The organism is Castellaniella sp. (assembly GCF_041675725.1).
In the GTDB taxonomy this organism is placed as follows: Bacteria; Pseudomonadota; Gammaproteobacteria; order Burkholderiales; family Burkholderiaceae_B; genus Castellaniella.
In genome coordinates this window covers 1-83,863 of sequence record NZ_JBAYTI010000003.1, presented here as the reverse complement: position 1 = coordinate 83,863, position 83,863 = coordinate 1, and the positions used below count along the sequence as shown (strand labels likewise).

Annotated in this window: 73 protein-coding genes and 1 tRNA gene; 39 read left to right on the top strand and 35 right to left on the bottom strand. The window is 62.3% G+C overall.

Features of this window, described 5'->3' with window-relative positions:
* Positions 1 to 417: 417 nt before the first annotated feature.
* From WCZ84_RS01305 to WCZ84_RS01295, 3 genes are read left to right on the top strand one after another with little or no spacing between them, the layout of a single operon-like run.
* Complete coding sequence (locus WCZ84_RS01305) at positions 418 to 696, top strand: type II toxin-antitoxin system RelB/DinJ family antitoxin (RefSeq protein WP_372684445.1); 279 nt, start codon at positions 418 to 420, stop codon at positions 694 to 696.
* On the top strand, positions 668 to 988 hold the full coding sequence (locus WCZ84_RS01300) for a type II toxin-antitoxin system YafQ family toxin (RefSeq protein ID WP_372684444.1): 321 nt from the start codon (positions 668 to 670) through the stop codon (positions 986 to 988). Before WCZ84_RS01305 ends, WCZ84_RS01300 begins: the two co-directional genes overlap by 29 nt.
* 3 nt (positions 989 to 991) lie before the next feature.
* Entirely contained in the window at positions 992 to 1,219 is a 228-nt protein-coding gene (locus WCZ84_RS01295) for a hypothetical protein (protein WP_372684443.1), read from the top strand.
* Here the strand turns inward: WCZ84_RS01295 and WCZ84_RS01290 are convergent.
* A complete protein-coding gene (locus WCZ84_RS01290) occupies positions 1,203 to 1,445 on the bottom strand; it encodes a hypothetical protein (protein WP_372684442.1) in 243 nt (80 codons plus the stop codon). The genes WCZ84_RS01295 and WCZ84_RS01290 overlap by 17 nt on opposite strands.
* A gap of 63 nt (positions 1,446 to 1,508) precedes the next feature.
* Positions 1,509 to 1,853, bottom strand: a complete 345-nt coding sequence (locus WCZ84_RS01285; protein ID WP_372684449.1) for a hypothetical protein — start codon at positions 1,851 to 1,853, stop codon at positions 1,509 to 1,511.
* Between WCZ84_RS01285 and WCZ84_RS01280 the strand changes: the two genes are divergently transcribed.
* The 6 genes from WCZ84_RS01280 (at position 1,756) to WCZ84_RS01255 (ending at position 9,956) form a co-directional block, all read left to right on the top strand.
* A complete protein-coding gene (locus WCZ84_RS01280) occupies positions 1,756 to 2,001 on the top strand; it encodes a Fic family protein (RefSeq protein ID WP_372684441.1) in 246 nt (81 codons plus the stop codon). The two genes, WCZ84_RS01285 and WCZ84_RS01280, sit on opposite strands and share 98 nt — an antisense overlap.
* 328 nt (positions 2,002 to 2,329) lie before the next feature.
* Complete coding sequence (locus WCZ84_RS01275) at positions 2,330 to 4,141, top strand: N-6 DNA methylase (protein ID WP_372684440.1); 1,812 nt, start codon at positions 2,330 to 2,332, stop codon at positions 4,139 to 4,141.
* A complete protein-coding gene (locus tag WCZ84_RS01270; RefSeq protein ID WP_372684448.1) occupies positions 4,141 to 5,466 on the top strand; it encodes a restriction endonuclease subunit S in 1,326 nt (441 codons plus the stop codon). The genes WCZ84_RS01275 and WCZ84_RS01270 overlap by 1 nt, the downstream gene beginning before the upstream one ends.
* Positions 5,463 to 5,948 carry a DUF1643 domain-containing protein gene (locus tag WCZ84_RS01265; RefSeq protein ID WP_372684439.1) on the top strand — a complete coding sequence of 162 codons (486 nt, stop codon included), beginning with the start codon at positions 5,463 to 5,465 and terminating at the stop codon, positions 5,946 to 5,948. The genes WCZ84_RS01270 and WCZ84_RS01265 overlap by 4 nt, the downstream gene beginning before the upstream one ends.
* Positions 5,949 to 5,966: 18 nt before the next feature.
* Positions 5,967 to 6,845 (top strand): GIY-YIG nuclease family protein, encoded by an 879-nt coding sequence (locus tag WCZ84_RS01260; protein ID WP_372684438.1) that lies wholly within the window; start codon positions 5,967 to 5,969, stop codon positions 6,843 to 6,845.
* Positions 6,846 to 6,857: 12 nt separating this feature from the next.
* Positions 6,858 to 9,956 carry a type I restriction endonuclease subunit R gene (locus WCZ84_RS01255; RefSeq protein WP_372684437.1) on the top strand — a complete coding sequence of 1,033 codons (3,099 nt, stop codon included), beginning with the start codon at positions 6,858 to 6,860 and terminating at the stop codon, positions 9,954 to 9,956.
* A gap of 169 nt (positions 9,957 to 10,125) precedes the next feature.
* Here the strand turns inward: WCZ84_RS01255 and WCZ84_RS01250 are convergent, their stop codons facing one another.
* Positions 10,126 to 11,250, bottom strand: coding sequence for a Fic family protein (locus WCZ84_RS01250; protein ID WP_372684436.1), 1,125 nt, complete (start codon positions 11,248 to 11,250; stop codon positions 10,126 to 10,128).
* A 350-nt stretch (positions 11,251 to 11,600) separates the two neighbouring features.
* Here WCZ84_RS01250 and WCZ84_RS01245 point away from each other — a divergent pair, with 350 nt between their 5' ends.
* Genes WCZ84_RS01245 through WCZ84_RS01235 form a run of 3 tightly spaced genes read left to right on the top strand, consistent with a single transcriptional unit; the run spans position 11,601 to position 14,667 of the window.
* On the top strand, positions 11,601 to 12,764 hold the full coding sequence (locus tag WCZ84_RS01245; protein WP_372684435.1) for an NEW3 domain-containing protein: 1,164 nt from the start codon (positions 11,601 to 11,603) through the stop codon (positions 12,762 to 12,764).
* A complete protein-coding gene (locus tag WCZ84_RS01240; protein ID WP_372684434.1) occupies positions 12,761 to 13,702 on the top strand; it encodes an ABC transporter ATP-binding protein in 942 nt (313 codons plus the stop codon). The genes WCZ84_RS01245 and WCZ84_RS01240 overlap by 4 nt, the downstream gene beginning before the upstream one ends.
* Positions 13,699 to 14,667 (top strand): ABC transporter permease, encoded by a 969-nt coding sequence (locus WCZ84_RS01235; protein ID WP_372684433.1) that lies wholly within the window; start codon positions 13,699 to 13,701, stop codon positions 14,665 to 14,667. Before WCZ84_RS01240 ends, WCZ84_RS01235 begins: the two co-directional genes overlap by 4 nt.
* Before the next feature lie 362 nt (positions 14,668 to 15,029).
* Here the strand turns inward: WCZ84_RS01235 and WCZ84_RS01230 are convergent, their stop codons facing one another.
* From WCZ84_RS01230 to glnA, 8 genes are all read right to left on the bottom strand, one after another.
* A complete protein-coding gene (locus WCZ84_RS01230) occupies positions 15,030 to 16,283 on the bottom strand; it encodes a diaminopimelate decarboxylase (RefSeq protein WP_372684432.1) in 1,254 nt (417 codons plus the stop codon).
* 27 nt (positions 16,284 to 16,310) lie between these two features.
* Entirely contained in the window at positions 16,311 to 17,534 is a 1,224-nt protein-coding gene (locus WCZ84_RS01225) for an LL-diaminopimelate aminotransferase (RefSeq protein ID WP_372684431.1), read from the bottom strand.
* A 13-nt stretch (positions 17,535 to 17,547) separates the two neighbouring features.
* Positions 17,548 to 19,014: a glutamate synthase subunit beta gene (locus WCZ84_RS01220; RefSeq protein WP_372684430.1), complete on the bottom strand. Its 1,467-nt coding sequence runs from the start codon at positions 19,012 to 19,014 to the stop codon at positions 17,548 to 17,550.
* 20 nt (positions 19,015 to 19,034) lie between these two features.
* On the bottom strand, positions 19,035 to 23,768 hold the full coding sequence (locus tag WCZ84_RS01215) for a glutamate synthase-related protein (protein ID WP_372684429.1): 4,734 nt from the start codon (positions 23,766 to 23,768) through the stop codon (positions 19,035 to 19,037).
* Positions 23,765 to 24,103: a P-II family nitrogen regulator gene (locus tag WCZ84_RS01210; protein ID WP_372684428.1), complete on the bottom strand. Its 339-nt coding sequence runs from the start codon at positions 24,101 to 24,103 to the stop codon at positions 23,765 to 23,767. The genes WCZ84_RS01215 and WCZ84_RS01210 overlap by 4 nt, the downstream gene beginning before the upstream one ends.
* Before the next feature lie 84 nt (positions 24,104 to 24,187).
* Entirely contained in the window at positions 24,188 to 25,642 is a 1,455-nt protein-coding gene (gene glnG / locus WCZ84_RS01205) for a nitrogen regulation protein NR(I) (protein ID WP_372684427.1), read from the bottom strand.
* Complete coding sequence (gene glnL / locus WCZ84_RS01200) at positions 25,629 to 26,789, bottom strand: nitrogen regulation protein NR(II) (protein WP_372684426.1); 1,161 nt, start codon at positions 26,787 to 26,789, stop codon at positions 25,629 to 25,631. The genes glnG and glnL overlap by 14 nt, the downstream gene beginning before the upstream one ends.
* Positions 26,790 to 26,811: 22 nt before the next feature.
* Positions 26,812 to 28,218 carry a type I glutamate--ammonia ligase gene (glnA, locus tag WCZ84_RS01195; RefSeq protein WP_372684425.1) on the bottom strand — a complete coding sequence of 469 codons (1,407 nt, stop codon included), beginning with the start codon at positions 28,216 to 28,218 and terminating at the stop codon, positions 26,812 to 26,814.
* A gap of 338 nt (positions 28,219 to 28,556) precedes the next feature.
* On the opposite strand from glnA, the gene WCZ84_RS01190 reads away from it, so the two are divergent.
* From WCZ84_RS01190 to WCZ84_RS01180, 3 genes are all read left to right on the top strand, one after another.
* The gene (locus WCZ84_RS01190) at positions 28,557 to 30,434 is read left to right on the top strand and encodes an LTA synthase family protein (protein WP_372684424.1); all 1,878 of its coding nucleotides are present in this window, start codon (positions 28,557 to 28,559) and stop codon (positions 30,432 to 30,434) included.
* Positions 30,435 to 30,541: 107 nt separating this feature from the next.
* On the top strand, positions 30,542 to 30,901 hold the full coding sequence (locus WCZ84_RS01185) for a hexameric tyrosine-coordinated heme protein (protein ID WP_372684423.1): 360 nt from the start codon (positions 30,542 to 30,544) through the stop codon (positions 30,899 to 30,901).
* Positions 30,902 to 31,108: 207 nt separating this feature from the next.
* Positions 31,109 to 31,921 carry a mechanosensitive ion channel family protein gene (locus WCZ84_RS01180; protein WP_372684422.1) on the top strand — a complete coding sequence of 271 codons (813 nt, stop codon included), beginning with the start codon at positions 31,109 to 31,111 and terminating at the stop codon, positions 31,919 to 31,921.
* 95 nt (positions 31,922 to 32,016) lie between these two features.
* On the opposite strand, the gene cysE is transcribed toward WCZ84_RS01180, so the two are convergent.
* Entirely contained in the window at positions 32,017 to 32,949 is a 933-nt protein-coding gene (gene cysE / locus WCZ84_RS01175) for a serine O-acetyltransferase (protein ID WP_372684421.1), read from the bottom strand.
* A 12-nt stretch (positions 32,950 to 32,961) separates the two neighbouring features.
* Positions 32,962 to 33,786, bottom strand: a complete 825-nt coding sequence (locus tag WCZ84_RS01170) for an RNA methyltransferase (protein ID WP_372684420.1) — start codon at positions 33,784 to 33,786, stop codon at positions 32,962 to 32,964.
* Positions 33,787 to 33,832: 46 nt separating this feature from the next.
* On the opposite strand from WCZ84_RS01170, the gene WCZ84_RS01165 reads away from it, so the two are divergent.
* Both WCZ84_RS01165 and WCZ84_RS01160 read left to right on the top strand, forming a co-directional pair.
* Positions 33,833 to 34,609 carry an inositol monophosphatase family protein gene (locus WCZ84_RS01165; RefSeq protein ID WP_372684419.1) on the top strand — a complete coding sequence of 259 codons (777 nt, stop codon included), beginning with the start codon at positions 33,833 to 33,835 and terminating at the stop codon, positions 34,607 to 34,609.
* A 9-nt stretch (positions 34,610 to 34,618) separates the two neighbouring features.
* A complete protein-coding gene (locus WCZ84_RS01160) occupies positions 34,619 to 36,160 on the top strand; it encodes a TerC family protein (RefSeq protein WP_372684418.1) in 1,542 nt (513 codons plus the stop codon).
* A 51-nt stretch (positions 36,161 to 36,211) separates the two neighbouring features.
* Here WCZ84_RS01160 and WCZ84_RS01155 read toward each other — a convergent pair whose 3' ends face one another.
* The 3 genes from WCZ84_RS01155 to WCZ84_RS01145 form a co-directional block, all read right to left on the bottom strand.
* Entirely contained in the window at positions 36,212 to 37,135 is a 924-nt protein-coding gene (locus tag WCZ84_RS01155; RefSeq protein WP_372684417.1) for a DUF4922 domain-containing protein, read from the bottom strand.
* 217 nt (positions 37,136 to 37,352) lie between these two features.
* Positions 37,353 to 37,652 (bottom strand): HigA family addiction module antitoxin, encoded by a 300-nt coding sequence (locus WCZ84_RS01150; protein ID WP_372684416.1) that lies wholly within the window; start codon positions 37,650 to 37,652, stop codon positions 37,353 to 37,355.
* Between the two features lie 9 nt (positions 37,653 to 37,661).
* Positions 37,662 to 37,940 (bottom strand): type II toxin-antitoxin system RelE/ParE family toxin, encoded by a 279-nt coding sequence (locus WCZ84_RS01145; RefSeq protein ID WP_372684415.1) that lies wholly within the window; start codon positions 37,938 to 37,940, stop codon positions 37,662 to 37,664.
* Positions 37,941 to 38,349: 409 nt separating this feature from the next.
* Between WCZ84_RS01145 and WCZ84_RS01140 the strand changes: the two genes are divergently transcribed.
* From WCZ84_RS01140 to WCZ84_RS01125, 4 genes are all read left to right on the top strand, one after another.
* On the top strand, positions 38,350 to 38,754 hold the full coding sequence (locus WCZ84_RS01140) for a hypothetical protein (RefSeq protein WP_372684414.1): 405 nt from the start codon (positions 38,350 to 38,352) through the stop codon (positions 38,752 to 38,754).
* Between the two features lie 810 nt (positions 38,755 to 39,564).
* Complete coding sequence (locus WCZ84_RS01135) at positions 39,565 to 40,854, top strand: aspartate aminotransferase family protein (RefSeq protein ID WP_372684413.1); 1,290 nt, start codon at positions 39,565 to 39,567, stop codon at positions 40,852 to 40,854.
* A gap of 63 nt (positions 40,855 to 40,917) precedes the next feature.
* Positions 40,918 to 41,619, top strand: a complete 702-nt coding sequence (locus WCZ84_RS01130) for a 3-oxoacid CoA-transferase subunit A (RefSeq protein ID WP_372684412.1) — start codon at positions 40,918 to 40,920, stop codon at positions 41,617 to 41,619.
* Positions 41,616 to 42,311: a 3-oxoacid CoA-transferase subunit B gene (locus tag WCZ84_RS01125; protein WP_372684411.1), complete on the top strand. Its 696-nt coding sequence runs from the start codon at positions 41,616 to 41,618 to the stop codon at positions 42,309 to 42,311. Before WCZ84_RS01130 ends, WCZ84_RS01125 begins: the two co-directional genes overlap by 4 nt.
* A gap of 13 nt (positions 42,312 to 42,324) precedes the next feature.
* On the opposite strand, the gene WCZ84_RS01120 is transcribed toward WCZ84_RS01125, so the two are convergent.
* From WCZ84_RS01120 to WCZ84_RS01090, 7 genes are read right to left on the bottom strand one after another with little or no spacing between them, the layout of a single operon-like run.
* Positions 42,325 to 43,731: an amidase gene (locus WCZ84_RS01120; RefSeq protein ID WP_372684410.1), complete on the bottom strand. Its 1,407-nt coding sequence runs from the start codon at positions 43,729 to 43,731 to the stop codon at positions 42,325 to 42,327.
* Positions 43,721 to 44,518: an ABC transporter ATP-binding protein gene (locus tag WCZ84_RS01115; RefSeq protein ID WP_372684409.1), complete on the bottom strand. Its 798-nt coding sequence runs from the start codon at positions 44,516 to 44,518 to the stop codon at positions 43,721 to 43,723. Before WCZ84_RS01115 ends, WCZ84_RS01120 begins: the two co-directional genes overlap by 11 nt.
* Positions 44,511 to 45,341, bottom strand: a complete 831-nt coding sequence (locus WCZ84_RS01110) for an ABC transporter ATP-binding protein (RefSeq protein ID WP_372684408.1) — start codon at positions 45,339 to 45,341, stop codon at positions 44,511 to 44,513. The genes WCZ84_RS01115 and WCZ84_RS01110 overlap by 8 nt, the downstream gene beginning before the upstream one ends.
* A complete protein-coding gene (locus WCZ84_RS01105) occupies positions 45,338 to 46,204 on the bottom strand; it encodes an ABC transporter permease (RefSeq protein WP_372684407.1) in 867 nt (288 codons plus the stop codon). The genes WCZ84_RS01110 and WCZ84_RS01105 overlap by 4 nt, the downstream gene beginning before the upstream one ends.
* Before the next feature lie 46 nt (positions 46,205 to 46,250).
* Entirely contained in the window at positions 46,251 to 47,285 is a 1,035-nt protein-coding gene (locus tag WCZ84_RS01100; RefSeq protein WP_372684406.1) for an ABC transporter permease, read from the bottom strand.
* Between the two features lie 6 nt (positions 47,286 to 47,291).
* Entirely contained in the window at positions 47,292 to 48,965 is a 1,674-nt protein-coding gene (locus tag WCZ84_RS01095; protein WP_372684405.1) for an ABC transporter substrate-binding protein, read from the bottom strand.
* Positions 48,966 to 48,984: 19 nt separating this feature from the next.
* Complete coding sequence (locus WCZ84_RS01090) at positions 48,985 to 49,872, bottom strand: MurR/RpiR family transcriptional regulator (RefSeq protein WP_372684404.1); 888 nt, start codon at positions 49,870 to 49,872, stop codon at positions 48,985 to 48,987.
* 216 nt (positions 49,873 to 50,088) lie between these two features.
* Here WCZ84_RS01090 and WCZ84_RS01085 point away from each other — a divergent pair, with 216 nt between their 5' ends.
* Positions 50,089 to 50,409, top strand: coding sequence for a transposase (locus WCZ84_RS01085; protein ID WP_372684447.1), 321 nt, complete (start codon positions 50,089 to 50,091; stop codon positions 50,407 to 50,409).
* Between the two features lie 86 nt (positions 50,410 to 50,495).
* On the opposite strand, the gene WCZ84_RS01080 is transcribed toward WCZ84_RS01085, so the two are convergent.
* From WCZ84_RS01080 to cysS, 6 genes are all read right to left on the bottom strand, one after another.
* Positions 50,496 to 50,588: transfer RNA gene (locus tag WCZ84_RS01080), tRNA-Ser, on the bottom strand.
* 45 nt (positions 50,589 to 50,633) lie between these two features.
* Positions 50,634 to 51,902 carry an aspartate kinase gene (locus tag WCZ84_RS01075; protein WP_372684403.1) on the bottom strand — a complete coding sequence of 423 codons (1,269 nt, stop codon included), beginning with the start codon at positions 51,900 to 51,902 and terminating at the stop codon, positions 50,634 to 50,636.
* A gap of 60 nt (positions 51,903 to 51,962) precedes the next feature.
* Positions 51,963 to 52,982, bottom strand: coding sequence for a tRNA lysidine(34) synthetase TilS (gene tilS / locus WCZ84_RS01070; protein ID WP_372684402.1), 1,020 nt, complete (start codon positions 52,980 to 52,982; stop codon positions 51,963 to 51,965).
* Complete coding sequence (locus tag WCZ84_RS01065) at positions 52,979 to 53,941, bottom strand: acetyl-CoA carboxylase carboxyltransferase subunit alpha (protein WP_372684401.1); 963 nt, start codon at positions 53,939 to 53,941, stop codon at positions 52,979 to 52,981. The genes tilS and WCZ84_RS01065 overlap by 4 nt, the downstream gene beginning before the upstream one ends.
* 41 nt (positions 53,942 to 53,982) lie before the next feature.
* Positions 53,983 to 54,630, bottom strand: coding sequence for a DNA-3-methyladenine glycosylase (locus tag WCZ84_RS01060; protein ID WP_372684400.1), 648 nt, complete (start codon positions 54,628 to 54,630; stop codon positions 53,983 to 53,985).
* Positions 54,630 to 56,069 (bottom strand): cysteine--tRNA ligase, encoded by a 1,440-nt coding sequence (gene cysS / locus WCZ84_RS01055; RefSeq protein ID WP_372684399.1) that lies wholly within the window; start codon positions 56,067 to 56,069, stop codon positions 54,630 to 54,632. Before cysS ends, WCZ84_RS01060 begins: the two co-directional genes overlap by 1 nt.
* Positions 56,070 to 56,187: 118 nt before the next feature.
* On the opposite strand from cysS, the gene WCZ84_RS01050 reads away from it, so the two are divergent.
* The 3 genes from WCZ84_RS01050 to WCZ84_RS01040 all read left to right on the top strand — a co-directional run bounded on the left by WCZ84_RS01050 (position 56,188) and on the right by WCZ84_RS01040 (position 58,317).
* Positions 56,188 to 56,853, top strand: coding sequence for a hypothetical protein (locus WCZ84_RS01050; RefSeq protein ID WP_372684398.1), 666 nt, complete (start codon positions 56,188 to 56,190; stop codon positions 56,851 to 56,853).
* Positions 56,854 to 57,027: 174 nt separating this feature from the next.
* Positions 57,028 to 57,534 (top strand): peptidylprolyl isomerase, encoded by a 507-nt coding sequence (locus WCZ84_RS01045; RefSeq protein WP_372684397.1) that lies wholly within the window; start codon positions 57,028 to 57,030, stop codon positions 57,532 to 57,534.
* On the top strand, positions 57,535 to 58,317 hold the full coding sequence (locus WCZ84_RS01040) for a UDP-2,3-diacylglucosamine diphosphatase (RefSeq protein WP_372684396.1): 783 nt from the start codon (positions 57,535 to 57,537) through the stop codon (positions 58,315 to 58,317). It abuts the gene before it with no gap.
* Positions 58,318 to 58,354: 37 nt separating this feature from the next.
* On the opposite strand, the gene WCZ84_RS01035 is transcribed toward WCZ84_RS01040, so the two are convergent.
* Together WCZ84_RS01035 and WCZ84_RS01030 are read right to left on the bottom strand one after the other, a co-directional pair.
* Positions 58,355 to 59,584 carry a nucleoside recognition domain-containing protein gene (locus tag WCZ84_RS01035; RefSeq protein WP_372684395.1) on the bottom strand — a complete coding sequence of 410 codons (1,230 nt, stop codon included), beginning with the start codon at positions 59,582 to 59,584 and terminating at the stop codon, positions 58,355 to 58,357.
* A gap of 9 nt (positions 59,585 to 59,593) precedes the next feature.
* The gene (locus tag WCZ84_RS01030) at positions 59,594 to 60,106 is read right to left on the bottom strand and encodes a hypothetical protein (protein ID WP_372684394.1); all 513 of its coding nucleotides are present in this window, start codon (positions 60,104 to 60,106) and stop codon (positions 59,594 to 59,596) included.
* A 109-nt stretch (positions 60,107 to 60,215) separates the two neighbouring features.
* On the opposite strand from WCZ84_RS01030, the gene WCZ84_RS01025 reads away from it, so the two are divergent.
* The 5 genes from WCZ84_RS01025 to WCZ84_RS01005 all read left to right on the top strand — a co-directional run bounded on the left by WCZ84_RS01025 (position 60,216) and on the right by WCZ84_RS01005 (position 65,275).
* Positions 60,216 to 60,956 carry a hypothetical protein gene (locus WCZ84_RS01025; protein WP_372684393.1) on the top strand — a complete coding sequence of 247 codons (741 nt, stop codon included), beginning with the start codon at positions 60,216 to 60,218 and terminating at the stop codon, positions 60,954 to 60,956.
* Positions 60,957 to 61,046: 90 nt separating this feature from the next.
* On the top strand, positions 61,047 to 62,273 hold the full coding sequence (locus WCZ84_RS01020; protein WP_372684392.1) for a substrate-binding domain-containing protein: 1,227 nt from the start codon (positions 61,047 to 61,049) through the stop codon (positions 62,271 to 62,273).
* Complete coding sequence (locus tag WCZ84_RS01015; protein WP_372684391.1) at positions 62,270 to 63,109, top strand: ABC transporter ATP-binding protein; 840 nt, start codon at positions 62,270 to 62,272, stop codon at positions 63,107 to 63,109. The genes WCZ84_RS01020 and WCZ84_RS01015 overlap by 4 nt, the downstream gene beginning before the upstream one ends.
* Positions 63,110 to 63,117: 8 nt before the next feature.
* Positions 63,118 to 64,113 carry a branched-chain amino acid ABC transporter permease gene (locus tag WCZ84_RS01010; RefSeq protein WP_372684390.1) on the top strand — a complete coding sequence of 332 codons (996 nt, stop codon included), beginning with the start codon at positions 63,118 to 63,120 and terminating at the stop codon, positions 64,111 to 64,113.
* A gap of 19 nt (positions 64,114 to 64,132) precedes the next feature.
* Positions 64,133 to 65,275, top strand: a complete 1,143-nt coding sequence (locus WCZ84_RS01005) for a branched-chain amino acid ABC transporter permease (protein ID WP_372684389.1) — start codon at positions 64,133 to 64,135, stop codon at positions 65,273 to 65,275.
* A gap of 28 nt (positions 65,276 to 65,303) precedes the next feature.
* Here the strand turns inward: WCZ84_RS01005 and WCZ84_RS01000 are convergent, their stop codons facing one another.
* The 3 genes from WCZ84_RS01000 to WCZ84_RS00990 are packed head-to-tail and all read right to left on the bottom strand — an operon-like array spanning position 65,304 to position 67,134.
* A complete protein-coding gene (locus WCZ84_RS01000; RefSeq protein WP_372684388.1) occupies positions 65,304 to 65,624 on the bottom strand; it encodes a branched-chain amino acid transporter permease in 321 nt (106 codons plus the stop codon).
* Entirely contained in the window at positions 65,621 to 66,397 is a 777-nt protein-coding gene (locus WCZ84_RS00995) for an AzlC family ABC transporter permease (RefSeq protein ID WP_372684387.1), read from the bottom strand. The genes WCZ84_RS01000 and WCZ84_RS00995 overlap by 4 nt, the downstream gene beginning before the upstream one ends.
* Positions 66,388 to 67,134, bottom strand: a complete 747-nt coding sequence (locus WCZ84_RS00990) for a uracil-DNA glycosylase (protein WP_372684446.1) — start codon at positions 67,132 to 67,134, stop codon at positions 66,388 to 66,390. Before WCZ84_RS00990 ends, WCZ84_RS00995 begins: the two co-directional genes overlap by 10 nt.
* A gap of 56 nt (positions 67,135 to 67,190) precedes the next feature.
* On the opposite strand from WCZ84_RS00990, the gene WCZ84_RS00985 reads away from it, so the two are divergent.
* The gene (locus WCZ84_RS00985) at positions 67,191 to 68,102 is read left to right on the top strand and encodes a DMT family transporter (RefSeq protein WP_372684386.1); all 912 of its coding nucleotides are present in this window, start codon (positions 67,191 to 67,193) and stop codon (positions 68,100 to 68,102) included.
* Positions 68,103 to 68,205: 103 nt separating this feature from the next.
* Positions 68,206 to 71,040 carry an EAL domain-containing protein gene (locus tag WCZ84_RS00980; protein WP_372684385.1) on the top strand — a complete coding sequence of 945 codons (2,835 nt, stop codon included), beginning with the start codon at positions 68,206 to 68,208 and terminating at the stop codon, positions 71,038 to 71,040.
* Between the two features lie 70 nt (positions 71,041 to 71,110).
* On the opposite strand, the gene ovoA is transcribed toward WCZ84_RS00980, so the two are convergent.
* A complete protein-coding gene (gene ovoA / locus WCZ84_RS00975; RefSeq protein WP_372684384.1) occupies positions 71,111 to 73,270 on the bottom strand; it encodes a 5-histidylcysteine sulfoxide synthase in 2,160 nt (719 codons plus the stop codon).
* A gap of 159 nt (positions 73,271 to 73,429) precedes the next feature.
* Between ovoA and serA the strand changes: the two genes are divergently transcribed.
* From serA to WCZ84_RS00940, 7 genes are all read left to right on the top strand, one after another.
* Positions 73,430 to 74,629, top strand: coding sequence for a phosphoglycerate dehydrogenase (gene serA / locus WCZ84_RS00970; RefSeq protein WP_372684383.1), 1,200 nt, complete (start codon positions 73,430 to 73,432; stop codon positions 74,627 to 74,629).
* A gap of 149 nt (positions 74,630 to 74,778) precedes the next feature.
* A complete protein-coding gene (locus WCZ84_RS00965) occupies positions 74,779 to 76,200 on the top strand; it encodes a NarK family nitrate/nitrite MFS transporter (RefSeq protein WP_372684382.1) in 1,422 nt (473 codons plus the stop codon).
* 51 nt (positions 76,201 to 76,251) lie between these two features.
* Positions 76,252 to 80,013 carry a nitrate reductase subunit alpha gene (locus WCZ84_RS00960; RefSeq protein ID WP_372684381.1) on the top strand — a complete coding sequence of 1,254 codons (3,762 nt, stop codon included), beginning with the start codon at positions 76,252 to 76,254 and terminating at the stop codon, positions 80,011 to 80,013.
* Between the two features lie 13 nt (positions 80,014 to 80,026).
* Positions 80,027 to 81,568: a nitrate reductase subunit beta gene (gene narH, locus WCZ84_RS00955; RefSeq protein ID WP_372684380.1), complete on the top strand. Its 1,542-nt coding sequence runs from the start codon at positions 80,027 to 80,029 to the stop codon at positions 81,566 to 81,568.
* Between the two features lie 10 nt (positions 81,569 to 81,578).
* Positions 81,579 to 82,292 (top strand): nitrate reductase molybdenum cofactor assembly chaperone, encoded by a 714-nt coding sequence (narJ, locus tag WCZ84_RS00950; protein ID WP_372684379.1) that lies wholly within the window; start codon positions 81,579 to 81,581, stop codon positions 82,290 to 82,292.
* 10 nt (positions 82,293 to 82,302) lie between these two features.
* Positions 82,303 to 82,992 carry a respiratory nitrate reductase subunit gamma gene (narI, locus tag WCZ84_RS00945; RefSeq protein ID WP_372684378.1) on the top strand — a complete coding sequence of 230 codons (690 nt, stop codon included), beginning with the start codon at positions 82,303 to 82,305 and terminating at the stop codon, positions 82,990 to 82,992.
* A 9-nt stretch (positions 82,993 to 83,001) separates the two neighbouring features.
* Positions 83,002 to 83,748, top strand: a complete 747-nt coding sequence (locus WCZ84_RS00940) for a peptidylprolyl isomerase (RefSeq protein WP_372684377.1) — start codon at positions 83,002 to 83,004, stop codon at positions 83,746 to 83,748.
* Positions 83,749 to 83,863: the final 115 nt, after the last annotated feature.

The window sequence follows — 83,863 nt, the reverse complement described above, 5'->3', positions numbered from 1 at the left end:
GCTCAGGCCGTCCATTCCTAGGATAGAATCGATTGGGGACATCGGCATTGACTCCATTAAACGTGTTCTTCGCAAAAACAAGTCTAATGAATGTCGCTGTCCCCCGTTCGTGATGGAGAGCCCTTTTTTCTTGCCCCAAATCTCCACGCCACGCGGGGTTCTGGCCATCTGTGCTGCGGGTACCCATCTGTCGAAACGCCCGATTTTTAGCGTTTTCAGCCTCAGAGCCGTCTCTTTTCTCTGTTCGGCCTGCGGGTAGGCGCAGATGGCGCTCTCGAAAAATCAACCACTTACGCGCACCGGTCCATCGTCAACCAAGGTCAGCGGTCAGGCATCGAACGCTTATAGAGCATCATCAGTAGCCGCTTGACCGTATCGCAATCGAGATACATAATAATAGAAACGGAGGATCTGACCATGGCCCGTTCCACGATGCTTCACGTCCGAGTGGACGACGAAATCAAGAAACAAGCCGGCGAGGCGCTCGCAGCCATGGGGCTATCCATGTCCGACGCTGTTCGCATCCTGCTCAAGCGCGTGGTCAACGACCAAGCATTTCCGCTGGAGTTGAAGGTGCCCAACGCCCAGACCCGCGCAGCGATGGAAGAAGCTCGCGCCATGGCCAAGGCGCGCAGCATCCGTTTTGAATCTGCCGACGCTCTGATCGATGCCCTCGAAAAAGCCCGCCAGCAGTAAGCGGGTAGCGCCGCCCAGGGTGTGCGATTACACCAAGGCCTTCCTCAAAGACTGGGAGCGCCTCTCGCGCTCAGGCCGATACGACCTGAAGCGTCTGAAGGAGGCGATGCTGCTGCTCATCGGCAACGATGCGCCGCTGGGCCCCGAATGGCTGGATCACCCACTCAAGGGCGATTGGGCCGATCACCGCGAATGTCATATCGGCGGCGACTTCCTGCTCATCTACCGTCCGGATGGAAACGCCATCATCTTTGTGCGGGCAGGCACGCACTCCGGATTGTTCGAGGAGTGATCCGTGGCGATTGAATCACTGCCCACTTTCACCAAGCCAGCCCGCCAGCGCTGGGAATCGATCCCTGCCGACATCCGCCAGCGCCTGCTGTCCAATGTCTGGTGCGGCCAGTGTCGCCACGAAACAACCATCACCAATTTCACCGGCGCCATCAACAGAGGTGATTTGCTGCTGGTGGGCAAGTGCGCCGAATGCCAAGGTGACGTGGCTCGGGTCATCGAGGGCTCGTAACCCGATTACGCATCAAACCCCGCCACCACCTCTCGCTGCCGCTGCTCACAACCCTATCATCGAGCAACTGCTGCCAGTAGAAGGCCCGCGAGAGCGCGACCAGCAAGGGTTGGTCGATCTGCGTGGCGATTTTCCCCGGCGCATCCAGTTGGCCGTCGGGACGAATCGCCACCTTGCTGCCGCCGCGTTTGCGGATCTTGAGCGGGATGAAGGTGGACAGCTTCACCTGTCTGCCTGCCATCCTGGCGCTCGCGGGCGACGGCTGCACCCAAGGTCTGCACTTTCGGCTTCATACCGTTTCCTCCTGCTGTTCCCATTCCTGCAATTCCGCGCCGATGGTGCCGGGTGCAAGCTCTGCGGCCAGATCCTGCCGGCCCTGATCGCGCCAGATGATTTCGAGCCCGCCGTTGGCAATCATCACGCGCTCGATCAGCAGTTGTGCCAGTCGGCACTGCTCGGCAGGGAACAAATCCCGCCACAGCCCTGCCAAATTGCGCATTGGCAGCACGACTTGCGGCTCGGTGAGATCAGGCCGGATGTGCTGCATCCGATCCCACGCGGCTTGCACCAGCTGCGGGGCCGACAGCGCCGCCACGATCTGCTGCGTGACCAGTTCTTCGATCAGTGCGTGCACCGCATCCCACTACCTGCTACCCGCCCTTCGATCAGGACTGGTGGAAATGACCCTGCCTGACACACCCCGCAGCAGCAAGCAACGCTACCGCCTGACTGCACTCGGGCCGCGTTGGCTGGAGACAAACCCCGGCACAGACGCGCGCTGAAACTGGCTCTGCCGCTTATACACCCGCCAGCCCGCAGCAACCAGCGCGAGTGCTATCTAATCCAGACCGCCGTTTTTTCAGGCGGCAACCGTCCGCCACCAGAACAGCTAAGCTAAAACCTTTCAAAGCTGTGTAAAAGGGGTGCTTCCCGAAAGAAGTACCCCTTTTTTTGCGTGTGCGTTGGTGCGGGCGGGCAATGGAGTCGGAGCGCCACATCCTGTCATCTGCGGTTACCATGTCCGTTAGGTATGGCGAGAGGGGGGGATGCCCAAGAGGCATAAAACCCGACTCTGCACCCCAGCAGGCAACAATCAGGCAATGACGCGGTATGGCACAAAATTTCTCAGAACTCGCAAACTTCATCTGGTCGGTCGCAGACCTCCTGCGCGGTGACTACAAGCAGGCCGACTACGGCAAGGTCATCCTTCCCTTCACGCTACTGCGGCGCCTGGATTGCGTCCTGGCTGATACCAAGAAGGACGTACTGGCCGAGTACGAGAAGAAGAAAAACTCGGGCATCAACCTGGACCTCATCCTGCCGCGCAAGAGCAAGCAGTCCTTCTACAACGTGAGCCCCTTCACGGTGCCTGGCCTGCTGGATGATCCCTCTAACATCCGCCACAACCTCATTGCTTACATCGGCGACTTCTCCGCTGACGCCCGGGATGTGTTCGAGCGTCTCAAGTTTACCGACCGCGTGACCGAGCTAGATGAAAACGACCTGCTGTACCTGGTCGCGCAGAAGTTCGCGGAAATCGACCTGCACCCCTCGGTTGTGCCCAATGAGACGATGGGCCTGGTCTTCGAGGAGCTGATTCGGAAGTTCTCGGAAGCGTCGAACGAAACCGCCGGGGAGCACTTCACGCCCCGCGAGGTCATCAAGCTCATCGTGCACTGCCTGTTTGCAGGCGACGATGAGGCGCTGTCCAAGCCCGGCATCATTCGGTCGCTCTACGACCCCACTGCCGGCACTGGTGGGATGCTGTCCGTCGCGGATAACGAAATTGCCGGCATCAATAGCTCAGCGAAGCTGGTGCTGTTCGGCCAAGAGTTGAATCCCGAGTCCTACGCCATCTGTAAGGCGGACATGCTCGTCAAGGGGCAAGACCCCAAGAATATTGTGATGGGCAACACGCTGTCGGCAGACGGGTTCATCGGCCAGAAGTTCGATTACATGCTCTCCAACCCGCCGTTCGGCGTGGACTGGAAGAAGGTGCAATCTGCCGTGAAGGCCGAGTCCGAAAAGGGCTTTGCCGGCAGGTTCGGCCCAGGCCTGCCCCGCATCTCTGACGGCTCCTTGCTGTTCCTGATGCACCTGGTGTCCAAGATGCGCCAGCCCTCTGAAGGCGGGAGCCGCGTTGGCATCGTCCTGAACGGCAGTCCCCTGTTTACTGGTGACGCAGGCTCTGGCGAATCCGAAATCCGGCGATACCTCCTGGAGAACGACCTCGTCGAGGCTATTATCGCGCTGCCGAACGACCTGTTTTACAACACGGGCATTGCCACCTACATCTGGCTGCTGGACAACACGAAGAAGCTTGAGCGCAAGGGGCGCGTGCAGCTCATTGATGCCACGCGTATGTACGAGAAGCGCCGCAAGAGCCTTGGCAGCAAACGGGTCGAGATTACGGACGAGCAGATTACGGAAATCGTGAAGGTCTATTCGGAGTTCAAGCCCGACGCCAGCTTCACGCTGGAATATCAGGAGCCAGTCAAAAACGGCGACGAGAAGACGGAGCAGGAGCCCCTGCGCTGCGTTTCGAAGGTGTTCGAGAACACCTTTTTTGGTTACCGCAAGGTGACAGTGGACCGCCCGCTGGCGCCCGGGAAGACCGCAAAGAAACTCAAGAAGGGCGAGAAGCCCTACGACCCTGAGCTTCGGGATACCGAGAATATCCCCTTGGGCGAGGACATCAAGGCCTATATGCAGCGCGAGGTCTTGCCCCATGTGGGGGATGCATGGGTGAATGAAACCATCCGGGACGAGAAAGATGGCTTGCCCGGTAAAGTCGGCTACGAAATCAACTTCAACCGCTATTTCTATGTCTATAAGCCGCCGCGAGCGCCTGAGGTCATTGCTGCTGAAATCAAGAAGATGGAGGAGCGGTTTATTGAACTCTTGAAGGGAGTGGTGGCGTGATGGGCGGATTTAGGACATCGGCTAGTCCGTATATCGGAAGAGTCCCATCGCATTGGAAGGATGTCCGTCTTAAGGATGTGCTTCGAGCGCCCATTACAGATGGTCCTCACGAAACTCCGATATTTGTGGATGAGGGGTATCCTTTCTTATCAGTGGATGCTATTCAAGACGGCAGACTAATACTTGAGGGCTGTCGATTTATCGATGAATCTGCGTTTAACGAATATCGACGAAAAGCCGCTCCTGAGCAAGGTGACATTCTCATGGGCAAAGCTGCGTCGACCGGTAAGATTGCACGGGTATCCAATAATGTCGAATTCGCAATTTGGTCGCCTCTTGCCCTAATTAGATTGGACCTGTTTAGGGCTGATAGTGGATTTGTAGAGTATGTTCTCAAAACGCCCGGACTTCAGCAGCAGATTGACGACCTTTGCAATTCAAATACGCAAAAAAATATAGGTATGGGAGATATTTCTCGACTTTCTTTTGCAATGCCCCCTTTAACTGAACAGCAGCACATTGCCAACTTCCTCGACGAGCAGACGGCGCGGATTGATGCTTTGATTGCAGGAAAAGAAAAATTGAGCGAACAACTCGAAGAGTTGCGCCTTGCCCGGATATATGCGGCTTTATCCCAAAGTTCTGTTGCTGGGAGTGCTCTTAAAAGTACGAGAGACGAGTGGTTTAGTAGTGTTCCCGCGCATTGGTCATTCTGTCCTCTAAATTATCGCTATGAGGTTCAGCTCGGAAAAATGCTAGATGAAAAGAGGATAAGTGGTGAGCATCTCTTGCCCTATCTTCGAAATACGGATGTTCAATGGGATAGAGTGAATATGGAAGGGCTCCCTATGATGGATTTTGCCCCATATGAACTAGAGCGTTACACCCTTCGCGTGGGAGACTTGCTGGTCTGTGAGGGCGGGGAGGTTGGGAGAGCGGCAATTTGGACATCACCCGCGGAAGTGATTGGGTATCAAAAGGCATTACACAGGGTGAGGCCGCGAGATGCTAGAACCGATGTGCCACGCTTCCTGTTCTATGCGCTGTATGACAGCGCGAAGCGTGGACGCTTCGATTCCAGAGAAAAGGCAACCATAGCTCACTTAACCGCAGAAGCATTCCGTCGTTACCGTTTTCCTTTCCCTCCATATGTGGAACAGGTGTCTATTGTTCGTCATCTAGACGAGGTGATGAGAAAAATCGATGCTCTCCAACAACACGCTGATGAGCATTGCTCTAAATTGAAGGAGTACCGCTCATCCCTAATTTCAGCCGCCGTGACTGGCCAGATTGATATCAATAGTTTTCGCCTGGAGGCAGCATGACTGACCAATCGTTGTCGAAGAAAACTGCGGTGCTTTCAGACTGCAGACGCTATCGCTACAGCCTTTCGCGCTGGTGGGGCGAGCCGGGTCTTGGTTATGCAATGTTTATCGGCCTGAATCCGAGTACGGCAGACGAGGTGGAAGACGACCCCACTATCCGCCGATGTGTGTCTTTTGCGCGGAGCTGGGGGTACGGCGGCTTGGTGATGGGCAATTTATTCGCGTATCGAGCGACGAATCCAGCAGAGATGATGGCGGCGAATGACCCGGTGGGAGCAGAGAACGATAAGCACCTACTGGCATTGGCTCGTGACGCTCGAATCATTGTGGCTGCCTGGGGCAATAAAGGTATCTATCAGGGCCGCGGTATGGCAGTTAGGGCGTTGATTCCCTCGCTGCATGCCTTGACTGTTACGAAAGCGGGCCAGCCTGGGCATCCGCTGTACCTACACAAAACGCTTGTCCCGGTTCCCTTGGGCTAGTAGAGGTCAAAAGTGCTGATGTCGCAAGCAAAGACCATCCAGATATTCCTCCCTGCAGGTGACCCGCAGGGAATCCGTGTGGCCGAAATCACCACGCGCATCGTCCAGGCTATCGAAGTCCCCAGAAAACTCCTTCCAGATTTCATCGCGATGCCGGAGAGCGGCCAGGTAGCGGTCTATTTCCTGTTCGGACAGGGTGAAGACGGAATCTCCCCAAAGCTCTATATCGGCCAGACCGGAGACTTGCGCAAGCGCTTGGCCCTGCACAACAAGGAAAAAGACTTCTGGCAGCGGGCTGTTGTCCTCATCTCCCGCACCAATAGCCTTACACAGACGCATGCACTTTTTCTGGAGTGGCTGTGTATCCAGCAGGCCAAGGCAATCGGCCGCTATCAGACAGAGAACGGCAATGATGGCAGCAAGCCTCACACGCCCGCGCCGCTGGAGGCGGATTGTCACGAAATCTTCGATACCGGTCGCACCCTCCTGGCAACACTGGGGTATCCGGTCTTTAAGTCATTGTCGTCCGGTGAGGGACGGTCAACCAAAGATACCGAGCTGTTCTACTGCAACCGCGCTGGTACCAAGGCCGTGGGTGAATACACAGAGGAAGGATTCGTTGTGCTCAAGGGCTCTGTCGGCAGAGGAACTGTGCGCAAAGCCTATCTCCATCAGGCCTACGCCAAGCATCGTGAAACCCTGATGCAAGAAGGCAAGGTCGCACTGGAAGACGGTGTGCTGGTTTTCAAAGAGGACGTTTTATTTGGAACGCCCAGTGGCGCCGCAGCCGCTATTGTCGGCGCCGCAGCCAATGGCTGGCGCGAGTGGAAAAATGACAAAGGCATAACCCTGGATGAGCTGAAGCGAGGCACGAACCTCGCCACCACTGACGGATAGGAGAGGTTGGGTATGGTCAAGCTATCAAACGTCCACACTGAACGCATCTTCGAAAATGAACTTTGCGACCACCTGGCCGCAAATGGCTGGACGGTTTTCACGCATCCGAAGGAGGCCGCATCCTATAGCCGCGAGCTTGCCCTGTTCCCAGACGACCTCCTGGCCTTTGTCCAGGAGACGCAGCCTGCGGAGTGGGCCAAGTTCAAGAAGTGGCACAATGGCCAGTCCGAAGCCATGTTGGTGAAGCGCGTGGCCGAGCAGCTCGATAAGCACGGCACGCTGCACCTGCTGCGCCACGGCTTCAAGGACCGGGATGCCAAGTTCTTCCTCTGCCAGTTCCGGCCTGCCAATAAGAAAAACCCGCAGCTGTGGGCTTGGTACGAAAAGAACCGTTTGACGATCATCCGCCAGTTGCACTACAGCCTGCACAATGAGAACAGCATCGACCTGGTGCTGTTCGTCAATGGCCTGCCTGTGTCCACTGCTGAGCTCAAGACCGACCTCACGCAGAACATCAAGGACGCCATCATCCAGTACAAGAAAGACCGCTTGCCCAAGGACGCCAAGTCCAAAGAGCGAGAGGCCCTCTTGCAGTTCAAGACCCGGGCGCTCGTCCACTTCGCGGTATCGACCGACGAAGTGTTCATGACGACAAAGCTGGACGGCGAGAAAACCTATTTTCTGCCGTTCAATCTGGGCCGACCCGACGGCATGGGCGGTGCTACTGTGGGCAACCCGCCGGCGCCCGAGGGGAAGGGCTATCCGACCTGGTACCTTTGGGAGCAGGTCTGGGACAAGGACGTCTGGCTCGATATCCTGGGCAACTTCCTGCACCTTGAGGTCAAGCAGGATGAGGACCCCAAAACCGGCAAGAAGCGGGTCAAGGAAACGCTTATCTTCCCCCGCTTTCATCAGCTCGATGTCGTCCGAAATCTCGTTGATACGGTGGCGCAGGAAGGCGCCGGCCAGGTCTATCTGGTTCAGCACTCTGCTGGCTCGGGGAAATCGAATTCGATTGCCTGGTCGGCACACCGTATGGCCAATCTGCATGGTGCTGACGACAATAAAATCTTCGACTCGGTCATCATCATCACCGACCGCCGCGTGCTGGATAAACAGCTGCAGGAAACTATCAGCCAGTTCGAACACAAGTCCGGCGTCGTCCAGAAAATCGACAAGAACAGCCAGCAGCTGGCAGAAGCCCTGATGAAGGGCACGCCCGTGGTGGTCACTACCATCCAGAAATTCCCGTTCATCCTGGACAAGGTGAAGGGGATGAAGGGCAAGCGCTTTGCCATCATCGTCGACGAGGCGCACTCGAGCCAGTCGGGTACGGCCGCTCGGAATATGAAAATCGCGCTGACCTCTGGCGAAAAGCCATTGTCAGCACCTGTGGTTCAGGTGGCGTTGGATGGCGAAACAGTCGAGGTGCCAGCGGATGTTGAAATCGACCCGGAAGACGTAACGTCCGAGGATGTCGTCAATGAGGTGATGTCCTCCCGGATGCGTCCGAAGAATGTGTCATATTTCGCCTTCACGGCGACCCCGAAGGGCAAGACGATGGAACTCTTCGGCCGGACCAATGCGGCGACAGGCTTGCCGGAACCTTTCCATGTGTATTCGATGCGCCAGGCCATCGAAGAGGGCTTCATCCTCGACGTGCTGAAGAATTACACGTCCTACAAGATGTTCTACAAGCTCGGCGCACTGTCAGACGAAAAGCTCGTTCCCCAGGGCAAAGCCAAGGCAGTGCTTGCTCGATACGCCATCTTGCATCCGTATAACATCGCCCAGAAGGTCGTCGTCATCGTCGAACACTTCCGTGAGCACGTGGCCTCAAAAATTGGTGGTCGAGCGAAAGCTATGGTGGTCACCGGCAGCCGCAAGGCCGCAGTGCGCTATAAGCTGGCCATAGACCGGTACATCAAAGAGCGTGGTTACCAGACGGAGCTGCGCACCCTTGTGGCGTTCTCGGGCAAGGTAGAGGACCCTGATTCCGGTCCGGATGATTTCACAGAAGCCAGCATGAATCCAGGGATTGGGGGTACCGAGCCATCTGAGGCCTTCAAGGGGGATGATTACCGCATTTTGCTGGTGGCCAACAAGTACCAGACCGGCTTTGACCAGCCCCTGCTGCACACCATGTATGTCGACAAACGCCTGTCCGGCGTGTTGGCTGTCCAGACGCTCTCTCGGTTGAACCGCATCCTGCCTGGCAAGGAGGACACGTTCGTCCTCGATTTCGTGAACAAGCCCGACGAAATCCTGGAGTCCTTCAAACCGTATTACCGTGCCGCTGAACTTGAGGACGTCACGGACCCCAACGTTGTCCATGAGCTTCAAATCAAGCTGGACCAGGCCGGCGTCTACTTCCCCGCAGAAGTGGATGGGTTCGCTCAGGTGTTCTTTGACCCCAAGCGCAAGCAGGCATCCCTGCACCAGTTTCTCAAGCCCGTCGCTGACCGCTTCCACTCGTTGGAGGAAGAGGCCGCAGAACAATTCCGCCGCGACCTGGGGACGTTCTTGCGGCTGTACGACTTCCTCTCCCAAATCGTCCCCTACAACGATTCGGACTTGGAGAAGCGCTACGCCTTTGGCAAGAACCTGATGCCCCGCATCGCGGAGCACTCGTCCGAAGGAGCGATAGACCTGGACTCGGATGTTCGCTTGACGCACTATCGTTTACAGGGGCTTGGACAAATGCGGCTGGATTTGTCCAGCGGAGAAATCGTGAAGTTGCAGCCGATTTCAGAAGCGGGTTCTGGGAAAGGTGCTGAGGACGAAAAAAAGCCCTTGGCTGAAGTCGTCGAGAAGATGAACGACCTGTTCTCCGGTGACCTGACCGAGGCCGACCTGGTCGGCTACGTCACCACGCTGCATGGCAAGTTGCTGGAAGACGAAACGCTGGCTGAACAGGCCGCGAACAATACGGAAGAGCAATTCCGGATGGGAGACTTCAAGGACCGGCTGACCGACATCATCTTGGACAGCCAGGATGCGCACAATTCGATTGCTGGCCAACTGCTGAAGGATGAACGGGTTTTTGCTGCCATGCAGGGAATGCTGGCAAAGATGGTGTATCGGGCGTTTTCTCAAAAGCGCCTCGAGTAATTGTTAATTACCGGCTGTCTGATGCTGTCGGAAATTAAGGAATTAAAAAAGGCCAGAAATTAATGGAGGAGGGGATGTGCTAGAAAAGATAATTCGTATCCGAATGAGTTGGCAGGAGTCCATGAAGGCGTTGTTCCGAAAGCAAGCCAAGGCAATTCCGTATTCGCAATCACTCAGGCAGATCGTTCAGCTCATAGCTGGTACTTCGCCCACCCGCATCCGATTTGCGTAGCACGCCCCGCGTCAGCAGATCGTTGATGTCGCGCAGCGCTGTGTCCGATGAACACTTGGCGATGGCCGCCCACTTGCTGCTGGTTAGCTTGCCTTCGAAGCCGTCGAGCAGCTTGTTCAGCAACTTCACCTGCCGCTCGTGTAGCGGTGTGGTCGCCCAGCGCTGCCAGAATCGCGCTTTGGTCAGCACTGCGTCGAGTGTGTACTGTGCCTGATCGACGGCGCGATGGAGAGTATCGAGGAACCAGGCGAGCCACTCGGTGACGTCCAGCGACCGTTTCTGGGTCCGCTCCAGGATGTCGTAATAGGCCTTGCGTTCGCGCTGGATCTGCGCCGACAAACTGTAGAACCGCTGTGGACTGCCTTCGGCGCGAGCTAGCAGCAAATCACCGATGGCGCGGGCGATACGACCGTTGCCGTCGTGGAACGGGTGCAACGTGACGAACCATAGCTGGCCGAGACCGGCCTTGAGCAGCGGGGGTTCGTTCGATGCCCCATTCAGCCAGTCGAGGAAGCGGCTGGTTTCGGCCTCGAGGCGATCGGCAGGCGGCGCTTCGAAATGCACCCGCTGGCGGCCGATGGGGCCGGACACCGCCTGCATCGGGCCGGTGGCATCGTCGCGCCAGTCGCCGACCTTGATCCTGGAAAGGCCGGAATAGCCGGTGGGAAACAGTGCGGCATGCCAACCGAACAGCCGCTCTCGCGTTACCGGTGCCTGGCAGTTGGCCGTGCCATCCAACACCATCTCGACCACGCCCTCAACGTGCCGATCGACTGGAGCGAGCGCGTCGATGTCGACGCCCAGCCTGCGCGCGATGGACGAGCGCACAGATTCGACGCTGAGTTGCACGCCCTCGATCTCACTGGTCTTGACCACGTCCTCGGTGAGCGCCGCTAGGCTCGCCTGGCCGCGTAACGCCAGACCGACATCGGCCAGACGCCCCATCAACAGACCTTGGGCACGACTAACCTCGGCCATGGCTCCAGCCAGTGCTGCCAGGTCGAAGCGCCAAGCCGGCCAGTCGCTGGCCTGCCAGATGTATTTATAATCGCCGCTATTCATGCGGAGATTATGGAGTACAATCTCCGCATGTGCAAGTCAACCCCCGCTTTTCGCACCAGTACGCAAGACTTCGCAACTAGCCGGAACGCCGGTAATCATTCCAAATTTCAAGAATGAATGAAACTCGACGTCGCAACCGAATCCTGCGTTCAGGCGAGCTTTGATATTTTGTTTCACTTTAGATTGAACCGTTTGACGCCTAATCCTGTCCCTCTACAAGGAGCCAGGGTGGAACCGTCGAACGCGATGGTAGCAGAAGTAGGGCTTGCATCCTGGCACGGTCGGTGCACCGCCAAGGTAGTTGCCGGGCACCATCCAACGATCGGCCAGACAGGAGAACCAGAAAGATCATGCGTAAAATCTTTGCCCTATGGGCCTGTACTCTCTGCACCCTCTGCCTACAGGCGACTGCGCTGGCGGCGAATTCGACTCCTCCCGGACTTTATTTGTCGACTGACTATCCGTCGCAGACGATCCAGGCAGGCCAAACGTCCAACATCCCCTTGAGCCTGCACAATCAGGATACCGCGCCCACGGCCCTGGCACTGTCGGTCGACGGTGTTCCCAAGGGCTGGACGGCAACCTTGATGGGCAACGGCCGACCGGTTGCCGCGGCCATGCCCGCCAGCAACAGCACGTTATCGCTGCAGTTACGCATCAACGTACCCAAGGACAGCGCGCGCGACCCTCGGACGTTGACGGTTCGCGCGGGCAATGACGCCTGGCACCTAAGCTTGCCACTGAATATCCGCCTGGCCGATCGTCTGCCAGCCCAATTGTCTGTCACACCCGATCTACCGCAATTGACTGGCTCGGCCCACACGGCGTTTGATTATCAGCTCACAATCAAGAACGAAAGCGGTGAGCAGGTCCTGGCTAGCCTGGCGGCCGTAGCGCCGAAATACTTCGACACCTCCTTTACTGAAGGCTACGGCAGCCAACAAATCAGTGCAGTGCCGATCAAGCCTGGTGAATCCAAGACCGTCAAATTGCACGTACGCCCGCCTGTGACCGTCAAGACCGGGGAGCACGAAATCCAAGTCAAAGTGGCGGGCGACGGGGTCCAGGCCACGACGGAACTCAAGCTAGACATTACCGGCCAGCCTACGCTCAATCTATCGGGCCGCGACGGCCTGATGAGTGCCACGGCGCAAATCGACACCCTGAGCACCGTGCCCCTGAAGCTACAAAATAGCGGTACGGCCACAGCCCAGAACATCGCGCTGTCGGGCACGACACCCACAGGCTGGAAGATTGATTTCAAGCCGGATCACATTGCGTCACTGGAACCCGGTAAGGCAATGGAGGTAGAAACGCATATCACGCCTTCGGCCCAATCGCTGGCGGGCGACTATATGGTCAAATTGCACGCCATCTCGGAAGGCCAGTCGGCGAACGGTGATCTGCGGGTCTCAGTCACAACCTCCAGCCTCTGGGGTATCAGCGGTGCCATCCTGATCGCCATCGCCTTGCTCATCCTGATCGGGGCCGTCGCACGTTACGGTCGTCGATGATGACAGACATCGCCATCCAAGCCCAGAATCTGGGCAAAGACTACGGACCACACCGCGTCGTCCATGGTCTGAACTTCGAGGTGCAGCGTGGTGAAGTCTTCGGGCTGTTGGGGCCCAATGGGGCCGGCAAGACGACCACTATCCTAATGCTGCTCGGGTTGACTGAGGCCACGCGCGGCCAGGTTCGGGTACTGGGAGAAGACCCGTGGCGTAACCCGCTGGCCGTCAAAAGCCATGTCGGCTACATGCCAGATTCGGTCGGCTTCTATGACCGCCTGAGTGCGCGTGACAATCTGCGCTACACCGCGCGATTGCTCGGTATCCTAGAGGCCGAGCGCGATACTCGGATCCAAGCAGCGCTGACCCGGGTCGCCCTCGACAAACAGATCGACCAACGCGTCGGGACGTACTCTCACGGTATGCGCCGTCGTCTGGGCTTGGCCGAAATCCTGCTGAAGCAGGCCGCCATCGCCATCCTGGACGAACCCACATCGGGCCTGGATCCGCAGTCCACGGAATCCTTCCTGCAGTTGATCGAATCGCTGCGCCACGATGGTGTGACGGTGCTGCTGTCCTCGCACTTGCTAGATCAGATGCAGCGCATCTGCGATCGCGTCGCCTTGTTCCGCGCCGGCCACATTGTATTGATGGGCAGCGTCTCGACGCTGGCACAGCAGGTGTTGGGTGACCACAGCCATTCCATCCAGATCGAAGCCCAGGGGCCGGACCTATGCGCTGCCCTGGCCCAAGTACCCGGCGTGGCCAGGGTCCACAAGCCAACCGATGGGCACTACATACTTACGGCGCAAACTGATGTCCGGGCCCAGGCCGCCCAGGCCGCCGTTCTGGCCGGCGCGCAGCTGCGCAGCTTGAAGGTGGATGAGCCCAGCCTGGAGCGCATCTACCGGCAGACGTTCACGGAGGATCAGACCCAATGAGTACGCGCCGCATCGGTTCTCCTTGGAGAGGGCTGGGAGCCGTCTTTACCAAAGAGCTGGCTGACCATATCAGCAGTGCACGTATGCGCCTGCTGGAATGGCTGATCGTCCTGACAGCGGCCGCTGCCCTGTACGGCGCCATCCAGGGGCTGCGTCAAACCACGGCGTCGGACCCTTTCGTATTTCTGCGCCTATTCACCGACGCGCAGGCGCCCCTGCCCTCTTTTGCTGCCCTACTGGGGTTCCTGATCCCGCTGGTCGCCATCGGGTTGGGGTTCGACACCATCAACGGCGAATACAACCGGCGCACCATGAGCCGGATTCTCTCACAACCTATTTATCGGGACGCCCTGCTGATGGGTAAGTTTCTGGCCGGCCTGGCGGCGCTGGCAGTCTGCCTGATCTGCCTATGGCTATTGGTCATGGGCGCCGGCCTGATCCTGCTGGGCGTCCCACCTAGCGGTGAAGAGATCCTACGCTCACTGGCTTTTCTGGTGTCCACCCTGGCCTACTCGGGTGTCTGGCTTGCCGTTGCGCTGCTGTGCTCGGTGATCTTCCGCTCCACCTCGACCGCGGCGCTGGTCGCGCTGGGTCTATGGCTGTTTTGCGCCATGCTCTGGCCCATGCTGGCGCCAGGCATCGCGCAACTGATCGCACCGCCGGACATGCTCGCTGTCCTGAGGGGCGGCATCGACACACACACCTTGGCTTGGCAACAGGGCCTGCTACACATATCGCCGTCGACCCTATTCAACGACACGGCCATCACGCTGCTCAGTCCAGCCACACGGAGTCTGGGTCCGGTCTTCCTGTCCCAGATTCAGGGTGCGCTGTTGGGCAGCCCGTTGCCGCTGTCTGAAAGTCTGGCGTTGGTCTGGCCTCAATTCACTGGCCTGATCGCCGCCGTGGTATTGCTTTTCACAGCGGGGTACGTCGTCTTCCAACGCCAGGAAGTCCGTACCTGATTCACCCCGACGCACCTTGCCAGGCCCTGTCAGCAGGCCCAGCCTGGCTCCCGAACAACTGAGGTCGCATAGCCCGACTAGGTACGCCCCAGCCGCCTTCGGGCGGGTTTTCCCTGCTCAAGCAGACACAGCCTGCGCTGGCTCGACCTGCACATCCCGCCCGGAATGCTCAGCCTGCCACAGCTCATAAGCCACTTGACCGCGCAGCCATGTCTCTGCGCTGGGGCCGCGCCCGTTAGGCTTGCGCAGCCATGCCTCCAGGCGCCTGGCCATGTCCACTGAAATCGCTGCTCGCCCATGCAGCACCCGCGATAGAGCCACACGGCTCACACCCACTGTTGGGTATCTACATATCCAGCCCGTCACCCTGCAGGCCGCGCCGGTTCCAGCGTTGCGAAGTAGTCATCCAGCGTTTCGGCGCGGCGGATGCGTTCGACCTGTCCGTCTGCGTGCAGCAGCAGCTCTTGTGGGCGCAGCTGGCCGTTGTAATTGAACCCCATGGCGTGGCCGTGGGCGCCGGTGTCCTGGATGACCAATAAATCACCCTCGTCAACGGGGGGCAGGCGGCGCTGGATGGCGAACTTGTCGTTGTTCTCGCATAGGGCGCCGACCACATCCACGGGTGGGTCGTCGGCGCGGCGTGGTTTGCCGGGCACTTCGATGTGGTGATATGCGCCGTACATGCCGGGGCGCATCAGCGCGGACATGCTGGCATCCACGCCGATGAAGCGGCGGTAACTGTGTTTGATGTTGATGACGCGCGTCACCAGCACACCGTGTGGCCCCGTGATGTAGCGGCCGCTTTCCATGTACAGGGCTGGCGCATGGCTGCGCGCCAGACGATGCGCCGTCAGCAGGTGCCGGGCGTGTTCGCCCAGCGCCTCGAGTTTGAAGGCGCGATCGCCGGGGTGGTAGGGGATGCCGATCCCGCCCCCCATGTTGATGAATTCGAAGCGTATCTGCAGCGCGTCTTCCAGGCGCTGTACGATGTCGAGCAGCATGGCGATGGTCTGCGCCATATAGCGATCATCCAGTTCGTTGGACACCAGCATGGTGTGCAGGCCGAAGCGGCAGGCGCCGCGCGCCATCGCCTGGCGAAAAGTGGATTCCAGTTGATGATGGGGCACGCCGAACTTGGCCTCTGCCGGAAGGCCGATGATGCTATTGCCCTGACGCGATGGACCGGGGTTGTAGCGAACGCACAGCAGCTCGGGCATGTGGGGCAGCTTGCCGATCGCGCCTATATCGTCCAGATTCAGGATGCAGCCGCCTTGCGCCAGCGCCGCTTCGAAATCGGTGCGCGAAGCGTTGTTGGAGGTGAACATCAGTGCGTCGCCGTGGGCCCCGATGCCGCGTGCCAGCATCAGCTCGGCCTGCGAGCTGCAATCGAACCCAAAACCCAGGTCGCGCAGGATCGCCAGGATGTGGGGATTGGGCAATGCCTTGATGGCGTAGTACTCGCGAAAGCCCGGAATGTCGGCAAAGGCGCGCAGCAGGCGTTTGCCCGTATGGCGAATGCCGGCTTCGTCATACAGATGGAAGGGGGTCCCGAACTGGGCGGCGATGGCGGGCAGAGCCGGATACAGGCGGTGTCGGAGGGCGGCGTGGATGGGCATGGGCGGGCAGCAGCGTAGGGGGATGGATCAGGCCAGGACCTGGGCAATGCGCTCCAGCGCTTCGGCGGTGTTCTCTGCGCTGTTGAAGGCGCTCAGACGGATGTGCCGTTGGCCGCAGCGGCCAAAGCCGCTGCCCGGTGTGCAGACGATGCCGGCCTGATCCAGCAGCAGGTCAAAGAACGCCCAGGCATCCTGCCCGGTGTCGATCCAGACATAGGGCGAGTGCTCGCCCCCGGTGCAGGGCAGGCCCAGTTGTTGGAAGCCGGTGCGCAAGGTTCGTGCATTGGCCAGGTATTGGTCGCACAAGGCGCGGGCCTGCCGTCGTCCTTCCGGGGTGTAGAGGGCCTGGGCGGCGCGCTGCGCGAAATACGACACCCCGTTGGAGCGGGTCTGGTGCCGGCGGCGCCACAGGGCGTGCGCAGACGCTGGTGTGCCATCCAGGTGCCGGACGATGCAGTCCTTGGGAACCACGGTGTAGGCACAGCGTACGCCCGTGAAACCCGCTGTTTTCGAGTAACTGCGAAATTCGATGGCCACTTCCCGGGCGCCGGGGATCTCGTAGATGGAATGGGGCAGGGAGCTGTCCCGGATGAAGGCCTCATAGGCGGCGTCGAAGAGAATCAGCGCCTGGTGCGCGCGGGCGTGGTCGACCCAGGCCTGGAGCTGCTCGCGGCGCAGGGCGACGCCCGTAGGATTGTTGGGGGAACACAGGTAGATCAGGTCGACCGGGGTGTCGGGGATTTCCGGCACGAAGCCGTTGGCGGCCGTACAGGGCAGATAGCTCAGGCCCGAGTAGCGGCCCCCGGTGGCCGGGCCAGTGCGGCCAGCCATGACATTCGTATCCACGTAGACTGGATACACCGGATCCGGGATGGCGACGCGTAGGTCTGTCGCAAAGAGCGCCTGGATGTTGCCTATATCGACTTTGGTCCCCTCGCTGATGAAAATTTCATCGGCACAGATGGGCGCGCCGCGCACCCGGAAGTCGTGCTGTGCGATGGCTTCGCGTAGAAATCCGTACCCTTGCTCAGGCCCGTAGCCGCGAAAGCCGTCCCGGCAGGACAGTTCGTCAACGGCTGCGTGGAGGGCGCGAATGCAGGCCGCAGGCAGGGGCCCGGTGACGTCGCCCAAGCCAAGATGGATCAGTGCGGTGTCGGGCCGACGCGCTTGGAACGCCTGAATGCGCTGGGCGATCTCAGAGAACAGGTAGTCGGTGTTCAGTTTCTGGTAGTGGGGATTGGCTCGAATCATGGTGGCAGCGGGTTCAGCGGGGCAGGTCGGAGTGACCCATCAGAAAAGTGTCGATGGCGTGTGCTGCCTGGCGGCCTTCACGGATCGCCCAGACCACCAGCGATTGCCCGCGGCGCATGTCGCCCGCGGCAAATACGCATGGCACATTGGTGGCGTAGCCGCCGCTCGCCTCGGTGCTGGCTGCGGCATTGCCGCGGGGATCGGCCTGCACGTCGAAGTGCGCCAACACGTCGGGCATCGGACCGGTAAATCCCATGGCCAGGAGCACGAGATCCGCTGGCCAGATCTGTTCGCTGCCGGCCACGTGCACGAGCCGTCCGGCTTCGTGTCGCACCTGTACGGTTTTCAGGCCGGTGACGTGGCCCCGCTCGCCCAGGAAAGCCTGGGTGGCGATCGCGAATTCACGCTGGCAGCCTTCTTCGTGGCTGGACGAGGTGCGCAGCTTATAAGGCCAATAGGGCCAGGTCAGCGGCTTGTTTTCCTGCGCGGGCGGCATGGGCAGCAGTTCGAACTGGACGACGTCGGTTGCGCCCTGGCGTCGGGCGGTACCCACGCAGTCCGAACCGGTGTCGCCACCGCCAATCACGATCACCCGCTTGCCCTTGGCGCAGATGGGCGCCGTGGACAATGAGCCCGCGTTGACGCGGTTCTGCTGCGGCAGATACGCCATGGCGAAATGCACCCCCGACAGGTGGCGTCCTGGCATGGGCAGGTCGCGCGAATGTTCCGCGCCGCCCGCCAGCAGTATCGCGTCGAATTCCGCCTGCAGCTGCCGGGCCGGGATGATTCGGGTGGCCTGGTGAGCCAGCCGTGCCCGCATCCAGGGTTCGCCGATCAGCGTTCGGGTACGCATCACGACGCCTTCGGCCAGCAGCTGCCGCAGACGGCGGTCGATGACTGATTTGTCCAGCTTGAAGTCGGGGATGCCCAGGCGCAGTAACCCGCCCACCTGCTCGTTCTTCTCGAACAGGGTGACGCTATGGCCGGCGCGCGCCAGCTGCTGGGCGGCGGCCAGGCCCGCAGGGCCGGAACCCACGATCGCCACCCGGCGCCCCGTCTTGCGATGCGCCGGTTGGGGCTTGACCCAGCCCTCGGCAAAAGCGCGTTCGATGATGGCGCGTTCGATGGACTTGATGCCGACTGGCTGACTGTTGATGTTCAGGGTGCACGCGGCCTCGCAGGGTGCCGGGCAGATGCGGCCGGTGAATTCTGGAAAATTGTTGGTAGAGTGCAGGACCTGCATGGCGCGCTGCCAATCATCCCGGTAGACGAGATCGTTGAAGTCCGGGATGATGTTGTCGACAGGGCAGCCGTGGCTGCAAAAGGGGGTGCCGCAGTCCATGCAGCGTGCCCCCTGGCGGCGCGCCTGTTCGGGGGTCAGGCCGCGCACGAACTCGCGATGGTGGCCGATGCGTACCGTCGCTGGCTCGCGCGCCTCTTCAATACGGTCGAATTCCAGGAAACCAGTGATTTTTCCCATGGGGCGCCTCCTGGGCGGGTTCAGAGGGATGTCGCCTTGCCGGCGACGGTTGCGGGGCGGTTCGAGGCCTTGGCCTGCAGGGCACGGCGGTATTCGTTCGGGAACACCTTCACGAAATGTCCACGCGCGGCGGGCCACTGCTTCAGCAGGGCGCGGGCGACCGCCGAACCGGTCCAGTGCGCATGGGCTTGCAGCAGCTTGTGCAGCAGCGTGGCATCGGCCTGCCCCTCGTGCAAGGGGATGGCGGCATCGGCCTGCGCCCGGGCGCAGAGCACCGGCGCCAGCGATACGTGGGCCGTGTTGCAACGCTGGGCAAAGACGCCATCCGGGTCGTGGACATAGGCCATGCCGCCGGACATGCCGGCGGCAAAGTTACGGCCGGTCGGGCCCAGCACCACGACGGTGCCGCCCGTCATGTATTCGCAGCCGTGATCCCCGACTCCCTCGACCACGGCCGTGGCACCCGACAGCCGTACGCCGAAGCGCTCACCGGCCACACCGCAGAAGTAGGCCTCTCCGGATGTGGCGCCATAGAGTGCCGTATTGCCGATGATGATGTTGTGTGCCGCTTCCCCAGGAAAGTCGGGGGCCGGGTGCACGATGATCCGTCCGCCTGACAGGCCTTTGCCCGTGTAGTCATTCGCTTCGCCGCGTAGTCGCAGCGTGATGCCGCGGGCCAGGAAGGCGCCAAAGCTCTGCCCGCCGGTGCCCGTCAGTTCGATGCGCACGCAGTCATCGGGCAGGCCGTCCGGATGGCGCCGAACCAGTTCACCCGACAGCATGGCACCCACCGTACGGTCGACATTGCAGACGCGCGCCTCGATGTGTACGGGCGCACCCTGCTCCAGGGCGGGTCGGGCCTGTTCGATCCAGTGTGAATCCAGCGCCTGCCCGAGTTTGTGATCCTGCCGGCTCTGGTGGCTGCGCGGCACCTCGTCAGGCGCGCAGGGCCGCGCCAAAAGACGGCTGAAATCCAGGCCTTGGGCCTTCCAGTGCGTGATGCCGGCTCGCATATCGAGGAGATCGCTGCGGCCGATCAGTTCATCGAACCGGCGTATACCCAGGCGGGCCATGATGCGCCGGGCCTCCTCGGCCACGAAGAAGAAGTATTGGATGACTTGCTCCGGCGTGCCGGTGAAGCGTTTGCGCAGTACCGGATCCTGAGTGGCCACGCCTGTCGGACAGGTGTTCAGGTGACATTTGCGCATCATGATGCAGCCCGAGGCCACCAGCGGGGCGGTGGCAAAGCCGAACTCATCGGCTCCGAGCAGGGCGCCGATCACCACATCCCGTCCGGTTTTGATCTGACCATCCACTTGCACGCGCACGCGTCCGCGCAGACGATTGAGCACCAGCGTTTGCTGGGTCTCGGCCAGGCCAAGCTCCCAGGGGGTGCCGGCGTGCTTGATCGATGACCAGGGCGAGGCGCCCGTGCCGCCATCATGGCCGGCAATGACGAGGTGATCGGCCTTGGCTTTGGTTGCGCCGGCCGCCACGGTACCGACGCCTGTCTCGGATGCCAGCTTGACCGAAATATCGGCGCGTGGATTGACGCACTTCAGGTCGTGAATCAACTGGGCCAAGTCTTCGATCGAGTAAATGTCGTGGTGCGGCGGCGGGGAGATCAGGCCGACGCCCGGCGTCGAGTGACGCAGCCGGCCGATATAGTCCGTCACCTTGTTGCCTGGCAGCTGCCCGCCTTCGCCCGGTTTGGCGCCCTGGGCCATCTTGATCTGAATCTGGTCCGCGGACACCAGGTAGCCGGCCGTGACGCCAAAGCGGCCCGAAGCCACTTGCTTGATCCTCGAACGCAGGCTGTCGCCGTGCTTCAAGGTGTAGTCCACCAGGATCTCCTTGCCCAGCACCTGGCTCAGGCGGGTACCGGCCGGCAGGGTCTGGCCGCGCATCTCGGCACGATAGCGGGCCGGATCTTCTCCACCCTCCCCGGTATTGCTCTTGCCGCCGATGCGGTTCATGGCGATGGCCAGATTGACGTGCGCTTCGGGCGAAATCGAGCCTAGCGACATGGCGCCCGTGGCAAAGCGCCGCACGATGTCGGCGGCCGGCTCGACTTCATCCAGGTCGATGGCGCGGGCCGGATCGATGCGCAGTTCGAAGAGGCCCCGGAGCGTCATGTGTCGCGTGCTCTGGTCGTTGATGATGCGGGCGTATTCCTCGAAGATTGCGAATTCATTGGCGCGCGTGCTGTGTTGCAGCTTGGCGATCGCGTCCGGCGTCCACATGTGCGCTTCGCCCCGGACGCGCCAGGCATAGTCCCCTCCGGTATCCAGCAGGTCGGCCAGCACCGGATCCTGCCCATAGGCTCGCCGATGGGTGCGCAGGTTTTCCGTCGCCAGTTCCAATAGGCCGATTCCGCCGATCGGGCTGGGTGTGCCCTCGAACCAGGTTTGTACCAGGGCCTGATCCAGTCCAACCGCTTCGAAGACTTGTGCGCCGCAATACGATTGGTAGGTGCTGATACCCATTTTCGACATGGTTTTAGCCAGACCCTTGTCGATGGCCTGGATGAAGTGGTGCGCGGCTTGCTCATACGTCAGGCCCAGCGCGGGCGCCATGGCTGCCAGGGTCTCGTACGCCAGCCAGGGATGCACGGCTTCGGCGCCATAGCCGGCGAGCACGGCGAAGTGATGGACCGTCCAGGCGCTGCCGGTTTCCACCACCAGGCCGGCTGACGTGCGCAACCGGATACGGGCCAGGTGATGATGGATGGCCGACAGGGCCAGCAGGGCAGGGATGGCCACTTGATCACGGCCCATGGGCCGGTCCGTGAGGATCAGAATGTGGCAACCCGACCGGATCATGTCGGCCGCCTGGGCGCATACGGCGGTCAGGCGGGCCTCGAGTCCGGCGGCACCCTGGCTCGCGGGGTACGTGATGTCGATCGGGCCGCTGCGCAGCTGGCCGCCCGTGTGCCGTTCGATATGCCGCAGGCGTGCCATGTCGTCGGCGTCGAGGATGGGTCGGGCGGCCTCCAGCCGGATCGGCGGACGGGTGGCATCGACGTCCAGCAAATTGGGGCGGGGTCCGATGAAAGACACCAGCGACATGACCACGGCCTCCCGGATGGGATCGATCGGCGGGTTGGTCACCTGGGCGAATTGCTGGCGAAAATAGTGATACAGCGGCTTACTGCGATCCGACAGGACGGCCAGCGCGGCGTCGTTGCCCATCGAGCCGATGGCTTCGCCCAGCCCCTGGGCCATCGGCGTGAGCAGCAGCTTGACGTCCTCTTGCGTCATTCCGAAGGCCTGTTGGCGGTCCAGCAGGGCCCCCTGCGTTGCGGCGGCCGGTTCGGCTGTGGCTGGCAGCTGATTCAGGCGGATGCGGGCGCGCTCGAGCCACTGGCCATAAGGCCGCGCCGCCGCGTGCCGCGCCTTGATTTCTTCGTCCTCGATGATGCGGCCCTGCTCGAGATCGAGCAGGAACATCCTGCCTGGTTGCAGGCGCCATTTTCTGACGATGTGTGCTTCGGGAATCGGCAGCACGCCCGCTTCGGAGGCCAGCACCACCCGGTCGTCGTCGGTGAGGACGAAGCGCGCTGGGCGCAGGCCGTTGCGGTCGAGCGTGGCGCCGATCTGCCTGCCATCCGTGAAGACCATGGCGGCCGGGCCATCCCAGGGCTCGAGCAGCGCTGCGTGGTACTCATAAAAGGCGCGACGCGGCGCATCCATGTCCACGGGGTGCTCCCAGGCCTCCGGAATCATCATCATCATGGCCTGAGCCATCGGGTAGCCGGCCATCACCAGCAATTCCAGCGTGTTGTCGAACGTGGCCGTGTCGGATTGGCCGTCCGTGGTGATGGGATACAGTTTCTGCAGATCATCGCCCAGCACGGGCGAGCGCATCACGCCTTCGCGGGCGCGCATCCAGTTGAAGTTGCCCCTGACGGTGTTGATCTCGCCGTTGTGGGCCACCATGCGGTATGGATGGGCCAGCGGCCAGGATGGAAAGGTATTGGTGGAAAAACGCTGATGCACCAGGGCCAGCGCCGAGGTGACGCGCTCATCGCCCAGGTCCAGATAATACCTGCCCACCTGGTTGGCCAGCAGCAGGCCTTTGTAGACGACCGTCCGGCACGACAGGCTGGGCACGTGGTAGCCGGCCTCCTGCGTGAGGTGGCGTGCCGACAGGGTGGCCGCCGCCTGCTTGCGGATCACGTACAGCGTGCGCTCCAGGGCATCGGGCGATCGCAGTCCGGTCCCGCGGCCGATGAAGACCTGGCGGATCACGGGCGCGCTGGCGCGGACCCAGGGAGACATCGGCAAGGTGTCATCCACCGGGACCTCCCTCCAGCCCAGGAGGATCTGTCGCTCGGCGGCAATGGCCTGTTCCAGTGCCTCGATGCAGGCCTGCTGCATGGCCGCGTCTTTGGGTAGAAACAGCATGCCGACACCGTATTCTCCGGGGGGTGGCAGCGTGACCTGCTGCTTTTGCATCTCGTCGCGATAGAAGGCATCGGGGATCTGGATCAGCACGCCGGCGCCATCGCCCATCAGGGCGTCCGCACCGACGGCACCCCGGTGATCGAGGCGCTCCAGGATGCGCAGACCCTGGATCACGATGTCGTGGGACTTCTGGCCTTTGATGTGGGCCACGAGGCCGACGCCACAGGCATCGTGCTCATGGTGGGTATACAGGCCGCGCAGGCGGGCTTGATCGATTTCCCTCGCGCGGGGCGGGTCGCAAGGCGGGTGCGGGTGGGCGCCGGGGTCGGCGAGCGGCTGGCGTGTCATAAGGCACCCCGGTCGGTTTCGCCCGTACGGATGCGGGTCGCCTGCTCCAGCGACAGGACGAAGATCTTGCCGTCGCCGATCTGGCCGGTGTGGGCGGCGGTTTCGATGGCCTCGATCACGGCGGCCACCTGGTTATCGTCCACCGCCGTCTCGATTTTCACCTTGGGCAGAAAGTCCACGACGTATTCCGCGCCGCGGTACAGCTCGGCATGGCCTTTCTGGCGGCCAAAGCCCTTCACTTCGGTGACTGTCGCCCCCCGTACCCCAATCGTCGAGAGGGCCTCACGAACTTCATCGAGTTTGAATGGCTTGATGATGGCGGTCACGATCTTCATGCTGGATGCTCCTGCGCGGGTTCGTCTCATGGGACTTCCATGCAAGATCCATGCCAGTCTCGGGTCGTGGCGTGCCGGCCGTGTTCAATCCGCGTCGGTCGAGGTGTCGGATTCGTCGGCCAGGCCGAGCTCTTTTGCCTTGCGGGTCAAGGTGTTACGCCCCCATCCAAGCAACCGAGCCGCTTCTTTGCGCCGGCCGGATGTGTGCTGCAGCGCGATCATGATCAGCGTGCGTTCGAACGCGGGTTGGGCCAGGGCCAGCAGGTCCCGCTGGCCCTGATTCAGTGCATCCAGGGCCCATTGACCCAGCGAGGTGGTCCATGTTGGGGCACCGGGCGGGTCAATGGGCGGCGGGCCGGCATCCACCCGCCCAGCCTGCAGTTCGACAGGCAGATCGCTGATGAAGACTTCGCGGCTGGCTGCCATCACCGTCACCCAGCGGCAGGCGTTCTCCAGTTGCCGGACATTGCCCGGCCAGGGCAGCCGGCTCAGGTGTCGCTCGGTTTCGGGCGACAGGATGCGGGGTTCGGCATTCAGGTCGGCGGCCGCTTTCTGCAGGAAAAATGCCGCGAGCCGGGCAATGTCCTCCCGTCGCTCGCTTAGCCTGGGCAGCTGGATGCGAATCACGTTGAGCCGATAGAAAAGGTCTTCGCGGAAACGCCCCTGGTGCGCCAATGCCTCGAGATTCTGATGGGTGGCTGCGATGATGCGCACGTTGGCCCGAATGCTGCTGTGGCCGCCTACGCGGTAAAAACTGCCTTCGGCCAGGACGCGCAGCAGCCGTGTTTGTGCTTCCAGCGGCATGTCGCCGATCTCGTCCAGAAACAGAGTGCCGCCATGCGCCTGTTCGAAGCGGCCCTGGCGTTGCATGGTGGCGCCGGTAAAGGCGCCTTTCTCGTGGCCGAAGAGCTCGGATTCGATCAGTTCATGCGGGATGGCCGCCATGTTCAGGGCGATGAAGGGGGCTGCCCCACGGGGGCTGTGACGGTGCAGGGCCCGTGCCACCAGCTCTTTGCCTGTACCGGATTCGCCGTTGATGAGGACGGTGATGTGGGACTGCGACAGGCGGCCGATGGCGCGGAACACTTCCTGCATGGCGGGCGCCTCGCCGATCAGCCCATCGGCCTGGAATACCGTGGTGGGCGCCGGTGCGGCCGGCGCCGATTGCCGGGCGTGATCCAGGGCGCGGCGCACCAGGGCAAGGGCTTCGTCCACGTCGAAGGGTTTGGGCAGGTATTCGAAGGCCCCGCCCTGGTAGGACTGGATGGCGCTGTCCAGATCGGAGTGCGCGGTCATGATGAGAATGGGCACCTGGGGGCGGGCATGGCGAATGTGCGCCAGCAGCGCCAAGCCATCCATGCCGGGCATGCGGATGTCGCTGAGAATCACGTGCGGGGCTTCGTGGCTCAGCGCGGCCAGGGCGGTGTCCGCATCGCCAAAGGCCCGGATTCGAAAGCCCGCCTGCCCGAGGGCCTTCTCGAGCACCCAGCGGATCGAAGCGTCGTCGTCGATGATCCAGATCAGCTCATGGGGATGCATGCTGTAGGGTTCCGGTGTGTGGCGTGGCGGGCGGGGCGAAGGGGATGAGGACCCGGAAGAGGGTTTGGCCTGGCTGGCTGTCGCATTCGATCAGGCCGCCATGCTGCTGCATGATCGATTGGGCAATGGGCAGGCCCAAACCGGTGCCTTGCGAGCGGTTGGTGACCATGGGATAGAACAGCGTCTCGCGCAGATCGCGGCTGATGCCCGGACCATTGTCTTCCACCTCGATCAGGCACAGCAGGGGATGGCGCTGCGTGCCGATGGTGAACTGTCGCAGGACTCGAGAGCGCAGGATGATGCGCGCAGGCCGGGAACGCGACGTGTCCTGGGGCTTCATTTCGAGGAGCGCCTGCGCCGCGTTGCGGGCGAGGTTGAGGACCACCTGGATCAGTTGGTCCGTGTCGGCCCAGACCTCTGGCAGGCTTGGGTCGTAGTCGCGCAGGACGGTGATGGCTGGCCCGGTTTCGGCCTGCAGGATCACTCGTACCCGCTCCAGTACCAGGTGGATATTGATGCGTCGGAAATCCGGCCGCTTGCGTGACCCCAGCATGCGGTCAGCCAGATTGCGCAGGCGATCGGCCTCGTTGATGATGATGGTGGTGTATTCCTGCAGTGTGGCGCTGTCCAGTTCGCGGGCCAGCAGTTGGGCTGCCCCGCGGATGCCGCCCAGCGGGTTCTTGATCTCATGGGCCATGCCGCGTATCAGGGCCCGGGTGGCTTGGCGTGCGGTGAACAGACTGTCTTCGCGGTTCAGGTGGATCAGGCGATCCAGTGGCAGAATCTCGACCAGGAGGCGCATCCTGCTGCCGGTGGTGGGCGGCAGAGGCGTGGCCGTGTAGTCGACCATAGCGCCCAGGCGGCTGCCCGGGCTGCGCAGGCGCGCTTCGCGTTGGGTGTGGGGCCGCTGGGATGCCAGCGTGTGGCGCAGGCTTGCCAGGCTTGTTTCGTCGTCGAAAAACGAAGCCAGCGTCTGCGGCCGCAGGTGGGGCAGGCTGGTGGCCAGCAGCTGCTCTGCCGCAGGGTTGGCATACTGCACCCGCAAGTTTTCATCCAGGACCAGCGTGGCGGTCGAAAGATTTTCCAGCAGCTGGGCACACAGGGCTGTGGGGATCTCGCCGTCATGCCGCGGCTTCGTCGTACTCACGCCTGCCCTCCTGCTGCCTGGTTCACAAGCTATAGTACATGTCGAACTCGACCGGGTGCACGACTTGGCGCAATTGGGTGACCTCGTGCATCTTGCAGGCCACGTAGGCTTCGAGCATCCCCTGGCTGAACACGTTGCCCCGCACCAGAAACTGATGGTCGGCCTCGAGCGCCTCCAGAGCCTGATCCAGGCTGTGCGCCACACGGGGTACCTGGGAAGACTCTTCGGGCGGAAGATCATACAGGTTCTTGCTGATGGCATCGCCCGGGTGGATCCGGTTCTGGATGCCGTCCAGACCTGCCATCAGCAGCGCCGAGAAGGCGAGATAGGGGTTGGCCGTGGGGTCCGGAAATCGGCATTCGATGCGTCGCGCCCGGGGGCTCGACACCCAGGGGATGCGAATCGACGCCGAGCGGTTGCTTGCCGAGTAGGCCAGCATGACCGGGGCTTCGAAGCCGGGTACCAGGCGCTTGTACGAATTGGTTCCGGGGTTGGTCAGGGCGTTCAGGGCGTGGGCATGGTGAATGATGCCGCCGATGTAATGCAGCGCCAGTTCCGATAAGTGGGCATAGCGGTCGCCCGAGAACAGGTTCTCGCCGTTCTTGAACAAGGATTGGTGCACGTGCATGCCCGAACCATTGTCGCCCACCAGGGGCTTGGGCATGAAGGTGGCCGTCTTGCCGTGCGCATGGGCCACGTTGTGCACGCAGTACTTCAGGATCTGTACCTCGTCCGCTTTGTGCATCAGCGTGTTGAAAGGCACGCCGATTTCACATTGGCCGGCCGTGGCCACTTCGTGATGGTGGACCTCGATGGACAGGCCCATGGCCTGCATCGCGCTGCACATGGCGGTGCGCAGGCCATAGAGGGAATCCACCGGCGGCACCGGGAAATATCCCCCTTTGACGCGGGGGCGATGGCCCGAGTTGCTTCCGGCCATCGCCTGTTCACTGGTCCAGGCGCCTTCGGTGGAGTGGATCACGTAGCCGGCTTCCTGCATGTGTGAACGCCATTGCACCGAGTCGAAGACGAAAAATTCGGGCTCAGGCCCGAAGTAGGCGGTGTCGGCGATTTGGGTGCTGCGCAGATAGGTTTCCGCGCGACGGGCAATCGAGCGGGGATCCCGTTCATAGCCCTGCAGCGTCGCGGGTTCGAGCACGTCGCTGCGGACGATCACGGTCGGTTCTTCGGCGAACGGATCCATCACGGCGGTCGGGTCGTCCGGCATCAGGATCATGTCGGAGGCTTCGATGCCCTTCCAGCCGTGAATCGATGAACCATCGAACATCTTGCCGTTTTCAAAGGCCGCCGCGTCCATCACCTGGGCTGGAAACGTGACGTGCTGTTCCTTGCCGAGCGTGTCGGTGAACCGTAAGTCCACCCAACGGGCCTGATGTTCCTTGATGAGGGTATGGGTCTTGAGTGTCATGATCGTGTCCGGTGTGGGTTGGGGCCATGCGGCCTGCCACTGGGACTGATGCAATAATCATGCCATCGCGTGGTTTGCCGGGCCGGTTGGCAAAGCGGCAGGCGCACGGGCCTCGAAGGGCAAAGGGCGCGTGCCATGGACCAGGCGGGCTCAGGTCGCCCGGCGTGTCCAGGCGATGACGTTCGACCCATTTCGGGGCTCGTCGTTGGCCTTTTGCACCAAAATAGCGCCTGCGGGCGGTCGGCTTGTACTATGCAAACCACCCAATTGGGCCCATAATCCGCAACCAGGAAGGTCACTGGGTCAGGCGGCAGCCGCGAGTCCCCAAAGGTATAGGCGTGTTCACTCAAATTGCGGAATTTGCCGCTCTGGCGCTGTGCCTGCTGACGCTCAACCGGCTGGTGTTGGCACTCTGGCTGCGGTCTCGCGTGCAGGCCGCGGGCGGGTGGTCGCACATCTTTCTGTGGGGCCTGCGTATCGACCTGAATCAGCTCGCCATGTGGGTGGGTATCCCGCTGCTGCTGGCGCCCTGGCTCGACGACCATCCGTTGGCGCTGCTGTTTACGGGCTTATGGTTGCAGCTGGTCTGGTTGCTGTTCGTTTTCATGGAGGCAGCGACTCTGCCGTTCATCCGCGAGTACGATACACGCCCCAATTATCTTTTCCTCAACTACCTGAAGTACCCAAAAGAAGTATTCGGGATGCTGTGGAAAGGCTACAAGGGCGCTTTGGCGGCTTCGGGGGGCGCGATGGTGGCTGCCGCCTGGGTAGGCCATATCGCGTTTAACGACGTCACGCCGTCCGTGCCGTTGGCCTGGTACTGGGACGTGTTGCTGACGCTGCTATTTGCGGGCGCGATCTTCCTGGCCATTCGCGGCACGCTGGGGCATCGCCCCATCAATCCGGCATCGGTGGCCTGGTGTGGCGATGGCTTGCTCAACACCTTGCCGCTCAATTCGCTCTACAGCGTACTGTTTGCCTTGTATGCCAAAAAGAACGAACGCTCGGCCGCGGATGCGTATGGCGGGCTGCCCACCGAAACGATGCTGGCCGAAGTCTGTCGGGTGGCACTGATCGATCCCGGGCCTGACGACCGCCCCACCTTGCACGCACAGATCGCCAGTGTGCCGGCAGAGCGTCCGCGCAACATCGTGATCATTCTTGAAGAAAGCCTGGGTGCCCAGTACGTGGGCAACCTGGGGGGAACCGACTGCACCCCTCATTTGGATCGGCTGGCTGGGCTGGGCTGGAATTTCACCCGGGCCTACGCCACGGGGACCCGCTCGGTGCGGGGTCTGGAGGCCGTCGCCGCGGGTTTTCCGCCCACCCTGTCGGACGCGGCGCCGCGCCTGGCCGAGGCCCAGAGCGATTTCTTCACGTTGGCCCAGCTGTATCGCCAGCAAGGGTATCGCTCGCGCTTCATTTATGGTGGCGAGGCGCATTTCGACAACATGAAAAATTTTTTCCTGGGCAATGGCTTCGACGAGCTCTATGACCTGCCCACGTTTTCGTCGCCGGCCTTCGTGGGTACCTGGGGGGCCAGCGACGAGGACATGTTCGATCAGCTGCACGCGCTGCTTTCCCGCGAAGAGACGCAACCCACTCTGCATCTGGCGTTCACGGTGAGCAACCATTCTCCCTGGGAATACCCGGCGGGGCGCATCGCGCCGCAGGGCGACGCCGCCAGCGTATTCAATACGGTGCGTTATGCAGACTGGGCCATCGGCCATTTCTTCGAGCGGGCGCAGGCCAGCGCCTACTGGAACGACACGGTGTTCCTGGTGGTGGCCGACCACGATTCCCGCGTCTGGGGCCCCACCCCTGTCCCGCTGGCGCATTTCCGCATCCCCGCCCTGATCCTCGGGGGCTGTGTCGTACCGCGCCGTGATGACCGCATCATCAGCCAGATCGATCTGCCCACGACGCTTTTATCCCTGGCGGGCTTCAGCGCCACCCATCCCATGATCGGGCACGACCTCACCCGGCCTGGCACGGGTGGGCGCGCGATGATGCAGTATGAAGAACGGTATGGCTACCTGTGCGGGGACGACCTGCTGGTGCTGCAGCCGGGGCGCGGGGCCAGCCATTTTCTCTATGCGGCACCCGATACCTACGTGGCGCAGCCTGAATCAGACCCTGGGCTGGCCCGCACTGCATTGGCGCACGTCCTGTGGCCTCATTGGGCCTACCGGCATCACGCACACAGTATCCCCTGAGGGTCGATATCCATAATCGCCACGGGGTCGTTCTTGATTCACATCAAGTCCACTCCTAGACTGAGGGTTGGTTGGCGAGGGGCCGACACTTTTTCAGGAGTTACTTCATGCAACGACAAATCACTCGATTCACGCCGTTTCAGCTGCCTGCCGCGATGCTGACGTCCTTGCTGCTGGCGGTCGTGCTGGCATTCGGTCTGGCCGGTCTGGCGCAGGCGCAGGACAAAGCCCAGGCGCAGAAGCCGGCCGGCCTGACCACCCTGAAGACCGACACGCCCGAAGAGGGCTTTGCCCTGGCGGTGAAGCTGGCGCAGAAGGGGGTGGCGACGGTGCAGAAGGATCCCGCGGTTCGCAAGGAATTGCGCCCTGGCTACGACCATAACCCGGCCAGCCTGATTGCGGTCTCGCACGTCATAGCGACCCACTTCCAGACGATTTCGGCCGCGAACAATTACTGGGCCCAGTAAGCAGACCGATCATTTTTTTGTCATTGGGGGCAAACCCGCGTGCTGTCAGCATAATTTGCGACCGTCCACGCGTTGCCCCCTGACTTGTCCACAGTCTCTGGGGATAAGCTCACCGGCCCCGCATAGGGCATTCACCGGGTCAATAGTTCAAACCTGGCCTGCTATCATCCAGTCATTGTTCATCATTTGATTTGCAGGTTCAGGCTCATGGAAGAACTTCGTACATTCTGGGCGGGTATTCCCGGTGTCGGTGCCATTCTGGTGCACTTGGCCGTCACGCTGGCGATATTGGTGGTCGGCTGGCTGGCCTCCAACTGGGCGGGGCGCTGGACGCGGCATGTGGCCAAGCGCTCCTCGTATGTCGATCCCACCATCCTCCCGATGCTCTGCACCGTGGTCACCTGGGCGGTGCGTGTCGTGGTGCTGCTGGCGGTGCTGGCGCGCCTGGGGGTCGAAACCACCAGCCTCATCGCCGTGCTCGGCGCGTCGGCGTTGGCAATCGGCCTGGCGCTGCAGGGTACCCTCACCAACTTTGCGGCCGGCATCATGCTGCTGGTCCTGCGGCCCATCCGGGCGGGTGAATTCGTGTCCATCGCCGGCCATGGCATGGGCACGGTCGACGAAATCAGCATCTTCATGACCCGGCTCGAGCAACTGGACGGCACTTTCCTGCTGCTGCCCAATACGCTGGTGTGGGGCGGCGCGGCCATCACCAACTACAGCCGCAATCCCACGCGCCGGATCGATCTTACGCTGGGGGTCCGCTATGACGACGATCTGGACGCCGCACTCGCTGCCCTGAAAAAGCTCGCCGATGAGCACGAGCACGTGCTCAACGATCCTGCGCCCCAGGTCATGGTCGAAAAATATGGCGAGAACGTCATCATGATCAACCTGCGGGCCTGGATGCGCTCGGCCGAATACTGGGACGCCTATTACGATCTCTACCGGCGTGCCCCCGAAGCCCTGCGCGAGGCCGGCATGCGTCCACCCATCCCGCAGCGGCAAATGCTCAACTGAAGCCTGGGCGCAGCAGCGCCCGGACGCATCGCCCGGGCCAGGCGTCATGCCGGGCCCGGCGCTGCCTGGCAGGCCGATCCGGCCAGGCTCGCGGTTCAGTCCATCATGCGGTTCAGGCGCTCGGCATCGAGCGGGCGCTGGCCGTTCTCGACGCGCTGGCCCAATTCTTCCATGGCGTGGCACAGGCGCTGGATGCGTGCATCCTGCCGTGCGGCGTGGTCGATCAGTTCGTGCAGAACCCGGACCAGAGGATCGTCATCCGAGCGACCCACACCGTACGGGGCGAACTCGCCCGTGTCCGCGTCGGTGGGCTGGTCGGCCGATGGTTCTTCACCGGGCGGCGGGCCAGGTTCGGTTGGGGCGGCGGGTTTGGGATCGGCTGCCGGGCCGGTGGGCGGATCACGCAGCAGCAGCTCTTTCCATGGGCGGGCCTCCCAGGGCGCAGGTCGGGCGGTATCGCCAGCCTCTTCGCAGGGGCCCGGTGCCTGGCTGTCGCGAGGGTCGTCGCGGGGCCCGGGCAGAATGATGCGCGCTGGGTTGCCCACCGCTGTGGCACCCGCCGGTACGGGTTTGATGACCACGGCGTTCGAGCCGATCCGTGCATGGGCCCCTACGGCGAAGCCCCCCAGGATCTGGGCCCCGGCGCCCACCACCACCCCTTCTTCGAGCGTCGGATGGCGCTTTTCGCCCTTGTACAGCCGCGTGCCGCCGAGGGTGACCCCTTGATAAATGGTGCAGTCATCGCCGACCTCTGCGGTTTCCCCAATGACGACGCCAAAGCCGTGATCGATGAACACGCGCCGTCCGATGCGCGCGCCGGGGTGGATTTCGATACCGGTGAGCAGGCGCCCCAGGTGTGAGATGAAGCGGCCGGCCCAGTACCAGCGGGCGCGCCAAAGGCGGTGGGCCAGACGATGAATCAGGATGGCGTGCAGCCCCGGATAGCAGGTCAGGATTTCGAAACGACTGCGCGCGGCCGGGTCGCGCTCGTGGATGCAGTCGATATCTTCGCGTAGTTGCTGAAACATGAAGGCGGGCACTCAAGCGGAAGAGGTGTCGGTGTGTCGCGCACGGCTGCGGATCATCGCCGTGCACAGGCCGCGCAGCATGTCGACTTCGTCGACACTGGGCTGCGCGCGTATCCATAGCTGGCGCATGCGGGGTACGAGCTTCTTGGGATGATCGGGGTCGAGAAAGCCGGTGGCCTGCATGGCCTGTTCGAGGTGTTCGAGCAGGGCGGCGACCTGTGCGCTGTCGGCCGGATCGCCGCCGGGATCGTGGCGCCCGTGTGTGTCGGGCAGGCGCGCCTGGCCCGTAAGCGGCAGCAGGGCGTAGCGCAGCTCCCAGGCGCACAGCTGCAGGGCCTGGGCGACGTTCAGCGAGCTGTAGGCTGGATTGGCCGGAATGTGGCAGGCGTACTGGCACAGGCCCAATTCGTCGTTGGACAGGCCACTGCGCTCTGTGCCCACTACCAGGGCCACGCGATGGCGTGGGTTGGCCAGGGCCTGGGCCGAGCGCTCGGCCGCCTCGCGGATATCGCAGACTTGCGGGCCCAGTGCCCGCGGCCGCGCGGTGAGGGCGAAGCTGAGCGTGGCCGGTGCCAATGCCTCGGCCAGGCTGGCGTGGATTTGGGCGGTCTCGAGCAGGTCTCCGGCCCCACTGGCAAGCGCGACGGCCTCGGGGTGATGGGCCACTGCCGGGTCTCGCGGGGCGACCAGGTGCAGGCCGTCGAACCCCATGGTCTTCAGGGCGCGGGCGGCCGAACCCACGTTGCCCGGGTGGCTGGGGCGGACCATGATGAAGCGGGTGCGCGCGAAAACAGCCAAGGGATCAGGGGCCGGTTCAGAAGATTCTTGCGGAGTCATTTAAAATAGCAGGTTGTTGCCGTGATCTTTGGAAAACTGTTCGCCCATGCACCCAATGCTCAATACCGCCATCAAGGCGGCGCGCCGTGCCGGCACGATCATCAATCGTGCCAGTCTCGATCTCGAACGCCTGAACATTGCTCGCAAGGGCCCCAGGGATTATGTCACCGAAGTCGATCGGGCGGCAGAAGAATCGATCATCGACATTTTACGCACTGCGTATCCAGACCACGGCATTCTTGCGGAAGAGTCCGGCCTGCACCCGGCCGACGGCCCAGAGCCTGAATTCCTGTGGGTGGTCGACCCGCTCGACGGTACCACCAATTTCATCCATGGCTTTGCCCATTATGCGGTGTCCATTGCGCTGATGCACCGGGGCCAGGCCATGCATGGCGTCATTTTCGACCCCACTCGCAACGAAATGTTCACGGCCAGCCGCGGCAGCGGGGCGTTCCTGAATGACCGCCGGGTACGGGTTTCGTCCTGTCATCGCTATGGCGATGCCTTGCTGGCTTCGCATGTGCCGCGCTCGACGGCGCTGCCGGCCGATTCCCCGTTCATCTGCCTGCTGGGCGATTGCGCCTCGGCCCGGCGCACCGGGTCCACCGTGCTCGATCTGGCCTGGGTGGCGGGCGGGCGGCTCGATGGCTTCTGCGGGTCGGGCCTCAAGCCCTGGGACATGGCCGCCGGCAGCTTGCTGGTGCTCGAAGCGGGCGGCCTGATGGGCGACTACCAAGGCGAGCAGGGCTGGATGCAGTCGGGCAACGTGCTCGCGGCCAACCCGCGGGTGTTTGCGCGCTTTGTCCAATACCTGAAAGATTGAGGGGCCTTCATGGAATGGTTGCTGGATCCGGCAGCCTGGGTGGGCTTGCTCACCCTCATCGTTCTTGAAATCGTCCTCGGCATAGACAACCTCGTCTTCATTGCCATCCTGGTCGACAAGCTTCCCCCCAAAGAGCGGGATCATGCCCGGATCGTCGGGCTGGGCCTCGCGCTGCTGATGCGCCTGGTGCTGCTCACCGTGATGTCATGGCTCATCCGCCTGACTGCTCCGCTACTCGTGCTGGGTGGTTTTCAGTTTTCAGGGCGCGATCTCATCCTGATCGCGGGCGGTTTCTTCCTGTTGTTCAAGGGCACTTTCGAGCTGCACGACCGCATCGAAGGCCGTACTTTGCACGCCACGGGTTCGCGCCTGCACGCCAGCTTCTGGGTGATCGTCACCCAGATCGTCATCCTGGATGCCGTGTTTTCCATCGATTCGGTGATCACGGCCGTCGGCATGGTGGACCATCTGCCCATCATGATGGCCGCCGTCATCATCGCGATGGGGGTCATGCTGGTGGCTTCCAAGCCCCTGACCGCCTTCGTCAACGCGCATCAGACCGTCGTCATCCTCTGCCTGGGGTTTCTGCTCACGATCGGCTTTTCCTTGGTGGCCGAAGGCTTTCAGTTTGCAGTGCCAAAGGGTTATCTGTATGCCGCGATCATTTTCTCGGTGCTGATCGAGACCCTCAATCAATGGGCCCGGCGCAACCAGCAGCGGGCTGAACAGCGTCGTCCGATGCGTGAACGCACTGCCGAGGCCGTATTGCTGATGCTGGGGCGCCGGCCACTGGCCGGACCGGAACCCGAAGTGGATGCAGACGTACCAGAGCCCATCGAAGCCTTCGGGGTGGAAGAACGCAATATGGTCAGCGGCGTGCTTACGCTCAGCGACCGCAGTGTTCATTCCGTCATGACGCCGCGCACCGAGGTGTCATGGATCAATCTGGAGACGCCGGCCGATGAGTTGCGGGCGCAGCTCATCCGCGAACCGCACAGTTTCTTTCCGGTATGCCGCGGTACGCTGGACGAGGTCGTGGGGGTGGGGCGCGCCAAGGAGCTGCTGCTCGACCTGATCGAGTACGGCCAGATCCGCGAGACGCGCTTGCGCGAGCCCATCATCGTGCACGAGACCATAGATATCCTGCCCCTGATGGAGACGCTCAAGCGGGCGCATGGGCTGTTGGTCCTGGTGGCCGACGAATTCGGCTCGATCGTCGGCGTGGTCACTCCCATTGACATTTTCGAGGCCATCGCGGGCGAGTTCCCCGACGAGGACGAGGTGCCCGACATCATCGCGCAGGGCGATGGCCGCTGGCGGGTCGACGGCGCCGCCGACCTGCATCATCTGGAGCAGGTTCTGCATACCGACGGCCTGGTGGATGACGATGAAGAGTATTCCACCCTGGCCGGCTACCTGCTCGAGCGCTTCGGGCGCTTGCCCGAAGTGGGCGACCAGTGCGAACTCACCCACGACTGGGGCGGATTTCGCTTTACCGTGGCGGCCATGGAGGGCCGCCGGATCGCGGCGGTCCAGATCGATCGGCTTTAAGCTGGCCGGGGCCGTACGGCGGCGTATTGCGGGCTGCGGCTGGCTGGGTGCTCAGCCAGCGGGTGACGATGCATCCGGCCAAGGCACGCCCACCTGCAGCAATGCCTTCAGCGGGCCGGCGGCGCGAATGGCCTGCACTTGTTCTGCATTGCGTGCGTACAGCGTGCCGCCAAACGACAAGGCATTGAGGGACACGCCAGAAAAGTGCTCACGGCTGCGCAGCACCATGAGCAGCCAGCCGTCGTGGATCAGCAGATTGTGCGGCGGCAGGAGGCCATCGGCGTCCACCTGGAGGCCCAGCAGCTGGCGCGCTGATTCGTAGGCCTGCCGCAGGGATTCGGCACTGCGCTGGGGATCCTCTCCGGGCCCGGCCTGCACGGGCAGAAACACGTGGCGTACGGATAACAGGGGATGGTGCAGGGCGGCTGGCTGTCCTGTGCGCTTCGCCCCGGCGTGGTCGTGTGAGTTGGCCAGGCCGGCCACCAGATGGCGCAGTGTGGCGTTGCCGGGATCTTCGGGTACCCATTGCACGTGCTTGTGGCGCTGACTGGCGCCCGCTTCGGGGCCGCCGTTATAGAAGCCCAGACCGCCCACCGACGACAGGACCTCGGCCAGAGCCAGGAAATCCGTGTGCTCCAGGGGGGTGCGCTGCTCGGCAAAAGCTCGCCGGGCCAGTACCAGATGGTGCAAGCAGACGGGGAATTTGTTCAGAATCACCACGTGGTCGGTGCCGATCGGGCCGATCAGCAGGGCGGGTTCGGGCTCGAGGAACGGATTGAAATCTACGTTGCGCGGACCACCTGGCAAGGTGGTTGGCGCGCTGTCTTTCTGGGCCAGGGCGGCGATCCAGCGCACGATGAATGGCAGGCCGGCTTCTTCGAGAACGGTTTGTTCGGCCTGGATGGGCTGCAGATCGCCGGATTCGAGCGCGGATTGCGTGCGTGTGCGCACGGCCTGCATGAGCGCGGAAGGCATGGGGGGAAATCCTTGTGGCGGTTGAATAGTGTGTGGCACCTGAGTGCCGGCTCGTTGTTACTATACCGTTTAATGCCACGGCGGGAATGCGGGCCGCGTTGAATTCGGATTCCCATGATGCCATCATCGATCAAGATTATTGGACCGCCAAATTGGGTGGTCACGCTCATTCGAGTGGGTCTTCGGACATGGATGGGACCAATCACCCTGGTTTTCTTCAGGTGTGCTCGTGTTCTAGTGGGTGGATTCGCGCCAGAATATCGGCCAGTTTGTCTTTTGCCTGAGCCTGATCATAATCCAGTTGCAAACCTGACCAGAATTCATCCGAAGTTCCAAAATAGCGAGATAGCCGCAGGCCGGTATCGACCGTGACAGCCCGCTTGCCTGCCACGATCTCGCCAATGCGACGTTGCGGAACGCCGATTTCCTTGGCCAAGCGGTATTGCGTAATGCCCATGGGCTTCAGGAATTCTTCCAACAGGATCTCCCCCGGGCTTGGATACGGAACGACACGCATGATGTACCCCTAGTGATAGTCTACAATTTCGACTTGCTCCGCACCCTGTTCCGACCACCGGAAACAGATTCGCCACTGGTCATTGATCCGGATGCTGTACTGTCCCCTCCGTTTGCCCTGGAGCGCTTCTAGCCGATTGTTGGGCGGGATACGCAAATCTTGCAGTACAGCGGCACGCGCCAGCATCGCCAGCTTGCGCATGGCAACGGTTTCTATATTGACGAACTGTGGCACGCGCTGCCCTTCAAATAAGGCCTGTGTCTGAGCGCATGTGAAGGACCGTATCATGATAGTAACGCAACACGTTAGTATGAGCAAGCGATTCTAACGAGGCTCGGCAGGGGAAGAGCTCGAGGATTCAAGAAACTCACAAGCCAACCCCTACCTCTATAGAAAAATCGGCTCTCTTCCGTTTACGGTCATGATATGGCTGCTTCGACTTGTTGATGAACATCGGGAAGCCCTAATTGCCCAGAGATTAGACGGGAGAGCAGCGTGTCAGGGTTCGAAGAATTGCTTCGCTTTCTCCGGCTGGCCGGGCCACGCGACACGACATGTCGCTTGGGCGTGGATAATGACACTATACCTGATGAAGGTTTCCATGCCGTCCCAGCGGTCCAGGGCCGCGTTGGGGCTGCGGCCATCGGGGCACTGGCCACGCAAATGAACGGAGTCCTGCACGAACGATGCTTTCAGAATGACTTTTATACTGGAAGTCGCAGATTGCGGGCTGTCGGAACGTGATCTGCTTGAGCGGGTACGATTTCAAATATTCCAATGTCGAGCTCTGCCCATTGCCCCACAGTACGTGAAGCTATTCGTGGAGCGCAACAAGAATGGTGCAGTCGATGCCGAAGCGATCTGCGTGGCGACAACCTGTCCCGAGATGCCTGCCGTCCCCGTGAAGACGGCAAGCCAACAGGCGATTCCCTCTATCCACCGTACCCGTCAGGGTGTTGTGGAAGCGAGGATTGTGCAGGCTAACCAGAGTCGCGGACTGCTGGCCGAATTCAGCTTTGTGATTTCGCAAGGCATCAACCTCCGTGGCAAGAGCGTCCCGGGGATCATCGTCCTCCCCACAGTCCGGACGTTCTCACGGTAACAGCAGCACAACCAGCAATGATGTTGATGTGCAAATTTCGACTGCATTAATTGTCGAATTGGCAAAGTTCAAGGTAAACTATGCATTGGAAATTTGCGATACAATTACTAGCATGCGGTTTTCATTCCATTGTCTTGCGGGAATTACTCTTCATGTGTCCTTTAAATTTTGAGGGTTTGCATGAATTCCTTAACCGGGATCTATCGAACAACGGTCGCCGTCAAATGGGCTGCGAGATTCCGGTCATGGTCGCCAAGGCTACGGTGCCTGCATACAGAAGCAGGGAGGTGGAACCCGGCACGGATGATCCACCGGGTCAGTTGTGCCAGTACTCGCAGACTAGGTTCGAGCGAAAGCTCGAAGCGGTCGATCGTCTCAATGTAGCAACCACCACACAGGTCTTCTACGCGCAGGTCTCGATGCAGCATGTGCCTGACACCCAGCGACGTTCCGATAGCGATAGTGTTCCTGTCGGTTTTGCCCGCGCCGCAGCCATGCTAGCCGAAGTACTAGAAAGGCAGAGTGCCGATTCCGCGCTGACGGAAGCTGACCGTGCTCTGGCGCTGAAGCGTCAGCACGGTGCTGCCATAGTGATGGATCAGCCTGTCAGTTGCTTGATTCAGTCATGTTGTAGTTCTTCGCCATCCAGGCCATTTTGCTGGTGGCGACCCTCAAGCCTGGCCCCTGGCGTTCGCGACGCTCAGGCTCCGTGAATACCTCCGAAGTCTTCCGTTTTAAAACTCTTTCGACCGGCCGCTTACCATGGCCACCTTCATACTTCGCGCAATGTCAGTCCAAATATCCGATTCCATGACAATCCAAAGCACCATCGACGAGGCTAAGAGCCGTTACGCTGTGGCCCACCCGAAGAGCCTAATGCAGCATCAAAAGGCGGCACGGGTAATGCCAGGCGGCAATACTCGTACGGTTCTGCATAGTGATCCCTTTCCAATTACGCTGGCGTCTGCCGAGGGCTGTCGCGTTACTTCGATTGACGGCCAGACCTACGTGGATTTTCTGGGCGAATACACTGCAGGCCTCTACGGTCACTCGGATCCGGTGCTAAAGGCGGCTGTACAGCGCACTCTAGACAGCGGTTGGGTGCGTGGAGGGCATATTGAGCAGGAGGAGCAGCTCGCAGGATTGATTTGTGCACGATTCCCGTCCATTGCACAGATTCGATTTACAAACTCGGGCACCGAGGCAAACCTGTATGCTTTTTCGGTGGCGCGTGCCGTTAGCGGCAAGAACAAGATCGTGGTTTTCGAAGGCGGGTATCACGGAGGTGTTTTCATGTTCCGGGAGGCCAAGAGCCCGCTCACAGCGCCTTTCGCGTTCGTTCGTGCGCCATACAATGATTGGGCTGGCACCGAGGCACTGCTCAATGCGAACCGCGACGACTTGGCGTGTGTGGTGATCGAACCCATGCAGGGCTCGGGAGGTTGCATTGCGGCCGAGCCAGAGTTTCTGTATCAACTGCGCCGCTGGACCGAGACAAATGGGACCATTCTGGTATTCGACGAGGTGATGACTTCACGGCTGGCCAGTGGGGGCTTGCAGGGCGCGTACGGCATTACGCCCGACTTGACCACGCTGGGCAAATACATCGGCGGAGGCTTCAGCTTTGGTGCGTTCGGTGGCCGCGCCGACATCATGGAACGCTTCAATCCACTGAAACCGGGTTACATTGCCCACGCTGGTACTTTCAATAATAATGTCTTCACCATGTCCGCTGGGGCAGCTGGTCTGTCCAAGGTCTTCACGCCACAGGTGGCGGCTGCGCTATCGGAGCGCGGCGAGCAGCTGCGGGCGCGCCTCAATGATATTGCGCGTACGGCGTCATTCGCAATGCAGTTCATCGGGGTCGGCTCCCTGATGAACGTGCACATGGTGCAAGAACCGATACGCAGTATCCGCGATCTCGCAGCCAGCAATCTGCAGCTGCGCGACTTGTTCTATTTCGACATGCTGGAACAGGGCATCTGGCCTGCACGCCGGGGCATGCTCAACCTGTCGCTGCCGATGGGCAGTGCCGAGTTTGAGAAGCTCGCGAATGCCGTGGCTCACTTCGTCGATAAACGCCGCGGGTTAGGCACATGAGCGGTATTGATCGCGGGCTGCTGTATTCACGCGGTGCGACTGGTCACCCTAGGAGTAAACGCAATGATCAATAAGATCACCGAGTCCATCGAAGCCGCGCTGCGAGGTGTGACAGACGGCGCTACTGTCCTGATTGGAGGCTTTGGCACGGCAGGCATTCCCGAAGAGCTGGTGGAAGGCCTGATCGCTACCTCAGTTCGCGATCTGACCATCGTTACCAACAATGCCGGCAACGGCGACACGGGGTTGGCCGCATTGCTCAAGGCCAGGCGCGTCGAGCGGTTGATCTGTAGCTTCCCGCGTTCAGCCGACAGTTACATATTCGCCGACCTGTATCGGCGCGGCAAGATCAAGCTCGAGCTGGTGCCACAAGGCAATTTGGCTGAACGCATCCGTGCTGCAGGGGCGGGCATCGGTGCCTTCTTCACGCCGACCGGCTATGGCACGCTGCTAGCTGAAGGCAAGGAGACACGAGAGATCAACGGGCGCCGGTATGTGCTCGAGTATCCGATCCATGGTGATCTGGCACTTATCAAGGCTGAGCGCGGGGACCGCTGGGGCAACCTCGTGTATCGCAAGGCTGCACGCAATTTCGGTCCCGTCATGGCCACTGCCGCACGTATGACCGTGGCTACGGTTTACGAGGTGGCGGCACTCGGTGAGATCGATCCTGAGATGGTGGTTACCCCTGGCATTTTCGTAAATCACGTGGTGCGCATCCCTCGCAAGGCGACCCGTGCAGGTGAATTTAAGGCAGTAGCATGAGCAACACGATTAGAACTCTCACTGGTTTCGAGCGACGCAGCAAGGACGACGTCGCGCGGCTGGTGGCTCGCGATATCGATGATGGCGCCTTCGTCAACCTCGGTATCGGCCAGCCCACGCTGGTAGCGAATTTCATTCCAGAGGGTAAGGAGATCGTGCTGCACAGCGAGAACGGCATCCTGGGCATGGGCCCGGCGCCGGCTGCAGGCGATGAAGATTATGACCTTATCAACGCGGGCAAGCAGCCGGTAACACTTCTAGATGGAGGTGCATTTTTCCATCACGCTGACAGCTTCGCGATGATGCGTGGCGGCCATATCGATATCTGCGTGCTGGGAGCCTATGAAGTAGCGCTCAATGGGGATCTGGCGAACTGGAGCACAGGCGCACCCGACACGATCCCTGCGGTCGGTGGTGCCATGGACCTAGCAATAGGCGCGAAGCAGACTTGGGTGATGATGGACTTGTTTACACGTGAAGGTCGTTCCAAATTGGTGCCGCAATGCACGTATCCGATCACGGGGCTGGGCTGTGTCAAGCGCATCTACTCTGACCTGTGCGTAATCACGCTTGGTGGAAAGCTCCCGGTCGCAAGTGATCTAGTCGGTGGGCTAACCTTGGGCATTCTTTCCGAGATTCTAGGAACAAAGCTGGCCGCCGCCCGCACACTAAGCTTCGAAGCCTTGAGCTAGGAATCCCTGACCCTCATGATGCTGCGTAGCCAGGCGCCAAGTGAGGCCAGGGCTGCGCATCTTCCCAGATTTTGGCCAGCCGGAGAACCAGATCATCTCTGCCGACGCGACAGGTGATCATTAGGCCCACTGGCAGTCCGTCGCGAGTTATACCGGCCGGTATCGTGATCGACGGGTTCCAGCAAGTGTTTGCTACAAAGTGCAGCGGCTCTACCCCGGTGTCTGTCGCATCACGGCCACCAATCAAAGCTGGTGATGGCCCTTCGGCCGCGAATGCTGTGGTGGCTGCGTCAGGCGAGAGGAGGATGTCTGCATCTTCGTTGAAAAAACGGCCGAACTCGGCACGCAGGATCTCCAGGTTGCGCTCGGCTGCTGTGAAGCATGCCATGTCGACAATACTTCCGCGGCGGAAGGCGGCTTGCGGCCTCGGGCTCATCCGTTTAAGGTCGGCCTCGTTGCAGCCCGAAGCCAGCAGTTCGTGCCAACCACGTGAGGCATTGACGATCAGCCAGTCATCCCTGTGGTTTCGAAGCCTTAACTCATGAGAAGAAACAACGAGACGGGCAGCCTGGACCAAAGCCTCGGCGGCGTTCCTCGCGATATGGACGATTTCATCGTCCATGACCGCGTAACCATAGTCGGAAGACCAAGCGCAGCGCAAACCTGTAACGTCCAACGCCTCGATAGCGGTCTCATAGGAGCTGGCGCCGCCTAGGAAGCTCATGCGGTCCGCAGGATGAGGGCCCGCAACGACATCCAAATATCTTGCAGTGTCGGCGACAGTGGTCGTCAACGCACCGTAGCATGAAAACAGCGTTTCCCGATCCCGTGGAATGCGGCCGTGTGAAGGCTTGAGCCCTACAAGACCGGTGAATCCGGCTGGCGAACGAATAGACCCTCCGGCATCGCTGCCTGTGGCGATGGGCACCATCCCCGCACTCACTGCGGCCGCGCTGCCGCCGCTGCTGCCACCAGGGGTCAGTGAAAGGTTCCACGGATTACGCGTTATACCGGCGGCGCGGGTTGCCGTGATTGCGTCCATTCCGAATTCCGCCGTCGCCGTCTTACCCAAGAAAACAGCGCCCGCAGCCCGCAGTCGTGCGCAGTGAATGGAGTCTGTCGTGGCCGGGGCTGCATTTGCATACAGCAGTGATCCCTTGCGCGTCGGCATGCCCGCGCAGTTCTCGAGATCCTTCACGCCGACTGGTACGCCTGCGAGCAGACCAGGGTCTTGGCCCTGGCGAATGCAGTCGTCGATACGCTTAGCTTGGCGCAGTGCCGCTTCAACATCTAGATGTACGAAAGCATTTAAGGCATCATTGTGTGCACCGATTCTTGCCAGCGCAGCATGGGTGGCCTCAGTGGCGGAAATCTCCTTGGAGCGAACTGCGGACGAAATGGAAAGGACGCTATTCATCATGGGTGTGCTTGTCTTGTCTGGTTATCGCTCCAGGGGCAAATTCGCTGGCTGCCACGAGCGACTGCGTATAGGGTGTGGCAGCCTGACCGGAGGCCAAGCTAGCTACTGAAAGTTGCTCAACTAGCCGGCCCTGCTTCAATACCGCCAGGTGATCACAAAGGTTTGCCACCACGCCCAGGTCGTGGGTAACCACGATCAGCGTGGTACCGCGTGCTCGCCGTAAATCGTTAAGCAGGTTGAGAATGCCCGCCTGGACGGAGACATCCAAGGCGGAAGTGGGCTCGTCGAGCAGCAGAAGGTTTGGTTCGAGAATCAAGGCGCGTGCAATGGCCACGCGTTGCCGCTGGCCTCCGGAGAGCTGGTTCGGAAAGCGATCGCTATGCGAGGCATCCAGCCCAACAGCCAACAACGCTTCGTGCACGCGGTGCTCTCGATTGCGGATGCCGTGAATACGTAGAGGCTCTTCGAGGATCGTACCGATGCGATGCCGTGGGTGGAGCGAGCCGTAGGGATCCTGAAACACCATCTGAATCGCCCTGCGTTGTGCAAGTGTACGATGTGTGCCCAGTTCGGTGTTTCCTTCATCGAAGAGCACAGTACCGCTAGAGGCCTTCTGAATGCCTGCAATTACCCTCAGAATGGTGGTCTTGCCGGAACCCGATTCGCCGACGATGCCGAACGAGATTCCTTGCGCAACGGAAAGGCTCACCTGATCGACCGCCGGCTTGGCCGCGTCGGCAAGACCGAAATGTACACTCAGGTTCTTAACCGCGATGAGTTCAGACACAAGCTACCGTCCTTTCAATGACCGGAAGGCGCTGTCCGGGCTTGCGCAGATCGGGAATCGCGGCCATCAGCGCGCGAGTATAGGGGTGTGATGCTGTGCGCAACGATGGGGCGGGCACGGCATCCACGACTTCGCCTGCCTTCATGACCAGCACGTCGTCACAGAAGCTCGCGACCAGGGGTAGGTTATGGCTGATCATTATCAGGCTCATCTCGCGCCTAGACATCAGGTCGGCCAGAAGCGTTAGGATTTGGCAGGCGACCGTGGTGTCCAGCGCAGAAGTGGGCTCGTCCGCGATCAGCAAGGTAGGCTCGGCCGCCAGCATTGCAGCAATCATTACGCGCTGCCCCATCCCACCCGACAGCTCATGGGGATACTGTTGGACTACGCGCTCGGGGTCACGAATCTGCACTTCTTCCAGACCACGTATGGCGCGCTTCAGCGCATCGGCGCGACGCATACCCAAATGGATACGATAGGTCTCGGCGACTTGGTCGCCAACTTTCAAAACAGGGTTTAATGAATAGCGAGGATCCTGCAGGATCAACGCCATCTGCCTCCCCCGGATGCGAGACCATGATCTGCGATCCATGCGTGTTAGGTCGATGCCTCGGAAAGCCAGGCGCTTCGCACTGATGTGAGCCGTTTTCGGCAGCAACCCCATCAGCGCCCGCGCCACCGTCGACTTGCCCGAACCGGACTCTCCTACGATCCCGAGCCGGCCACCTGACAGGCTGAATTCAACCTCACGGACCACGGTTGACTTGCCGTTCACAGAATCGTACGTGACTGATAGTCCTGATACTTCTAAAACATGGTTCATGTGTTCCTCGGGTCCAGTACGTCGCGCAGACCCTCTCCGAGCAGGTTGAATCCCAGGCTAGCCAGGAAGATCGCAATCCCGGGTACGGCAGCCACCCATGGATGGTCGATCAGGGTGGACCGGCCTGCGGCCACCATGGCGCCCCATTCTGCCATTGGAGGCTGCGCTCCCAGTCCGAGAAAGCCAAGACCCGCGGCTGTGAGGATCACGCCGGTCATGTCCAGCGACATCCGCACCAGCACAGAGGACACGCATAGAGGCAGCACATAACGCAGCACGATCCTTCCCTCCGACGCCCCCTGCAGTCGCGCGGCGATCACGAAATCGGCGTTGCGTAGCGCCATGGCTTCGGCGCGCGCGACGCGGGCATAGGGGGGCCAGGTAGTGATTGCGATCGCAAGCGCTGCGTTGACGACGCCTGCACCCAGCGCAGCCGCCAGCGCAAGCGCCAGTACGAGGCGGGGGAGCGCCAGGACAATATCCGTAAGACGCATCAGCGCCTTGTCCAGCCAGCCGCCCACGTAGCCTGAGGTCGCGCCGAGCAGCAAGCCCAGTGGCCCGGCTACCAAGGCAACCAGCAACACCATCAGAAGGGTCACCCGCGCACCCGCGATCGTGCGCATCAGGAGATCACGGCCTAGGTCGTCCGTGCCGAGCCAATAGGTTGCATTCGGCGATAGGAGCCGATCACCCAACGACTGTTCATAGAAAGCCGCGTCGGGAAAAGCGAATGATATCAGGGCCGTAATCACGAACACGCTGATCAGCAAGAGGCCGGCGGTGAGTGACCCGTTGCGCCGGAGCAACGTTATCAACCTGGCCGAGGATCGTGCCCCGCTGGGCGGGACGAGGGTTTGAGTCATTGCGGTGGATACGGTTAATGTTCCCGCTCAGGTTGGATTCGAAGCTTCAGACCCGCGTGCGGGGATCTAGGAAGCGGTAAAGAATATCGCTGAGCAGATTAACAGAGATGAAGATTGCTCCAATAAGCACGGTCGCGCCAAGCACGCTGTTCAGATCGCCATTGAACAGGGATGTTGTCATGTATTGGCCTAGACCTGGCCATGAGAATACTGTTTCTGTGAGCACGGCGCCTTCGAGCAACTGGGCATAGGCTAGCGCGACGACAGTCACCAAGGGGACTAGAATATTGGGGAACACATGCCTCCAGATGACGCGAGATTCGGACGCGCCCTTTGCGCGGGCCGCCAGCACGAACTCCTGCCCAAGTTGATCAAGCATCAGGCTGCGAGTCATACGGGAGATGTAGGCCAGCGAGGCGTATCCCAACACAATCGAAGGTAGAGCCAAATGAAACAGCGCATCCGAGAGCGCGGCCCAGTCTCGTGCGATAGCTGCATCAAGGGTCAACAAGCCAGTGACGACAGGTACTGAGCCTTGAAACGCAATTCCCGCCCGTCCTGGTTCACTTGCCCATCCAAGATTCACGTAGAAGACTACGAGGGCCATCATCCCGAGCCAGAAAATGGGCGTGGAATAACCCGGCAGCGCTACAACCCTACAGACCGCGCCCACCCAATCGCCCTTGTGCTGTGCGGCGAGCACGCCTAATGGAATGCCACCCATTACACCAATAATCATGGCTAGGCTGGCAAGCTCGAAGGTGGCCGGAAACACCTTCGCAAGATCCTGTGAAACTGGTGATCGTGTCACCAGCGATTGCCCCAGATCGAGCGTAACCAGCTTGCCGAGGTAGTTTGCGTACTGGGTGAGGACCGGCTTGTCGAGCCCCAGTTCGGCACGGACTTTTTGATAGGCTTCCGGGGATGCCCGGTCGCCGACGATCACCGCCACTGGATCCACCGGGACGAAGCGACCGATCGCAAAGGTGGTCGCTGTCAGCCCGATGAAGGTCAGGATAAGCGTTCCGAAGACGCCAACCAATCGCTGCAGAATCTGACGGCGGTGAAGGTAGGCGCTCATTCGGTGTTACTTGGTGACGAGCCGGTAGAAAACGGTATCACCGTTCGGGCCATCTATGAATCCTTTAACGTTCGAACGCTGAGCGATCGGCTCCATGGTCTGAAACGCAAACACCATGGCAGAGTCTGCCATTACCTTGCGCTGCAAGTCCGCGTACATCGCGATGCGCTTGCTTTCGTCCTTTTCTGCACGCGCCGCATCTACCAAAGGTGCGGTCTCTTTCGTGTTCCAACCGTTGCGCGAAGCGACCGAGGTGTAGGCCTTCGCGTCCGGCTTGTCCGCGTTGCGCGCAAATTGGGTCGCATTTCCGTGTGGATCGAAGTAATCCGGCGACCAGTAGATCAGGACCATATTGTGCTGTCCTGCCCGATAGCGGGTGATAACTTGCCGTGCTTCAGCCTGCTGGATCTGCAATTGGATGCCCGCTTTCGCCATGGTCGCTTGCATCGCCTGAGCGATCTCTGGCAGTGGGAATTGGGAGGGAACGTCGAGTTTGATGGCTACCTCGTCGAGCCCCGCCTCCTTCAGGATGCTGCGTGCGCGTTCGGGATCGAACTTGTAAGGTACCTCATCGATGGCACCGGGAAACTCTGCGGGGAGGAAGGACTGGCGGACTTTCACGCGTCCCTTCAACAGGGTGTCCGCGATTCCTTGGTAGTCGATCGCCCAACGCACAGCCTGTCGTACTGCCGGGTTGGCCAGAACGGGATCCCTCTGATTCAAGCCGAGATAATACTGGTCGCCCCTTGCCCAGTTGTCGACGCGAATTTGCTTGTTAGAGGCCAACGCGCTGACCTGATCAGGTGTGAGATCGCGAGCGATATCTACGTCACCTCTTTCAAGCAAAAGTCTTTGAGCGTTGCTTTCGGGTACATGGCGGATCACTATCCGTTCAATCGCCGGGGCTGGGCCGCTATAGGTGGGGTTTCGCTCCAGCATGATGTTTTCGTTTTGAGTCCAGCCACGTACCTTAAAGGGTCCGCTTCCGGCGCTGTTGGTGCGCAGCCACTCCTGCCCCAGGTCGCCGTCCTTCTCGTTCGCCAGCACGGTCTTGCTATCCAATACCGAGGCGACATTGGTCGCAAGAATGTTCAGCACCAGGGACGGTGCGTAGTCGTTGGTGATCTTCAAGTTCAGCGTGGTGGGGTTGGGGGCGCTGACCAGCGTCTTTACATTCTCTGGGGTCCATCCTAGTGGTCCGAAGAAATTCGCGCCCAGCCGGCCGATTTCGACTGCGCGTTGCAGGGACCAGGCGACATCTTGCGCCGTCAACGGGTTACCGGAAGCGAATTTGAGCCCGCTGCGGATGGTCATCGTGAAGTCTTTGCCATCGGGCGAGACAGACCAATTCTCGATGACATCTCCGACCAGCTTCTTAAGATCGTCGGCATCGTATCGGAAGACGCGCTGGTAGACATTGGTGCTGACCTCATACGAGCTGAGTTCGGTCGTACTGGCAGGATCCAAGGTCACCATGTCGCTGATGTTCTTGGCCACCACCAATACATTCGGCGGTGTGGCTGCCATGCTTGTCAGGGGCATGCTGACCGACAGCGCCACAGCAAGCCCGAGAGCGCGAATTATTGTCTTCAAAATAATCTCCTTCAGTTCTGTAGGTAAAACAAGCAGGGCGCAGCGAGAGACGGCCTGACGTGGATATTGGTCATGCCTGCGCTGCATGAGTGTTGGCCAATGACGGTTACGACACCTCAATGTCCAAAGTTCTGTACAACTTCTCTAGTCTGCTCGAGCGTTCGACAGCCGAAGTACCCAACCGACGTGCCGCTAGCAGTAGAAGCGTTTGAAGCACAGCAAAATGTGTAGCAGATGAGTCAAAGTGGAATGGATGGTCGATAGTGATCGTTGTGCCATGACTCGCGTCGAGCGCGATAGGGGACTTCGTGTCTGTGATCGTAAGCAGCGGAACCTTGGCATCCCGCAATACATCAACGACCGCGACCGTGCTTTTTGTGAACGGGCGAAATGAGATTGCGACCAGCACATCCTCTGTCGTGATTCGATCCAGTTCGGTAGCCAATGCGTTGCCAGGACCGCCGAGCATGTTAACGTCGGTACGCAATGTGGAGAGATAAGAACTGAAGTAGAAACCCAGACCATAAGTGGCCCGAAGCGCCAGCACGTAGACGCGCTTTGCTGCCACTAGCTGCTCGACAGCACGTTCGGCCGCATGGACGTCGAGGTCACGCGCCATGGCAAGGATCTTGTCTGCTTCTGATTGCAGGTGATGCCAAATGAGCGCCTGGGTACCTTGTGAAGGTTGCGCCGACAGGCTCTCTTTGATCCGCGCGCTGTAGAACGGCTCTGTTTCCGCCACATGGTGCCTAAACACATCCTGCAGCCCATTGAATCCTGTGAAGCCCAGGCGTTTTCCCAACCGAGTCAGCGTCGACGGATCAACTGCGTTTCGCGCAGCCAACTCGGAAATGCTTTCGACCGCAGCGGCGCCAGGATGCTCGAGCATGTCTGCAAGCACTGCCAGTGCCTTAGTGCCAACTTTGCTTCGGCCCGTCGATTTCTGCTCTGCGGTCACAATGTTGCGCAAATCTTGAATGCTTGTAATATGCATATATGACTAATCTTGGTCGATTATGCAGTAATGCTAAGCGATTCTTCTTTTAGATGCAATCATTTTTTGCACGACATGCGTTCTCGGTTTCCCTAGGTCCTGTTGTCGGGTTCCACATAGCATCCGATCATCAAGCAACCGTATGATTGTGCAAGTTACGACCCAACTGGCCCACAATCTGAGCACTTGCATCGGTATTTGGCATAGTCGCCTGTACTGCAGGCGCTATATTTTGCCAAGCAGAAACTCAATGGCTTTCTGACGCTCAAGGCCATCAAGGCCAAGCGGGTCCAACAGCTCTTGCCCGAATTCCTTGTATTGATTCGTCAGTCCGGGCAAAGTCCAGCCAAGACGTTGGCGGCCACGTTAACATCATGGCTGGAACCCATCGTGCACGTGTGGCGATTCTCCAGATCCAATGGCATCACCGAAGGATTCCACACAACAAGGAGATGCTCTCGCGCGGGGCCTATGGGTTCAGAAATTTTGAGAATTACCGCATGCGGGTTCTGGCACAATGCGGTTGGAATGCAGTGATCGGCCGGATCTGATGAATGCCCGTCCCCCGTTCGTGGGTAGAGCCAAAGAAAATCCCCTGTAATCAATGATATACAGGGGACCAATGGCGGAGACGGAGGGATTCGAACCCTCGATGCGGGTATAAGCCGCATGCTCCCTTAGCAGGGGAGTACCTTCAACCACTCGGCCACGTCTCCGGCAAGCATGGCATTCTAGCACAGGTTGAATGCGCGGCCGCGTGCTCAGGCCTGCCCGGTGGCCGGCGTTTCGGCGTCGAGTTCGAAGGCCTTGTGCAGGGCCCGCACCGCGAGTTCCATGTACTTGTCGTTGATCAGCACCGAGGTCTTGATTTCCGACGTGCTGATCATCTGGATGTTGATGCCTTCCTCGGCCAGGGTGCGAAACATCAGGCTGGCCACGCCCACGTGGCTGCGCATGCCGATGCCGACGATGGACACCTTGGCGACCTTGTCGTCGGAGACGATTTCTTCCGCGCCGACGGATGGGCCCACCTGGCTTTTGAGCAGTTCCAGCGTACGCGCAAAATCATTGCGGTTCACCGTGAAGGAGAAGTCCGTCATGCCTTGTAGCGAAATGTTCTGCAGGATCATATCGACGTCGATGTTGGCCGCTGCCACCGGGCCCAGGATGGAATAGGCCACACCCGGGGTGTCCGGCACGTTGCGCAGGGTGATCTTGGCTTCGTCGCGACTGAAGGCGATGCCGGAGACAACGGCGTTTTCCATTTTTTGGTCTTCCTCGAAAGTGATGAGCGTGCCTGAATGCATTTCAATGTCCACCGGCAGTTGCGGGTCGGTCAGCGAAGATAGAACGCGCAGTGGCACTTGATATTTTCCGGCAAATTCGACCGAGCGGATCTGCAGCACCTTGGACCCCAGCGAGGCGAGTTCGAGCATTTCCTCGAATGAGATCACGTTCATGCGGCGGGCTTCGGGGACCACACGCGGGTCTGTGGTGTAGACACCGTCCACGTCCGTGAAGATCAGGCATTCATCGGCGTGCATGGCCGCCGCGATGGCCACGGCAGAGGTGTCGGACCCGCCGCGGCCCAGGGTCGTGATATGGCCGGCCTCATCGATCCCCTGAAAGCCCGTGACGATGACGACGCGGCCCGATTCCAGGTCTGCCCGGATGCGGGTGTCGTCGATGGACTGGATGCGGGCCCGGGTGTACGCGCTGTCGGTGCGCACCGGCACCTGCCAGCCCGTGTAGCTGCGGGCCGCCACACCCTGACGCATCAATGCCATGGCCAGCAGCGCGCTGCTGGCCTGTTCCCCCGTGGCCGCGAGCATGTCGAGTTCGCGGGGATCGGGTTGCGGGGAGATTTCCTTGGCGAGGGCCAGCAGGCGGTTGGTCTCGCCGGCCATGGCCGAAGGGACCACCACCACCTGGTGGCCCGCCGCGTGCCATTTGGCCACCCGGCGCGCCACATTCTGTATGCGTTCTACGGACCCCATCGAGGTACCGCCGTATTTCTGGACGATCAACATGACGTCTGAACCCTGTTCAAGGTACTCGGCCCCAGAGGCTGGCCGGCAAAACCCGCCATTTTACTCTGAATCGAGAATCCTCACGCGCCCACGCAGCACTTTGAGCGTGCGGCCTTCGTGCGGCAGCGTGACCTGCCGATCGTGGCCCAGTGCATGGACGGTGCGCAATTGATGCAGCCAGTCTTTCAGGCGCGCAGCGGTGGGCATGCGCAGGCCCTGCGCATGCAGCCAGTAACGCAGTACGGCTACCTGCCGCTCGGCCGACAGGGCCCGCCACGCCGCCAGCGAAAACCCGCGGCCGTCCGCGTCTGGATCCAGGGTTTGCAGGTCTTGCGCACTGGTTGCGGCGGCCCAGCGCCGTAGCGCCTGAGCCTGGCTGGCATGGCGCCCGAGGGTGGTGCGCCATGCGGGCCAATGCCGATCCAGTACCGGGGCGAGCTCGGCCCGCAAGGCGCCGCGCGCATAGTGGATTTGCCGGTTGCTTGGGTCCTGCACGGGATGCCAGTGTGTCGCGGTGGCGAACAGGGGCACGCAGGCCAATATGCGCGAACGGGGCTGGCCCAGCCAAGGGCGCAGCCATTGCAGGCCGTAGTGTTCCGCAACGGGTGCCATGGCCGCAAGCCCCTCGGGGCCCGCGCCGCGCAACAGACGCAAGAGTACGGTTTCGGCCTGGTCGTCCTGGTGGTGCGCAAGCAGGACATGGCCGATGCCGGCATGGGCCGCCAGTTCGCTCAAGGCCACATATCGGGCTGCGCGTGCGGCGGCCTCCAGCCCGCGGCCGTCCGAGGTGACCTCGACCCTGCGGCTGTGGCAGCTGATCTGCAGCAAGCTGGCGAGGTCATGCGCTTGCTGCTGCCAGGCACTGGCATCGGCCTGCAGCCCATGATGGATGTGCAGGGCATGGAGCGCGCGGCCCTGCCGGTGCGCCACTTGGGCAGCATGAACCGCCAGCATGGCTGAATCCGGCCCGGCGCTCAGTGCGATTCCAAGGGGTGCCCCCGCGGGCAGGGGCTGCAGGGCTCGATCGATGTCGCGCAGCAGCGACGGGTCGCATGCGGGCAGGGACGCCCTGGTGCTCATTTCGCCTCGGTGATCCGGCCAAAGCTGGCGAGCCGCTGACGCCGCCTTTTCAGCAGTTCGGCCGTTTTCAGGCCAGACAGTTCGCGCAGGGCATCGGCCAGGGCGCGGTGCAACTGCCGCGCCATGGTCGCCGGGTCGCGGTGGGCGCCGCCAACGGGTTCGTTGATGACGCGATCGATCAGCCCCAGTTCTTTCAGGCGCGGGGCCGTGATGGCCAGTGCCTCGGCGGCCGTCGAGGCCTTGTCGGCGCTGCGCCACAGGATGGAGGCGCAACCTTCGGGCGAAATGACCGAATAAGTGGCGTATTGCAGCATCATGACGGTATCGCCGACGGCGATGGCCAGGGCGCCCCCGGATCCGCCTTCTCCGATGATGGTGGCGATGAGAGGGACTTTGAGCCCGGCCATGGTGAACAGGTTGTGGCCGATCGCCTCGGATTGGCCACGCTCTTCGGCCCCCACCCCGGGGTAGGCGCCCGGTGTGTCGATGAAGGTGAAGATGGGCAGCTGGAATTTCTCGGCCAGGCGCATCAGGCGCAGGGCCTTGCGATACCCTTCGGGCAAGGGCATGCCGAAGTTGCGCCGCGCCCGTTCCTTGGTGTCGCGGCCCTTTTGATGGCCGATCACCATGCAGGGCGTCCCGTTGAATCGGGCCAGCCCGCCCACGATGGATGAGTCGTCTGCATACATGCGATCACCATGCAGCTCGTGGAAATCGGTGAACAGGGCTTCGACGTAGTCGAGCGTGTACGGGCGCTGAGGGTGGCGGGCCACCAGGGCCGTCTGCCACGGCGTGAGCTTGGCGTAGATACTTTTGGCCAGTGTCTGGCTTTTTTGCTGCAGCCGGCTGACCTCGTCGGAAATGTCCACAGCCGAGTCGGCCTGCACGAAGCGCAGTTCTTCGATTTTCTGGTCGAGTTCGGCCAAAGGCTGTTCGAATTCCAGGAAGGTATTTCGCATGGGTTCAGGGTATCAGGAAAATTTCGGTATGCGGAGAAGGGTCAGTATTCGACGGCGCTGGCGTCGGCACTGCGCCACAGATGCCAGCTGGCGACGCTGCGCCACGGAACCCAAGCCTGGGCAACCTCGCGGGCCTCGAAGCGCGAGACCGGCTCGTTACTGAAGTAATGCGTGGAGATGGCCTTGAGCAGCGAGGTGTCTTCGACGGGCAGGATATCGGGCCGGCCCATGTGGAAGATCAGAAAGAGATCGGCAGACCGCCGGCCCACCCCGCGTATCGAGCACAGCTGCTGTACCACGGCCCCGTCGTCGAGGGCGCGCCACCAGGCGGGGTCGAGCCGGGATGCCTGCGAAAAAAACCGTGCGGCATCGTGCAGGTATTGTGTCTTGCGTTTGGACAGGCCCAACGCGTGCAGTTCGGCTTCACTGCGTTCGAGAATGCAGTCGGGCTGCAGCGTGTCGTTGCACGCCTGCAGCAGACGGCCCCAGAGGCTGCGTGCCAGGGTCAGGGACACCTGCTGGCCGATCAGTACGCGCGCCAGCGTCCGAAATGGGCAGGCCTGCAGGCGCAGCGTCTCGCCCTGGTACAGGGGAATGAGCTTGCGCAGGATGCGGTCGCGCTGCATGAGCTGTTCGCAGGCATGCAGCCAGTACGCCGAGGACTGCAAAGAGCGTGGCCCGGTATCCATCAGGCCCTCCGCCAGCGGGTGCCTGCGGGGCTGTCCGCGAGTTCGATCCCGTGTGCCTGCAGCTCGCTGCGCAGGGCGTCGGCGCGGGCGTAGTCGCGGGCCGCCTTGGCGTGGCTGCGTTCGGCCACCAGCGCTTCGATGGCTTCGTTCGACAGGCCCTGGGGCACCGTGCCGCCCGCCAGAAAGCGGCTGGGGGTTTGCAGATAGACTTGCGGATCCGTATGCAGCAGGCCCAGTACCTGGCCCAGTGCCTGCAGCCACCCACTGGCCGCGTGATCCGTGTCGCGGTTGGCGCGTGCTGCCAGGTCGAACAGCGCCGCCACGGCCTCGGGCGTGTTGAAATCGTCGTTCATGGCGTCGCGGAAGCGGCGCGCGGCGGGTGCCTGCCAATCGATTTCGGTCGGCTGGGCAGGGACGTTGCGCAAGGCCTGGTATAGGCGGTCGAGGGCATGCTGCGCATCGAGCAGGTTGTCTGGGGTGTAGTTCAGCTCGCTGCGATAGTGGCTGCGCAACAGGAAAAAGCGCAGCATTTCCGCTTCGCGCGGGTTGACCGCATAGTTGGCGCGTGTGTCTTCGGCATCGACGGCCAGGGTGTCGCGTATGCGCTGGAAATTGCCCAGCGACTTGGACATTTTTTCGGTGTCCACCATCATCGGCCCGCAGTGCATCCAGGTGCCCGCCAGGGTGCCGCCCCAGGCGCCTTCACTTTGGGCGATTTCGTTTTCATGGTGAGGAAACTTGAGGTCGGGCCCCCCGCCATGGATGTCGAGCGGCATGCCCAGCAAGGCGTGGCTCATGGCGGAGCATTCGATGTGCCAGCCTGGGCGCCCACGGCCATAGGGCGAGTCGAATTGGGCATCGGCGGGTTCGTCGGGCTTGGCGGCCTTCCAAAGCGCGAAATCGAGCGGATCCTGCTTGCCGGCCGAGACGGCGACCCGTTCGCCGGCGCGCAGATCGTCCAGCGATTTGCCGGACAACTTGCCGTAACCCGGAAATTTCCGCACGGCGAAGTTCATGTCGCCATCGGTGCCCGGATACGCCAGCCCCCGCTCTTCGAGCCGCGCGATGAGCGCAAGCATGCCTGCAACGTGCTCGGTGGCACGGGGCTCGGCATCGGGCGCCTGGACCCCGAGCGCCCGTTCATCTGCGTGCATGGCGTCGATGAAGAACTCGGTCAGCGCACGGATGGGCAGATTGCGCTCAACCGCGCGGCGGATGATCTTGTCGTCGATGTCGGTGATGTTGCGTACGTAGCGCACCTGCCAGCCCGTGGCCCGCAGCCAGCGCTGAACGACATCGAAGGATACGAGCATGCGTGCATGGCCCAGGTGGCAGAAATCGTATACCGTCATGCCGCATACATACATGCGCACCACACCGGGCTGGGCGGTCTGGAACGGGTTTTTGCGACGGGTCAGGGTATCGTATATATGCAGCATGGCAAAATGGCGGCGGGCATCGGCGGCACACGGCAGCGGCCAGCGATGTAAAATGAGCTGTTTAGTATACCGTCTTGCCCTCCGAGCCCAGAACCTTTCTCTCCCGGTGTTCCCTACAGTGATCCGAACCTCTATTCTTGCGTTGGCCTGCTGTATCTGCCTGGCGCCGGCTCCGGCCCTGTTCGCCCAAGGTACGGCAGCCGCCCCCGATGGCCCGGTGGGCGGCCTCAACTATGATCCCCAAACCGGCACGTTCACCCCTGTGCAGCCGCCTGATGGTGGCTGGCAGGGCCTGGCCCGCCTGCTCGAAAGGGCGGCGCCGGCCACCGACACCTCGGTCCCTCTGTCGGCGGCCCAGTTTTCAGCCCACGTGGCTCGCCTGGTCGATCAGGGCCAGGCGGGCGAGGCGCTCGAGCTCATCCAGTTGCGTCGCCAGGGGCTTGATCCGCACCAGGCAGTGGGCACGGACGTCCAGCTGCGTTACCAGCAGGGTCGCGCATTGGCGGCATTGGGGCAACATCCGCAGGCTCAGGCCATTTGGCAGCAAATGACCATCGACTACCCCGAACTGCCCGAGCCCTGGAACGCCCTGGCCATCGAGTACGTGCGTGAAGGGGCCCTGCAGCGGGCCCGCGAAGCCCTCGAAATGGCGCTGGTGTCCGATCCAGATTTCGCGCCTGCCCTGGAAAACCTGGGGCACGTGCAGATGCAGCTGGCTCGCGAGGCATTCGCCCGCGCCCGCGCGGCCGACCAGAAAGCCGGCCGGCATGGGCCGGGCACCTGACGCCGTTTCCATGATTCCGTCTTCTTCATCATGATGAACCCTTCATTCCCGCCCCTGGCGTCTTTCGCGCGCATCCCTTTGCCGGTGCGCTTCTGCAGCGTCGCCTGCGCCTTCATGCTGGCTTGTGGGCCAGTGGCCGCGGCCGATTCAAACCCTTCTTCAAAAGATCACGACATGAGCACACCCAAGGTCCAGTTGACCACGAACAAAGGCAACCTCCTCATCGAGCTGAACCCCGAAAAAGCTCCCGTAACGGTCGAAAATTTTCTGACTTATGTAAAAGAGGGCTTTTACGATGGTACGGTCTTTCATCGCGTGATCGACAATTTCATGATCCAGGGGGGGGGCTTCGAGTCGGGCCTGAAGCAAAAAGAAACCCACAAGCCCATCAAAAACGAGGCCGACAACGGCTTAAAAAACGAACCCTATACGCTGGCCATGGCGCGCACGTCCGACCCGCATTCGGCGACCGCCCAGTTTTTCATCAATGTGGCCAACAATGATTTCCTCAATTTCTCGGCCCCCACCTCCAACGGCTGGGGGTACGCCGTGTTCGGGCGCGTAATCGAAGGCACCGAGGTGGTCGACGAAATCCGCAAGGTCAAGACCGGCAACAAGGGCTTCCACCAAGATGTCCCGGTCGACGACGTCATCATAGAAAGCGCCACGCTCACCGAATAATTGAACACCCTGGCCCTGTCCGGTACGGTCTGGCTGGCATCGGACATTCACCTGGGCGCCCATGGGCCGCGCACCGCGCGTGCCTTTTTCCGCTTTCTGGAAGCCGCCCGCCAACAGGCCGATGCCCTGATCCTGTGCGGCGACCTGTTCGATGCCTGGATCGGCGACGATTACGCGTTGCGACAGCCGCCGGCCTGGCTGCTGGCGGCTTTGCAGGCCCTGGGCGGCACGGCGGCCGTCGTGCCGCTGTATCTCATGCACGGGAATCGCGATTTCCTGATGGGGCCGGCGCTGGCCCATCGCCTGGGGGCACGGCTGCTTGCGGCCCCGGTGCGCCTGCAGACCGACGCGGGCCTGCTGCTGCTGGCTCATGGCGATGAATACTGCGTCGATGATTCGGCCTACCAGCGCTTGCGACGCATCGTTCGCCAGCCCTGGCTGCAGCGTTTGTTCCTGGGGCTGCCGCTGGCATGGCGCCGCGCCATTGCGCGGCGTGCGCGGCTGCACAGCCAGCGCGCGCAGCGCGCGAAAACGCTGCAGATCATGGATGTCAACGAGCAGGCAGTGGTCGAGGCCTTGCAGGCGGCCGGCTGCACGACGCTGGTACATGGGCACACGCACCGGCCCGCCGTGCACACGTTCCAGATCCATGGCACGCCGGCGCAACGCTATGTGCTGCCCGACTGGGAGCATGATCAGCCCGGGTCGCCGCGCGGGGGCTGGATCAGCATCGACCGGCGGGGGCTGGCGCGGCACGACAGCCGCGAATTCGATCCAGCCTGAGATCCAACGGTGCCGCCCCGATGGCTGCGGGCCGCCTTCAGCCAAAGAACCAGTAGCACACGCCGATGGCGGCCAGTACCCCTGCGAGGTCGGCCACCAGCGCACAACCGATGGCATGGCGCACGCGCTGTACGCCGACGGCCCCGAAATACACCGCCAGCACATAAAAAGTGGTTTCCGTGCTGCCTTGGATGGTCGCGGCCAGCAGGGCCGGAAAACTGTCGGGGCCGAAGTGCTGCATGGTCTCGATCATCATCGCGCGCGCGGCACTACCCGAGAAAGGCTTGACGAGCGCCGTGGGCAGCGCATCGACAAAGCGCGTATCCAGCCCGGCCAGCTGGCTCAGCCAGCGAATGGCGTCCAGTGCGCCATCGAGCGCTCCCGAGGCCCGCAATACGCCCACGGCGCATAGCATGGCCACCAGGTATGGCAGCAGGTCCTTGCAGACGTCGAAGCCCTCGCGGGCGCCCGCGATGAAGCTTTCATAGACGGGAATGCGTCGCCACAGACCCGCCAGAAGAAAAATGACCAGCAGGCCGAACAGCACGAGATTGCCAAGCAGCGATGACAACGCCGCCACGGCCGCGGCGCTCAGGCTGGCCAATAGGGCCATGAAGCCGCCCAGCACCAGCGCGGTACCGCCCACCCAGGCCAGGACCACGGGATCGAGCAGGCGCAGGCGCTGCATCAGGGCCACCGAGATGAGCCCCGCCAGGGTCGACGCGGATGTGGCCAGCAGGATGGGCAGAAAAACCAGCGTTGGATCAGCGGCTCCTTGCTGCACGCGGTACATGAAAATGGTCACGGGCAACAGGGTCAGCGACGAGGCATTCAGCACCAGAAACAGGATCTGTGCGTTGGTGGCGGTCTCCGGGTGCGGATTCAGGGTTTGCAGCGCCCGCATGGCGCGCAGGCCGATCGGGGTGGCGGCGTTGTCCAGCCCGAGGGCATTGGCGGCATAATTCAAGGTGATCAGGCCCAGCGCCGGATGGCCCGCCGGTACGCCCGGCATCAGGCGGGCGAACAGGGGGCCCAGCAGGCGCGCCAGGATGCGAATCAGCCCGGCATCTTCAGCGATGCGCAAAAAGCCCATCCACAGCGTCAACGTGCCAAACAGCAGCAGCATCAACTGCACCGAGAGCTCGGCCATGTTGAACAGGCTGGCGATCAGGCGGGCAAATACCTCGGCGTCGCCCAGCACGAGCCACTGGACACCTGCGGCAAGCGCCGCGATGAGGAAAAAACCCAGCCAAAGCGCGTTCAGCATGCCCCGCCTTCAGAACGAAAGAAAGCGGTCCTCGGGCTCATACAGGGGATCCGGCCCGGGATGGTGGCGGGTGACGTAGGCGCCGTCATGACCGAAAAAGACGAACATGAGGGCGTTCCATACATGATCCTGCTTGTATCGATAGCTGTACACCAGCTGGCGGTTCGATGGCAGCCCGACCGAGTCCACGAGGGCGGGTGGGCCGAATTCGCAGCGCACCTGAGCCTGGGTCCATGGGCCGTCGTCGAGCTGGCTGAAATGCGCGTCGGTCAGCAGCGGCTCGATGCGCTGCACTTGGCCCTGGGCGTTCAGCGAAGCGCCCCAGGCCCGTTGCCCGAAGGGCTGCTGCGACCAGACCACCCGGGGTCGGCCGTCTCGATCGGTGCACTCTAGCGTAGGGGGGCCGAATTGCGCGATGACCTGCGCCAGGGGCGTGCCGGGCGGTATGTCGGTCAGGCTGGTGCAGCCGGCCAGCAGGATGGTCGGCAGGACCAGGCCGGCGACGGGGCGGAATCGTTTCATGCTGCTATTAAACACCACAAGCACGACCTGTGGCAGACTGATAAGCTGGGTTCGGTTGCAAATTTCAATAGTTGGGGGATCTGTGCTGTGCAATGAAACCCTATGGGCTGTGTTTCAGTATTGCCAGCAGGCGGGGCTGAGCTTCATCCTGCACCATGAGCAGGGCCGCTGGCGGTTCGAATACCTGTCGGAGCCGTCGATGCCCCAGGCCGGGGCGCCATTCCACGGCCCTGGGCCGGTCCGGCTGGCCGGGCCGGCCCGAAGGCTGCGCGTCTGCAACTGGACTGCCCCGCGCACCGTGGCGGTGGTCGGGCCCGATGGCAGCGGCAAGACCACGTTGATCGATGCGGCCCTGGCAAGCCCGGTGGGCGCGGGTTACCGGTTCAAACGCTTCAAGCGGTATTTCAGGCGGGTGCTGTTTCACGTGCGCCGGGGCACGACCCGCAATGATCTCGAAGAGCGGTTGCTGTGGGTGATCCTGCCGCTGGCCTGGCTCACGTTTTCAGTGTCCAGGGGGTTGTTCGGGCGCGGGTCGCCTGTGGTGCTGGACCGTTATTTTTACGACTATTTCGTGCGGCACGTGCGCGATCCGCACCGGCCCCTGGAACGGGTGACTGCCTATGGTTTTTGGAGTGCCATGGTTCCGCGCCCTGAACGGCTGGTCGTGGCCGCGTGTCCGGCCGAGGTGGTGCATGCGCGCAAGGGCGAGATGACCATCGGGCACATCCACGCGCTCTATCAGGTGTATTGCGATCAGATCCTGCGCGCGCGCGTGCCGCGCACCTTGTTCTGCCATACGGGGCTGGATCCGCAGGTGTCCGCGCGGCAGATGACGGCATTCCTCGGCTGAGTTCGCCGCTGCTGCCAACGTGGGCAATCCATGGTGGGTGTCTTTTTTTTCCTAAAATGGGGCTTTCTTACTGTCTTTTTCGGAGTCGTCATGTCCAACCCAACTGTGTTGGCTGCTGCGCTGGCGCTGGCCGCCCTTGTGGGGCTCGCACCCGCCCAGGCCGCCGAGCCCATACGCATTGCGCACATCACCAGCCTGAGCGGCGCCTTCACGGCCTATGGTGAACAGTTGCAGCGCGGCCTCGAAATGGGGCTGGACTACGCGACTTCCGGCCGTATGCAGGTGGCGGGCCGGCCTCTCGTGCTCACGCTGAAAGACGACCAGATGGATCCGAACCGGGGCCGGGCCCTGGTCGAAGAGGCGTATGCCCAGGACGGGGTTGATCTGGTGGTCGGGCCCATGTCCTCGGGCGTGGCGGTTGCGGTCATGCCACTGGCCGAAGAGTACGGGCGCATCATCATGCCGGAAGGGGTGGCCGACTCGATTACCGGGAAAGACTGGAACCGGCACGTGGTACGGGTGGGCCAGAGCTCCTCTATTTATGCCACGGCCAATGCCATTGCATCGACCGGGCCCGGCACTTGCGTCGCCACCATCGCCCAAGACTACGTGTTCGGGCGCGACAGCGTGGCAGTCTACCGGAACGGCGCCCAGGCACGGGGCGCACAGGTGGTGCACGAAGAATACCTGCCGTTCGACACGACAGACTTCACGGCGGCCGCACAGCGCCTGTTCGACGCACTGGGCCAGGCCGGCGAATGCCCGGGCGGGCGGTTGATTTTCTCGATGTGGGCCGGCGCCAGCAACCCCATCGGGCGGATCAATGACCTGCATCCTGAACGCCTGGGCATCCGGCTGGCCGCACCGGGCGACATGATGCCCATCCTGACCACGTATGCGCCGTTCGATGGCATGGAAGGCGCCACGTATTATTACTATGAACTGCCCGACAACCCGGTCAACGATGACTTTGTGCGCGCCCACCAGCAAAAATACGGCACGCCGCCCGATTATTTCACTGCGCAGGGGTTTGCGCAGGGCATGGCGATCGTGGCGGCCCTCGAAAAATCCGGCGGCGCCTCGGACGCCGAAGACCTGATCGCGGCCTTCGAGGGCCTGACCTTCGATTCGCCCAAGGGCCCGCAGACCATCCGCCCGGCCGATCATCAAGCGCAGCAAGTCATGTACCACTTCAGGCTGCAGCCGCAAGAGCGCTCGGATTGGTTCGCGGGGCGTACCGTGCAAGCCGGTGTGCCTCAGCTGCTGGGCGTCATTCCGGTCGAGCAGCTCACGCTACCCCCCCAGAACGGCGAATGACGGTCGGCGTGGGCGGCGGGTCCGCACCGTCCCATGCCGCGCGCGGGCCCCAGGGCGGGCCCCAGGGCGGCCCGCAGGTTGGCACCGACCTGCTCGATGTGCGTGACCTGGCCGTGTCGCTGGGCGGGCAGGTCGTGGTCGACGGGGTGTCCCTTGCGTTTCAGCACGGCAGCCTGGTGGCCATCGTCGGCCCCAATGGGGCCGGCAAGACCACGTTCTTCAATCTGCTCTCGGGGCAGTTGCGGCCCGACCGCGGCACGGTTCATCTCGCCGGGGTGGACATCACTGCGTTGGGCATGCCAGAGCGCGCCCAGCGGGGCCTTGGCCGGGTCTTTCAGATGAATCAGCTGTTTTCGGCGCTGACGGTGATCGAGAACGTAGCCCTGGCGTTGACGGCCCGGCAGGGTCGGGCGGCCAGCCTGTGGCAGCGGGCCGACAGGCGGCCGGACATGCGGGCCCGGGGCATGGCTTGTCTCGAACAAGTCCAGCTCGCCGGCCTGGCGTCGCAGCCGGTGCATGCATTGCCGCACGGTGCGCGACGCAAGCTGGAGATGGCCTTGCTGCTGGCGCAGGATCCTGTGGTTTGCCTGCTGGATGAGCCGACGGCCGGGATGGCGGTGGAAGAGGTGCCCGCGATGCTCGATCTGGTGGCGCAGCTGCACCAGCGGGCGGATCGTGTCATTTTGCTGATCGAGCACAAGATGGACGTGGTTCGTTCGTTGGCGCAGCGTATCATCGTCCTGCACCAGGGACGCGTGCTGGCCGATGGTTCGCCCGGCAGCGTCATGGATTCGGCCGACGTGCAGGCGGTCTATCTGGGCGGGCCACCCGCGTGAGGGCCGCGATGCGCACGTTGCTGCCCGGGCCCCATCACCGGTTGTTGTCGTTGGTCCTGCTGGCCGGGCTGCTGTCGATGGGTGTGAAAACCTGGCTGGTCCTGACGCTCAGCGGGCTGGCAATGGGGTCGATGCTGTTTCTCATGGCTTCCGGAATGACGCTTGCCTTCGGTCTGTTGCGGGTCCTGAACCTGGCCCATGGGGCCCTGATCTCCCTGGGGGCGTTCGCAGGGGCCACGTGGTGGGTCGTGCGGGCGCAGGCCTTGCCCGACACCGTATGGGGTCAGTGGCTGGCCCTGCTGCCGGCGATGCTGCTGGCCATGTCGGTCGCTGGGCTGGTGGGGGCGGTGTTCGAACGGCTGGTCATACGCCCCGTCTATGGCAATTATCTCAAGCAAATGCTGGTGACGGTCGGCGGTGCCATCATCCTGACCCAGCTGCTGCAGGGATTCTGGGGCGCCAGCCCGATCGCCGTGCCGCGCCCGGATCTATTGCGCGGTTCGCTGGTTTTGCCGCAGTCCGTGCCCTGGGTCGGCGGGCTCGCCCTGGAAAAATTTCGTCTGCTGACCGCCCTGTTCGGCCTGGGGGTGTATGCGCTGGTGATCCATGCGCTCGAGCGCACCCGGTGGGGCGTCGTAATACGGGCAGGGGTGGAAGACCGCGAGATGGTGGAGATGCTGGGGCATCGCATGGCGCCCGTGTTTCTGGCCGTGTTTACCCTGGGGGCCATGCTGGCGGGGCTGGGCGGCATGTTCTGGGGTCTGTACCAGGAGGTGATCACGGCGCATATGGGCGACGAGCTGTTGATCCTGGTCATCGTGGTGATCATCCTCGGCGGGCTGGGGTCGGTGCGCGGATGTTTTTATGGCGCCCTGCTGGCGGGCCTGGTCAACCTGTACGTCGGCTATCTGCTGCCGGCCCTGGCCTCGGTCGCGGTCGTGGGGCTGATGATGGCGGTACTCATGTGGCGTCCACGGGGCCTGATTCCCGTGGCCGACACTTAGGCAGGGTGACGTGGCCGCCATGATCGATGCAATGCTCTCGGGGGATCGGCCTGCTAGCCGGTGGCTTTCGGCGGTCTTGCTGCTGTTGCTGGCCTGTCTGGCGGGGGGCCCTTTCCTGTTTGCCGACGTGCGTGCCTTCACCTTGCTGGGCACCATGGGGGTGTTCATTCTCGTGGCTGCCGCCTATGACCTGATGCTGGGCTATGCCCATATGGTCTCGTTCGCCCATACGCTGTTCTTTGCCCTGGGGGCTTATGGCGTGGCCCTGGCCACGCTGCATCTGGGCCCCACGTTGACCGCGGTGGCAGTGGGTGTCGGGCTTGCCCTGCTGTTCAGCCTGCTGCTGGCGCTGGTGCTGGGGGCACTGACCCTGCGCGTACAAGCCATTTTCTTTGCCCTGGCCACGCTCGCCGTCGCCTTTGCCTGCCTGCACCTCGTGCTGCAGGCCTATCCGCTGACGGGCGGCGCCGATGGCCTGCGCGTGAGGCTGCCCGCTGCACTGGGCCCGGGGCACGATGTTTTCCAGACCCGCCTTCCGGGGCTGGACGTGCCCCGCCTGCTGCGCGGGCTATGGTCCGATCCCGCCACGGCCTGGGAACAGGCGCGCTATTCCCTGCGGTTTACGGGACGGCATCTGGTGTATTACGCGAGTATCGCCCTGGCCCTGGGGGGCGTGCTGCTTCTTTTGCGGGTGGTGCGGTCTCCGTTCGGACAAGTGCTGCTGGCCATTCGGGAAAATGAATTTCGTGCGCGGGCGCTGGGCTATCGGACGGTGCGTTACCGCACGGCCGCGGTGGTGCTGGCCGGCTTGCTCACCTGCCTGGCGGGCGCTGCATTTGCCTTGTTCAATCGCTACGTCAGCCCGACCAACACCCTGAGCTTCGACCTCATGGTGTTCATCCTGCTCATGTGTGTGATCGGGGGCATGGGCACGCTGTATGGCGCCGTTTTGGGGGCCGCCCTGTTTTTGCTGGCTCAGGGCTATTTGCAGGACGTGCTTGCCGTCCTTGCGGAGTTGTGGCCTGAACAGCCGCTTTGGCAGGCTTTGTTCGCGCCGCAGCGCTGGCTGCTGTGGCTGGGATTGCTGTTCGTGTTGTGCGTGTACTGGTTTCCCGATGGCATCGTGGGGCGTTTACGGGCCGCGCGTGCAAAGAACCCGTGAATCAACAGGCCCCATGGATCGGCTGGGGCTACAGCCCGAGAAGCAGCATGTACGTCGCCGTCCCTGCCACGATGCTCAGCAGCGTTTGCCGCAGGCGCCATTGCAGCAGCACGACCACCACCACGGCTGCGCATTCTGGCCATGGCAGGCCAGGGTGGTGGCGTGCCTGGCTTGCGGCCGTGTCGACCAGCAACAGCACCATGATCGCCAGGGGTAGGGAGCCCCCGAGTTTGTGCACCAGCGGATGGTGGCGCAGCCAGTGACCCGCCATGAAGGGCAGGGCGCGCAGCAGCCAGGTGATCAGGGCCATCAGGCCGATGGCGGCCAGCAGATAGACGACGTCGTTCATCGATTGGGGGGCTCGCTCGTGGGGGTCTGGCTCGTGGGGGTCTGGCTGGTGGGAGTCTGGCTGGTGGGAGTCTGGCTGACGGGGGGCCGGGCCTGGTTGTCCGGACCGGGGCCTGGCCTGACGGCGACCGCCACCAGGCTCAGGCCGATGGCGATGGCCAGTGCTTGGGCAGGCCACACGGCTTGCGCAATCCCCCAGGCGATCACGGCCACCCAAATGGGGAAGGCATCGCGCCGGGCGCGCCATTGTTCCACGGCGAGCACCGCAAACAAGGCGGCCAGCACGAAATCCAGCCCGCTCAGGCCCCACTCGACCTGGCGCCCCAACACCGCGCCCAGGAGGGTGCCCAGCACCCACCAGCCCTGATTCAGGGCGCTGAGCAGCGTCATGCGCTGTACACGCAATTCGGCGGGCAGGGCGGTCAGCACCGAATACGTTTCATCGGTGAGAGAAAAAATCACGTACCAGCGCGACCAGCGATGTGCGGGCAAGGTGTTCAGCAGCGACAGGCCATAGAAGACGTGGCGCAGATTCAATACCAGCGTGGCCAGCCCGATGGTGCTCAGTGGCAGGCCGGCGGCCAGCATGGGAATCATCATGAATTGCGCGGCGCCCGCGTAGATCAGGATGCTGGAGGCCACGGCCAGCCAGGGGGGCCCGCCCGCCTGGACAAACAGAAAACCGAATAGCGCGCCCAATGGAATATAGCCCATGGCCACGGGCGCGCTCAGGCTGGGAAGGGACAGGGCCGCAGGCGCTTTCCTTACATCCATTGGATGCCCGCTTCACCTTGAGCCTGGAGCCAGTCATTGGCCCGCTTGAAATGCCCGCAACCCAGGAAAGGGCGCGGCGGGCGCTGCGCCGAGAGGGGCGATGGATGATTCGCGAGCAATACCTGGACTGGCCCGGCCGGAGGCTGCAGATCCAGCAATGCGCGCCGTGCCTGGGCATGGCTGCCCCAGAGCATCAGCACCTTGGGGCGCGGCTCCTGGAGGACCCGCATGATGAGCGCATCGGTCACGTGCTCCCAGCCCTTGCGGGCATGGGAGGCGGGCTGGTGGGCTTCGACCGTCAGCGACGTATTCAATAGCAGCACACCTTGCCGCGCCCAGCGGACCAGGCTGTTTTTTGGGGGGGCCGGCGGCGGACCGTATTCTTGCGCCAATTCTTTGAATATATTGCGCAGGCTGGGCGGCGCCGGGCAGAAGTTCGGCACCGAAAAAGCCAGGCCCTGAGCCTGGTTGGGGCCGTGGTAGGGGTCCTGGCCGACGATCACGACCTGCACGTGCTCGGGCGCCGTCTCGAGTAGCGCCCTGAAGGGTCTCAGGGGAAAGATCACCGCCCCCTGCTCCAGGCGCCGGCGCAGCATGGTGTCGAGCTCGCACAGCACCTTGTGCACGTGGGGCGCGGCCAGGGCCGCCTGCCAGGCCGGCGGCAGGGCGGCGATTTGGTCGAACAGAGGGCCTTGGTAGGCATTTTGGATGTCGTTCTGAGAGTACACGGGCGCCATGGATGCGAGAGTCGGGTTTTCCATTACACTGAAAGTTATCACATCGGGAACACGTCATGACTCCAACTTCGCGCGGCTGGCTCAATGGTTTCATCGGCATGGCCATCTTCAGCGGTTCTTTGCCGGCGACCCGGGTCGCGGTGCTGGGGTTGGATCCGCTGTTCGTGACGGCAGGGCGTGCGGCGCTGGCGGGCGTGCTCGCCGCCCTGATGCTGGCGTTTGCCGCGCGCCGCCCTGGCCGGCAGACGTATCAAGCCTATCCTGCGCCGGGCGACTGGTCGCGGCTGATACTGGTGGCGCTGGGCGTGGTCCTGGGGTTTCCCCTCTTTACCGCACTGGCCCTGCAATCCATCACGTCGGCGCATTCGCTGGTGTTCGTGGGTCTGCTGCCCATGACGACCGCGCTCTTCGGGGCCTGGCTGGCCCAGGAAAGGCCTTCGCGTGCTTTTTGGGCCTTTGCCGTGCTGGGGGCGCTGGCGGTCGTCGGTTTTGCGTTCAGCCAAGACGGTTCGGGGGTCCTGTGGGCTGACGGCCTCATGGTGCTGGCGATCCTCAGCTGCGGGTATGGCTATGCCGAGGGCGGGCGCCTGGCGCGTCGGCTGGGGTCCTGGCAGGTCATTTGCTGGGTGCTGGTGGTATCCCTGCCACTGAGTGTGCCGCTCGCCTTCGTGTGGCTGCCTGCAGATCCTGCCGCAGTGCCGCTTTCCGCCTGGGTGGGTTGGCTGTACGTGGCGATTTTCAGCATGCTGGTCGGGTTCATTTTTTGGTACAAGGGCCTGGCGCAAGGGGGGATCGCGGCCGTGGGCCAGCTGCAGCTTCTGCAGCCGTTTCTGGGGCTGTTGCTGGCCGCCTGGCTGCTGGGCGAGCCGGTCACCGCCCTCATGCTGTGGGTGACCGCATTCGTGGTGGCCTGTGTGGCCGGGGCCAGGCTGACTGCGCTCGCACCGGTGCAGCCGCGCACTTCCTGAACACCCGCGGGGGCGCTGGCCCCGCGTGTCGGTTGGGTCCGATAGCCTGTCCAACAGGCGGGGTTTTGCGGTACAGTGCTCCAAACCCAAGACCATGCCGTACATGCAAATCCACCCGAGCCATCAACCCGAGGCCCGCCGTGCTTTAGCCATCAGCGCCTTCTTGCTGGTGGGTCTCCTGCTGAGCGCTTCGATCAACCTGTCGAACAGGTTCTCGGGGGTCCTGTCGCTCCCCTGGCATATCACGTTCGAGGTGCTGTCGGTCAGTGTCTCGGTCATGATCTACGGCCTGGTGTGCAGTGTGCGCCGCGAGCAACCCGCACTCAACCTGGTATTGCTGGCGAGCCTGTTTCTGGGGGTGGGCGTATTCGATCTGCTGCACATGCTGTCCTTGCATGGCATGCCGGATTTCATCACGCCTGGCAATTCGAACAAGTCGATCTACTTCTGGTTGCTGGGCCGCCTCTTTGGGGGGGTGGCGCTGTTGTGCGTCGCGTTCGTGCCCTGGCGCATCACGGGGTCGGCTCATACCCTGTTCTGGTGCAGCCTGCTGGTGCTCGCGCTGGTCGGGTCCTCTGCCTGGCTGTATTTTCGGGATCCGGACGTCCTGCCGCGTTTCTTCGTGCCGGGCAAAGGGCTGACACGTTTCAAGATCATAGCCGAGTACGTGCTCATGGCGCTGTACGGCCTGGCTGCGCTGCGCTTGTTTGTCCGTTTGCGGGAACCACGCAGTTTCAATGCCAGTGGCCTGTTTGCGGCGGCCTTCATCATGATGCAGAGCGAGTATTTCTTCACCCGGTATACGGATGTGTCGGATGTCTGGATGTTCATTGGCCACAGCTACAAGGTGCTCGCATTCCTGTTTCTGTATCACGCCATTTTCGTGGAGACCGTGCTGTGTCCCTACGCCGATTTACGGCAATCGCGCAGCGAGATGCTGGCCACTTTGCACGCTCTGCCCGACTGGGTCCTCGAGCTCGATGCCGACGGCCGCTGCCTGCAGTTTTATCAGCACGACGAGGCACCGGGCTTGCCAGTGGGGCCAAATGGTCTCCTGGGCAGAACCCTCGAGGGCGTCCTCTCCGAGTCCGACAGCCAGACCGTGCGCGATGCGCTGCAGGAAGCCAGAGCGCACGGGGTATCGCATGGCAAGATCGTCGGCCTGCTGGTCGAGGGCCGGATGCACAGTTTCGAGCTGTCGGTTGCGCCGCGGCCGGACACGCGCCCGGGCGCCGAGCGGTTCATCGTCATTTCACGCGACATCACGCGGCGCCTGCGCGATGAAGAGGTGCTGGCCACGTTGCGCCGCGGGGTCATGCAAAGCCCGCTGCCGTTCGTCGTGGTCGATACGGCATATCACATCCAGTTGTGTAATGCGGCGTACGCCCGGTTCTTTGGTAGGGCGCCACACGCGCTGCTGGGCAAGAATCCGCTCAAGCTGCTCGAATCGGACACGGCGCCCACGGTCTGGAAGAGCCTCGAATCAGCCATGCGGCAGGGAACCCACTGGGCTGGTGAACTGGTCTTGGTGTTCCAGGGTCAAGAGCGACGCATCCTCGACACCAAGGTGTTTCCCATCCGCAATTCTGTCGGCCTGGTTTCGGGCTACATGGCGCATCTGGAAGACATCACCGAAAAACACCAGGCGGCGCAACGGATCCGTGAGCTCTCCCTGTACGATCAGCTCACCGGCCTGCCCAACCTGCTGCTGATGCGCGAGCGTTATGACGCGTCGGCGCGCTTCAGCCAGCATCTGGCCTTGTTCTGGATCGACCTGGATCAGTTCAAGGGGGTCAACGATGCGCTGGGCCATGAGGCCGGCAACCATTTGCTGGTCGCGGTGGCGCGGCGGCTGCACGTGGGCCTGCAAGGCCGCGACATGCTGGTGCGCATGTCGGGTGATGACTTTCTCATGCTCCTGCACGACGTCGGGCAAGAAGAGGCGCTGGCCCGGGCGCGCCTGCTGCAAGAGGCCATGGGCCATCCCGTCGACGTGGCTGGGCAGTCCGTCTCGCTGACGCTGTCGATCGGCATCGCCCTGTGCCCCGAAGACGCCCGCGAATTCGATGCGCTGCTGGGGCAGGCCGAAGCCGCGGTGAATCGCGTCAAGCGGCAGGGCTATAACCATATCTCGTTTTTCATGGCCGAAATGCAGGTCCAGTCAGAGCGCCAGCTGGCATTGGGCGGGGCGCTGCGCGGTGCCATTGCGCGCGGCGAGCTCAGCCTGGTGTATCAGCCTGTGATTTCCCTGGCCGATGAACGCGTGGTGGGGGCCGAAGCCCTGCTGCGCTGGAAGTCCGAGTGGGGCTATGTGCCGCCTGACGAATTCATCCCCATCGCCGAGGCCACCGGGCTGATCGTCTCGATCGGCCACTGGGTGCTGCAGTCGGCGGTGCGCCAGCTGGCGGCCTGGCGGGCCGCCGGGTTCACGGATCTCAACGTCGCCATCAATTTTTCAGTCGTGCAGTTCCAGCAGGGCGCGTTTCCCGAATGGGTTCGCGAGGCACTAGAGCAGGCACAGGTGCCGGCTGACCGCCTGACGCTCGAACTCACCGAAGCGGCTGCCATGCGAACGACGGAATTCATCAAGCGCCAGGTAGACGCCTTGTCCGCCATGGGGGTGCGCCTGGCCATCGACGACTTCGGCACAGGTTATTCGTCGCTCAGCTATCTGAAACAGCTGCGGTTCCATATCCTCAAGGTCGATCGCAGTTTTGTGCGCAACCTGGAGACGGATGCCGACGACAAGGTGATCGCCAGTACGATCATCCGCATGGCTCAGAGCCTGGGCATGCAGACGATCGCTGAAGGGGTGAGCAACGCCACCCAGCTCGAATTCGTGCTGGCGCATGGCTGCGACATGGTGCAGGGGTATTATTACAGCCGGCCCCTGGCACCCGAAGCCTTCGAACAGTTCCTACGGAACGCCAACGCATAGCCACAGGCCTGACAGCCCGGGCGGCCGGTGGGGGGCCGACACGTCCCGCCCGACACGTGCTCGGGGTTGGTCAGCCGCGCCGCCGCCAGATGGTCAGTTGCGACAAGGTGTGCTGGAACTTGCGCCGCGTTTCACGGATCACGAACGGCACGTCGATGGGCTCGCCCACGGGTTCGAAGTGCGTGCCCAGGTGGGCATGCAGGCCATCCAGCGTCGTCCAGCTTTCGCCGTCTTTTTTGATGCCGCCGATCCAGGCCGAATGCGGGGTGTGCTCTTCGAGCCAGGTGTAGGGCGATGCAATGACCAGCAGCCCGTTGGCCACGATGCGCTCATGGATGGTGTCCAGGAACCGGGCCGGGTCGTAGAGCCGGTCGATCAGGTTGGCTGCGAGCACCAGATCGTAGTCTGTGAACTGCGGCTTGAGGTTGCACGCGTCGCCCTGGAAGAACTCGACGTGTGCAAGCGTGTCTTGCAGCCCGAGCTCGGCCAGCGTACGGGTCTTGTACGATACCAGATCACCCTCGTCGGCCAGGGTATAGCGCAACTGGCCGCTTTGCATCAGCTGCACGCCCTGGTTGATGAAGCGGGCCGAGAAGTCTACCCCGGTGACGTGCTCGAAGGCGCGCGCGAGTTCGAACGTGGCGCGCCCCGATGCGCAGCCCAGGTCCAGGGCCCTGCGACGGGGTTGCCCGCCCATGGCCTGAATGGCCAACTGCGCGACGGTGCGTGGGAAGTTCGGTACGTCGAAGTAGCTGTCACCGTAGTGGAATTCGGCATATTCGGAGAGCAGCTTGTCGGTTTCGTAATAGGCGGCCGGGGCTTCGGCCGGTGCATGCGACACCACGTAGCGCAGGCCGGCATGCTGGAAGAAATGACGCCGGAAGGCATAGCGTGACGCACGTACGGCTTCGTTGCCACAGGCGATCCACGACCCGCCTTTGATCAGGTTGTGCTGGCCATCGAACGTAGGTGTGGTGAAATCATCGTAGATGGGATGGACGTCGAAGCCATCGAACGGGTAGGTCGGGGTTTCGGTCCATTGCCAGACGTTGCCCACCACGTCGAAGAATTCGCCATGGGCGTGCTGGTCGACCGGGCAGGAAGAGGCGCCGTGGTCCAGGTGCAGGTTGGCATCACAGGGCGCTGAGCCCGGATCACTGCGGCCTGTGTGGTCGTACAGCCGGTACCATTCGTCTTCGGTGGGCAGGCGCACCGGCTGCCCGGTTTCGGCAGCCTTCCAGTTGCAGAAGGCCTTGGCTTCCAGGTAATTGACTTCGACCGGCCAGGACCAGGGCATGGGGATTTCTTGGGTCATCAGGCGCAGAAACCAGCCCTGGGTTTTCTTGACCCAGAACGTGGGGTGTTCGGCCTGGCTGTAGGCCAGCCACTGCCGGCCTTCTTCGGTCCAGTCGCGTTGATTGCGATAGCCGCCGGCTTCGACGAACGTGAGGAACTCACGGTTGCTGACCAGGTAACGGCTTGCCTCGAAGGCCTCGACCTGGGCCTCGTGCGTGCCGTATTCGTTGTCCCAGCCATACTGTGGGCTGTCGAATGGCTTGCCGATCCGTACCGTGCCGGCCGGCACCGGCAGCAGGCTGTTACGCGGGGCTTCGCGGCCGTCGTCCGCCTGGGGCGCCCAGGCCGCCACCGGGCGGACATACTGGAGCGCGTGCTGCCGGATCAGCACCGAAGAGGTCTCGAGGTGGATGCGTTCGTGTTCGATGCCCATGATGATCGCCCACCATGGGTTTTGCCAGTTGATGGGGGATTGCAGCGGCGCGTGGTCGATCAGGCCCAGTACCAGCGTACGTACCTGGTCGCGGTAGGCGCGCACCTGGGCGACGGTCGGCCAGTCGTAGTGGCTGTCGTCCAGGTCGTCCCAGCTCATTTCATCGACCCCGACGGCGAAGATCGACTCCATGTGCTGATCGATGCGCGTATTGATCATGCGCGTGAGCATGAGCTTGTTGACGAAAAACGTGGCAGTGTGGCCGAAATAGAAGATCAGCGGATGGCGCAGGGAAATGGGTTTGACGACCCAGGCCGCATCGCCGTCGGCCAGGCAGTCGAACAATGATTCATAGCGATCGAACGTTTCGACGAAATAGTTGCGCAGTGCGGCCCGCAGCCGGCCGGTGTCCGGTTCGGCCAGATTGGGGGTGCGCGCAAACGGTACGGCAGGGGCGGATGCGGGGTGCGTGGAATGGGAAAGCGGGGTGCTCTGGGTCATGGAGGGCCGGAATCGGATGCGAAGTCAACTCGCATAGGCTAACACGATCCTTTTTTCATCACGTGGAAAATGATGCTGCCAGAATGGGCAATTCGGGATGACCCTTACGCGGGACAGAAAAATATCGGACAATAGACGCTTTGCATGAAAAGGGAAATCATGTCACGCATCGTGCTGTTCGAGAACATCCACGCCAGCGCCAAAGAGGTCTTCACTGCAGCGGGCTTCGACGACGTGGTCACACATACCGGGGCGCTCAGCGGCCCGGCCTTGCTCGAGGCCCTGCAGGGGGCCGAAGTCGTGGGCATCCGTTCGCGTACACAACTGGATCAGGACGTCCTCTCCCGCCTGTCCGAATTGCGTGCCATTGGCTGCTTCTGCATCGGTACCAACCAGGTCGATCTCGAAACGGCTGCCCTGCAGGGGGTGCCGGTCTTCAACGCGCCATTTTCCAACACGCGCTCGGTGGCCGAAATGGTCCTGGGCGAGGCCATCCTGCTCTTGCGGCGGATCCCCGAGAAAAACGCCCGCGTGCACGAGGGGTTCTGGGACAAGACCGCCGAGGGCGCCTACGAGGCGCGTGGCAAGACCCTGGGCATCATTGGCTACGGCAACATCGGCACGCAGGTGGGCATCCTGGCGGAAGCCCTGGGCATGCGGGTGCTGTATCACGACATCGACACCAAGCTGCCGCTGGGCAATGCCCATGCCACCACGTCCCTCAAGAAGTTCCTGGGCCAGGCCGACGTGGTCACCCTGCACGTGCCCGGGGGCAGGGAAACGGCCAATCTCATCGATGCCGAGGCCATTGCGGCCATGCGCCCTGGCAGCATACTCATCAATGCTTCGCGGGGCACGGTGGTCGACATCACCGCCTTGCATCGGGCGCTCAAGTCGGGGCATCTGTCGGGTGCCGCCATCGACGTGTTCCCCACCGAGCCCAAGAGCCGCGACGAGGCGCTCGACAGCCCGCTGCGCGGCATGCATAACGTGATTCTCACGCCCCACATCGGCGGCAGTACGCAAGAGTCCCAGGAAAATATCGGGCGCGAAGTGGCCGAAAAGCTCAAGTTGTACCTGAATAGCGGCACGACCAAGGGCGCCGTCAATTTCCCCGAGATCTCCTACCACGAGCAGGCCGGCACGGCCCGCGTCATTCACGTGCACCAGAACGTGCCCGGGGCCATGGGCGCGCTCAGCAACCTCATGGGTGAGTTCGGCCTGAACATCGTCAGCCAGCAACTGCAGACGCGCGGCAAGATCGGTTATGCCATCACCGATGTCGATGGCGAAGTCACCGAAGAAGTCATCGAAGGCCTGCGCCACCATCCCATCACCATACGCTGCGATCGGGTCTGACACCCAGGCCGGGGCCGCAATACGGCCCCGGCCGCCGCGTCACGGGGTCCAGGGGCCTGGGGTCCGGGATCGCCACGAGGTTTGATCCAGATCATAGTCCGCATGCACCGTGTGGTTTATCGTGAGAGCTTCAGATTTCGGAGCTTTTCATGCGCCCCACTCCCGATGCCTCGCCTCCGGCCCGCCGTGGCCGTCTGCTCACGGTCTGGACGCCCGAAGACCGAGCCTTCTGGATCCGCGAAGGCAGCGCCATTGCCAATGTCAATCTCTGGATCTCCATCCCGGCGCTGTTTCTCGCCTTTGCCGTTTGGCAGATGTGGAGCGTGGTGGCGGTCAATCTGCCCAATCTGGGGTTTCAGTACACCGAAAACGAACTCTTCTGGCTGGCGGCACTGCCGGCGCTGTCGGGGGCCACGCTGCGCATTTTCTATTCGTTCATGGTGCCTATTTTCGGGGGGCGCCGCTGGACGGCGCTGACCACGGCCAGCCTGCTGCTGCCCACCATCGGTGCCGGGCTGGCGGTCCAGAACCCCGAAACCCCGTATTCCACCATGCTGATGCTGGCGCTCTTGTGCGGGCTGGGCGGGGGCAATTTCTCGTCGTCCATGTCCAACATCAGCTTTTTCTTTCCGAAAGAGCGCAAGGGCTCGGCGCTGGGGCTGAACGCGGGTTTGGGTAACCTCGGCGTGTCGTCCGTGCAGTTTCTGGCTCCGCTGGTCATCAGCCTGGGCGTGCTCGGGCCTTGGGCGGGCGAACCCCAACTGGCCCAGTTGTCGGGTGCCCATGGGGGGCCAGTCGAGGTCTGGGCACAGAACGCCGCCTTCATCTGGGTTCCGTTCATCATCATCGTGTCCATGCTGGCCTGGGTCGGTATGCACGACATCGCCGACGCCAAGGCCTCTTTCAGCGATCAGGCAGTGATCTTCAAACGCAAGCACAATTGGATCATGTGCTTTCTGTACCTCGGCACGTTCGGCTCCTTCATCGGTTTTTCCGCCGGCTTCCCGCTGCTCATCAAATACTTGTATCCTGCGGTGCGCCCCCTGCAGTATGCCTGGCTGGGCCCGCTGGTGGGCGCTCTGGCGCGCCCGTTCGGGGGCTGGCTGTCCGATCGCATGGGCGGGGCGCGCGTCACCTTCTGGACGTTCTTCTGGATGGTGCTGGGGGTGATCGTGGTCATGTTTTCGCTGCCCTCGGCGCAGTCGGCTGGCAGCTTCGTCGGCTTCCTGCTGGGCTTCCTGTTCCTGTTCTTCCTGACGGGGATCGGCAACGGCTCCACGTTCGCCATGATTCCCACCATCTTCACCACCCTGGCCGAGCGGCGCCATGGCCCTGCCGGCGATCCGGTCCGGGCGGCTACCGAGGGCTCGAAAGAGTCCGCCGCCGTCCTGGGCTTCAGTGGTGCAATGGGGGCCTATGGGGGGTTCTTCATCCCCAAGAGTTTCGGCACGTCGTTCGACCTCACCGGGTCGCCACAGGCCGCCTTGCTGTTTTTCGTCGTCTTTTACGCCGTGTCCCTGGCCGTGACATGGTGGTACTACTCGCGCAAGCATGCCGAGGTCCGCTGCTGAGGGCAGCGCGCCCCGCATGCTTGTCCCAATCTTTCCAACGGAGCCTACATCGTGAGCCATTTCATCGATCGCCTCAAATATTTTTCCCGTCAGAAAGAGCCGTTTTCCAATGGCCATGGCAATGTGGTGCACGAAGACCGCACCTGGGAGGACGCCTACCGCAATCGCTGGCAGCACGACAAGATCGTGCGCTCCACCCATGGGGTGAACTGCACGGGCTCGTGTTCCTGGAAAATCTACGTGAAGGGCGGCATCGTCACCTGGGAGACCCAGCAGACCGACTACCCGCGCACGCGGCCCGACATGCCCAACCATGAACCCCGGGGCTGTCCGCGCGGGGCCACGTTCTCGTGGTACCTGTACAGCGCCAACCGGGTCAAATACCCGATGGTGCGCGGGCGCCTGGCCCGCCAGTGGCGCGAGCTGCGCAAGACGCTCACGCCCGTGCAGGCCTGGCAGACCATCGCCACCGATCCAGACCGGGCCAGCCAGTACAAGACGCGCCGCGGCCTGGGGGGCTTCGTGCGCTCCACCTGGGACGAGGTCAATGAAATCATCGCGGCGGCCAACATCCACACCATCCGGCGTCATGGCCCCGACCGCATCGCCGGCTTCTCGCCCATTCCGGCCATGTCCATGGTCTCGTATGCCTCGGGCAGCCGCTATTTGTCGCTGCTGGGGGGGTCCCTGCTCAGCTTCTACGACTGGTACTGCGACTTGCCGCCCTCCAGCCCGCAGACCTGGGGCGAACAAACCGACGTCAGTGAATCGGCCGACTGGTACAACTCGACCTTCATCATGTTGTGGGGCTCGAACGTGCCGCAGACCCGCACGCCCGATGCCCACTTCATGGTCGAGGCCCGCTATCGGGGGGCCAAGGTGGTGTCCGTGTTTCCCGACTATGCCGAGGGCGCCAAGTTCGGCGACATCTGGCTGCATCCCAAGCAAGGCACCGACGCCGCTCTGGCGCTGGCCATGGGCCACGTCATCCTCAAAGAATTCCACCTCGCCGGCAAGAGCGCTTATTTCGAGCGCTACTGCCGCCAATACACCGACATGCCGTTCCTGGTGCGTCTGGTGCGTCAGGGGGATCACTACGTGGCCGACCGCAAGCTGCGGGCGTCCGATCTCGTCGATCAATTGGGGCAGCACAATAATCCCGAATGGAAGACACTGGTCTACGACCAGAACACGGGCGACCTGGTGGCGCCCCAGGGATCCATCGGCTTTCGCTGGGGCCAGAAAGAAGGCGAAGACGCCGGCAAGTGGAACCTCGATCTGAAAGACGCGGGGGGCCAGGACATCCTGCCGCGCCTGTCGCTGCTCGAGGCCTACGACGAGGTCGTGCCCGTTGCCTTCCCGTACTTTGGCGGCCAGCAGCACGACTACTTCCAGGGCACCAGCCACGACGAGATCCTGGTGCGCAACCTGCCTGTGCGGCGGGTGGCCACGGCCGAGGGCGACGTTCTCGTCACCACCGTGTTCGATCTCTTCGTGGCCAACTACGGCATCGACCGCGGCCTGGGGGGGGGCAACGTCGCGGCATCCTACGATGACGACGTGCCCTACACCCCCGCCTGGCAAGAGCGCATCACGGGCGTCGATCGCCAGCACGTCATCACCGTGGCGCGCCAGTTCGCCGACAACGCCGACAAGACCGAAGGCAAGTCCATGGTGATCCTGGGGGCCGGGCTGAACCACTGGTACCACATGGACATGGCCTACCGCGGCATCATCAACCTGGTCTCGATGTGCGGTTGCGTCGGGCAATCCGGGGGCGGGTGGTGCCACTATGTCGGCCAGGAAAAGCTGCGTCCGCAAACCGGCTGGACCATGCTGACCTTCGCCCTCGACTGGCTGCGCCCGCCGCGGCACATGAATGGCACCTCGTTCTTCTACGCGCATACCGACCAATGGCGCTACGAGAAACTGCAGGTGCCCGAATTGCTGTCGCCGCTGGCCGATGCCAGCAAGTATCAGGGCAGCCTGATCGACATGAACGTGCGCGCCGAGCGCATGGGCTGGCTGCCCACGGCTCCGCAGCTGCAGACCAACCCGCTCGAGGTCGTGCGCGCGGCGCGGGCGGCCGGGGTCGATCCCAAGGCGTACGCGATCCAGGGGCTGCGCGACGGCACCCTGCGGTTTTCCTGCGAAGACCCCGATCATCCCGACAACTATCCACGCAACTTGTTCGTCTGGCGCTCGAACATTCTTGGGTCTTCGGGCAAGGGGCACGAATATTTCCTCAAGCACCTGCTGGGCACGCAACACGGCGTCCAGGGCAAGGACCTGGGCGAGTCGGGCGAGGCCCGTCCACTCGAGGTCGCCTGGCACGATGACGCCCCGCAGGGCAAGCTCGACCTGCTGGTGACACTGGACTTTCGCATGTCCACGACGTGCATGTATTCCGACATCGTGTTGCCCACGGCGACCTGGTACGAGAAAAACGACCTCAACACGTCCGACATGCACCCTTTCATCCACCCGTTGTCGGCGGCCGTGGATCCCATCTGGGAATCCCGCAGCGACTGGGAGATCTACAAGGGGCTGGCCCACAAATTCTCCGAACTCGCCCAGGATGCAGACTTGCCCAACGAGGATCTCGTCCTGCAGCCCTTGCAGCATGATTCCCCGGGCGAGCTCTCCGACCCATTCGACGTGCGCGAATGGCGCAAGGGCGAGTGCGATCTCATTCCAGGCAAGACCATGCCGGCCATGATGGTGGTCGATCGCGACTACAAGAACGTCTACAAGCGCTTCACGTCGCTGGGGCCGCTGGCCGAAAAGCTGGGCAATGGCGGCAAGGGCATCGCCTGGGACACCAAGGAAGAAGTCGAATTCCTGGGGCAGTTGAACCGGCGCGAGCGCGAACCCGGCGTCAGCCAGGGGCAGCCGCGTATCCTATCCGACATCGACGCCTGTGAAACCATCCTGTCTCTGGCGCCCGAAACCAACGGCCACGTGGCCGTCAAGGCCTGGCAAGCCCTGTCGAAGATCACCGGGCGCGACCATACGCACCTGGCGAAGTCCAGCGAACACGAAAAAATCCGCTTTCGCGATCTGCAGGCTCAGCCGCGCAAAATCCTCACGTCACCCACCTGGTCGGGGATCGAGTCCGACAAGGTCAGCTACAGTGCCGGCTACACCAACGTGCACGAACTCATCCCCTGGCGCACGCTGACGGGCCGCCAGGAGCTCTACCAGGATCACCCCTGGATGCGCGACTTCGGCGAGGCGTTGTGCGTGTACCGCCCGCCGGTCGATACCAAGACCATCAAGCCCATGCTCGAGCAGCAGTTCTCCAACGGCGAGCCGCACGTGGTGCTGAATTTCATCACGCCGCACCAGAAGTGGGGCATTCACTCCACGTATTCGGACAACCTCATCATGCTCACGCTCTCGCGTGGCGGGCCCATCGTCTGGATGTCCGAAGTCGATGCGGCGCGCGCCGGCATCGTCGACAACGACTGGATCGAGGTCTTCAACGTGAACGGGGCCCTGGTGGCCCGTGCGGTGGTCAGCCAACGGGTGCCCGAAGGGATGACCATGATGTACCACGCGCAGGAAAAGATCGTGAACGTGCCGGGCTCCGAAATCACGGGCAAGCGGGGCGGTATCCACAATTCGGTGACTCGCACGGTGATCAAACCCACCCACATGATCGGCGGCTATGCCCAGCTGTCCTATGGTTTCAACTACTACGGCACAGTGGGGTCCAATCGCGACGAGTTCGTGGTCGTGCGCAAGATGAAGAACATCGACTGGCTCGACGAAACCCATGAACTCGCCGTCGCTGCCCAGAACACGGACTGAAGGAGCTGTATCCATGAAAATCCGCGCACAAGTGGCCATGGTCCTGAACCTGGACAAATGCATTGGCTGTCATACGTGTTCCATCACCTGCAAGAACGTCTGGACGTCTCGCGAGGGCATGGAGTACGCCTGGTTCAACAACGTCGAAACCAAGCCCGGGGTGGGCTACCCCAAAGACTGGGAAAACCAGGATCGCTGGAACGGGGGCTGGCGGCGCAAGGCCAGCGGCCGCATCGAGCCGCGTCAGGGCGGCAAGATCAAACTCCTGTCGCGCATCTTCGCCAACCCCAACCTGCCCCAGATCGACGACTACTACGAGCCGTTCACCTACGATTACGATTATCTGCAAAAAGCGCCCGAACGCAGTACGCCGCCGGTGGCCCGGCCACGCTCGCTCATTACCGGGCAGCGCATGGAAAAAATCGAATGGGGTCCCAACTGGGAAGAAATCCTCGGGGGCGAGTTCTCCAAGCGTTCACAAGACTACAACTTCGAGGATGTGCAAAAAGACATCTACGGGCAGTTCGAAAACACCTTCATGATGTATTTGCCCCGGCTGTGCGAGCACTGCCTGAATCCCACTTGCGTGGCTAGTTGCCCGTCGGGCTCGATCTACAAGCGCGCCGAGGACGGCATCGTTCTCATCGATCAGGACAAGTGTCGCGGCTGGCGCATGTGCATCTCGGGGTGCCCCTATAAAAAGATCTACTACAACTGGAAATCCGGCAAGGCCGAAAAATGCATCTTCTGCTATCCGCGCATCGAAGCCGGGATGCCGACGGTCTGTTCCGAAACCTGCGTGGGGCGCATTCGCTACCTGGGGGTGCTGCTGTACGATGCCGATGGCATCGAGGCGGCCGCCAGCGTGCCCAACGAAAAAGACCTTTATCAGGCGCAGCTCGATCTCTTTCTCGATCCCCACGACCCCGAAGTGCGCCGCCAGGCGCTGGCCGATGGCATCCCCGAGAACTGGCTCGACGCGGCCTGCAACTCGCCGGTCTACAAGATGGCGGTCGAATGGAAGATCGCCTTTCCGCTGCACCCCGAATACCGCACCCTGCCCATGGTCTGGTACGTGCCGCCCCTGTCGCCCATCCAGTCGGCAGCCAACAGTGGCCACATCGGCGCATTTGGGGAAATCCCCGATGTCCAGTCCCTGCGCATTCCCTTGCGCTACCTGGCCAACCTGCTCACCGCGGGTGACGAGGCGCCGGTGGCGACCGCACTCGAGCGCATGCTGGGCATGCGGGCGTTCATGCGGGCGCGTTCGGTCGATCGTCAAGAGCGCCCGGACATCCTCGAGCAGGTGGGCCTGAGCCTGCACCAGGTCGAGGACATGCACCGCTATCTGGCCATTGCCAACTACGAAGACCGCTTCGTGATCCCCACGGCCCACCGTGAAAGCGCTGAAAACGCCTTCGAAATGCGGGGGGGCTGCGGCTTCACTTTTGGCAACGGCTGTTCGAGCGGGTCCTCCGAGGGATCGCTGTTCGGCAAACCGCGTGCCAAGCGCAAGCCGACGGTGGTGTTCCTGGATCCGGCGCGGACGGCCTGAGGGGATGCGCATGACTCACGATATTCCGCTCCTTCAAGAAACGTCCGTGTTCTCGGTGCTGTCGGCGCTGCTCGGCTACCCCGAACAGGCGCTTCTCGACGCCTTGCCAGAATTGTCCGATGCCCTGCCCACCCCGGTTCGCCAGACGCTGGCGCCCGTCTTCGATCATCTGCAGCATGGTCAGGACCTGATCGATCTGCAAGAGCACTATGTCGCTACGTTCGACCGCCGTGCCGCCCACTCGTTGCACTTGTTCGAGCACGTTCACGGCGAATCCCGCGATCGCGGCCAGGCCATGGTAGACCTGCAGAACGAATACCTGAAGCACGGGCTGGCGCCCAGCACGACCGAGCTGCCGGATTACGTTCCGCTGTTTCTCGAATTCCTCGGTCAGATCCCCGCCGACTCGGCAGATGCCTTGCTGGGCGATGCGATTCACGTGCTGGCCCGCCTGGGCGACAAGCTGGCCGAATCGCACAGCCCCTATGCCTGCATTTTCGTGCAGCTGCGCAGCATGACGGATGTCCAGCCCGAAGCATTGCCAGAGCCGCCCGAAGGCGCACTGGAAGAAACCATGATCACATTCGGTCCGCAGGCCGAAGGGCTGGAAACCCCCGCGATGCTCCAGCCACGGCAACCCCGTCCGCCCCGCCCGGCCGATGGGCAACCCGTCGTGATCCGCGCCCCGCACCGGCGCCCAGCCGGTTCGGCCGACCCTGTTTGAGGTGACCCCCATGAAAGCCGCTTTTGATCTCTTTTTCTTTGGTGTCTATCCCTATGTGGCGCTGGCCATCTTCTTCCTGGGCAGTCTGGTGCGTTTCGAGCGCGAACAGTACACCTGGAAGAGCGATTCCAGCCAGCTGCTGCGCCATGGCTCGCTCAACTGGGGCAGCAACTTGTTCCACATCGGCATCATCTCCCTGTTCTTCACTCATCTGGTGGGCCTGCTCACGCCGCCGGCCGTCTATCATGCCCTGGGGATTTCCACGGCGTTCAAACAGCTGCTGGCGATCGTGGTGGGCGCCATCCTGGGGTTGATCTGCCTGGCCGGCCTCGTGCTCCTCATCCATCGCCGCTGGACGGATGCGCGGCTGGCGCACAACTCCACGGTGGGCGACTGGGTGAGCCTGCTGTGGATTCTCCTGGTCCTGCTGGCCGGGCTCGCCTCGCTGTTCACCTCGGTGCACCACACCGATGGTGCGCTCATGGTTCTGTTGGGCGATTGGGCTCAGGCCATCGTCACCCTGCGCCCCGCCACGGCGGTGGCCGCCATGCAGACGGTGCCGGGCATCTACCGGCTGCATATGGTGCTGGGCATGACCTTGTTCGTGATCTTCCCGTTCACCCGCCTGGTGCACGTGTGGTCCGGATTTGCGTCGGTTTCGTATCTCACCCGTGCCTGGCAGCTGGTGCGGCCGCGCTAAGGAGGCAACATGATCACGGTCAACGACATCACCATCACCGAAGACCAGGTCCTGGCCCAGTCCAGGCTGCACGGTCAGGAGCCGAATCCGCGCCTCTCGGCCGGGCAGGAACTCGTCTTGCGCGAGCTGATCCGCCAGAGGGCCCAAGATCTTGGCCTCGAGGCCGACTGCGACGCATCCCTGCTGGCGGCCGTGCTGGCGCACGACGTGCACACACCGCAGGCCGATGAGGCCAGTTGCCGGCGCTATTTCGAGCAGCATCCCGATGAATTTCGCGAAGGCGACGTGGTCGAGGCCTGGCACATCCTGTTCCAGGTAACCTCGGGGCTCGACGTGCAAAAGCTGCGCGGGCGGGCCACCAGCATTCTGGCCGATCTGCATCGGCAGGGGCTGGGCGAATTCGCCGCGTTTGCGCGCCGCTATTCCAATTGCCCGACGGGCGCCAAAGGGGGGGGGTTGGGCGAACTACGCCGGGGCGAGATGGTGCCCGAATTCGAAAAGGCCGTCTTTGCCCTGCCAGAATTCTCATTGGGCGGTGAACTGGTTGAAACCCGTTTCGGATTCCACATCGTGCGCATCGGCCACAAAATCGAAGGGCGGGCGCTGGCCTTCGAGGCCGTCCACGACAGCCTCGCCGCTTGGCTCGAAGAATCCAGCTATCGGCGTGCCGTGCACCAATACCTGCAACAGCTGGTCGGGGGCGCGCACATCAGCGGCATCCCCATGCAGGGGGCCGATTCGCCTCTGGTGCAGTGACATCCCCACGGGCTACGGCGGCAGTGCTTGCGGTTCTCGCGCCTGGCGGAAGCACGTCCGCCAGGCTGTGGGCGTCCAGATGCTGCATGAAGGCATCCAGGGCGCCCGCGACGAT

Bases quoted from the DNA above. Each gene is read 5' to 3' on its own strand.
- WCZ84_RS01255 (WP_372684437.1), top strand. From the start codon at position 6,858: ATGGTCAAGCTATCAAACGTCCACACTGAACGCATCTTCGAAAATGAA.
- WCZ84_RS00990 (WP_372684446.1), bottom strand. From the start codon at position 67,134: ATGGCGCCCGTGTACTCTCAGAACGACATCCAAAATGCCTACCAAGGC.
- WCZ84_RS01165 (WP_372684419.1), top strand. From the start codon at position 33,833: ATGCACCCAATGCTCAATACCGCCATCAAGGCGGCGCGCCGTGCCGGC.
- WCZ84_RS01045 (WP_372684397.1), top strand. From the start codon at position 57,028: ATGAGCACACCCAAGGTCCAGTTGACCACGAACAAAGGCAACCTCCTC.
- WCZ84_RS01185 (WP_372684423.1), top strand. From the start codon at position 30,542: ATGCAACGACAAATCACTCGATTCACGCCGTTTCAGCTGCCTGCCGCG.
- WCZ84_RS01090 (WP_372684404.1), bottom strand. From the start codon at position 49,872: ATGCATATTACAAGCATTCAAGATTTGCGCAACATTGTGACCGCAGAG.
- tilS (WP_372684402.1), bottom strand. From the start codon at position 52,982: ATGAGCACCAGGGCGTCCCTGCCCGCATGCGACCCGTCGCTGCTGCGC.
- WCZ84_RS01270 (WP_372684448.1), top strand. From the start codon at position 4,141: ATGGGCGGATTTAGGACATCGGCTAGTCCGTATATCGGAAGAGTCCCA.
- WCZ84_RS01300 (WP_372684444.1), top strand. From the start codon at position 668: ATGCCCTCGAAAAAGCCCGCCAGCAGTAAGCGGGTAGCGCCGCCCAGG.
- cysE (WP_372684421.1), bottom strand. From the start codon at position 32,949: ATGTTTCAGCAACTACGCGAAGATATCGACTGCATCCACGAGCGCGAC.
- WCZ84_RS01060 (WP_372684400.1), bottom strand. From the start codon at position 54,630: ATGGATACCGGGCCACGCTCTTTGCAGTCCTCGGCGTACTGGCTGCAT.
- WCZ84_RS01225 (WP_372684431.1), bottom strand. From the start codon at position 17,534: ATGATTCGAGCCAATCCCCACTACCAGAAACTGAACACCGACTACCTG.
- WCZ84_RS01170 (WP_372684420.1), bottom strand. From the start codon at position 33,786: ATGACTCCGCAAGAATCTTCTGAACCGGCCCCTGATCCCTTGGCTGTT.
- WCZ84_RS01035 (WP_372684395.1), bottom strand. From the start codon at position 59,584: ATGCTGAACGCGCTTTGGCTGGGTTTTTTCCTCATCGCGGCGCTTGCC.
- WCZ84_RS01020 (WP_372684392.1), top strand. From the start codon at position 61,047: ATGTCCAACCCAACTGTGTTGGCTGCTGCGCTGGCGCTGGCCGCCCTT.
- WCZ84_RS01150 (WP_372684416.1), bottom strand. From the start codon at position 37,652: ATGCGTGTCGTTCCGTATCCAAGCCCGGGGGAGATCCTGTTGGAAGAA.
- WCZ84_RS00985 (WP_372684386.1), top strand. From the start codon at position 67,191: ATGACTCCAACTTCGCGCGGCTGGCTCAATGGTTTCATCGGCATGGCC.
- narI (WP_372684378.1), top strand. From the start codon at position 82,303: ATGAAAGCCGCTTTTGATCTCTTTTTCTTTGGTGTCTATCCCTATGTG.
- WCZ84_RS01120 (WP_372684410.1), bottom strand. From the start codon at position 43,731: ATGATGAATAGCGTCCTTTCCATTTCGTCCGCAGTTCGCTCCAAGGAG.
- WCZ84_RS01140 (WP_372684414.1), top strand. From the start codon at position 38,350: ATGACTTTTATACTGGAAGTCGCAGATTGCGGGCTGTCGGAACGTGAT.
- cysS (WP_372684399.1), bottom strand. From the start codon at position 56,069: ATGCTGCATATATACGATACCCTGACCCGTCGCAAAAACCCGTTCCAG.
- WCZ84_RS01030 (WP_372684394.1), bottom strand. From the start codon at position 60,106: ATGAAACGATTCCGCCCCGTCGCCGGCCTGGTCCTGCCGACCATCCTG.
- WCZ84_RS01305 (WP_372684445.1), top strand. From the start codon at position 418: ATGGCCCGTTCCACGATGCTTCACGTCCGAGTGGACGACGAAATCAAG.
- WCZ84_RS01160 (WP_372684418.1), top strand. From the start codon at position 34,619: ATGGAATGGTTGCTGGATCCGGCAGCCTGGGTGGGCTTGCTCACCCTC.
- WCZ84_RS01210 (WP_372684428.1), bottom strand. From the start codon at position 24,103: ATGAAGATCGTGACCGCCATCATCAAGCCATTCAAACTCGATGAAGTT.
- narJ (WP_372684379.1), top strand. From the start codon at position 81,579: ATGACTCACGATATTCCGCTCCTTCAAGAAACGTCCGTGTTCTCGGTG.
- WCZ84_RS00940 (WP_372684377.1), top strand. From the start codon at position 83,002: ATGATCACGGTCAACGACATCACCATCACCGAAGACCAGGTCCTGGCC.
- WCZ84_RS01125 (WP_372684411.1), top strand. From the start codon at position 41,616: ATGAGCAACACGATTAGAACTCTCACTGGTTTCGAGCGACGCAGCAAG.
- WCZ84_RS00995 (WP_372684387.1), bottom strand. From the start codon at position 66,397: ATGGATGTAAGGAAAGCGCCTGCGGCCCTGTCCCTTCCCAGCCTGAGC.
- WCZ84_RS01215 (WP_372684429.1), bottom strand. From the start codon at position 23,768: ATGACACGCCAGCCGCTCGCCGACCCCGGCGCCCACCCGCACCCGCCT.
- WCZ84_RS01220 (WP_372684430.1), bottom strand. From the start codon at position 19,014: ATGGGAAAAATCACTGGTTTCCTGGAATTCGACCGTATTGAAGAGGCG.
- serA (WP_372684383.1), top strand. From the start codon at position 73,430: ATGTCACGCATCGTGCTGTTCGAGAACATCCACGCCAGCGCCAAAGAG.
- WCZ84_RS01230 (WP_372684432.1), bottom strand. From the start codon at position 16,283: ATGCCCATCCACGCCGCCCTCCGACACCGCCTGTATCCGGCTCTGCCC.
- WCZ84_RS01235 (WP_372684433.1), top strand. From the start codon at position 13,699: ATGAGTACGCGCCGCATCGGTTCTCCTTGGAGAGGGCTGGGAGCCGTC.
- WCZ84_RS01280 (WP_372684441.1), top strand. From the start codon at position 1,756: ATGTGCTGCATCCGATCCCACGCGGCTTGCACCAGCTGCGGGGCCGAC.
- WCZ84_RS01075 (WP_372684403.1), bottom strand. From the start codon at position 51,902: ATGTTGATCGTCCAGAAATACGGCGGTACCTCGATGGGGTCCGTAGAA.
- WCZ84_RS01145 (WP_372684415.1), bottom strand. From the start codon at position 37,940: ATGATACGGTCCTTCACATGCGCTCAGACACAGGCCTTATTTGAAGGG.
- WCZ84_RS01105 (WP_372684407.1), bottom strand. From the start codon at position 46,204: ATGACTCAAACCCTCGTCCCGCCCAGCGGGGCACGATCCTCGGCCAGG.
- WCZ84_RS01265 (WP_372684439.1), top strand. From the start codon at position 5,463: ATGACTGACCAATCGTTGTCGAAGAAAACTGCGGTGCTTTCAGACTGC.
- WCZ84_RS01065 (WP_372684401.1), bottom strand. From the start codon at position 53,941: ATGCGAAATACCTTCCTGGAATTCGAACAGCCTTTGGCCGAACTCGAC.
- ovoA (WP_372684384.1), bottom strand. From the start codon at position 73,270: ATGACCCAGAGCACCCCGCTTTCCCATTCCACGCACCCCGCATCCGCC.
- WCZ84_RS01180 (WP_372684422.1), top strand. From the start codon at position 31,109: ATGGAAGAACTTCGTACATTCTGGGCGGGTATTCCCGGTGTCGGTGCC.
- WCZ84_RS01135 (WP_372684413.1), top strand. From the start codon at position 39,565: ATGACAATCCAAAGCACCATCGACGAGGCTAAGAGCCGTTACGCTGTG.
- WCZ84_RS01130 (WP_372684412.1), top strand. From the start codon at position 40,918: ATGATCAATAAGATCACCGAGTCCATCGAAGCCGCGCTGCGAGGTGTG.
- WCZ84_RS00980 (WP_372684385.1), top strand. From the start codon at position 68,206: ATGCAAATCCACCCGAGCCATCAACCCGAGGCCCGCCGTGCTTTAGCC.
- WCZ84_RS01010 (WP_372684390.1), top strand. From the start codon at position 63,118: ATGCGCACGTTGCTGCCCGGGCCCCATCACCGGTTGTTGTCGTTGGTC.
- WCZ84_RS01245 (WP_372684435.1), top strand. From the start codon at position 11,601: ATGCGTAAAATCTTTGCCCTATGGGCCTGTACTCTCTGCACCCTCTGC.
- narH (WP_372684380.1), top strand. From the start codon at position 80,027: ATGAAAATCCGCGCACAAGTGGCCATGGTCCTGAACCTGGACAAATGC.
- WCZ84_RS01100 (WP_372684406.1), bottom strand. From the start codon at position 47,285: ATGAGCGCCTACCTTCACCGCCGTCAGATTCTGCAGCGATTGGTTGGC.
- WCZ84_RS01155 (WP_372684417.1), bottom strand. From the start codon at position 37,135: ATGCCTTCCGCGCTCATGCAGGCCGTGCGCACACGCACGCAATCCGCG.
- WCZ84_RS01095 (WP_372684405.1), bottom strand. From the start codon at position 48,965: ATGCAGCGCAGGCATGACCAATATCCACGTCAGGCCGTCTCTCGCTGC.
- WCZ84_RS01240 (WP_372684434.1), top strand. From the start codon at position 12,761: ATGATGACAGACATCGCCATCCAAGCCCAGAATCTGGGCAAAGACTAC.
- WCZ84_RS01005 (WP_372684389.1), top strand. From the start codon at position 64,133: ATGATCGATGCAATGCTCTCGGGGGATCGGCCTGCTAGCCGGTGGCTT.
- glnA (WP_372684425.1), bottom strand. From the start codon at position 28,218: ATGACACTCAAGACCCATACCCTCATCAAGGAACATCAGGCCCGTTGG.
- WCZ84_RS00965 (WP_372684382.1), top strand. From the start codon at position 74,779: ATGCGCCCCACTCCCGATGCCTCGCCTCCGGCCCGCCGTGGCCGTCTG.
- glnG (WP_372684427.1), bottom strand. From the start codon at position 25,642: ATGCATCCCCATGAGCTGATCTGGATCATCGACGACGACGCTTCGATC.
- WCZ84_RS01110 (WP_372684408.1), bottom strand. From the start codon at position 45,341: ATGAACCATGTTTTAGAAGTATCAGGACTATCAGTCACGTACGATTCT.
- WCZ84_RS01250 (WP_372684436.1), bottom strand. From the start codon at position 11,250: ATGAATAGCGGCGATTATAAATACATCTGGCAGGCCAGCGACTGGCCG.
- WCZ84_RS01275 (WP_372684440.1), top strand. From the start codon at position 2,330: ATGGCACAAAATTTCTCAGAACTCGCAAACTTCATCTGGTCGGTCGCA.
- WCZ84_RS01015 (WP_372684391.1), top strand. From the start codon at position 62,270: ATGACGGTCGGCGTGGGCGGCGGGTCCGCACCGTCCCATGCCGCGCGC.
- WCZ84_RS01260 (WP_372684438.1), top strand. From the start codon at position 5,967: ATGTCGCAAGCAAAGACCATCCAGATATTCCTCCCTGCAGGTGACCCG.
- WCZ84_RS01000 (WP_372684388.1), bottom strand. From the start codon at position 65,624: ATGAACGACGTCGTCTATCTGCTGGCCGCCATCGGCCTGATGGCCCTG.